Annotated in this window: 91 protein-coding genes, 3 tRNA genes and 11 pseudogenes (1 of these 105 only partly in view); 52 read left to right on the top strand and 53 right to left on the bottom strand. The window is 42.3% G+C overall.

All coding sequences use genetic code 11. The annotated features are described in order from the left end of the window. Positions 1-19 precede the first annotated feature (19 nt). Positions 20-6,199 carry a non-ribosomal peptide synthetase gene (locus Xind_RS09375; protein WP_246432498.1) on the top strand — a complete coding sequence of 2,060 codons (6,180 nt, stop codon included), beginning with the start codon at positions 20-22 and terminating at the stop codon, positions 6,197-6,199. Between the two features lie 79 nt (positions 6,200-6,278). Here Xind_RS09375 and Xind_RS09370 read toward each other — a convergent pair whose 3' ends face one another. From Xind_RS09370 to Xind_RS09350, 5 genes are all read right to left on the bottom strand, one after another. Continuing rightward, a complete protein-coding gene (locus Xind_RS09370; RefSeq protein WP_187649923.1) occupies positions 6,279-7,880 on the bottom strand; it encodes a phytoene desaturase family protein in 1,602 nt (533 codons plus the stop codon). Beyond that, positions 7,877-8,677 (bottom strand): cyclase family protein, encoded by an 801-nt coding sequence (locus Xind_RS09365; protein ID WP_047683579.1) that lies wholly within the window; start codon positions 8,675-8,677, stop codon positions 7,877-7,879. Before Xind_RS09365 ends, Xind_RS09370 begins: the two co-directional genes overlap by 4 nt. Before the next feature lie 122 nt (positions 8,678-8,799). Further along, a complete protein-coding gene (locus Xind_RS09360) occupies positions 8,800-9,348 on the bottom strand; it encodes a flavin reductase family protein (RefSeq protein ID WP_231571505.1) in 549 nt (182 codons plus the stop codon). A gap of 14 nt (positions 9,349-9,362) precedes the next feature. Beyond that, complete coding sequence (locus tag Xind_RS09355; protein WP_187649922.1) at positions 9,363-10,643, bottom strand: styrene monooxygenase/indole monooxygenase family protein; 1,281 nt, start codon at positions 10,641-10,643, stop codon at positions 9,363-9,365. A gap of 56 nt (positions 10,644-10,699) precedes the next feature. Next, a complete protein-coding gene (locus Xind_RS09350; protein WP_047683573.1) occupies positions 10,700-11,488 on the bottom strand; it encodes an SDR family oxidoreductase in 789 nt (262 codons plus the stop codon). A gap of 618 nt (positions 11,489-12,106) precedes the next feature. Here Xind_RS09350 and Xind_RS09345 point away from each other — a divergent pair. The 4 genes from Xind_RS09345 to Xind_RS09330 all read left to right on the top strand — a co-directional run bounded on the left by Xind_RS09345 (position 12,107) and on the right by Xind_RS09330 (position 15,887). Next, positions 12,107-13,444 carry a cytochrome ubiquinol oxidase subunit I gene (locus Xind_RS09345; protein WP_047683570.1) on the top strand — a complete coding sequence of 446 codons (1,338 nt, stop codon included), beginning with the start codon at positions 12,107-12,109 and terminating at the stop codon, positions 13,442-13,444. Further along, entirely contained in the window at positions 13,434-14,441 is a 1,008-nt protein-coding gene (gene cydB / locus Xind_RS09340) for a cytochrome d ubiquinol oxidase subunit II (RefSeq protein WP_187649921.1), read from the top strand. The genes Xind_RS09345 and cydB overlap by 11 nt, the downstream gene beginning before the upstream one ends. Then, positions 14,398-14,580 carry a DUF2474 domain-containing protein gene (locus Xind_RS09335; RefSeq protein WP_156115390.1) on the top strand — a complete coding sequence of 61 codons (183 nt, stop codon included), beginning with the start codon at positions 14,398-14,400 and terminating at the stop codon, positions 14,578-14,580. The genes cydB and Xind_RS09335 overlap by 44 nt, the downstream gene beginning before the upstream one ends. Before the next feature lie 329 nt (positions 14,581-14,909). Next, positions 14,910-15,887 (top strand): hypothetical protein, encoded by a 978-nt coding sequence (locus tag Xind_RS09330; protein ID WP_187649920.1) that lies wholly within the window; start codon positions 14,910-14,912, stop codon positions 15,885-15,887. Positions 15,888-16,053: 166 nt separating this feature from the next. On the opposite strand, the gene phoH is transcribed toward Xind_RS09330, so the two are convergent. Both phoH and Xind_RS09320 read right to left on the bottom strand, forming a co-directional pair. Next, on the bottom strand, positions 16,054-16,851 hold the full coding sequence (gene phoH, locus Xind_RS09325; protein WP_187649919.1) for a phosphate starvation-inducible protein PhoH: 798 nt from the start codon (positions 16,849-16,851) through the stop codon (positions 16,054-16,056). Positions 16,852-17,278: 427 nt separating this feature from the next. Further along, the gene (locus tag Xind_RS09320; protein ID WP_047683561.1) at positions 17,279-18,283 is read right to left on the bottom strand and encodes an endonuclease; all 1,005 of its coding nucleotides are present in this window, start codon (positions 18,281-18,283) and stop codon (positions 17,279-17,281) included. Positions 18,284-18,551: 268 nt separating this feature from the next. On the opposite strand from Xind_RS09320, the gene Xind_RS09315 reads away from it, so the two are divergent. The 7 genes from Xind_RS09315 to Xind_RS09285 all read left to right on the top strand — a co-directional run bounded on the left by Xind_RS09315 (position 18,552) and on the right by Xind_RS09285 (position 30,828). After that, positions 18,552-18,740 (top strand): hypothetical protein, encoded by a 189-nt coding sequence (locus tag Xind_RS09315; protein WP_047683557.1) that lies wholly within the window; start codon positions 18,552-18,554, stop codon positions 18,738-18,740. 685 nt (positions 18,741-19,425) lie between these two features. After that, complete coding sequence (locus Xind_RS09310; protein WP_187649918.1) at positions 19,426-20,277, top strand: N-acyl homoserine lactonase; 852 nt, start codon at positions 19,426-19,428, stop codon at positions 20,275-20,277. Positions 20,278-20,475: 198 nt separating this feature from the next. After that, entirely contained in the window at positions 20,476-21,510 is a 1,035-nt protein-coding gene (locus Xind_RS09305) for a hypothetical protein (RefSeq protein WP_187649917.1), read from the top strand. Positions 21,511-21,868: 358 nt separating this feature from the next. Next, positions 21,869-25,063: an inverse autotransporter beta domain-containing protein gene (locus Xind_RS09300; RefSeq protein ID WP_187649916.1), complete on the top strand. Its 3,195-nt coding sequence runs from the start codon at positions 21,869-21,871 to the stop codon at positions 25,061-25,063. A 696-nt stretch (positions 25,064-25,759) separates the two neighbouring features. Then, the gene (locus Xind_RS09295) at positions 25,760-27,463 is read left to right on the top strand and encodes a hypothetical protein (RefSeq protein WP_187649915.1); all 1,704 of its coding nucleotides are present in this window, start codon (positions 25,760-25,762) and stop codon (positions 27,461-27,463) included. Positions 27,464-27,790: 327 nt separating this feature from the next. After that, complete coding sequence (locus tag Xind_RS09290; RefSeq protein WP_187649914.1) at positions 27,791-29,071, top strand: hypothetical protein; 1,281 nt, start codon at positions 27,791-27,793, stop codon at positions 29,069-29,071. 119 nt (positions 29,072-29,190) lie between these two features. Next, on the top strand, positions 29,191-30,828 hold the full coding sequence (locus Xind_RS09285; RefSeq protein ID WP_047683545.1) for a hypothetical protein: 1,638 nt from the start codon (positions 29,191-29,193) through the stop codon (positions 30,826-30,828). Between the two features lie 330 nt (positions 30,829-31,158). On the opposite strand, the gene Xind_RS09280 is transcribed toward Xind_RS09285, so the two are convergent. The 5 genes from Xind_RS09280 to adiA form a co-directional block, all read right to left on the bottom strand. Then, a complete protein-coding gene (locus tag Xind_RS09280; protein ID WP_187649913.1) occupies positions 31,159-31,548 on the bottom strand; it encodes a nuclear transport factor 2 family protein in 390 nt (129 codons plus the stop codon). Positions 31,549-31,695: 147 nt separating this feature from the next. Next, entirely contained in the window at positions 31,696-32,133 is a 438-nt protein-coding gene (locus Xind_RS09275) for a universal stress protein (RefSeq protein WP_047683539.1), read from the bottom strand. Between the two features lie 155 nt (positions 32,134-32,288). Further along, the gene (locus Xind_RS09270; protein ID WP_047683536.1) at positions 32,289-32,717 is read right to left on the bottom strand and encodes a universal stress protein; all 429 of its coding nucleotides are present in this window, start codon (positions 32,715-32,717) and stop codon (positions 32,289-32,291) included. A gap of 318 nt (positions 32,718-33,035) precedes the next feature. Next, positions 33,036-34,364 carry an arginine/agmatine antiporter gene (gene adiC / locus Xind_RS09265; RefSeq protein WP_047683533.1) on the bottom strand — a complete coding sequence of 443 codons (1,329 nt, stop codon included), beginning with the start codon at positions 34,362-34,364 and terminating at the stop codon, positions 33,036-33,038. 3 nt (positions 34,365-34,367) lie between these two features. Continuing rightward, a complete protein-coding gene (adiA, locus tag Xind_RS09260; RefSeq protein ID WP_047683530.1) occupies positions 34,368-36,650 on the bottom strand; it encodes an arginine decarboxylase in 2,283 nt (760 codons plus the stop codon). Positions 36,651-36,936: 286 nt separating this feature from the next. On the opposite strand from adiA, the gene Xind_RS09255 reads away from it, so the two are divergent. From Xind_RS09255 to Xind_RS09205, 11 genes are all read left to right on the top strand, one after another. After that, positions 36,937-37,185 (top strand): histidine phosphatase family protein, encoded by a 249-nt coding sequence (locus Xind_RS09255; RefSeq protein ID WP_187649912.1) that lies wholly within the window; start codon positions 36,937-36,939, stop codon positions 37,183-37,185. 211 nt (positions 37,186-37,396) lie between these two features. Continuing rightward, positions 37,397-38,182, top strand: a complete 786-nt coding sequence (locus tag Xind_RS09250; protein WP_052189636.1) for a thioesterase II family protein — start codon at positions 37,397-37,399, stop codon at positions 38,180-38,182. A 329-nt stretch (positions 38,183-38,511) separates the two neighbouring features. Further along, on the top strand, positions 38,512-38,868 hold the full coding sequence (locus Xind_RS09245) for a hypothetical protein (RefSeq protein ID WP_047683527.1): 357 nt from the start codon (positions 38,512-38,514) through the stop codon (positions 38,866-38,868). A gap of 141 nt (positions 38,869-39,009) precedes the next feature. Continuing rightward, positions 39,010-39,411: a GFA family protein gene (locus Xind_RS09240; RefSeq protein ID WP_187649911.1), complete on the top strand. Its 402-nt coding sequence runs from the start codon at positions 39,010-39,012 to the stop codon at positions 39,409-39,411. 308 nt (positions 39,412-39,719) lie between these two features. Continuing rightward, complete coding sequence (gene uvrY, locus Xind_RS09235) at positions 39,720-40,379, top strand: UvrY/SirA/GacA family response regulator transcription factor (protein ID WP_047683523.1); 660 nt, start codon at positions 39,720-39,722, stop codon at positions 40,377-40,379. 22 nt (positions 40,380-40,401) lie between these two features. Beyond that, positions 40,402-42,234, top strand: coding sequence for an excinuclease ABC subunit UvrC (uvrC, locus tag Xind_RS09230; RefSeq protein ID WP_187649910.1), 1,833 nt, complete (start codon positions 40,402-40,404; stop codon positions 42,232-42,234). Between the two features lie 56 nt (positions 42,235-42,290). Further along, positions 42,291-42,839 (top strand): CDP-diacylglycerol--glycerol-3-phosphate 3-phosphatidyltransferase, encoded by a 549-nt coding sequence (gene pgsA, locus Xind_RS09225; RefSeq protein WP_047683519.1) that lies wholly within the window; start codon positions 42,291-42,293, stop codon positions 42,837-42,839. Positions 42,840-42,984: 145 nt separating this feature from the next. After that, positions 42,985-43,060 (top strand) — tRNA-Gly (locus tag Xind_RS09220). A 5-nt stretch (positions 43,061-43,065) separates the two neighbouring features. After that, positions 43,066-43,139 (top strand) — tRNA-Cys (locus tag Xind_RS09215). 6 nt (positions 43,140-43,145) lie between these two features. Beyond that, positions 43,146-43,232: transfer RNA gene (locus tag Xind_RS09210), tRNA-Leu, on the top strand. Between the two features lie 165 nt (positions 43,233-43,397). After that, positions 43,398-44,660 carry a tyrosine-type recombinase/integrase gene (locus Xind_RS09205; protein ID WP_187649909.1) on the top strand — a complete coding sequence of 421 codons (1,263 nt, stop codon included), beginning with the start codon at positions 43,398-43,400 and terminating at the stop codon, positions 44,658-44,660. 224 nt (positions 44,661-44,884) lie between these two features. Here Xind_RS09205 and Xind_RS09200 read toward each other — a convergent pair whose 3' ends face one another. Then, a complete protein-coding gene (locus Xind_RS09200) occupies positions 44,885-46,294 on the bottom strand; it encodes a hypothetical protein (RefSeq protein ID WP_187649908.1) in 1,410 nt (469 codons plus the stop codon). A gap of 856 nt (positions 46,295-47,150) precedes the next feature. Between Xind_RS09200 and Xind_RS09195 the strand changes: the two genes are divergently transcribed. Beyond that, positions 47,151-47,360, top strand: coding sequence for a helix-turn-helix transcriptional regulator (locus Xind_RS09195; protein ID WP_038190420.1), 210 nt, complete (start codon positions 47,151-47,153; stop codon positions 47,358-47,360). A 72-nt stretch (positions 47,361-47,432) separates the two neighbouring features. Here Xind_RS09195 and Xind_RS09190 read toward each other — a convergent pair whose 3' ends face one another. Further along, positions 47,433-47,612 carry a YlcI/YnfO family protein gene (locus Xind_RS09190; protein WP_187649927.1) on the bottom strand — a complete coding sequence of 60 codons (180 nt, stop codon included), beginning with the start codon at positions 47,610-47,612 and terminating at the stop codon, positions 47,433-47,435. A 132-nt stretch (positions 47,613-47,744) separates the two neighbouring features. On the opposite strand from Xind_RS09190, the gene Xind_RS09185 reads away from it, so the two are divergent. Then, positions 47,745-50,519 (top strand): DUF927 domain-containing protein, encoded by a 2,775-nt coding sequence (locus Xind_RS09185; protein WP_187649907.1) that lies wholly within the window; start codon positions 47,745-47,747, stop codon positions 50,517-50,519. Between the two features lie 444 nt (positions 50,520-50,963). Here Xind_RS09185 and Xind_RS09180 read toward each other — a convergent pair whose 3' ends face one another. The 8 genes from Xind_RS09180 to Xind_RS09145 all read right to left on the bottom strand — a co-directional run bounded on the left by Xind_RS09180 (position 50,964) and on the right by Xind_RS09145 (position 58,464). Further along, the gene (locus Xind_RS09180) at positions 50,964-51,557 is read right to left on the bottom strand and encodes a hypothetical protein (RefSeq protein WP_246432497.1); all 594 of its coding nucleotides are present in this window, start codon (positions 51,555-51,557) and stop codon (positions 50,964-50,966) included. Between the two features lie 123 nt (positions 51,558-51,680). Next, the gene (locus Xind_RS09175) at positions 51,681-52,310 is read right to left on the bottom strand and encodes a hypothetical protein (RefSeq protein WP_187649906.1); all 630 of its coding nucleotides are present in this window, start codon (positions 52,308-52,310) and stop codon (positions 51,681-51,683) included. Continuing rightward, positions 52,307-52,942 carry a DUF2515 family protein gene (locus Xind_RS09170; RefSeq protein WP_187649905.1) on the bottom strand — a complete coding sequence of 212 codons (636 nt, stop codon included), beginning with the start codon at positions 52,940-52,942 and terminating at the stop codon, positions 52,307-52,309. Before Xind_RS09170 ends, Xind_RS09175 begins: the two co-directional genes overlap by 4 nt. 83 nt (positions 52,943-53,025) lie before the next feature. Next, positions 53,026-53,163, bottom strand: coding sequence for a hypothetical protein (locus tag Xind_RS09165; RefSeq protein WP_187649904.1), 138 nt, complete (start codon positions 53,161-53,163; stop codon positions 53,026-53,028). 1 nt (position 53,164) lies between these two features. Continuing rightward, positions 53,165-53,878: a DUF2515 family protein gene (locus Xind_RS09160; protein ID WP_187649903.1), complete on the bottom strand. Its 714-nt coding sequence runs from the start codon at positions 53,876-53,878 to the stop codon at positions 53,165-53,167. Beyond that, the gene (locus Xind_RS09155; RefSeq protein ID WP_246432496.1) at positions 53,871-54,686 is read right to left on the bottom strand and encodes a DUF4123 domain-containing protein; all 816 of its coding nucleotides are present in this window, start codon (positions 54,684-54,686) and stop codon (positions 53,871-53,873) included. The genes Xind_RS09160 and Xind_RS09155 overlap by 8 nt, the downstream gene beginning before the upstream one ends. A 5-nt stretch (positions 54,687-54,691) precedes the next feature. Beyond that, a complete protein-coding gene (gene tssI, locus Xind_RS09150; protein WP_187649902.1) occupies positions 54,692-56,725 on the bottom strand; it encodes a type VI secretion system tip protein TssI/VgrG in 2,034 nt (677 codons plus the stop codon). Between the two features lie 44 nt (positions 56,726-56,769). Beyond that, on the bottom strand, positions 56,770-58,464 hold the full coding sequence (locus Xind_RS09145) for a type VI secretion system baseplate subunit TssF (protein WP_338114341.1): 1,695 nt from the start codon (positions 58,462-58,464) through the stop codon (positions 56,770-56,772). Between the two features lie 959 nt (positions 58,465-59,423). On the opposite strand from Xind_RS09145, the gene Xind_RS09140 reads away from it, so the two are divergent. The 6 genes from Xind_RS09140 (at position 59,424) to Xind_RS09115 (ending at position 65,517) form a co-directional block, all read left to right on the top strand. Beyond that, on the top strand, positions 59,424-59,606 hold the full coding sequence (locus Xind_RS09140; RefSeq protein WP_187649901.1) for a hypothetical protein: 183 nt from the start codon (positions 59,424-59,426) through the stop codon (positions 59,604-59,606). Then, positions 59,590-60,465: an integrase domain-containing protein gene (locus Xind_RS09135; RefSeq protein ID WP_187649900.1), complete on the top strand. Its 876-nt coding sequence runs from the start codon at positions 59,590-59,592 to the stop codon at positions 60,463-60,465. Before Xind_RS09140 ends, Xind_RS09135 begins: the two co-directional genes overlap by 17 nt. Positions 60,466-60,716: 251 nt before the next feature. Next, positions 60,717-60,983, top strand: a complete 267-nt coding sequence (locus tag Xind_RS09130; RefSeq protein ID WP_187649899.1) for a helix-turn-helix domain-containing protein — start codon at positions 60,717-60,719, stop codon at positions 60,981-60,983. A 280-nt stretch (positions 60,984-61,263) separates the two neighbouring features. Next, positions 61,264-63,198 (top strand): N-6 DNA methylase, encoded by a 1,935-nt coding sequence (locus Xind_RS23145; RefSeq protein ID WP_187649898.1) that lies wholly within the window; start codon positions 61,264-61,266, stop codon positions 63,196-63,198. Beyond that, complete coding sequence (locus tag Xind_RS09120; protein ID WP_187649897.1) at positions 63,182-64,246, top strand: restriction endonuclease subunit S; 1,065 nt, start codon at positions 63,182-63,184, stop codon at positions 64,244-64,246. Before Xind_RS23145 ends, Xind_RS09120 begins: the two co-directional genes overlap by 17 nt. Positions 64,247-64,842: 596 nt before the next feature. Continuing rightward, positions 64,843-65,517, top strand: coding sequence for a hypothetical protein (locus tag Xind_RS09115; protein WP_187649896.1), 675 nt, complete (start codon positions 64,843-64,845; stop codon positions 65,515-65,517). 22 nt (positions 65,518-65,539) lie between these two features. Here the strand turns inward: Xind_RS09115 and Xind_RS09110 are convergent, their stop codons facing one another. The 15 genes and pseudogenes from Xind_RS09110 to Xind_RS09040 all read right to left on the bottom strand — a co-directional run bounded on the left by Xind_RS09110 (position 65,540) and on the right by Xind_RS09040 (position 71,995). Beyond that, entirely contained in the window at positions 65,540-65,845 is a 306-nt protein-coding gene (locus Xind_RS09110; RefSeq protein ID WP_047683839.1) for a type II toxin-antitoxin system RelE/ParE family toxin, read from the bottom strand. Position 65,846: 1 nt separating this feature from the next. After that, positions 65,847-66,125, bottom strand: coding sequence for a damage-inducible protein J (locus Xind_RS09105; RefSeq protein WP_047683842.1), 279 nt, complete (start codon positions 66,123-66,125; stop codon positions 65,847-65,849). A gap of 195 nt (positions 66,126-66,320) precedes the next feature. Then, complete coding sequence (locus Xind_RS09100; RefSeq protein WP_187649895.1) at positions 66,321-66,548, bottom strand: ogr/Delta-like zinc finger family protein; 228 nt, start codon at positions 66,546-66,548, stop codon at positions 66,321-66,323. A gap of 64 nt (positions 66,549-66,612) precedes the next feature. Next, positions 66,613-67,713: pseudogene (locus tag Xind_RS09095) on the bottom strand (phage late control D family protein). Further along, entirely contained in the window at positions 67,713-67,964 is a 252-nt protein-coding gene (locus tag Xind_RS09090) for a phage tail protein (RefSeq protein ID WP_246432495.1), read from the bottom strand. Before Xind_RS09090 ends, Xind_RS09095 begins: the two are co-directional and overlap by 1 nt. 2 nt (positions 67,965-67,966) lie before the next feature. Further along, on the bottom strand, positions 67,967-68,461 hold the full coding sequence (locus Xind_RS09085; RefSeq protein ID WP_187649894.1) for a hypothetical protein: 495 nt from the start codon (positions 68,459-68,461) through the stop codon (positions 67,967-67,969). Between the two features lie 22 nt (positions 68,462-68,483). After that, positions 68,484-68,783 carry a hypothetical protein gene (locus Xind_RS09080; RefSeq protein ID WP_047683850.1) on the bottom strand — a complete coding sequence of 100 codons (300 nt, stop codon included), beginning with the start codon at positions 68,781-68,783 and terminating at the stop codon, positions 68,484-68,486. A 27-nt stretch (positions 68,784-68,810) separates the two neighbouring features. Beyond that, complete coding sequence (locus Xind_RS09075; protein WP_187649893.1) at positions 68,811-69,107, bottom strand: hypothetical protein; 297 nt, start codon at positions 69,105-69,107, stop codon at positions 68,811-68,813. Beyond that, entirely contained in the window at positions 69,091-69,462 is a 372-nt protein-coding gene (locus tag Xind_RS09070; RefSeq protein ID WP_187649892.1) for a hypothetical protein, read from the bottom strand. Before Xind_RS09070 ends, Xind_RS09075 begins: the two co-directional genes overlap by 17 nt. A gap of 14 nt (positions 69,463-69,476) precedes the next feature. Further along, a complete protein-coding gene (locus Xind_RS09065; RefSeq protein ID WP_047683854.1) occupies positions 69,477-70,133 on the bottom strand; it encodes a hypothetical protein in 657 nt (218 codons plus the stop codon). Positions 70,134-70,164: 31 nt separating this feature from the next. Then, positions 70,165-70,379: pseudogene (locus Xind_RS09060) on the bottom strand (IS3 family transposase); the annotation flags it as partial. Positions 70,380-70,401: 22 nt separating this feature from the next. After that, positions 70,402-70,791 (bottom strand): annotated as a pseudogene (locus Xind_RS09055) (transposase); the annotation flags it as partial. A 196-nt stretch (positions 70,792-70,987) separates the two neighbouring features. Then, positions 70,988-71,644: pseudogene (locus Xind_RS21130) on the bottom strand (IS3 family transposase); the annotation flags it as partial. 43 nt (positions 71,645-71,687) lie between these two features. Beyond that, positions 71,688-71,786, bottom strand: a complete 99-nt coding sequence (locus Xind_RS24055) for a hypothetical protein (RefSeq protein WP_420856068.1) — start codon at positions 71,784-71,786, stop codon at positions 71,688-71,690. Between the two features lie 20 nt (positions 71,787-71,806). Continuing rightward, the gene (locus tag Xind_RS09040; protein ID WP_187649890.1) at positions 71,807-71,995 is read right to left on the bottom strand and encodes a hypothetical protein; all 189 of its coding nucleotides are present in this window, start codon (positions 71,993-71,995) and stop codon (positions 71,807-71,809) included. A gap of 517 nt (positions 71,996-72,512) precedes the next feature. Here Xind_RS09040 and Xind_RS09035 point away from each other — a divergent pair. Next, the gene (locus Xind_RS09035) at positions 72,513-72,842 is read left to right on the top strand and encodes a hypothetical protein (RefSeq protein WP_047683858.1); all 330 of its coding nucleotides are present in this window, start codon (positions 72,513-72,515) and stop codon (positions 72,840-72,842) included. A 77-nt stretch (positions 72,843-72,919) separates the two neighbouring features. On the opposite strand, the pseudogene Xind_RS09030 reads toward Xind_RS09035, so the two are convergent. The 7 genes and pseudogenes from Xind_RS09030 to Xind_RS09000 form a co-directional block, all read right to left on the bottom strand. Continuing rightward, positions 72,920-73,246: pseudogene (locus tag Xind_RS09030) on the bottom strand (hypothetical protein). A gap of 18 nt (positions 73,247-73,264) precedes the next feature. Beyond that, positions 73,265-73,585 (bottom strand): hypothetical protein, encoded by a 321-nt coding sequence (locus Xind_RS09025; RefSeq protein WP_156115398.1) that lies wholly within the window; start codon positions 73,583-73,585, stop codon positions 73,265-73,267. 33 nt (positions 73,586-73,618) lie between these two features. Further along, positions 73,619-73,999, bottom strand: coding sequence for a hypothetical protein (locus Xind_RS09020; protein ID WP_047683861.1), 381 nt, complete (start codon positions 73,997-73,999; stop codon positions 73,619-73,621). Then, positions 73,989-74,408, bottom strand: a complete 420-nt coding sequence (locus tag Xind_RS09015; RefSeq protein ID WP_187649889.1) for a hypothetical protein — start codon at positions 74,406-74,408, stop codon at positions 73,989-73,991. Before Xind_RS09015 ends, Xind_RS09020 begins: the two co-directional genes overlap by 11 nt. A 576-nt stretch (positions 74,409-74,984) precedes the next feature. After that, complete coding sequence (locus Xind_RS09010; RefSeq protein WP_047683866.1) at positions 74,985-75,197, bottom strand: ANR family transcriptional regulator; 213 nt, start codon at positions 75,195-75,197, stop codon at positions 74,985-74,987. Between the two features lie 10 nt (positions 75,198-75,207). Beyond that, positions 75,208-75,471 (bottom strand): hypothetical protein, encoded by a 264-nt coding sequence (locus tag Xind_RS09005; RefSeq protein WP_047683869.1) that lies wholly within the window; start codon positions 75,469-75,471, stop codon positions 75,208-75,210. A 3-nt stretch (positions 75,472-75,474) separates the two neighbouring features. Continuing rightward, a pseudogene (locus tag Xind_RS09000) lies at positions 75,475-76,816 on the bottom strand (hypothetical protein). Positions 76,817-76,846: 30 nt separating this feature from the next. On the opposite strand from Xind_RS09000, the gene Xind_RS08995 reads away from it, so the two are divergent. From Xind_RS08995 to Xind_RS20135, 4 genes are all read left to right on the top strand, one after another. Beyond that, the gene (locus Xind_RS08995; RefSeq protein ID WP_047683871.1) at positions 76,847-77,617 is read left to right on the top strand and encodes a hypothetical protein; all 771 of its coding nucleotides are present in this window, start codon (positions 76,847-76,849) and stop codon (positions 77,615-77,617) included. 173 nt (positions 77,618-77,790) lie between these two features. Further along, positions 77,791-78,072 carry a transposase domain-containing protein gene (locus Xind_RS20145; protein WP_052189657.1) on the top strand — a complete coding sequence of 94 codons (282 nt, stop codon included), beginning with the start codon at positions 77,791-77,793 and terminating at the stop codon, positions 78,070-78,072. Continuing rightward, on the top strand, positions 77,987-78,340 hold the full coding sequence (locus Xind_RS23140) for a transposase (RefSeq protein ID WP_338114342.1): 354 nt from the start codon (positions 77,987-77,989) through the stop codon (positions 78,338-78,340). The genes Xind_RS20145 and Xind_RS23140 overlap by 86 nt, the downstream gene beginning before the upstream one ends. 236 nt (positions 78,341-78,576) lie before the next feature. Next, positions 78,577-78,765 carry a hypothetical protein gene (locus tag Xind_RS20135; RefSeq protein WP_052189663.1) on the top strand — a complete coding sequence of 63 codons (189 nt, stop codon included), beginning with the start codon at positions 78,577-78,579 and terminating at the stop codon, positions 78,763-78,765. A gap of 68 nt (positions 78,766-78,833) precedes the next feature. Here Xind_RS20135 and Xind_RS08985 read toward each other — a convergent pair whose 3' ends face one another. The 4 genes and pseudogenes from Xind_RS08985 to Xind_RS08975 all read right to left on the bottom strand — a co-directional run. Further along, positions 78,834-79,061: a hypothetical protein gene (locus Xind_RS08985; RefSeq protein WP_187649929.1), complete on the bottom strand. Its 228-nt coding sequence runs from the start codon at positions 79,059-79,061 to the stop codon at positions 78,834-78,836. A gap of 130 nt (positions 79,062-79,191) precedes the next feature. Continuing rightward, a pseudogene (locus tag Xind_RS23135) lies at positions 79,192-79,393 on the bottom strand (site-specific integrase); the annotation flags it as partial. A gap of 26 nt (positions 79,394-79,419) precedes the next feature. Beyond that, on the bottom strand, positions 79,420-79,713 hold the full coding sequence (locus tag Xind_RS23130; RefSeq protein ID WP_047683876.1) for a hypothetical protein: 294 nt from the start codon (positions 79,711-79,713) through the stop codon (positions 79,420-79,422). A gap of 26 nt (positions 79,714-79,739) precedes the next feature. Continuing rightward, positions 79,740-79,856: pseudogene (locus Xind_RS08975) on the bottom strand (DUF4224 domain-containing protein); the annotation flags it as partial. 23 nt (positions 79,857-79,879) lie between these two features. On the opposite strand from Xind_RS08975, the pseudogene Xind_RS08970 reads away from it, so the two are divergent. Together Xind_RS08970 and Xind_RS24050 are read left to right on the top strand one after the other, a co-directional pair. Then, positions 79,880-80,131, top strand: a pseudogene (locus Xind_RS08970) (IS630 transposase-related protein); the annotation flags it as partial. A 310-nt stretch (positions 80,132-80,441) separates the two neighbouring features. Further along, positions 80,442-80,582: pseudogene (locus Xind_RS24050) on the top strand (transposase); the annotation flags it as partial. 287 nt (positions 80,583-80,869) lie between these two features. Here the strand turns inward: Xind_RS24050 and Xind_RS08960 are convergent. From Xind_RS08960 to fliE, 5 genes and pseudogenes are all read right to left on the bottom strand, one after another. Further along, positions 80,870-81,292, bottom strand: coding sequence for a bleomycin resistance protein (locus Xind_RS08960; protein WP_187649888.1), 423 nt, complete (start codon positions 81,290-81,292; stop codon positions 80,870-80,872). A 409-nt stretch (positions 81,293-81,701) separates the two neighbouring features. Next, a pseudogene (locus Xind_RS08955) lies at positions 81,702-81,995 on the bottom strand (transposase); the annotation flags it as partial. A gap of 63 nt (positions 81,996-82,058) precedes the next feature. Then, on the bottom strand, positions 82,059-82,739 hold the full coding sequence (locus tag Xind_RS08950) for a DUF7424 family protein (protein ID WP_187649887.1): 681 nt from the start codon (positions 82,737-82,739) through the stop codon (positions 82,059-82,061). Between the two features lie 451 nt (positions 82,740-83,190). Further along, positions 83,191-83,868 carry a hypothetical protein gene (locus tag Xind_RS08945; protein ID WP_187649886.1) on the bottom strand — a complete coding sequence of 226 codons (678 nt, stop codon included), beginning with the start codon at positions 83,866-83,868 and terminating at the stop codon, positions 83,191-83,193. Positions 83,869-84,056: 188 nt separating this feature from the next. Next, positions 84,057-84,368, bottom strand: a complete 312-nt coding sequence (gene fliE / locus Xind_RS08940; protein WP_187649885.1) for a flagellar hook-basal body complex protein FliE — start codon at positions 84,366-84,368, stop codon at positions 84,057-84,059. Positions 84,369-84,817: 449 nt separating this feature from the next. Here fliE and fliF point away from each other — a divergent pair, with 449 nt between their 5' ends. The 14 genes from fliF to Xind_RS08870 all read left to right on the top strand — a co-directional run. After that, positions 84,818-86,524 (top strand): flagellar basal-body MS-ring/collar protein FliF, encoded by a 1,707-nt coding sequence (fliF, locus tag Xind_RS08935; RefSeq protein WP_047681191.1) that lies wholly within the window; start codon positions 84,818-84,820, stop codon positions 86,522-86,524. Further along, positions 86,521-87,513 (top strand): flagellar motor switch protein FliG, encoded by a 993-nt coding sequence (fliG, locus tag Xind_RS08930; protein ID WP_047681188.1) that lies wholly within the window; start codon positions 86,521-86,523, stop codon positions 87,511-87,513. The genes fliF and fliG overlap by 4 nt, the downstream gene beginning before the upstream one ends. Then, positions 87,506-88,210, top strand: a complete 705-nt coding sequence (gene fliH, locus Xind_RS08925) for a flagellar assembly protein FliH (RefSeq protein ID WP_187649884.1) — start codon at positions 87,506-87,508, stop codon at positions 88,208-88,210. The genes fliG and fliH overlap by 8 nt, the downstream gene beginning before the upstream one ends. Beyond that, positions 88,210-89,574, top strand: coding sequence for a flagellar protein export ATPase FliI (gene fliI / locus Xind_RS08920; RefSeq protein WP_047681182.1), 1,365 nt, complete (start codon positions 88,210-88,212; stop codon positions 89,572-89,574). The genes fliH and fliI overlap by 1 nt, the downstream gene beginning before the upstream one ends. A gap of 16 nt (positions 89,575-89,590) precedes the next feature. Next, positions 89,591-90,037: a flagellar export protein FliJ gene (fliJ, locus tag Xind_RS08915; RefSeq protein ID WP_047681180.1), complete on the top strand. Its 447-nt coding sequence runs from the start codon at positions 89,591-89,593 to the stop codon at positions 90,035-90,037. After that, positions 90,034-91,449, top strand: coding sequence for a flagellar hook-length control protein FliK (locus Xind_RS08910; protein WP_187649883.1), 1,416 nt, complete (start codon positions 90,034-90,036; stop codon positions 91,447-91,449). The genes fliJ and Xind_RS08910 overlap by 4 nt, the downstream gene beginning before the upstream one ends. A 214-nt stretch (positions 91,450-91,663) precedes the next feature. Then, positions 91,664-92,140: a flagellar basal body-associated protein FliL gene (gene fliL / locus Xind_RS08905; protein ID WP_047681177.1), complete on the top strand. Its 477-nt coding sequence runs from the start codon at positions 91,664-91,666 to the stop codon at positions 92,138-92,140. A gap of 5 nt (positions 92,141-92,145) precedes the next feature. Beyond that, complete coding sequence (gene fliM / locus Xind_RS08900) at positions 92,146-93,156, top strand: flagellar motor switch protein FliM (protein WP_187649882.1); 1,011 nt, start codon at positions 92,146-92,148, stop codon at positions 93,154-93,156. After that, positions 93,149-93,556 (top strand): flagellar motor switch protein FliN, encoded by a 408-nt coding sequence (fliN, locus tag Xind_RS08895; RefSeq protein WP_047681173.1) that lies wholly within the window; start codon positions 93,149-93,151, stop codon positions 93,554-93,556. Before fliM ends, fliN begins: the two co-directional genes overlap by 8 nt. Before the next feature lie 129 nt (positions 93,557-93,685). Then, complete coding sequence (gene fliO, locus Xind_RS08890) at positions 93,686-94,132, top strand: flagellar biosynthetic protein FliO (protein WP_187649881.1); 447 nt, start codon at positions 93,686-93,688, stop codon at positions 94,130-94,132. An 82-nt stretch (positions 94,133-94,214) separates the two neighbouring features. Next, positions 94,215-94,931 carry a flagellar type III secretion system pore protein FliP gene (gene fliP / locus Xind_RS08885; RefSeq protein ID WP_156115353.1) on the top strand — a complete coding sequence of 239 codons (717 nt, stop codon included), beginning with the start codon at positions 94,215-94,217 and terminating at the stop codon, positions 94,929-94,931. A 91-nt stretch (positions 94,932-95,022) separates the two neighbouring features. After that, the gene (fliQ, locus tag Xind_RS08880; protein WP_038262736.1) at positions 95,023-95,292 is read left to right on the top strand and encodes a flagellar biosynthesis protein FliQ; all 270 of its coding nucleotides are present in this window, start codon (positions 95,023-95,025) and stop codon (positions 95,290-95,292) included. Positions 95,293-95,294: 2 nt separating this feature from the next. Continuing rightward, entirely contained in the window at positions 95,295-96,077 is a 783-nt protein-coding gene (gene fliR, locus Xind_RS08875; protein ID WP_187649880.1) for a flagellar biosynthetic protein FliR, read from the top strand. Positions 96,078-96,459: 382 nt separating this feature from the next. Further along, on the top strand, positions 96,460-100,955 hold the 5' portion of the coding sequence (locus Xind_RS08870; RefSeq protein ID WP_187649879.1) for a non-ribosomal peptide synthetase. It continues 7,333 nt past the right edge of the window; the window shows 4,496 of its 11,829 coding nt (coding positions 1-4,496); its start codon is at positions 96,460-96,462; the stop codon falls past the right edge of the window.

Here is a 100,955-nt window from a genome sequence, read left to right as displayed (position 1 = left end):
GTGTGCCAGCCAGAACCGATTGCAGCACGGTGATCTGGCTATTGGTCAGGGGATTGATAACACCCGTCTGTATGTGCTGGATGGACAGGGCAATCTGTCTCCCGTCGGCGCACCGGGAGAACTGTATATCGGCGGTGCCGGGCTGGCGCGGGGGTATTTAAACCGGCCTGAACTGACTGCCGGGCGGTTTGTGACAAATCCGTTTGCTACAGATAAAGACAAAGAATACGGTTATACCCGCCTGTATAAAACCGGTGATTTGGTGCGCTGGCAACCGGATGGCAAGCTGGACTATCTGGGGCGCAATGATTTTCAGGTCAAAATCCGTGGTTATCGCATTGAGTTGGGCGAAATCGAAAGTGCCCTGACTTCCCACCCACAAGTCAAACAAGCGGTGGTGATTGACCGTGTGCATAACGGCCATAAAGTACTGGCCGCTTATCTGGTCACAGAGGCCATGTTATCAAATGAAATTCTGGTTAAGCACTTATCTGAGCGTTTGCCGGAATATATGGTGCCGGCCAGTTTTACCCGTCTTGAGTCTGTCCCCCTGACCCTGAATGGCAAAATAGATCGCCGGGCATTACCAGAGCCTGTCTGGGTAAACAGAGACAGTTATGTGGCGCCCCGCACTGCACTGGAAACCCAGTTATGTACTCTTTGGCAAGAAGTATTGGGGCTGGAACAGGTTGGCATTGAGGATAACTTCTTCCGTATCGGTGGTGATTCGATTGTCAGTATCCAGCTCGTCTCCAAACTGCGGCAAGCAGGTTTTTCACTGCAAGTTAAATCGATTTTTGAAGCACCGACCGTGGCCCGGTTAGCTCTGTTGCTGACGCAATCAGCATCCACAGAACAATCATCATCCACAGAAAATGTAGTTGCCGAACAGGGATTATTAAGCGGGGAATTTGATTTATTGCCTATCCAACAGACTTTCTTCGACTGGAATTTATCGAATCCACACCATTGGAATCAGGCATTTATGATTCGGATTCCCGGTAACATTAAGCCGGCACAGATTGAACAGGCTTTGATAATGCTGGTTGAACGACATGATATGCTGCGTACTCGTTTTATCGATACCGGAAACGGCTACCGTCAGTATTATTTCGAGATTCAGGACTATTTCGGAGTTCAGGACTGCTCCGGGAAAATGCCACCTTCACATCTCCTTTTACAGAACTGCGATATCCGAGGATTAAATAAGGAAGAGCTACATCAACAATTGACCCAATGGCAAGATAGGTTCGATTACAACAACGGGCCATTATGGCAAGCCGGACACCTTACCGGGTATGCTGATGACAGTGCCCGGTTATTCTTCGCATTCCACCATCTGATTATTGATACCGTATCCTGGCGAATCATTGCTGAAGATATGCGTTTGTTATTACAGGGCATGACATTACCTCCGAAGACCAGCAGTTATCGGCAATGGGTAACCGCTGTCCATCGCTACGCACAGCAGCATCAGGATGAAGTGCCCTACTGGCAACAGGTGATAGCAGCAAACAACATCGAACCCGCGCAGAATGACCTGACTCGTCACCTGTTGAGCATTTCTGCTGAGATGACGGACATACTTCTGCATGAAGCTAATACCGGTTACCATACTGAAATTAATGACTTACTGCTAAGTGCGCTGACACTGGCCCTGCAAGAAACGTTCTCCCAAGCCGTAAACCACATCCTTCTGGAAGGACATGGACGAGGATCCATAGATAACAGATTAGATATTTCTGAAACTGTGGGCTGGTTCACTACAATGTATCCCGTTCGTCTGGCAATGCAGACAGATATTGCTGAAACCATCATATATACCAAAGAGATGCTTCGTACTGTACCGAACAAAGGTATTGGTTACAGTGCGTTATATCAAGCAGGACACCTGGCTGGCGATTTACCGACTATCAGTTTCAACTATCTCGGCCAGTTAGGAGGAACCAGCCATCAAGACTGGTCCATCACCAACGATGATTGTGGGACTGTGATAGCCAGCGAAAATGGCAGTCATTTACTGTTGGGTATCAATGGGGCCGTTCATATGGGAAAACTGCAATTTAGTGTGGATTCCCGCTTGCCACAGACCCGGACAGAGAGGTTTATCACCGCATTTGAGCAAGCACTCAACAACGTCATCGCTACTGGTCAAAAGCAGGCCCAATCAGGAGGAGTAAAAACGCCCAGTGATTATGGTGTTGAAGGGCTTTCAATCAAACTCTTGTGCAATCTTCAACAGAAGTATCAGATTGAAGCACTGTACCCTGCCACCAGCTTGCAGCAGGGATTTATTTATCACCATCTGGCTCATCCACAAGATGATGCTTATCGTGTACAAATGCTGTTGGATTATCACACCAACGTGAATTTTGCTGTCTATCAACAAGCCTGGTCTCTGGCTTCGTTGCGTTTTCCTATTCTCAGAACTGCGTTTGATTGGGAAGAAAAAATATTACAGATTGTAACAATGGTCGCCAGCATTGGGCCAGAGAACTTCAAGATCAAAGATATCAGTCAGTTATCAAAAGAGAACCGAAACAAGGCGATTGATGAAATCCAACAACACGATCGAACCCTGCCTTTTAATTTAAGCCAGCCCGGCTTAATTCGTTTCACTCTCATCAAGCAAGATGAACAGTTAGTCACAGTATTGATCACACAACATCATTGTATTGCCGATGGCTGGAGTAATCCGATTCTATTGCAAACTGTGCATGAGTATTACAACCAACTGATAAGCGGGCAAACGCCCCTGATTGTGATGGAGCAGGCTTATCTGGCAACTCAGCAATATCATCTGGATCATAAAGCTGAGTCAGATACCTATTGGTCGGAACGTAAAGCACAATTTCAAGGAGCCAATAATTTTTCTGCTCTGTTAAGTCATCACGTTGATTTAAAGCAGATAAAAACGGTGGAAAAACCTGCTGAACAACAACTCACTGTACAAGGAAGCGCTTATGAGCAACTTAAGAACCTGTCCAGGACACAAGGCGTTACTCTGAATGTGATACTGCAATTTGCCTGGCATAAATTACTGCACAGCTACACGGGTGATGAACAAACCATAGTGGGTACTACCGTATCCGGCCGCGATGTACCAGTGGATGAGATTGAATCCAGTGTTGGCCTGTATATCAATACATTGCCGCTGATGGTGCAATGGGATCAGGCAAACAGTGTAGCGACTGTTTTACAGGACATACAGAAAGATATCGCCTCACTCAATAGCCACAGTGCCGTTTCACTTGCCAGTTTACAATCTGACGGAGAACGATTGTTCCACAGCCTGCTGATCTTTGAAAATTATCCAGTTCCAGTGGCGAGCGAAAACAAGGAAGGTATAGAACATACTCTGATGTTCCGTCAGGCCGTCGAAAAAGTGGAATACCCGATTTCGTTGATGGCCTACGAGCAGGGCAACAGTCTAATAATGAAATTAAGTTATGGTGAAGATTGGCTGACAGAAGAACAAGCCCGACGTTTGCTTTGTCAACTCGAACGTATTCTGCACGTGGTAACAGACAACCCGAATCAGTCACATACGTCAATAACATTCCTCAGTGAAGAAGAACGCCATACCCTGCTGCATACCTGGAACCAGACCGATGCGCCTTACCCGCAGGACAAAACCCTGCAACAACTGTTTGAAGCTCAGGTGGAAAGAACACCGGATAATATCGCGCTGGTGTTTGAAAGCGAAACATTGACCTACCGTCAGCTTAACGAACGGGCCAATCAACTGGCTCATCATCTGATTGCATTAGGCATTCGCCCGGATGACAGAGTGGCAGTTTATGCCGAGCGCAGTTTCTATTTGGTGGTAGGATTGTTAGCTATACTCAAGGCTGGCGGTGCTTATGTGCCGCTTGATCCGGCGCAACCAAGTGAGCGGTTGGTCTATATGCTTAAAGACTCCGCCCCCGTCGCATTGCTGACCCAAACAGCATTGTTTGATGCCCTGACCAGCACCATGTCTGAGGCATCCTTACTGGCCAGCACCTTATCAGTAAATTCATTACCGATCATCACGCTCGACAATCAGGGATCGTTAATAACAACCCTGCCGGATCACAATCCGCATGTATCAGAGCTGACTACCACTCATCTGGCTTATGTTATCTATACTTCTGGCTCAACAGGTCAGCCCAAAGGCGTGATGAGCAGTCATCAAGCCCTGTGTAACCGGTTATTGTGGTTTGTTCGTGATATTGCGACATCGCCGCTGGTAGCCGCACTGAAAACCAGTATCAGCTTTGTCGATTCAATCACCGAAACACTGGGTACGTTGCTGGCTGGAGGCAAACTGGTGGTGTTCAACAATCATGATGTGAAAGATCCTATCCGTTTCAGTCAAGGTTTGCGCCGTTTCGGGGTCAACTATCTGGTGGTTGTTCCTTCACTGCTCAAACTGTTGCTACAAAATCGTGATGACAGTGATTGCCTGAAACCCATTCGCCTATTAATTTGCAGCGGTGAACGACTCGCGCCTGAACTGGCACAACAGGTTGTGACACATTATCCTCAGCTTCGGTTGCTTAATTTTTATGGTTCTTCCGAAATCAACGGCGATGCCACATGGTATGAATACCATGCTGCTGAGGGGATACCGGAAGTCTCCGTGATCGGCAAACCAATCGCCAATATCCAAAGCTATATCCTTGACGGCTCTGGCCAACCCGTTCCCATCGGGGTCACGGGTGAAATTTATATTGCCGGCCGAGGTGTTGCCCGTGGCTATCTGAATCGCCCGGAATTGACGGCCGAACGTTTCCTTATCGATCCATTCTCCCCGCAACCCAATACACGTATGTTCAAGACAGGTGATCTCGGTCGCTGGCTGCCTGATGGTAATATCGAGTATCTCGGTCGCAATGACTTTCAGGTAAAAATCCGCGGCTACCGCATTGAACTGGGGGAAGTTGAAAACGTCCTCACTTCTCACCCACAGGTAGAACAAGCGGTGGTCATCGACCACAATCACAAAGGGAATAAAGTCCTGGTCGCGTATCTGGTGGCAGATGGCGCACTGTCTGATGACAGCCTGATCAGGTATCTCTCTTCCCGTCTGCCGGAATACATGCTGCCCGCCAGCTTGACTCGTATTGAGTTCATCCCACTGACCCTGAATGGTAAGCTAAATCGCCATGCCCTACCTGAACCAATCTGGGGGGATCGTGACAACTATGTCGCGCCCCGTAATACACTGGAAACCCAGTTATGCACTATTTGGCAAGAGGTATTGGGACTGGATCAGGTTGGTATCGATGATAACTTCTTCCGCATCGGTGGTAATTCTTTGATGGCAATTAAGCTGACCACAGCGATACGTTATGAAATGGGAGTTGATATTCCTTTAAATATTTTATTTAACTGCAAATGCATTTCTTTGTTATCTCAATGGCTAAAAACAGATAATACAAAATTCAGTTTACTTAATTCCTTAACACCAAAATCCATTGCTAGCAATAAATTGTTTATGATTCATCCTGCTAATGCCGGTAGTGAAGTCTATGAATCTCTGGCAAATACCTTATCTGGTGTGTATAAATGTATAGGCATCGATAACTATAATCTTTACACAGATAATCAAATAGATTCACTACACCAAATAGCTCAAATCTATCTGGAATTGATTCTGACAGAAACGTCTATTGATCAACCTATCCACATTTTAGGATGGTCATTAGGTGGACAATTAGCGATGGAGATTGCATTTAAATTAGAACAGCTTGGAGCAAAAAAAATTCAGTTATTCTTATTAGATACTATCATTAATAACGATGAGCTAGGAGAGCTTAGAAACAAATTAGATATATCAAAAAAATATAAGGAGATGACTGAGAAATTGCAGGAAATGGGGGCAAGCGACACTTATATCAATAAGGTATTGAAAGCAGTACCATTTGAATTTGGCATCGCTAACTGCCATTTAAGTGGAAAACTCTCCCACACTCACATCACGTTATTTAAAGCGGGTCAAATGAGTCCGTTTAATAAAGAAGGGATTGGATTCATGATGAACCAATTACTCATAGAAACACCGGATAATAATATTTCCCAATGGGCAGTCAATCCATTAGTCATTAAATTGATTAATGATCGCTATCACGAAAATATTATCGAAGCTGTTTCCACTATCAGCACAGAAATAGTCAATACATTCGAAATTAAGGATAATGCTACTATAAACTAACTTAATTATTATCAACGAGGCTGGCACTGCTGGCCTCGTCAGTTGAATAGATAACAAATGAAATAATCAATTAATTTGATTAGCGCCGCGCAAGCTGACGGGCAACAAGGTAGCCGGAAGTTCCTGCTAACCCAGGGCCAGGATGTGTTGACGCCCCAATATGAAATATATTACTGACAAAAGTTTGATGTGCTTGCGTACCTTGCGAAGAGGCAAAAGGACGCAACCAGAAAAATTGATCCGGTGAACAAATTCCTGAATAGGGATCTCCTCCAACCAAATTGCAATTCAATGCCTGTAAATCTGCCGGAGAATACGCCTTACGGCCAACAATCGAAGATGAAAAACCGGGTATGACAGTTTCCAGACGAGACTGTACGCGATCTGCAACCGCTTCACGGACGGTTTCATTCCATTTGCCATCAGCAGGAATAGGAATTTCGCCCAAAGCATCCCCTTTCAAATAACCGGGTAATTCCTGCATCTGAACCCATAGTATCCACCCTCCTTCGGGAGCTCTGGAAGCATCAAGCGCGGTTGGTTGCCCTATAGCCAATGTCGGATGACTCGGCAAATAACCGTTATTAGCCTGTGTGACAGACAGACAAACCTGTTCCATACTCTCCGTTAAATGAATAAGCGGCACATGACGCAACTCCGGTTCACACCATGATGGAGGCGTATTCAAGGCAAAGTGAATCTGCATCCCACCACGTCCGTAACGATAGCTCTGTGCACGTTGCCGGACTGTATCAGGAATGTCATTCAATAAATGACCATAAAGCTGTTGAGGAGTTACATTGCAAACGACGGCATCGCAGGCGTGATAAACCTTTCCTGCGGCTATGACACCAAAAGCACGGCGTTTTTTTCCATGCCCTTGCGTAATGATACGGTCAACCTGGGTATGAGTAAGAAGCTGACCACCATGTTGTTCGATGATCGCCTGTGATGCTTCAACGATGCGACTACCACCGCCTTTAACCACTGGCATTCCTCCGGCTATCACAGCAGCAAAGGTCAATTTACCAATCAAGGCAGAGCCAGCATCATCCGGCCCCAGTCCGGTATGTAGTGCCCACGGTGCAATGAGCGCACGACTGAATTCAGACTGCAATTCACGTTCAGACCAGCGCCGGAAAGTTTCCAGTGAGTTGCCGAGAAATTCAGTTAATCCATCAATGCCACGTTTTCGCCATTCAGAAAACAATAACTTGAGTATGCCAAAACCATAAGGGTTTTGTCCCAGTAAGCCAAAGATCAATGCAGCATCATCATGAAGAATCTGTTGTGCCATGCGGCAAAATGCTACCCCATCTTTTGGCGCAATGGCATCAAACTTCAATGCCGAAGCCAAGATACTCTGCTTTAAGGCGATTCCCCTGCCATTCGGTTGAACCAGCCCGGTTGAATAATCACTGTATATAAATTCCACCCCTGCTTTTTCCAGTGCAGGCTTCAACACTTGATAAGCCGGGCTGTTTAGGAATAGTGGATACCAGCAGGAGAACACATCATGGGTATAACCGGGAAAAAGTTCTTCTGTACGGATACAACCGCCTGGTATGGCATTCCGTTCCAGTACCAGAACAGATTTCCCCCATATAGCCAATAACGCAGCACATACCAATGAGTTTATCCCACTGCCAACGATGATCACTTGCGGTTTAGTACTACTCATGGTGCCACTCCTGTAGGCTGTTCGACCAAAGCCAGGACACGCAGTGGGCTTCCTGATCCTCCCTCAATCTTGAGAGGCGCGGCAATAATTACTACGCCGGTTGGCGGTAATAAATCGAGGTTTCTCAGACACTGCAAACCGTATTTATTCGCCCCATGTATCAAGGTATGACAGGGATAAACCACCGGCCATGAATAGGATTGACCCGCATCGGTATTAATCGTTTCTACTCCAAACCCCCGGATATCACGTTCATGGATCAACCACTCTACCGTTTCCTGACTTGGCCCCGGCGTGTGAGCACCATCATCGCGCATATTAAGGAAGCGAACCGGATCATCAGCCCGTTTCGACCAATCCGTTCTGAACAGTAACCATGCCTGGGCAGGAATACGTCCGTATTGTTCTTCCCATGCCTGTAAAAACTCAACCGTCAGTAACCAATCTGGATATCGTGCCACCTGTTGACTGGCATCCACCACCACCGCGGGTGCGATAAAATTATGCAAGGGGATTGTATCAACCGTATTATCTGAGTAATCTTTACCGCTTATCCAGTGTACCGGAGCATCAAAATGGGTTCCCGTATGCTCACCGCAACTGAAATTATTCCAATACCAGGCCGGGCCATTCTCGTCATAATGAGAAATACGCTCCATTTTGAATGACCAGACTTGCCCAAACTGTTCCGGTAACTGCAAGGCCGGAAAACCAGAGGACAATGTCTGCGTGAGATCGATAATCCTCACACTTCCCTGACTCAGCGCAGTAACAAACGCATTTAGTGGGCTTTTCACTCATCTTCTCCCAACACTGAGTAACACGATAGATAGAATGATCGATCCTGACTCTGCGGATCTCAGAATGCCGCGCAACCAACGAAACTGTTATTTGAAAAACGATGGATGACAATCGACTGTCATATTTCCCGAATATCATGTAACGCAGTAAACATGCCAGCATGAAAAACCAATGGTTTTCCTTCAATGCTGGCAATACGCTTTACCTGCCCAATCATCAACATATGATCGCCAAGATGGGTTTGCTGACGATTAGCACAAACCAGTGTCGCTATTGCACCATCAATTGATGGCATCCCTTCCGGTGTTTCCTGCACGGGAATACCCTGAAACTTATTTTCAACTCTAGGATTGGCAAAACGCAGAGCCAGCTCCTGATGGTCACAGCCAAGGATACTGATTGTGAAATATTCACAGTTACGAAATACAGACAGATTGGGAGAATGATTAACCAGACTCCAGAGTATCAAAGGCGGTTCCAGTGAAAGTGAAGCAAATGAGTTGATGGTCAACCCGACGTTCCTTCCGTCAGCAGTGCGTGTTGCAACAATAGCCACCCCTGTTGGATAACATCCTAAGAGTGTGCGCAGCGTTCTTGTTTCAAATTCTGCCATCCCCCACTCAACATCAGGCAACGGTATTTGAATGTTCTCAATATTCATCGTCATATCGGATACTCCGTTCAGAGCCCGCTCTTCTCAACAACTTGCGAATGAGCGGCCTGCGCATTATTAGCAACCAGCACATCATGGATATATGCTTCACAGGCATCGCTATCCCGCCACCACGGAAACAATACAGGAGGATGATTAAAAGCATTGGCAATCGTACTGGCGAGAGCAGGTAATTGCTGAGCCGCGCCCAACAAATTCAGAATATGGGGTTTTGGCGGGATAAGCAGGCTGTTTGTCCATTCCACAACGTACTGACTATATTTCCAGGACTGTTCGAATGTGTCATTCATCCATTCTGCCGTAAAGGGTTTGTCACCACGGGTAAGAATAGCTTCGTAATAAACCTTGCAGGCCTTAGTTGCGTTATTGGAACCCTGCCCGGTCAGCGGATCATTTGTGACTACCGCATCCCCCAACCCAAAGACCTGGCGACCAGAAGGCAATGTCAATACTGGTTTGCGTACAACTGGTGCAAAACAGCCAGCCAGAATGCCATTTTCATCAGTAAGTTCTATCTGTTCACAACGTGCCGCTTCCCACGGCAAGAACGTTTTGAGGATATGCTTGCTATAAGCCAGATGTTCCTGCGTTGTTCTGACCTCTCGCCAGCCATCCATTGCTCCTCCTGGGATCCCTTCAAAAACCATAATGTCACAAGGGCCACTCAGAGTCAGAGCAGGAAAAACGAAATATTCCCCCACTCCTGGGATCAAGTTAAAAGAAACACGGGAATATTCGGGGACTGGCAACATACCATGCACATAAGTCAAGGCTAATGCGCGCAGAGGTTTATCATAAGGAGAGCGCGAAGCGTCACGCTCCAATAATTTCACAATGTCCCCCTTTCCTCCGGCCAAAATAACCAACTCATGACTGGCTGTTAGTTGTTCCAATTCAGTAATCCCTACATCACGAATTTCCAGATTACCGCCGCGAGAAGCAAACTGTTCCAGCCAAAATGGCATCTTGATACGCTGATCAACAGCCTGTGCGTAGTTATTAAGTCGTGCACTCCAGTCAATCACCTTTTTATGCGGAATTTCAGGATGAGGAACAGTAAAACCGATACCTTCAACGGGCGGGCATTGTGTTTCCCACTGATCCAAAGCTAAATCACGTTCAAATTGCAAAGAGGAATCGAACATACACTGACTCGACATCACCCGGCCAGTTCGGACATCATCAGGCGTGCGGTTGGTAACAACAGTTACCTGATAGCCTTTATCAAGCAGACCAAGAGCCAAAGGCAGTCCAGCCTGACCACCTCCGACAATAGCTATACGACGCATAATATTTACTCCTTCAGATTGTGTTAGATCTGGAATCGCGACTATTCCTATTTCTCCTATTCCGCCAAACGAGAAATAGCAGGTTTGGCTTGCTCAGGCCCCATTGCTGAATAGCCGCCATCAACAGCGTAGTCAGCTCCGGTCACAAAACTCGCTAAATCAGAAAGAAGAAATGCAACTACCTGAGCGATCTCTTCAGGATCTCCAACACGGCCAAGCAAGTGATAATCTGCGGCAACTTCATCCGTTTTCTGGCGATTGCCCTGAGTCAATTCATCCATGACCCGTGACCAAGTCCAACCCGGAGAGACAGAGTTCACACGAATGTGATCAGCGGCATAGTCCATTGCCATACTGCGGGTGACTTGCAATAAGGTGGCTTTTGAAGCGGGATATAACCAACGGCCTGTCTGGGCAATAGAAGATGAAATACTGGTGAAATTGACAATCGCCCCACCTCCGGCAACCATAAAATAAGGGTGTACAAGCTGAGCTGCCCTGACGGCACTGACCACATTAATATTGAGTGCGGTCAGCCACGTTTCGCGACCAGAAACTACACCATCATCCAGATAAGTTGCAGCGAGATTAACGAGGCAGTTAAGACGACCATAATAAGCAGCAACCTCATGCACTCCCTGAACAAGTTGCTTATCATCGGTAATATCGACATGCCAGAAGCGAATGGAATCCGGTCGGAAATTACAGGCTTTCTTTCCCCCTTCCCGGTCAATATCGAAAATCGCAACTTTAACACCATATTCACTCAATACGCTGGCAACCGTTGCACCAATTTTAGTGGCACCACCAGTGACAATAGCGACTTTATTATTTAAGCCTTTCATGAGTGATCCCCTTATATCATATATATACCTAATCCATTGTTATTCAGTGTATTAATCAGTAACTAATGAATCATGAGGGATATCATTACGTGAAATAGAGAAAGTCAAATAGCCTATATATGCAGAAAAGATCCATTTAGTGCAGGTATGTATAAATTCAAATACATAAACTCAACGAATTCTCATATTACAACCATTGGAATGTGATTGCTGGCCAAAGGCCAGTTTATATTCTTCCAACTCATTGCTTACACTTTTCTTATTAGATGATTTGTAAAATAGCCGTTCTCTATATTCACCATCATTAATATCAATAGTTATTTAATTGGTAACTATACAAGCCACTGGCTATGTTATATGTTCAACTTTTAGTTAGATTTTTTTTATTAACCAACTCATTTTTATTATGGATATATTATATTTTTTCATGATATTACCTCAGTTAAATTTAATGTTTCTTCATTGTTTAACTTCTGTTACGCATTTGTTCTCAATTAAACTGTTATAGTAAATAAATAAAAAATTGTTACTGTTATATCGAAAATCCGTGTGCTCTACTTGTCCTCACTCTTTCACTTCTTTTACCCAATAGGGTTCAGTCAAAAATAAGAGGTCACTATGTTCGGGTTAAGTGCCCTTGAACTCGCAAGGATACAATTCGCATTTACAGTGTCTTTTCACATTATCTTTCCTGCCATTACGATAGGCTTAGCCAGTTTTCTTGCTCTGTTGGAAGGTTTATGGCTGAAAACGCGCAATACAGACTATAAAACGTTATACCACTTTTGGACGAAAATTTTTGCAATTAATTTCGGTATGGGAGTAGTTTCTGGTTTAGTCATGGCCTACCAATTTGGTACTAACTGGAGCTTCTACTCAGATTTTGCAGGAACTATCACAGGCCCCTTGCTGGTCTATGAAGTATTGACCGCATTTTTCCTTGAGGCAGGATTTCTTGGCGTTATGCTGTTCGGTTGGCATCGGGTGGGTGAAAAACTTCATTTTTTCGCTACCTGTATGGTCGCTCTCGGAACGATTATCTCCACCTTTTGGATCCTGGCATCCAATAGCTGGATGCAGACGCCACAAGGTTACGAAATTGTCAATAATCAAGTCGTTCCTGTTGATTGGCTGGCAGTTATCTTTAACCCTTCTTTCCCTTATCGCTTGCTGCATATGGGAACCGCCGCCTTTCTTGCCTCAGCATTCTTTATTGCTGCCTCTGCTGCCTGGCATTTGTTGAAAGGCAATAATTCATCAGCCATGCAGAAAATGCTGTCTATGGCGATGTGGCTGATCCTGATTATTGCTCCGTTACAAGCTATGATTGGTGATTTACATGGACTGAATACACTGAAACACCAGCCTGCCAAAATTGCTGCGATGGAAGGTCATTGGGAAAATCATCCCGGTGAGGCGACTCCACTCATTTTATTCGGTATTCCTGATCAAACAGCAGAAGAGACACGTTATGCCGTCAAAATTCCTTACCTGGCCAGTCTGATCCTGACACACAGTATTGATAAACAAGTTCCGGCATTAAAAGAATTCGTACCAGAAGATCGCCCCAATGCTTTCATGGTGTTCTGGTCATTTCGGGTCATGGTTGGGTTAGGGCTCTTAATGATTATGGCGGGCGTTTGGGGACTGTGGTTACGTTATAAAAAGCGCTTATACCAGAACCGGGCTTTCCTCCGTTTTATGCTCCTGATGGCACCTTCTGGCCTGATTGCCATCTTGGCCGGATGGTTCACCACTGAAATTGGCCGCCAGCCGTGGGTTGTCTATGGTTTGATGCGCACAAAAGATGCGGTTTCGGCCCACGGTGAAATCCATATGAGTATCAGTTTGCTGATTTTCTTTATTGTCTACAGCGCCGTATTCGGTGTCGGTTATGCCTATATGATGAAACTTATCCGTAAAGGTCCCAATAAGGAGTTAACCAATGGGCATTGATCTTCCTCTGCTTTGGTTTCTGATTATTACCTTCAGCACGATGATGTATATCGTGATGGATGGCTTTGATCTTGGTATCGGTATTTTGTATCCCATGATGAAGCAACAATCAGACCGTGATTTGATGATGAATTCGGTAGCACCTGTTTGGGATGGTAACGAAACCTGGCTGGTGCTCGGTGGTGCCGGGTTATTTGGCGCTTTCCCTCTGGCATATGCTGTTATTTTGGATGCGTTGGCGATCCCATTAACGGTTATGTTACTGGGGCTGATATTCCGTGGCGTGGCTTTCGAATTCCGTTTCAAAGCAACGCCAGCGCATCAACCTATTTGGGATAAAGCGTTTATTGCCGGTTCTATTATGGCTACTTTTACACAAGGCATTGTTGTCGGCGCAGTTATTGACGGTTTCCCAATCGAAAATCGCACCTATACTGGCGGTGTTTTCGATTGGTTCTCACCATTTCCGCTATTTTGTGGTTTTGGTTTGCTTATTGCTTATGGACTATTGGGATGTGGCTGGTTGGTGATGAAAACCGAAGGGCATTTGCAACAACAAATGTATGGTCTTCTACGCCCGTTAACCTTGTTGATGCTGACAGCCATCATTATCATCAGCTTTTGGACACCGGCTTCTCAACCCGCTATTGCCGAGCGATGGTTCAGTTTTCCTAACCTGCTATTCTTTATGCCTGTACCATTACTGGTCTTATTTTCAGGTTGGAAACTGCTGACTGCCAATCAGAATAGCAGCCATTACACACCATTTTTGGCCGCACTGTTATTAGTCTTTATGGGCTTCAGTGGATTGGGGATCAGCATCTGGCCAAATATCATCCCTCCGTTTATCAGTTATGAAGAAGCCGCTTCCCCTTCTCAATCACTGGGTTTTATGCTCGTTGGCGCACTATTTATTATCCCGATAATCTTGGTTTACACCTGTTGGAGTTATTATGTCTTCCGAGGAAAAATTACCCATGAACAAGGCTACCACTAAAACAGAGCACACCCATTCTCCATTATGGAAAAGATTGGGCTGGATGGTAATAATTTGGCTGTGTAGCGTATTAGCACTTTATGCTGTTTCCACTTTATTTCGTTTTTTAATGACAGCAGCAGGTATGAAAATTAAGTAATTATTAGATTTTCTACCCATTCAATATTGGCATATTTATTTCTTCGTTATACCCATTTTTTAATTTTTATCATATTAACTTATTTTCCCCAGTCACAATGGATTCTGTGTCTGGGGATTTATTAAAACTCTCTTCCAGAAAAATAATTTACCCACAAACTTAAAGACAGATTTAGAAAACAATCAGTAGCAACATATCTATTTTAGATATTCATTCAAATAATTTTAATATTAACAAATATATATTTTTACACTATAAATATATTCTCAACCATATTGTGTTTTTTGGGAAAAATAATATTCATACTAAATTTATATACGGAGTTTGATATGATCAAAATAACATTACTTACATTTTCAGGGCGGGAAAATTATCAATGGTTTTTTGACGGAACTGATATCAAACCATTATTAGATTTCATGCGAGATAAGAAAAAGGGAATAAACTTTGGCATAAGTGAAAGAAGGCTTGGATTTTCTGGTTTTTTTGTCGAAATTGAAGATTCTGCACAAGGGTCAGCACTTCAATATGGGCTCATTAATTCATTTCATATCTGTGATGGTATGGCGGAAAATTTACAAGACAGTAAAGAGCTTGGCTTAGTTTTACTTGAAAAATTTACCCAAGATGATCCACTCAAAAAACATGTAAAACAGGAAATACAAAATCTCCAGTCAGATAACATTGATACTTCCCTAAACGCTGAACAACAAGATGAAGAGCAAGAAGAACAGGAATACAAAGAGACTGAATTTAATCAAATACACGAACCAAGTTGGCATATGTCAGCAAAATTTACCAACCCATTAACTGGACGAGTTTATGATGTAGACGCAGCCAGGTATAACCAGGGTTTCTGGAATGATCCCACACGCATTGCTCTGAATAATTGTTATGCTTACGCATGTAACTACGCAAGTAACGATTACCCTCAACCCGGCAGTTACGGTGGTAAACCAATCACATTTCCTTATACAAAACGTTATCTTCAAGCTGTTATAGATGGGGCTATAGCTGATGGATTAGTTAAACTTGATGAATTTACAGATGCACAATATCATCCCAATTATGTTATTGCTCTCTATACTATGCCAGATAATTCATACAATTGGGATTACCATTGGTATCGGTTGGTTTTCGATCAGTACCGAACTCAGATGTGGGCACATAAACTTGGCAAAGAAAGGGTCAGAAAAACAGATAATCAGAAAAAAATTATAAGAGATCCTAACAAAGCCGACCGAGGAAAATATACTGTATTCGGAGGGTACTTTATCGTAAATAACCAGGTGAAAATAAAAGCTTAAAATAATATATAGCAGCAGAATCGGGGCGATCATTGTAATATAATTATTAACGGCTTCACTCTCGAACAGAATATATTACAACAAGTATCAATAATGAATGAAGCCGCTTTGCTTTTTGAAATTGCTCTTTTTAAAACCTCTCTTCTGAGCAAATTTTATTTCAATACTAAACCACCGTGTTATAAGCCAATAACGCTTTTTGGCACAATCTGGAACGCACACAGTCTTCCTGAGAAAAATGAATGACACTGATCGCTTCATCATCGGAGAACCTTTCTAATGCATCCAGCAATCCTGATGTGATATTGTCCGGTAAATCACACTGACTTACATCCCCATTCACAATGACGGTAATATTTTCCCCTAAGCGGGTTAAAAACATTTTCATTTGATTGATAGTGACATTTTGTGCTTCATCAAGGATCACAAACGCATTCTCAAATGTCCTGCCTCGCATATAAGCAAAAGGCGCTATTTCGACCTTTCCTATTTCAGGACGCAGACAATACTGTAAAAACGATGCTCCCATACGTTTTAATAAAACCCCATAAACAGGACGGAAATAAGGTGCAAACTTTTCTGCCATATCACCCGGCAGATATCCCAAATCTTCTTCTGCCTGCAATACCGGACGTGTCACAATGATTTTATCAACCTCTTTATTGATAAGTGCATCAGCCGCCATCACCGTACTGATAAAAGTTTTACCGCAACCTGCTTCACCATTAGCAATAACCAATTGTTTATTATTGATAGCCCGTATATAGCGATACTGCACTTCATTGCGTGGATGAATTTCAGATATGTCCTTGTTTTCGCGCGCCATCCCAATGGCTTCTACACCGCCAATTTGGACTAATGAAGTAACATTATTATCATTGTGATAACGAGATTGACGCATATCTTTTTTTAACATTCTCCTGACTTCACGACGAGATTTCATCACTGCTTTCTGTCTACTCATAGTCACACACCTTATCGTTGGCTTCACACTTGTCGTGTTCTATCACCGATGGCTCTATCACTGATAGAATAATTGCATTATATAGAATAGATGGGAGCTCCCTTTTCAGCTCATTAAGGCTCATAAAAAAACCGGTGCTAAAACGACCACCTTTTTATGGGTAGTTCAGTCTCAATCACCGGTTCACTTTCTAATTGAATTGTCATTGTTTCAGTGTCTGTCATCAGCATTCCTCGCATTGCCCGCTTTTTTATAACATTTTTTATAACAACCAGACCAAATCTAGCGGGCTATAATGTCAGTATAATGACAATTTTTTATTCATGACAAGGTAGCAATTTAAACTTTACTGAAACATTTTTTAACTTTTTATTGATAAAATAATAAACCAATGAAAGCCATAAAATAACAGACCAGAATATTTTAGTTATTTTTTACAATTACCTGCCAAATAATACCCGGCCTTCTGAGCTTCAAATTCCGAACGAAAATAAACAGCATTTTTATCAGCTACTGTCTTATATCCTGAGCAATGTGCAAAATGATAAATCTGGCTGTTTTTATTGCCTTTAATTATTTCACTTTGAGTAACTTTCGTCGTTGATTTTTTAACTGAAACCGGCTCAGTAATTGATTGGTATGAATTTAAATTTTGACTATTATTTTGCCTATTAATCCTTTGACCTGAATCTTTGTGCCCTAATTGCCATTTTTTACTTCCTGTAACAAATGGGTTATGGTGCCCCATAATACGGGCGATTCGATTATCCCGCTCCTGCTCCCAGGCTTCTACCGGATATTGGCGATCCCATGCCATCATTAATTGCTGTTGCTGACGTGACATCGTTAAATTATAGCGATCATGCATATAAAAATAGACTCTGGCGACCATCCCTTTCACTTTGTCACGCGGTTCAAAAAGGCGTAATTTGAAATCCACTTTGCTGCTACAAGCACCGTACATATTAGGCAAATTTTGGGAAGCCATTCCATAACTTAAATTACTGCGATCTCCATTAACTTCACCAATGGAAGGTGCCAGATTGTGCATATCCGATTCTATCGCGCGAAATACCGGATCATTTTCAATACAATTTTTTCTTCCGCCATTCTGCCAACATTGTCTCTGATGACCAAATACCCACGCTGGTACAATATGTTCCCACTCGATACGCTCAGCACGAGTTTGTTGTGCTCTGACTTGATAATGACAAGAGGCCAGATCAACACGCCCACCACTTTTACCTACCCATTGCCAATTACAGCCACAATACAAAGTACCAATGCCTGATTTTTCTTGCCCGTCATAAACATATTTTCGTGATTCTATTTTAGCCTGTTCAAAGTTGGCCGGCATACTCCATGCGCTAAAAGATGCAATGAATGCCAAAAATAAAAGATAATTTGTCCAAAGGCGAAATTTATTGTTCAAAATAATACCTATTCACTTGTTGTATCACACCAATCTGGTATCCTGCCTGATCAGACAAATAAATGATACATATTATTTGTTGAATTTCTCTTAAATGACTACTGTAGGATCAGTTTGCTAACTTAGTTTGTTTAAATCAATATCACTTAATTCATGCAATAAGTTAATTTATTGCACCTTTAAAGACTCAAATATTCTGTTTATTAAGCCATTGAATTCTATTTATTTGAGTAAAATTAAATCAACTTTACGATATTTAATAAAATAAATGACGATCAATACTAAATTTGAACAGCTTGAACACGAGCTACTGGATGTTGTGAAAAAATACACAGAAAATGAAGAGGTTACTATCAATACTATTCATACTTCAGAAAATCATTTACAAATTCAGGTTATCATTGCAGGTAAAAATCAGCTAGATATTACTTTAAATTCATTTTCTGATGAACTATAACCCTGTCCTATGTTTAAAAAACAAACACAAAAAACCATCTATTTTTCTAATGGTTCTTTGTGTTTTATTATTAACACTCACCGCGTTTCTTTTTGGGTGAGAAATGGCTAATGATAGCTTTTGAAATTCTTTAATCAGGAATTTATTATTCCTTTTTCAAGAATTAATTTCCAAAAAATTGTTACATGCATTCATTTTACTTTATTATCATCACGCCTTTTTTCCTATTGAATAAAATCATCTTTTTATAAAAATCAAATTAGAAAAGAATTAAATTCATATTACATATAAAAACATTAATCATGGTTTATAGTTTAAAATATTTCTTTATCGAAAGAAATATTTTAAACCAATAAAAATAAGTTATTGGCTGATAAAAAAAAGTGATTTGAAATAATCAAATAAAAAACACACCTTATACAAACCACAATCACTCTAAATTTAAATTTCATTAAAGAGGAAACAATCAAAAATAAAATCACATACAAATTCAGGAGGGGTAAAATCATAATAATATCAAATAATTATAACAACATGACCACTTAAATAATGCAGTCAACCTAAAACAATTTATAGTAGCCACATATTATTATCTAAGTCATAGGTTATAAGATACTTTAGATCTCAAAAACCATCATTAACCCCCTTATTAACTCTGTAAAATTATAGATAGGGCAATAATAATATGAAAAAAATAATTTTACTTACCAAAATATTTCTACTCAGCTTTTTTATTCCTGTTGTTAATGCTGATCCAAATCATAATGGTTACGATGTTGCCAACAAAATAACTCAAAGGTACTTTGATAATCAAAAATATTGTGGAGATGACGGTCTTCCTGCATTTTTATGTTCAGGAGTTTTACTGAGAGGAACCGTTGCTTCGGATAAATATCACTCATGGAATCCAAGCCCACATTCCCAGGAAAGTGGCGGTGTTTCATTCTCCTATTTGAGACATGATGTTAAGGATCTTGAATTAGCCAGTAATCACGAAAATGGTTATATTTTTTCTCCATACATTGAAAATCCTGCTGATAAAGTTCGCCCCGAAATTCTTTGCTATTTTCCCATTGACGGAGATACGGTAAACAGAAGTGACAAAGGATGTGGTCCTGATTCAGGAAATCCAAACAGCATTCCTTGCCAACAACAGGGCATTACCACAGCAGAACAGTGGGTCAATCATTATAGAAATGTTGTTCACTCCAGCCGCTTCGCCCAATGTGGTTTTGATGTCACAGGAACAGGAAGCGCAGATGCATTTATGCAAGGAATTAAAGTTCGCTCACTGATTCAGTTACCATTAAATAACGAACTCATTTTGGCTACCTGGCCCCAAAATATCCCGGATAAATTACCTATCGAAGCCTTCTTTTATCGTGATGAAGGGTTAAATAGCGCACAACATGATCAAAGAGATTTTTATCAGGTTACAGGGGTAATCATACCAATAATACAGATGACACTCCCTTCTGATAACAATCAAGGTATTAGCTTTAGCTATAATCCAGAAGATCAGGCTATTAATCCTTAGAATTAACAAGTTGAAATTAAGTACATCTAATTAAAAACAACAAAAATTATATCTTCATGCAAGATAAATTTTGAATAAAAAACCTAAGAGGCTATATAGAAAATCAACATATAAAAAACCAACAAAATTTCACATTAAATAATGTAGAAAGTACAACAATCAAACTAATATTTACATAACAGAAACAAGAGGTATTCAATGAAAAGTTTATATGATGTAACACTTGCTCCACCTACTTTTCCACAAGCAGATGAAACGGGCACTATCTATATACATAATCTCCAAGCAATGGAAAATGAATTCATAATAATGTATGTACCACACTACCCTGATGCTGATGTTGGGGATGAAATAATTGGCTATCTTTGTTTTCATGGTGATTGTTCAAATAGTGAAAATGGTGCTGTTATAAAATCATCGTCATATTATATGACGCCTGATAGGGTAGATCTTCCCCCATATGTCTTATTATTTCATATAAACGAAATCTCTATATATGGTAAATTTCAAGCTCATTATAAAGTAATCAGTCGTGGAAATGTTAATGAGTCACAAAGAGTAAATATAAATCTTGCATATTCGGATATATCCAGCTTGTCAAACTATATTCCCAGAGCACCTGAAGCGACAGGAAATCAAGGTAATTTACTGACAAAAGATGATTATTATAGGTTAGATCAATTGAGAATAGATGTGCCAGTTTATGATGGAATGGCTTCTGGGCAGATAGTCAATGTACAATGGCAAGGTCGTAAAGGTATTATATACTCAACACTACCTCAGACAGTATATGAAGCCATGCCGATGATATTCTATATTCCCCGTATGGAGTTCATTGATACAATTGGCAATACAGCAAAAGTACAATTTAAGGTAGAGAAATTAGTCAATAATACTGCTACGTATTCAGGAATTTTACATCTTGAAATTGCAGGACAAGAGCTTAATTTACCGGTACCCACCCTTTTCTACCGTGGTGATGGCACTATTCATGTTATAATAGAATATTCTGGTATGTCATTTGATCAAACAGTGGAAATCCGTGCGGTAGGTAAAACAGAGCTACAGACCCATTATAAACAGGTTGATGATCAAAACCAAATGGCAGTACCGCTACCCACTGATTGGATAGAAGAAAATCGAGGGCATCTGGTATTGATTGATTACGCAGTCGGTAGTATGTATCCCGGAAGGGAATATAGTTTTTCTCGTGTATTACGACAAATTCTATAAAACAAAATTCTGTGAAATAGAAGTTCTTTAACTTCTGACAAACCTCGTTGGATTAAACGAGGTTTTTTTGCATTTTTAACTGAAAACTATCTTCTGATAACCATAGCTAACAATATATTTTTTATTAATAGTACCATAATGGAACTTTTTTTGACCATTAAGTCAGGGTGTAATCCATGAAAATAGAAACCATCGATTTGAGTGCCGTAACAAATTGGATTCGTCTTTTTGGCAGATTTCTTGTCAAAATTAAAATACTTAACTAATATCAAACATAAATATATTAAATTATTTAATGGATAAAAATACAGTTAAGACATTTCTAATTCTAATATCAAAATCTCTAAGGTGCTTATATATGCTATCATATATTGGTAAATTCATTATTCTTCTCTCTGTACTTTATACATTACTGATACCATCTGCGATAATAAACGCCTTTGCTGATGAAAATCTAACAATTGAAAATTCTCTTCCCCAAGAAAGGGAGAGAAAAGATAACTTAACTATCCGTGTTAACGAATCAAATAAAAAAAATGATATACAGAAAGCAGATAACATTTCAGAAACAGAATTACCTGTTTTTTTTACAAAAAATATCCAGACAGTAGGTAATATACTGTCATCATCCTCTTCTGAACTAGTTGAAAAAGCTAAATCTTATGCCTTAGGTAAATTTAACAGTACCATTGCCTCCGAAGCCCAAAAATGGTTATCTCAATTTGGTACAGCAAAAATTAACTTTGGCCTTGATAGAAAAGGTAAATTAGAAAATAACTCATTAGATCTGTTATTACCCCTTTACGATAATAAAACGGATTGGCTCCTCTTTTCCCAATTAGGTTATCGCAATAAAGACAGCCGGAATACAGTTAACCTTGGTTTGGGAGGACGCTATTTTTATCAAAACTGGATGTATGGCCTGAATACATTTTATGACCATGACCTCACAGGTAAAAACAAGCGAATAGGATTTGGAGGAGAAATTTGGGGTGACTATATCAAACTTTCTGCCAACACTTATCGTCGCTTAAGCGACTGGCAGATTTCACGGAATTTTGAAGAACACCATGAACGCCCCGCCAATGGTTATGACATCAATGGAGAGTTCTTTCTGCCTGCCTACCCTAATTTAGGGGGCAAACTGTCTTATGAACAATATTTCGGCGAAAACGTAACCTTATTCAATCGGCATACCAAACAGAAAAACCCCAGTCTGGTTAAACTAGGAGTGACTTATACCCCAATCCCGTTGATAACAATGGGTGTGGATTATAGACAAGGTGAAGGTGGTCGCTCTGAAACGCAATTTTTGGCGAATCTAAATTATAGACTGGGAGTTCCTTTAGGCACTCAGTTATCACCAGAGAATGTAGCTGCTATGCGTACATTGGCAGGAAGCCGTTATGAATTGGTCGAAAGAAATAACAATATTGTACTTGACCATAAAAAAATCCCGATTGCTCAATTTTCTGTTCCAGAAACGATTGTGGGTTATAGCCATATGCAAAAAAACATTTCAGCTATATTCCCTGCTGATGCATCTATTAAACAGGTCCACTGGGCTATCAATGAAGAAAAAATATTTGAAAGCAAAAATGGAAAACTTTCTTCCAAGGTAGGTAAATCTATTCAGATTACATTACCGAAATTTTCACTTGATGAAAAAAATAATTATTCTATTTATGTTTTTGCTGAATTAACTAATGGTAAAAAAATAGGACCTAAGCAGATACAAGCTCTTGTCATGCCTTTTATGGTTAAAAAATGGAAAGAAGGAGAGCCTGTTTACATTATTCCAGAAAGAACTTCAAGAGATGATGGTAAGGCAACTTATATTCTTAAGCCTGTAATGACTTTTGATACAGAAATAGGAGCTCCAGTTCCTTGCGCTATTATTGAAAATTATCAATGGGCGACAGAGCCACATAATGATCTGGAGATTAAAATTGAAAAAGGCACAGCATCAGACGATTGCCCGAATATTGATAATTCTAAAAGCTCAGGAGATAAAATTCCTCTTACAACTGATAAACATGGGCGTATCACACAAAAAGTGACCTTAACTAGTGATAAAAATATTGGTAATGTAAATGTTTACCTGACAACAGATGGTGTACGTAAATCAATAGGAAAGATAGGGCATGAAGAAGGCAAAAAACCAACCATTCAGAGTATGACATTAGAACCATCAAATGGGTCTGTTCTTCCTGGTGGTTCATATAAAATTATAGCAACCATATCAGGTACGGATGATAAAAACAAAATCCCAGTTAAATGGAAACTCATGAAACCACAAAATGCAGGTCTATCGCTATCACCTTCAGAAGAAACCACAACTGTATCGAATGAAAAATTAACAGCAACATTGACAAGCAGTTCACAGAATACTCCCCCAGGCACTGTTGCTGAGGTGTGTTTGACTATTAACGGAGTACCTGAATCTCAAAAAACACATAAATGTATAGAAGTTAAATTTAAATCTCCGCCGGTGGATTTTGATATAGCATGGGTCAAACCGATCAATTTTGATAAAGATAAACCATTACTTGGTGATGGAAGTAGTGCATATACATTTGAAGCATTGATTGTTAAAAAAGGCACAGCAGGAACAACAAATGAGCCAATTGAAGGAAATACTTTCAGTAATGTATTATGGACTACAGAACCTGATCAGAAAAGTATTCATCAATTGCAGTTACATTCTACAGCTAACAGTATGACTACCGGGACTAAAAAAGATAATAAACCTGGAATCTTAACAATTACGTTAACAAGTAAAGTCGGGATTGGGTATATTTCAGCTTACAATAGTGATTCAAGTAAGGTTGGTCCTGGTGTTAACGTGACACTAACCATGCAAGATCCAAAAGGGCTTCCTGTTCACAAAACTTCCGCACATGTTATTTTCAAACCTAAAGATGAGCCAGCAGGAATACTTCTTTATAATGTACTTAGTGACAACCAAGAACCACAGAAAAAAATATTAACTCAGGACGGAAGACCACATAGTGCTTTCCCATCTATTGCAGGACAATTGATTAAATTAAATTCAGGCGATTTTGTGTCTACCGACAATGATTATGTGGGATATGATATTGATGGAGGTCATGACCTCTATTCTATTATTATAGATGGAAACGGGAAAATGCGTTTTTTATCTCCAGGTAATCCAGTAATAACCTTATTTATTACAAAACCCAATAAATCACAACACGCATATAAGTATATCGCAGACATAAAAAAATATTATGCAATAGAAGATACTACTATGAGGTCTTGGAATGATAATCCATCTTGTAAAAATTTTAATGAAGAAAATGTTACTTTAGAAGATATAACTCATATTCTTGGCGATGAGTATGGAAAAAATAAGCTTTATGATTGGGGACTGCTAGGTGGTAATACTCAGAATAAGGATAATGCAAAGATTTTGGTGACAAAAAAGAGTGTTTCTGATGAGGATGAATATGGAGTATATGATCTTATTTCTGGTAAATTCATTTCAAATAAAAATACATTAGGATTCTTATTATGTATTAGAAAACCATAAGATTGAAGTTATCACTGAAATATATGGAAATATTCAACTTCTATAACTGTCTATACCAATCTAACTTCAAGATGCGTGTGATTTCTCCCCCGCGAAGCGGGGAGAAATCAGGTTTCATATAGTGTTGTAAATTCAACTTGAAGTTTAATACGTATAAATGCTCACGTTTAACATAAAATAGCAATTACATAAAATCGGGTACAGGATCTTATACGGATTCAGTTCAACATGATGTTTCAGATAGATCTTTATCATCTTATCTGTTAACTATATACCTTTCATAAATAGTGAGAGTATTAATCCGCGGGGTATTTAGCTCGGGTTTCTTGCGGCTACAAGCCGCATGAAACCTAGATTCCTAAACAAGGTAAATTGCCACTCCGTTAATATCAGTATTTTGTGTTTCCTTACTCCGCGTGGGGTAAGGAACACTCTTATCATTTTGGAAAGCTATTTAGTCACAACAGTATTTATTGCGTTAATCCAACGTTTTTATCGTGATAAAATAAAGTTATCAACTGATAACTTATTTTCATTATACATATTTATGGTAAATGCATTATGATTGTTTAAATTTCTATTTGAAAATTTTTATTCTTTATAACTATTATAGTTTGTCTATGTTAACTATAGGGTTTTATATAAAACACATACAAAAAATAATATTAGCATAAATATAATTTATTGGAGTTATATATGAATATTGAAAATGAATTATTACAAAAGAAGAAACCTGATCTGGTTATCGTTCCATCAATAGCTAGTGGTTCAGATGTGCTTCCTGGGCAATTCCTTTCTGTGACTATAACGTTAACATCGGCTTCTGTACTTCCTGATACAATCAATGTAAAGATTATAGAAGATACTAATCATACTGTATCGTTAATTGATCAATCTAAGTGGAATACTATAGATCAATATTCTGGCAGTGTGACAGTTAAACTACAAATTGATGAGAGCTTAACACAAGGAAAGACTGCTACTTATACAATAGCACCTATCGCAGTTGGTGTTGCTTTGCCCGAAGCTCAGCCACAATCAGTTAGTTATAATGTTAAACAACTGAATGGTCGCTTTATTGAATTTAGCCCCGAAGAAAAATATATTCCGACTCCAGTTCAGGAAAACAGTATTAGTTCTGCCAGGAGTCAATATATTACACTTTCAACCACACTCAACGATATAAAGGGTGCAGCAATCAAAAATCTGGAAATTTTGGTATCAACGGATACTTTAGAAAGATTAGGACGAGTTTCCCTTGCCACAGACGAACAGGCCCCTAAACTTATCACACCCCAAATGATTTATGGTAAAGGGGCTTTTTACATTAAAAGCGATGACAAAGGAAAAATTAGTTTTCGGGTATACCCTAAACAGCATCAACCAGTACGGCTTGATTTAGATGCCGAAGTTGTAGGTCCTATTTCACCCCGAACTGCAAGTACTATTTATGTTGTCAATTTAACTCGCTATCTGCCAACAATGGCTTATCCTAATATCTTAGAAGCCGGTGAAGGTGGAGTGCTTACACAAGATTTAGGAGGTTCAAACAAATTTCATGTTGAGATTCAATCCTATCCTAACTACCAAGATACTGATAATATTATCTTCTTTATTAAAGACATGGAGACACATCAAGTTAAACAGTTAGGTAAAATACGTAAACTTAAGAGCATAACTAATCTGGATAGTTATCGTTTTTCATTCCCTTATGATGATTTAATGCTTAATCGAGACGAGTCTATATATTATGTTATTGCACCAATGAAAGGTGAACTACAGTATTCTGATATGGCGGGTTTAACTTATGTTGGAAACTCGGAATCTTCTCCGCTTGAAAATATTTCCCGAGTTTACGATGAGGCAAAAGTTTTTTCCAGTTACGCGAATGCTAATATTAATGTCTATACTGATAACGCAGATGAATTAGTTGATGGGGATGACATCATAATAACTACCATCAACCAACAAAAACAATATATTGGTGATGGGAGTGGAGAGGGTGTAACCGGTTTATATGTGACCGTATTCGGAACCAATGATTCAAATAATACTAAATTACCAAAACTTGGATCATCAGGGCATGTTAATTTGTATATTACTTCACCTACTTCCCGGAAAAATCAGCAAAAATATCCTTTTACGTTACCATCTCAAGTTGATCAAGGGCAACCGACATCACACATTATGGTTTCTATACCTTATTGCGATCTCAACCGTGTAGCAGGGCCTCATTTGGGAGGAACGGGTTCACTATATTTTGATTATTATACTGAAGATGCTTCTGGTACTAAGACATACAGTAAAGTGTGGCGAGCTAATATTGATACAGTATATCCAGAACAAGCAGAAGATGATAATGATGGTTGCCCTCCTTTGCCGACAGAACAGCGAAATTAACAGACGACTATCAGTGATGAAGTTCAAAGCAAACTCATTACAAGGAAATAATGGTTTATTTTTTACATGTGGTTAATTTAAGTTGAATTTGAATATGTTTAATGTATTATGAATATATTAAATCATTTCCTTGTAATAGACATAAATTAATACACATCTAGATATCCATAAATATAATCGGTTAATTTTTATACCTACAAGATAATTTAATAAAATATAGTTATTCATATTTTATTACTCTATATTACAATATGATTTTTAATTCATTATAATTGAGACTTCTTATCAAGTAGTTAAACTAATATTGATATTAAGAGAGGCTATAAAATGAAAAGAAATATATCAATAGATGAAAACACGATATCGATGTTTTTTGAAAAGGAATTTATGCAAGTGCCAGATAGAGATAATTCATTATCAGAAAGTAAATATATTAGAGCAATAGCATTGATTAGAGATAAGGAAGGTATCACATTACCTAATATTTCTGTTGCTATTTTAGAAACAAAATATACTAATTTTGATGATGTTAACCTTTATTCTGCTGATAAAAAAACTCCTTTGAAAATACAAAATATTGACACTAAGTCTCGCGGTTTCTTTATTGACTCAGATGATAACGGGCAATTGATTTTTTATATTTACCCTAAAAAATTAACATCATTAGTGTTTCAAGTTGAATCTTGTGTACCAGGGTTAACGGGACACGTGATATCAAAAAACAAGATATTTATAATTGATAATAATAAAGTAGATCATGAGCTTCCACCTATTGATATTGAAGGAAATGGCGAATATTTTCAAGGGGATCCTGAAACAAGTTATTTTAATATGCTCATTCCTTCTTATTTTGACGCTAAAGTTCATGATACCATTCTGTTTTTTGTTGATAATACATATACTTATCAATCAATTTCCGTAGATAACCTAGATGATTTAGGTAATAGTTATAAGTCATTGCCATATAATATTTTCCCTAATAATAAAAAAGTTAGTTTTTTTTATACTATTGTTGATCATTTAGGTAATTCTAGATCTTCAGATGAATTAACCATATATTATAGAGGGGGAGGGAAAAATAAACCATTAGACGATTTGGAAAGAACATATAGTGCATGTAAAGTTTACAATAGTTATGGTGTTTCTAGTGCTAATCTTCTTGTAAATAGTATAAATAGTAGGATACATGAAGTTGATGTGAAAAATCGTTGTAATAATGAACATCATGAGGGATTGTTCATTCTGATAGAAGGAACAAATGATCCTACAGATAAAACAAAAGTTCCCGTAGGTGCTGAAGTAACATTATATTTATATATTAACTCGGTTAGGTATCAAATTTCACAAAATTATCAGTCGGCAAAAAAGATAATGGAACTTCAAAAAGGAATTTTTGGTGATAATAAAATAACTTTCGGCATTCCCTTTAAATATGTTGGACATATTTTTAGTGGACAAATTTATTTAGATTATAAAGTCAATTATTATGGAGACATTTACTACGGGAAAATATGGGAATCACAAATTAATACAATCCTTCCTGGAGGAGATGCTCATCCAGATAATGATAATTGTCCAGATGAAAAAACTTGGTCTGGTATATGGTAGAATGGTTTTTATTAGTGAAATATCCTTTATTGATAGGTCATGATTTATCATTATTAACTTTAATATAAAAAATTATATTTCATAAAGGCGATTTATATATGATTTATATGAGGTGAAATATGTTTAAAGCAGAAAAATTAATATTTGATGATAGTATTGATTTAATTTTATCTGTAAAAAATGGAGCTGATGTTGTTATTGGTCAGAAATTTTACCTTGAAATTTTAATTAGTTCAAAGAATAAAATTCCAGACTCATTAAATATAGAAATAGAAAATCAGAAAGGATTTGAACATATAGAAAATATTCGTAGTTTTAGTTTGTCAAAAGATAAAAAATCAGCCAAAATGGTAGCTTATTGTATTGTTGGAGGTATTGACTTATTAAGTCCAGGTGATGAAATTTCCTTTACTCTTTCAGGCATTGAAAGAGTAGTAAAATATTATGCAAAGAATTTAATTAAACATACTATCCAATTGTATAAAGACAAAAAAATATGTATAACACCAAGTGGGCATAATCAATTGTCTAATAATAGTGATCATTATGTTAAATATTATACCAGATTATTTGATACTCGTGGTCAGTTATTGAGAAATACCCCTATTCAGATTTTTTCTGAAATTAAAGATCATATAGAAAAAAAAGTCATTATTACTACTGATCCTAGAGACTCAACACAGATACCTCAACGTATAATACCATTTATTCATGATGATAAAATTGAGGTAACAGTTACTAGTGATAACGAGGGAAGAATTAGGTTTAGAGTTTATGCAATGCGAAACAAGCCTGTTATTTTGGAGCTTATCAGTAAAATGGAAGGAGTTGGATATCAATATTATTCTGGTAATATATATATCATTACATCTTCACCTATAAAAGAAGAATATTTACTCGATGAACCATATATTTTTGAACTTTCTGGAGAAGTATTAAGCGGAAATGGCAGGAAATTATTTGAGGTTCAAATCAGCTCTTATACTAATTCATCAATAACAGATAGTGTGTTATTCTTTACTAAGAGCAAACCGGATGGTTCATTAGATCCTGAAGGGTTAGTTTTACCTGTAAAAAAAATTTCCGATGCTTCTAATCCAGGTGAAAATAATTACATTTTTAGAATGCCAAGAGATATTTTTCCATTTAAAAAAAATTCAGAATTTTACTATGTGATTGCTCCTATGAATGGAATAAGTCAGTATTCTGGTAAGAGAACTGTCAGATATATAGGTAATGAAATTAATGCGCCTAATAAGGATGTGAAGAGGACGTACAATATACCTACTATATTTTCAAGTTTTGCGGATATTAATAATGATCCCAAACTTGAAAATTCAGAGCAATATATCATTCTAAATAATGAAAACGTGAATTTAGAGAAGATATCTAACTATCCTGTCAGTGGATATGAATTGTATGTAAAAATTTTGGGGACTAATGACGATAATGATCCTTCTTATCCTATTTGGGGGGAAAATGTTTATTTAAGATTATATGTTAAATCGAACAATAAAAATTTTAATCAAACATTAAAATTCATAGTTTCTAATGAACCTGATAAAATAAAAGGAAAAACTTCCTCTATCATTGTAAAGTTTAAATATCCCGAATTTAATGAGATTAAATCTGATCCTAACAATGGTGCTCCAGGTGTTATTTATTTTGAATATTATACAATTGACCCATCTACTCAAGAAAAAACGTATAGCCATTACTGGAAAAGTATGATTGATACAGATAGTTATGAAAAATAATTGTTTGAAGTTAATTAATTATAAGCATATTTTTTCTTATATATCAAATGGTTATCTGTTATAATATAGTATTAAGATTTTAGCGGTAAGGCATGGATAAAATTGATATTTATTATCTATTACCACAAATCATAAAGTGTCAAAAGGCATAGCAAAGAAACTCTTCTGTTATCATTGCTATGCCTACAATAAGGTATTTCAATTAAAATAATCTACCAGAACCTGCGAACCACTCAATCAGTTTAAAACCATATCAGTTACTGTTAGCCATTGAATACCACATGAGAATGTTATATATGCCATGGATCATTGAGAGTATAATAAATAACACTATTTCCTAGATCCTAAATCATCATCCTGTTCACTGCCGCTAATTTTTCTGTTTAACTCATAGCAACGTATTATTTTGCTTTCGTTAATCAAGAATCTGGCAAATACTTCAAATTCAACATGTTCACCATCCTTTTTTATTGCTTTTACTATATGGTGTGTATGGACATTATTTTCTTTTTCCGCAATGGATAAAATATTGACCTTCGTACTTATCAAAGTTTCTTTTAATAAATTTATGTGAGAAATAAAATCATTAAAATTAAGTTCATTACCATTTACTACTTGAACATAATTCTTGGGAAAATATTCCTCAATGGTTGAATTATTAACATCATTATTTTCAAGTATACGTTTTAAAGAATTTATCACTATATTAGAATAAGACAAAATATATCCTCCATAAAAAAGAAAATAGTGGTTACAGCCCCGTTAATGATGATGATCTTTGAAAATTACTAGAGTAATCACCCAACAGATAAAAATTCTGCTGGGTATATAGTATTTTAATATCCGCTAATACCAAAATAGGTTAGGTTAGCGAACGACTAATACAGAAATATTTGCATACCCTACGATACCCGATGCATTCGAACCCAGCAGGTGGGTTGAGATATCAGGTCTTCGCGAACCGACGACAATCAGGTCGGCATCAATCTCACGGGCAGTAGAAAGCACTTTGTCACGTGGAGAACCAAAGGCAACAGAGTACGAAACTCTATCCTTCGGCAAATTGATTTTTTCTACCACTTTTTTGAGTTCCTCTTCGGAATTTGCAATGGCTTTTTTCGCAAAGGCGCTCAGTAAATCATAATGATAGCTATAGCTTACAGAAAATCTCGAAATATCAGGAACTGAGTGAAAAAGATGCACTTTTGCATCAGAGATTTTTGCCAAAAATTCCGCATGCTTAAGCGCATTGTCAGTCAGATGATCTTCAGCAATATCTATTGGAACTAAAATCATTTTATACATATTTACTCCCCTGTAATCGAATATATACCCATTGTCTCTCAAATTACGCTTTATCAGCAATCTATTGAAATAGATAGGGTATAGCCGCTAACCATTACGTTTTAACCATCAATAAAACCACAACAAAAACCGATAATAATTATCAATGCGAATAACTATCTCACAACCAATACAGATGTTTTCGCATATCTGACAACTGCCGCAGAGTTAGAACCTAATAAATGGGTAGTAATATTCGGCCGCCTTGAGCCAATCACTATCAGATCAGCTTCGATTTCATCTGCTGTAGAGGTGATTTCGTCTCTCGGTGAGCCAAAAGCAATTGAATAACTGATACGATCATTCGGCAAATCAATGGAAGCAGCCAACTTACTCAAATCTTCTTCAGCCTTAATCGTCGCTTTGTCTTTAATTTCCATGTACCCTAATGCATAAGCATTAATAATCGCGGATGAAATAGGTAATACATGTAAAATATGCAACTTAGCACCTGTTTCTCTGGCAATGTTAAGCGCGCAGTGAACAGCCTTGCTTGTCAGTTCATCTTCAGAGATATCTACTGGTAATAAAATAGTTCTGTACATATGCACGCTCCTATTATTTAACTACCTAAAATTAACTGATTCTCCAAGTATATTAAGCTCCAGAATAACTTACTGTGAGTTGTCTAACAACTCAACATCTTAGCGCTTATCCAAACCAATAAACAGGGGTTTAACCTGACAAAATCACAAGCATAACAATTTGTTTTAAATTAAAAACATTGGGAGATTATGGCGGCACATCAAAAAAGTCTGGTACACAAATTTTAATCTGTGATGTATTGAAAAATTGGTTCAATCGCAAAAATTAACATAAAAAAGCGCTGAATATCAGCGCATTATAATAAGATAAAGATCGCATTAATCTTTTTTTTCTAACGGGAATGGAGCTGGATGCTTTGCGTTGTAGTTAAAGGTATACATGGCTGTTATAACCATCATTACCACCAGCGTCCAAACTACTTCTTTTGCACCTGTCCCCAATACGGCCCAAATGCAATAAATAAAGGCAATGAAGGTGATCACAATATAACGCGTTTTTTCCTGTCCAAAGTGACCATGACCAAGCAGCAGCAAGGCCGCACAAGTGTACAAATAAGGTATTAGGGTAAAAATCACTGATACGGATGAAACCAGGCTGAATTCTTTCGCCGCATCAGGAGAGATGCTACTGAACTGCACAATCGTCATCAAAACACCCAAAATTAATAATCCATCCACAGGCGTTCCGGCCTTGTTCACTTTGGCAAAAATTTTAGGGAATAAACCATCATCTGCCGCAGCTTTTGCTGTCTGCCCGGCAAGCAATGTCCAACCGCCTAATGATCCTAAACATCCGGCTGCTGCACAAAATGCGACTATTGCACCGGCAGTATCGCCCAGTGCCAGACGTGCCGCATCACCAAACGGAGAAGATGAAACGACTAATGTTGCGTTGGGGATCATCCCCATAATGACACTGCTGGACAACACATAACACACAGCAGCAATCAATACACCGCCGATAGTCGCAATCGGCACGTTCCGCTTTGGATTTTTGACGACTCCCGCGGCAACTGAGGCACTTTCAACACCAATAAAAGACCATAATGTCACGTTTAAGGTGCTTTGAATGGCACTAATAGTATCTAATCCACTGACATTCCAGGCATTCATGTAGGTTGAGCCACTAAACCAGAACCAGCCAAATACAGCAACTGCGACAATCGGGATCAGGGCGAGTGTTGTAGCCACGGCCTGTACTCTGGTTATGACATGCGGGCCGATAATATTCAAAAACACAAAAATCCACAGTATCGCTATACAGGTGAATGTAGAAATGATTGGATCTTTTAGGATAGGGAAAAAATAACTGATGTAACCTACCCCAATCACGACCATAGCAATATTCCCAATCCAACAGGCCAGCCAGTAAAGTACGTTGGTCTGATAACCTAAAAATGGCCCAAAAGCCCGTCTGGCATAGGCATAAGAACCACCTGGGCTATCATCCAATGAAGACATCTTGGCATATACCATAGATAGCCCGACCGCACCAATGATGGTTACCAGCCATCCCAGGATAGCAATCCCTCCCGTCGCTGCCAAGCTCGCCGGTAGCAGGAAAACTCCCGATCCCATGATGTTCCCCGCTACCATCAGCGTAACGGGGATTAAACCCACTTTTTTGGTGTCTGCAATCGTAGCCATAGTTTATTTTCCCTTACGCTTAATACACATGACATGATAAATACCATCAATAATCTCCGTTCCTTCTGTTTCATGCTCAAAGCCAGGGAATTCACGATCCCATTTTTGCAACGCATGCAAGTAACCAATTTGCGGGCTGTTTTTGTCACCGAAGTTTTCCCCTGACATCAACATGGGAATGCCGGGTGGATAAGGAATAATTGAGTTCGCCGCAATGCGGTGAGGAAGTTTATCGAGTGCCACCAATTCCACATTATTGGTCACAATCGCCTGATAAGCCGTTCGTGGTGTCATATCAACTTCAGGTAACGCAGCATAAGCCTGATTCAGTTTTTCACCCGGATTATTCTTATATAAGTAAGCGAACATTTTATCGCCTAAATCTTTTACTCCTAACTTGCCATACACTTCTTGATGTTCGTTCACCAAGTCAGGTAATACTTTACTCATAGGTGTATTCGCATCGTAGTGATGTTTGAAAGACAATAAGGTATTCAGCAAAGTCCCCCATTTCCCTTTGGTAATTCCCATTGAGAACAGGAACATGATTTGAAAATCAGTCGTGCGCGTCGGGACAATACCATGTTGACTTAACCATGCCGTCACTAACGCTGCTGGTACACCCTGTTTTAATAACTTACCATTATCTCCCATACCCGGTGTCAGGATGCTGACTTTGATAGGATCAAGCATACTCCAGTCATTGGGCAAATCCTCAAACCCATGCCAACTATCACCCGGATCCATCGTCCAGCAGCTTTGTTCTTTGGTCAGTAACTCTTTTGGGGCATCAGCAAAAGCAATTTTCTTACCAGTCGCAGGATCTGTTACTTTTTCCTGATTCCAGGGCTTAAAGAACCAATCGCCCTTTTTACCAAAATCCCGATACAAGTGCGCCAATGCCTGACGAAAATCGACCGCTTCCTCAATCACTTCCTGTGTCAAAGAATAACCACTGTTACCATCCATCATTGAGACAGCAACGTCATTTGAAGCACAGATCGCATACAAAGGTGATGTTGTCGCATGCATCATATAAGCTTGATTAAATCTTGAAAAATCAATCGGATTGCGGCCATCACGTACATGAATGAAAGAAGCTTGCGAAAGGGCATTCAATAACTTATGAGATGAATGAGTGGCAAAAACAGTTGGCCCTTTATGCTTTTTAGGATCACCCCGCATGGCATAATGATCATGATAGATAGGATTAAAACGGGCATAACCATACCATGCTTCATCGAAATGTATTCTATCGACACTTTTATCCAGCAGGTTTTGTACATGTTTGGCGTTATAACAAACACCATCATAAGTACAATTCGTCACAACGGAATAAACGGGTTTTTGCTTCACTTTATCTTTGGTTAGTGGGCTCTGTTTCAGTTTTCTCTGGAGTGTCTTCGTCTCCATTTCCTGCGGATAAATGGGGCCAATAATGCCATATCGGTTACGGCTCGGCAGCATATAGACAGGCTTTGCCCCTGTTAAAATAAGCCCCTGCTCAATGGATTTATGACAATTACGGTCGATGATAACGATGTCATCTTCTGTCATACAGGCTTGCATTATCGTACGGTTAGAGCCTGATGTACCGACAACAACAGAATAAGAATGGTCTGCACCAAATACTCTGGCAGCGTTTTTTTCACTCTCGCCAAACGCCCCACTGTGATCCAACAGCGACCCCAGTGAAGATCGCTCAATTCCCATATCCGTACGAAAAAGATTCTCTCCGTAGTAATCATGATAAATGCGACCAACAGGTGTTTTATTAAACCCAACACCACCCTGATGCCCTGGCGCTGCCCAGGAATATTCATAGACTTTTCTGTAATTCATCAAAGCTGACATCAATGGCGGTAATAATTGTTGGCGATAACGGTGCATGGCTGCAATAGCCCTACCGGCAATAAAATCTGAGGAATCTTCAAGTATCCAGGCAAATTCGGCTAATTGTTCCAACATCTCATGATTCAATAAAAATACCGTTTTTTCCCGATCGCTTAATAGAAATACCGGTACATTTTCTTGACGCTCAAACAGTTTATTCAGTAATTTTTGGATTTGCTGAAATAAGTCATCATCCATCAATGCACAACTTACCATTAAACAATCAAACGACTCGTTGGCTGCAATTATCGTATAACTGTCATCAAAAGAGTCTGCAATAACAACGTCAACGTCCCGTTCAATTAATTTATCTGCCAAGCGGTGCACTGCATTTTCGATATAGTAGCTATAATGCCTTGTACCCACTTCGTTTTTTGCTATCAATACCTTCATGATGTTTTCCTATCAAAATGACAAATGAACTGAGTGTTACCTGGCGCTTGCCATAGAATGATTAACATAATCAGGAAAATTACACGGTTATCACTGCTATAACATTGCATCAAAATTATTTTTCACAGTACTGTATGAGTCGTAACATGAATATCGATTATTTGATAACATTAACTAACTATTTGCGAGAATATAAATTTCCAGCTTAAAATCACATTGATTAAATATAGTGGTTATTTTTGATTGTGCAATCCAACGATAGTTATACTTGAGGGAGAATCAGACATTGGAAGTAGCGCAAGGGGCCATCAGTTATATACAAAGTTTAGTGACGAATAACAGCGATAAAATGGTATACCTGTTTACACACGACCGTACGCTACAATCACTGATATGGCAGCTAAAAGGAGGTAATTTACGGGAAGATACAACACAATATCATCGCCAAAATTATAGTTATTCAATGATTGATATTACAAAAAAGCATACCAATGTGGTTAACTGGGGTATTGCAACCCAGTTAGCAAGAATATAAAAGATAATATATTCAATAGGATAATCCCAAAATCACCTTTTCTGTCTCATTTCATAAAATCTTATTACCATAATAAAAAATCCCAAAAAGAATTATATTTTAATATTGGATAGAATGCTCCAGGGACGATAGCATTCTACTAATGAGAAATCAGAAATAATCAAATCTGCTTATTTTAATCTACCTAAAAAAATAATAATGGGATCCGATTGTGAACAAAGACTACTCCCCTTGTTTTATTAAACTAAACCATGTTTTTAATCCAGAAATCAGGATATTTTGTTTTCCTTATGCCGGAGGCGGTAGCTCAACTTTTGTTCCTTTTGCCAGAAAAATCAGAGCAAACGTAGAATTTTTAGTTATTCAACCACCAGGTAAGGGAGCAAGATTCAAGGAAAAGCCTTATGACGATATGAAAAGCCTGATTGAAGACTTATATGTCAATATTAAGCCACTATTGAATGTACCGTACATCTTTTTAGGACACAGTTTAGGCAGCCGGATAGCTTTTGAACTGTTAAGAAAAATCGATGCAGAATCATTACCGTTACCCATTGAATTTATCGCCTCAGGTAGCAGAGGGCCGCAAGTTTCCGCCATCCGAAAACCAATAAGTGCTCTAGAAGATAAAGAGTTTACTATTGCATTGCAGGAATTTGGGCGTGTTAATCAAGAGATTATTGATAATGATGAATTACTTTCACTGATTTTACCTGCCATAAAGGCTGATTTTAAAATATCAGAAGAGTATTACTATTCCGGTACAGCATCTTTGGCTTGCCCTCTAACGGTATTCGGCGGAACAAATGATGCTCTGGTAGCAGAGCAAGAACTTTATTCCTGGCTTGATTTTTTCGAGCAGGATAAAAAAGTCATCATTTTTGAAGGTAGCCACTTCTTTATTGATGATAATAATGACCCGGTTATCGATGCTGTAGCAAATATCCTTGAATTAAAATTATCCAGACGGCCATACACACTCCTGTCAAGTGCTTAACTAATACTCTATAAAAGAACAAATTCCTGGTCACATATTAGTCTATGTTTCTGGGGTTTTGTTCTATTGCCGCCGTGATGAAACTTGAAACTTATTAGGCATATTATAAGAGGCTCAAGGCTATTTTTCGAATCACATGAAAATTATCTATATTTTTGTAATGATGAGAAAACAGATAAACCCTTCTTCTATTTTTCCTTTCAGAAAAAGGAAATTTAAACAATGAAAGAATAAAAATAATATTAAACAGTCTATAATATTTTTACTGGCGAGTTTACTTAGATAATCATCATTGAAAAGATAAAAGATTTATTGGTGGAGGTCTCAGCATGGAGAAATTTACTGACAAATTAATCAGTCTGGATCGTTTTCTTTTACGACTCTTACGTTTCTTTCTTCATGCTCTTATCATTTTTTTAATCGGTATTATTCCCGGAGTATTAGGCTTTTTCCTGATTGAAAACCATGCTATTCCTGATGCGCTTTTAAATTCTATTTCAATGATTGGAACGCAAAGCCTACATATTGAGCCAACCAGTACACTGGGAAAATATTTTGCGGCTGTTTATGGCTTATTTCTACAAGCGATCTTTTTCATTGCTGTCGGATTGGTGGTTACACCATTTGTTCATCGTATATTACATAGCTGGCATATTGATGATGAAGACGAAGATAAAAAGAAATAATTCATCATTCTTACTTTATGCCGCACCTAACCAGCAGATTATTGTGATAAATGTGACAATTACGACAAAACAAAATAGCTCTTCCCCAATCATATTTGTATAAAATTTCAAATAATCATCTCAAATATATAAGGCAGAATAATGAATAAAGGCAATTGCTTGTGTGGTGCAGTAGAAATAAAAACTAACCAAAGTATTGAAAATATCAATGCCTGCCACTGTGAAACATGCCAGAAATGGAATGGAGGCCCGTTTTTAGCTGTAGATTGCAAAAACGATTTGCAAATAGCGGGTAATGAGAATGTTTCAATCTATCCATCTTCAGAGTGGGCAGAGCGGGCTTTCTGTAAAAACTGTGGAACTCACCTCTTTTACCATCTGCATCAACCTGGTACTTATATCGTCCCAGTTTCGCTATTTGAAAATAGTAACTCAGGAAAATTATCTAAACAGATCTTTGTCGACAGCAAACCCGGCTATTACAACTTTGTTGAAAAAACACCAATGTTTACTAAGCAAGATATTCTTAACTTATTTAAATAACCATTAGCATGAGGGGAAATTCCCCTCGTTGCATTTTTCAGGACAAACAAGCTTTATAACAAATACATCTCATAAAAAATAATTGCTTTTACATTTACTCTATTGATATGTAACAATTTTATTTCTGTTTTACACTAATCCCAGTATAATATAGTCTTTATCAAGAACAATTTAATTTGATTTGAGCGTCAGAGTAACTCTATGTCGAATTATATTATAAAAATCATAAAGATAAATTCAGTTCATCCATTGGGATTTTCTTAATTTGTCACTATTTTCAGTAGGTATTACGTTGGTGGAGAAGTTGTTTGATTAATGTTTTATTAGTTGATGATCACGAACTAGTTCGCATTGGCGTGAAAGGCATACTTGATGACGTACGGGGAATTAAAGTTATAGGAGAAGCCAGTAGCGGAGAAGATGCCGTTAAATGGTGCAGGTCAAACAACACGGATGTCGTTATGATGGATATGGGAATGCCGGGAATAGGAGGCCTTGAAGCCGCGAAAAAAATCATTCGCTATTCACCGGATACCCGCGTAATTATGTTGACTATCCACACAGACAGCTCCCTGCCGACAAAAGTGATGCAGGCCGGAGTCAGAGGATATTTGAGTAAAGCAGCAACGCCTCAGGATATGATCAACGCTATCCGAACAGTTTATGCAGGGCAACGCTATATCTCTCCTGATATTGCCCAACGGATGGCACTCGATCAGCTATCCCCGCAAAAAGAGAACCCGTTGGATGAACTGTCTGAGCGAGAGCTCCAAATTATGACAATGATAACTCAGGGTAAAAAGGTGAATGAGATATCGACGTTACTCAACCTCAGTCCGAAAACAGTAAACAGCTACCGCTATAGGATGTTTAACAAATTGAATATCAAGGGTGATGTAGAATTAACTCATATAGCAATACGCTATGGTTTGCTTGATGCACCCAATATGATAAATCATAGTGGATGATAACAGTGATGGGTGGTAAATCGTGGCAGAGCAATTTGATTCAAAGGCATTTTTAAAAACAGTAACCAGTCAACCAGGTGTCTATCGAATGTATGATACCACTGGCACGGTGATTTATGTCGGTAAAGCCAAGGATCTGAAAAAGCGGCTATCCAGCTATTTTCGTGCACAAGTGGGCAGCCGCAAAACAGAATCGCTGGTGAAAAATATCGCCCAAATCGATGTCACCATAACCCATACAGAGACAGAAGCACTTCTACTTGAACACAACTACATCAAACTTTATCAGCCTCGCTACAATGTATTACTGCGGGACGATAAGTCTTACCCGTATATTTTCTTAAGTGGTGATATACACCCTCGTCTGGCTATATACCGTGGTGCCAAACATGCTAAGGGGGAATATTTTGGGCCATTTCCAAATTCCCATGCAGTACGTGACACATTAGCACTTTTGCAAAAATTATTTCCCATTCGCCAATGTGAAGACAGCGTATACCGCAATCGTTCCAGGCCCTGCCTGCAATACCAGATTGGCCGCTGCCTTGCCCCTTGTGTCAAAGGATTTGTGACAGATGAAGAGTATCAGCAGCAGGTAGAATACGTCCGCCTGTTTCTGTCCGGCAAAGACCAGCAGGTACTGACCAAGCTGATTAAAAGAATGGAAGATGCAAGCAAACAACTTAACTTTGAAGATGCAGCACGTTATCGTGATCAGATTCAAGCTGTCCGGCAAGTTACTGAACGGCAGTTCGTCTCTGGTGGAGAAGATGATCTGGATGCTATCAGTGTTGCTTTTGACGCCGGTATGGCATGTGTGCATGTTTTATTCATTCGTCAGGGCAAAATTTTGGGTAGCCGTAGTTACTATCCCAAAATCCCAATCGATACTAAATTAGATGAAGTAGTACAAACTTTCCTTGGTCAGTTTTACCTTCAGGGCAGCCAGAACAGAACATTACCAACAGAGATTTTGTTGGACTTCTCATTACCGGAGAAAGAATTACTGGAAAGTTCCCTTTCTTCCTTATCCGGCAGAAAAGTTCATATTCAACCGCGCCCAAGAGGTGACAGAGCCCGCTACCTCAAACTGGCACGCACCAATGCAGCCACAGCATTAACCAGTAAACTTTCTCAGCAATCGACAATTCACCAACGCCTGGCCGCACTTGCTGAATTTGCAGGCATTGAAAAAATTCACAGAATGGAGTGCTTCGACATTAGCCATACTATGGGTGAACAAACTGTTGCATCCTGTGTTGTATTCGATAGCAATGGCCCTGTACGTTCTGAATATCGTCGCTATAACATAACGGGAATAACAGCAGGAGATGACTATGCTGCAATGAATCAGGTTTTGCGTCGTCGATACAGCAAAGCAATTGATTCAGCCAAAATCCCTGACATTATCTTTATAGACGGCGGCAAAGGACAGCTAACGCAAGCAATAGAAGTTTTTCGCTCATTAAATGTCGAATGGGATAAAGAACATCCCAAACTGATTGGTGTAGCAAAAGGGAGTGACCGTAAAGCAGGTTTGGAAACTCTATTTTTCACAGTAGAAAGCGAAGGCATAGCTCTTCCTCCTGACTCTCCGGCATTACACGTCATTCAACACATTCGTGATGAATCTCATAACCATGCTATAACAGGTCATCGTCAACGTCGGGAAAAAATGAAAAAGACCAGCACACTGGAATCTATAGAAGGAATTGGGCCAAAACGTCGACAAATGCTGTTAAAATATATGGGAGGATTACAGCCCTTACGCAACGCAAGTGTAGAAGAGATCGCAAAAGTGCCTTCTATCTCTTATTCACTGGCAGAAAAAATCTATAATGCGTTGAAACACTAAGAGTATTGATGCACCATACTAATAAACTTTACATGGCCAGATAGTTACTAAGCATTATGCAATTAAATATTCCAACATGGCTTACCCTGTTTCGTATTGCCTTAATCCCGTTTTTTGTTTTGGCGTTTTATCTGCCTTTCCAATGGGCACCGATGTTATGCGCCATCATCTTTATTATCGCTGCTGCGACAGATTGGTTTGATGGTTTTCTTGCCCGCTTATGGAAACAGACAACACGTTTTGGTGCATTTCTCGATCCAGTTGCAGATAAAGTAATGGTTGCTACCGCATTGGTATTGATAACTGAATATTATCACACCTGGTGGATAACCTTACCGACAGCGACAATGATTGCACGAGAGATCATTATCTCTTCCCTTCGGGAATGGATGGCTGAACTGGGAAAACGCAGCAGTGTAGCAGTTTCCTGGATGGGAAAATTCAAAACAACCGCACAGATGGCTGCATTGGTTGCTTTATTATGGCGTCCTAATGTTGAATTAGAAGTTAGTGGATTCATCTTATTATACGCTGCAGCAATCTTAACATTCTGGTCAATGTTTCAATATTTGAGCGCGGCATGGGGTGACTTGCGTGAAACCTGATCTAAATGACGCAAAAATCACCGAACGAACCGATTTTATAAATAATTGTGTTGACTCATTTCGTGAAATAAGTAGAATGCAACGCATCGAACGGCACATGAGGTTTACAAAATAAATTAAGTAAATCAAGCGGTTCGGAGGAAAGGCGGGAATAGCTCAGTTGGTAGAGCACAACCTTGCCAAGGTTGGGGTCGCGAGTTCGAGTCTCGTTTCCCGCTCCAAAAAAGGCGCGTTGGCAGAGTGGCCATGCAGCGGATTGCAAATCCGTCTACCTCGGTTCGACTCCGGGACGCGCCTCCAGATTCAGCCCAGGTGGTGAAATCGGTAGACACAAGGGATTTAAAATCCCTCGGCCTTAAGGCTGTGCGGGTTCAAGTCCCGCCCTGGGCACCAAACATAGGTTTACTAACGTCTACACTAGTAAACCAACTCTTAGAAAGACCTGATAAATCAATCAGGTCTTTTCTTTTTAGGCCTACTCTAGTCTATTGCAATCAACATGCACGGCGGGGCATAATCAGGGGCACCTACACTTCTATTTTAAATGTGCCCCTTATAATGAAACTAAACGCACGACAAATCGAAACAGCAAAGCCCAAAGAAAAAACCTACAAACTCGCCGATGGCGGCGGTCTCTATTTAGAAGTTACGACACGCGGCTCGAAGTACTGGCGTATGAAGTACTACCGCCCCACCGATAAAAAAGAAGACCGACTGGCGTTCGGTGTCTATCCAACCGTTTCTTTAGCCGATGCGCGAGCTAAGCGAGACGAAGCCAAGAAACTGATTGCTCAGGGCATTGATCCCAAAGCCGAGAAAAAAGACGCACACGTTGGAGCAAAAGGAAAACATACCTTTGAAAAAGTCGCCCGTGACTGGCACGCCAGCAATAAACGTTGGAGCGAAGATCACGGCAACCGCATTCTACGCAGCCTTGAACATTATATTTTCCCACATATTGGCAGGCTTGATATTTCCACTTTACGGACAAGCCAACTGTTAGCGCCGATCAAAACCGTTGATGCTGATGGAAAACATGACATTGCCCAGCGACTGCAACAGCGTGTCACTTCCATTATGCGTTATGCCGTTCAGAATGATATCCTTGATTCCAACCCGGCTAATGATATGGCTGGCGCACTTTCCACCGTTAAATCTAAACATCATCCCGCCCTTCCCCACGAACGTTTACCTGAATTTTTAAGCCGACTTTCTCGCTATCGTGGACGCTTAATCACCCGTATCGCGGTGGAACTGACTTTATTAACATTTGTCCGTTCCAGTGAATTGAGATTTGCCCGTTGGGAAGAACTCGACCTTGAAAATGCTGTCTGGAAAATCCCTGCCACAAGAAAAGCCATTGAAGGCGTTAAATTCTCCGAACGGGGCATGAAAATGAAAACGGAGCATATTGTGCCTTTGAGTCGTCAGGCTGTCATTTTGTTCAAATCATTACGCGAACTGAGCGGTGACTGTGAAGTCATGTTCCCTAACGATCACGATCCACAAAAGGTCATGAGTGAAAGCACGGTTAATAATGCCCTTCGTGGCATGGGATACGACACCAAAACCGATGTTTGCGGGCATGGATTCCGAACAATGGCACGTGGTGCAATGGGAGAATCAGGATTATGGAATGATGATGCCATTGAACGCCAGTTAAGCCACGTAGAAAGAAAAAACGTCAGAGCTGCCTATATTCACACCTCTAAGCATCTGGATGAACGGAGACTGATGGTGCAATGGTGGGCCGATTATCTGGATGCAAACCGGGAAAAACATATCACACCGTATGATTTTGCTAAGAAACACCGGAAGTAACATTAATTAATATTTATAATATATTGAATAAAAGATGATTTTTTAGACTTTGTTGGCACTGCCAACAAAGTCTGCTTTTTATACAACCCACAATTGCATTATTTCATCTTTAATCTGATAGTCAGCTCAGTATCAGAAGCGGACACTACAAGCACCATGACGAGTTAATAAATGGGAAGCAAGTCAATTCCGCAATATATACATGTGGATCTTGCTATGCTGCTTTATAATGATTTAGCCTTCTTCCTAATTTCATTTTCTTCCTTTCTGAAGTGCTCCGGAGCCTCTGCCCGGAAAACGCCACATTTCACCAGTTCCTGAGCATCGCTGTCCCTTCCAAGAAATGACATACCAATGCTACGCATCAGAACATCATTCCAACGAAATTCCTCGACAGGATCTGGAAGTGGGACTGACATTTTAATGTCACGACTACTATAGATTTTCATCACTGACAAGGTGAATGGAGTCTGGGATTTATTAAGCTTGTACTCAGAACGCTCTTTCAGGATCCCACTAAGACGATTTGCCTGATCAAGCATGCTGTGAGGAACTGGTTGGTCATTTATCTGTCGGGCAGATGTTAACGCAATGGCTTTCATCGACTCCATCCCCGGAAGGATAAAATCATTCATAACGTAATAAAACTGCAATTGCTGATTTACAGCATTCTCTGCTGCTGTTCTCGTTTCTTTGAAAACATCTTTGCTCCGCTGTTTTTCGGGTAAACACATTTCCTTCTGACTGCGAATGATATTGTCTTCAAAAAATCTAGTCATTTCCACGGCAATTAACCCCTGCCGATGATCCTCACGCAAAACTTCAATCATTCCTCTCATGTTGTCATATGCCTTAGCATCAATGTTCAGGCTTACTTTTTGAACAAACTTATCAATAGAGTCAAGTTGCTTTGCAATGGGGACAGTACAGAATTGTTTAAGCTCAAATGAGGATGAAAGTATGTTGGTATTCATCATCTCATCACAATGATTATAGATCTTAATGAGCTTATCATTTAGTGCCACGAATTCTTCAGTATCTTTAGATGTTGCTTTTCGTTGTGCTGACGTTTCACTGTAATAATTCACATATCTGTAGACACCCAAAATACTTAAAGTAATAAGCAAGCAGCCTGTGGCAATCAGTGTGCTGCATTGCTTTATGGAGAATCTTTTAAAAAATCCGCTATAAAATGCACGTTGGATAGACTCATGTTCGCGGATAATATTCTCAAGCGTTTGCCAGCCAAATACATGTACGGTGAAACTGTCTGTCTCGCTGTGAGAACAACTGAGCTCAAAAGCTCTTTGTTCGAGGTTTTTATCGTCCGGCCCCGTAGTGAGAATATAAAACTCGTCAATTTTATGCGGGAATTTTTCTGTACTTTTTACAGCATTGTTGATGTCTTCAGGAGACAGGCGACTGCCATATCCCTGATTTCGCCCTTTACACTGAACTGCGATAAATGTACCGTTATGCTTACAATATAGATCCACGCCATCCTGACGCTGTCCACTTCTACCGTACTGACGGAAACGTTTTTGGAAGATTGCGCTCATGATTGCAACGCTTAAACGTTCAAAATGTTGCCAGTCTGCTGGGATCGGATAGTTTACTGTGTTTGGTGTTGTCATTGCATATCTCAGAAGATTCGAAAATGTACTTTAAATACTTACATTATTTTCATAGTGTTATTGTTTGAAGATATCATATCTATTTATCAGTGTTTAAATTTATCTTAACAGTAAGATGCATTGTTTCAGCGCTGTGAACAGTTTTTTTGGTCTGATAGGTATACTCGATTCGTTATACATGTTGCATTGTCCAACATGCTAATGCTCCGTGATCAGAAAGGGACGTCATCAAGTACTTTAAGCATTATTTGGGATCAGATGTCTTGCTACATACATGTGTCTAGCGATGTCAGCTCCTCACTCATAGCTGACTTTCAGATTTAGCTGTACCTTTCTACAGAATCCTGCCAAATAGAGTAACGGATAAATCCATCATAGTATAACAATCATCATATGGTGATTTTTATCCTTTTCTGACAGTGCCAGCAAAAACTATTTACGTGCAATTCATAAACTATGAAGAATTTTATGTTCTGGTCTTGTCAACAATTTATTTTACCCTTCTTTTGATTGAAATTTACACGGATGATAGTTTTTTAGACTTTTTTGCCCAAGACAACAAAGACTATTTTTCATACAAAAAATAAATAATTAAAGCTCCACACTCTGCATAAATAATATATTCCCTTATTTTTCAATTCATTAATAAAAAGCATTCATTATACATATGATTGCTTTTTAATCTCCTGTGCCCGTGGCACGCAGGACTATTTTTCATACAGTCAATCCCCCGCATTTAATTTTACGAATTGCATAAAGAGTTTACGCTTTCAATTAAACAGAATTTTTAAATAATCCTCTGTCATCAAATAACGTCTACCAAGGCATTTCAAGGATTCGATAACAGGGGGTATACATGCCAACGATTACAACATCTAAAGAAAGTCTTATTCGCCTGCCAGAAGTTCAGCGCAGAACGGGCTATAGCAAGGCATGGATCTACAGGCTGATTAAAGAAGATAAATTCCCGAAACAAGTCAAAATCGGCCCTCGTTCGGTTGCGTTTGTTGAATCAGAAATTGATGGCTGGGTAGATCAGCGGATTGCTGAATCTCGTGGTATTTAATGACATGCACCTACCATTTGATAAGAATACAAAAGCTAAGGGTAGCACTTGCCTACCCTCAACTTGCTTTTTTCAGGGGTTAGATTCAATACCTCTTGACTGCAATTCTCTACGGACAATGCGCTTAATCCACGCAGCTAAAGACTCATCGCCATCTTGTGCCTGGGCTATTTCCATGAGCGCCCGTAGTTCAGGATCAAGTCTGAATTGGAATGGGGGATTGCCCCGACGAGTATTTTTGTGTATTGACATGTCAATTACACTCACTGTAATGTATTTATGTGTCATTACACATTACCTATATCAATATGAAAAAACAACGCCCCAGTGTGCGGGAACACATCTGAGGCGTCTGACCAATAACCGTTATTAGGAGTAACGATAATGGCTGATACACAGCATAACCAAACTCGCCTTAAATTTACATCTTTGGATAAAACAGGCGAACAAAAACCGCTCGAATTTATCCAAACCGTGAAGCAATCCGCTATGTACTATTGGGGAAATCTGTTGCCTGCTTGTGGCATTGAGATCCCAGCAAAGGGTAAACATAGCACTTGCCCTGTCTGCGGCGGCACCGACCGTTTTCACTTTATTGATGACCATCATCACGGCAACTGGCACTGTCGCCAGTGTGATCTTCCGAACTACGGCGATGGATTGGATTTAGTAGCGAAAACCAACCGTATCTCAGTTTTTGAGGCTGCTAAGATTGTTGCTAACGTACTGGCATTACCTTTGTCAGAACCTAAGTCAGCCAAAGAAACCACTTATCCAGTACAGCCGATTGCCGAAAGAGTCGCAGAACTGATGGCACAGACTACCGTGGGGAGATCTCTCTATCTGGCTACAAAGGGACTACAACACCATGATCAACGTTTACTGGAAGATGGTTCCTTATTATTGGCACTGACAGCGTTAGATAAAAAGGTCACTGGTGCACAGATCATCAAACCTGACGGTGAGAAAAAATTACTGTCTGGCAGTCAGAAGAAAAGCGCGTTTATTACTGTATCAGAACTGGAAAAAAAACCCGACACAGTGATTATTACCGAAGGTTACGCCACGGCACTCACGGTTAACCAACTCTATGAAGGGACTGTTCTGGCGGCGCTGGATGCAGGCAACTTACTTTCTGTCGCTAAAGCAGTTCGTGAACATTGGTCAGACACGAAAATTATTCTGGCAGCAGATAATGACTGGCATCATCCCGACGAACTGGATAAGAACGGCAGACCAAAGGTAAATATCGGCAAGGTTTCAGCAGAAAAAGCGGCTCTTGCAGTGAATGGTAGGGTTACGTTGCCACCAACGGAATACAAAGCTGATTGGGATGATTATCGTCAGCAGCATGGCATTGATGCAGCAAAGCAGGCATTCAGTAATGGGTTATATCAGGCGGCAGGGAATGTAGCAGTGCCAAACTCTGTAACCACTCATTCAGATGAATACCAAGAGAAAGAATACGATCCGCTAAAACCTCATATCGATATCCGCAAGAATGGAATTTACTGGGTTGAACCGAAAGAACAAGGTGGCGAAATCGTCAAAGTTGAAAAATGGCTGAGCGATTACATGGAAATCGTTGGCATTGGCAATGATGGCAGCGAAGGTTATCTCATTATTAAGCTACGTCAGGAGGGCACAGGACAATGTATTGTTGAAGCGCTTCCCCGCCGTGAAATCGGGATGCCGGTTGGCTGGGCAAGATTGCGTTCACGAGGAATGAACATCACCGTAAAAAACAGTCTGCTGCCTGTTTTGGCTGAACATCTGCAACGCAGCGGCGATCGCCGTGAATGGGTTGTGACACAAAAAGCAGGCTGGCATTGTGGGGCTTATGTGATGCCGGACGGTGAGATTATCGGTCAGCCATATATGCCTGTCGCGTTCAGTGGCGGCACATCTGCCATTGCCGGTTATGTGGTCAGGGGAAGCGCCGAACAGTGGAAAACACACGTTGCGTCATTACTGCAAGGCAACCGCTCAATGATGCTGGGCGTACTGGTGGGATTGTCTGCCCCACTTAACTCACTGACAGGCGGGAGCTGCTTTGGTGTGCATTTATTCGCCCAATCCTCCGCAGGGAAAACCACCACAGTTGAGGCGGCCAGCAGCTTATACGGTGATCCCGAGGAATTGAAATTATCATGGCATGGTACTAATCACGGTTTAAACAATGAGGCCGCAGCCCGTAATGATGGCTTTATGTCGATTGACGAAATCGGACAAAGCTCGAATCCGAAGGAAGTCGCTAACAGTGCCTACAGTCTGTTTAACGGTGTCGGTAAAATTCAGGGAAAACGGGAAGGTGGGAACCGTGCTGTGATCCGCTGGAAGATTGCTGCTCTTTCAACAGGCGAGGAAGATTTAGAAACGTTTCTGATAAAAGGCGGGATCACCCCAAAAGCCGGACAGCTTGTCAAGCTGCTCAGTGTGCCCTTTATTGATACGGCATGCTTCAATGGCTATGAGGATGGTGATTCCCACGCAAGAGCCATCAAACGGGAATCCAAACGTTATTGTGGTGCAGCGGGTCGGGCATGGGTTCAATGGTTGTCTGAGTATCAGGAGCAGGCAATAGAAATGACTGCCCGTAAAGAAAAAGAGTGGCTTGATAACCTGCCAGAAGAAGCCTCAGCTCAAATCAAGCACGTTGCCGTGCGTTTCGCGTTACTGGATGCCGTTGGAGAACTGGCAACCCATATCACTGGCTGGGGTAAAGAAGCGTGTCATGCAGCAGTAAAGCAAAGTTTCGATGACTGGTTAGCTGATTTTGGCATCGGAAACCGGGAAAAATATCAGGTAATAACGCGAACTCGTGACTTTATCCAGAAATACGGGCTGTCACGCTTTCAGCCTTATACCTACGGCAGGCCAAACGGGGATATTGATACCTCACACGCCATGAGGATTAGTGATCTTGCCGGGTATCTGGTGCATAACCGTCGTCATGATGGACAGGCTGAATACCATATTATCCCCAGTGTATTTGAAGCAGAAATATTACAGGGATTACAGAAAAAATCCGGCTTTGAAGCCTTAGAAGAGGCCGGAATGCTGGTTAAAGCGGAGAAAGATCGCTTTATCAGCAAAACCATCTCAGTAAATGGTACTCAAGGACGGTTTGTGGTGCTGATTTTCAGAGATGAGGATTAACCTCACGCAAGAGAAAAAAACGTTGGGATAACGGGATATTGGGATAAGAAAGATTTATTTTAAAATATATCAGTTAGTTATAGATATTTTATTTATCCCGTATTATCCCGCACTATCCCGTAACATTAGGTGATTACAAATAAAGTGATATCGTGGCAATGGAAGTTATCCCGAAAAAGATTTTTCTCTGGCTGGTATTAATCATTTGAATTTAAAGTAATTTAAAACTGTGAGGTTATGTCACGGGATAAGCTGGGATAACATGGGATAGAGTAATACAATGAAATACATAATAAATATGTCATTTGCCCCGTTATCCCATGAAAATTGGCGCAGTTATATAAAGATAATCGATAGTAACGGTTATGTTTTTTCAGCTCTCCGAACTACCGGGTTAATGTATTAGCCCGGTAGTTCGGAGATGACAAGCGTAGCGCGTCAGTGTCAATCTGAATAATTCTTTATCCACGGTTTGGCAATCGCTAACGTGATCAGATATCGCTCTTCGCGTGGGTGTCGGTCATCTCTGAAACGCCTCATAATCAACATGACCTGATACTGTTCTCCCGCTTGCCAAATGGTCGATTCAGAACCTTTTAAACTACGAAGCTCAGCACGTAATTCGGGCGTATTGGCTAAGGCTGGAGACTCCGTAGCTCGAGTCAACACCCATCCCGTTTCACGCCACTGATCTTGTAAATCCAGTACAATCTTGATTGCATCGTCATAGAGTAACGGTTCGATTTGTGGAGACATGCGCACGTTCTCGATTATTCCTTTATTATAGGAAACAGTAAAAAATCGTGCAGGAGGGGTAATAAACCCGTATTTCGGATCGGTTAAGCGTAAGCGTGCATCCATTTTTGGGATTCTGAACCCGATGCTATTATCATATGGTGGGCTAATTTTAGCACTGGAGCGTTGCCGCATCGCCTCATAAGGTTCACCGATCACTAAGGCTATTTCGGCTGGTTCACGGGAATTAAAAGAATGGTAAAGATAGATGCCAATCAGACTCAGAACGATTAATGATGCCAATATTAAACGCCCACGTTTGCTGCAACACGCGTTGTAACAGATTCATTTGACACCTCCATATGACACAACATCCTAGATAGTGGGTGTGAAAATATTATCTTCTCACACCCACCTGAGATTACGCTATGGCTTTATCCACGGCTCGGCAATCTGCAATGTGATCAAATAGCGCTCTTCATCAGGATGATCATCATCGTGGAAAAGCGCTATATTTAACATTATCTGATACTGTTCACCTACTTGCCAAAAAGTTGTTCCAGCCCCCCCTTTCATACTACGCAGTTGAGCATGCAATTCTGGAGTGTTGGCTAAAGCCGGGCGTTCTTTAGCTTTGGTAAGTACCCAACCCGCTTTGTGCCACTGATCTTGTAAATCCAACACAATTTTAATCGCATCGTCGTAGAGCAAAGGTTCGATTTGTGGTGACATGCGTACGCTATTGATTATTCCTTTATTAAAGGAAACAATAAAAAATTTGGCTAAGGGAGTCACAAACCCATATTTCGGGTCGGTAAAACGCAAGCGGGCATTTGTCTTGGGTTCGTTGTACCAAATTTCATCAGGAATGTCTGGATCAATAGCGGCACTGGAGCGCTGTCGCATCGCCTCGTAAGGTTCACCGATCACTAGGGCTATTTCTGGATCACGGGCATAAAAGACATGATATAAGTAGATAATCGTCAGACCCAAAACAATGGATAGTACTATGATTAAACTACCACGTCGTAGGCCTAAGCGCCGTAATAGATTCATTTTACACCTCCACCTGAAGCAATAGCTTGTATCGATTTTTCGATCACATTCCGTTTATTGCTATGTAGCAATTCATCAAAGCGTTGTGCTGCCTTGAGAACGAAAGGCATACGTTGCTTAACCTCAGCGAGATTAGCCAGCGGATCATCGCTAAATTGAATAGCACGCTCATCTCCATCAGGAAGTTTGCACTGACTGGCTAGCGTTAATTCAATAGACTCAGTTATACCAGCAGGAAGAAGATTTGTGACATAGGCTGCATGATTACTACGCAATAACCCAACTAAAGTGAGATCACTGTACATTGAAGTTTGTAATATATTGACCTGCTCGTGGTAGGCAAGGAATTTAACACTTTCAGCAATGTTATCCAAATCTATCGCTTCAAAGGTTTGTAGAATCTCTTTGTAAGGGAGACCAAATTTCAATTTTTTTTGCTCTATTGGCCACAATACTGGGAATTCACTATTGCCGTAGATACCTTGCCGTATATCTAGGCAAGTTTTGAGTTCCTCTAATCCACGTTGCTTGTAGAAAGCATGTAGTGGGTATACATCCAAAAATAACGCTGTATTACCGAGTGCCATCATCGTATAGACATAATTAAACGACTCCTGTGCTGCCTTTGACATTCCAATACGCTTAAGTTCATCGGGTGAAGGTACTGATGGCAATAGCGATGATGGTAATGAGGATAAATCTGATACTGTTTCTGTTACTGATGATACTGTCGTTGCTCCTGACGCTGATGATAATGGAAATAATATTGTTGCTGCTGTTGTTGATCCCGATATTGCTGTTGATGCTCCTGAAAAAACAGGTGATAATGGATTGTTTTTGCTAGCTTTTTCAAGTTACTCCTTAGCCTTGGCACTGCTCTCACTTTCACGGATAGTAATCGTTGGAAAATTCAACTCAAATTCTCTTTCTTGTAAGCTTTCACGTCTACGCAGTATGGCCTTATCTTCAGTTTGCATCTTTTTGATCATCACAATGGCATGCAATAACCCACATCCCACCTGTTTCGAAGCAAAAGCAGCAAGACCAGCCCACTGGAAACGATTATCCTTTAACCATATATTAGCGTAAGTCTGATTAATACGTTTGTTACGTTCTATAGGATCGGCAATCAATTTACCACCTTGCCCCACAATCTCTTCGGCCTCTTTTTGATATCGGTGCCAGAGGCATTCCGCTGTGAGTATAGGTACATCAACCACTTTGCCATATATCTTATCAAGATAAGGCTTACACTCTGCGAGAGACTTAGTGCATCTGTTCAATGTTAAGCTGTCGTATCTATGTTGTTTAAAAAGTTTGACTTCTTCCTTTCTAACAGGAAAACGGGGAGATACTTCGACAAAAAGAGGTATGGTCGCTAAAATCTCTTCGCTACTAACCCCATTCCCATCAGATACTCCCTGAGTTACGACTGCCTCACCCTTTAGCACCGTGTATTCCTTGTTAGGTATAGGGTTACCCGTGTAATCTGCCACAAGCCGAATACGAGCAACACGCTCAGCTACTTTCGGGCAATCAGGGCAATAAATCGAGTTCTCATTACTCACTGGTCTTTCTCCTGTTCTTTTTCTTGTTCCATCGCCAGCAGATAATCCCGACTGGATACTTTTTCAATATGTTGTCCGGCTTCGAGTGTTTGTCGCAGCCACTGTTAATCCTAGGTTCCAAACTGCCTTCAGGCTTATCCAGTTGCTTCGCTATCGTGCCGTGGTTTTCCCATAAATCACAATACAGTGAACTGGTTAACACTTTCAGTCCGTAGGGAGAACGCAGCCAGACTGCCAGCAAGTGCTCACCTAATGTAAACGGGATTTCGCTGTTACCTTCGCCACACGCTTCGGGACGGCAAAACCGCATCAGTTGTGGACTGTCTATCATCAGTTCAGTGACAGGCGACAGCATCAGTGACCAGTCGCTGGGCGTAAAGGCCGGCATCAGTGCGCCCAATATCCGCGCATCCATCATGCGGAACAATACCGGTTCGCCATTCATCATGACCCATTGTCGCTGCTGCCAGTGGTTAAGCTGTTCCTGCCACGGTGTCTGGCTGCGGTAAGCCCACCCCCAGCTGTTGTCACTGAGTGCATGGTTATCCAGCACGGCCCCTATCTGAACTAACTGATTAGCCTTTGGTTGCACCAACCACGGACTCTGTTTCAACATATTGCGCATCGGGGTACCGCTATACAGCGGAAATGCCTGTTCAACCCAGTCATGGCGGTAAAATGGCTCTATCGGATTCGGTTTAGCCAGTGAATTGAGAATGAAGAAGACAGGCGCTTTACTGGGTTCATTCAGCCAGGCTTGCCAGCTTATTGCAGTTCCTGTGCTCGCCATCGTGGTAGCTCTTTCCATTGTGTTTACTCTTTAACAGGTTTAATGACTAAACTGGCATCCTGTTGCGCCAGTTCTGCACACGCGGGTTGCACCGGAAATTCCGTGACCGGAAGCGCTTCCGCCATCGGGAGCTGTCCTACTTGTCCGAGCGGCGCAACTCCCTCAGGAAGTTGCAGTGAAACCCCGTGCCCGCTGCCGCCTGAACCCTGCCCGACATTAATCATTGAAGACAAAATGCCAGCCGGCGTGACTTTCAGAAAACTGCCGCCCACTTTCAGGGTGATTTCGGCAGCCGCTTCCAGCACGACTTTGCCGCCACTTTTCAGGTGAATTTCCTGCCCGCTGTCAATCACGGTGGCATCGCCGGTCTGAATATGCTGGCTGCCGGCAATCCGATGCGATACATCGCCTTCGGTGGTGATTTTGCGCGAACCGGCAACCTGATGATGATCATCGGCGCGGATATCGTGGTAACGGTTGTTATCAATGCGGCTCTTCTGATCATGTTTGATATGCCAGTAAGCATCGTTTTCGATGTGCGCGGTCAAATCCTTCTGGCCGTGGAGATAGATTTCCTCACTGTCTTTCGCATCCTCGAAACGCAGTTCGTTAAAGCCTTTGCCTTCGTGGGTCTTGGTATTAAACGTGGTGCGGGTTTTCTGCGCCGGTAAATCCAGTGGCGGGCGGTTCAGGCCGTTATAAACACAGCCGGTGACAATGGGACGGTCAATATCACCATTGAGATAGGAGATAATCACCTCCTGACCGATACGGGGTATCGCCATAAAACCAAAACCGTTACCATTCCAGCCCTGTGCCACCCGCACCCAGCACGATGCCCCATCATCCGATTGGTCGTAGCGGTTCCAGTGAAAATGCACTTTAATCGCACCGTCTTTATTGACAAAAATTTCTTCCCCTTTCGGGCCGACCACAATGGCGGTTTCATCTCCATCGGCCAGCAGTTTATAGTGGAAAGGCGGACGCCAGTCGGCAAGGCCGTCGATAAAACTGAAATGATTACTGAGCGTGGTGCCTTCTCCGCTGTTATCGCCCATAGCCTGCGGGCAGCGACCGTGATGGCTGATGCCGACCACCTGCCAGCGGGCATTCAGCGGTTTATGCGGGTGATTTTTTATCTCAAAAATTTTGCCCGGCATCAGTTTGATGCAGTTACTGCTGCCGCTGCCGTTTTTTTTCTGGTTATCCAGCGCTTCCTGCCGGTATTTGAGAAATGGTTTAGCGGCCGCATCTTTCTGAAAACGCCCGTAACTTTCAAACACAGCATAGGGGGTCTGGCTGCCGAAATCACGGAAACCTTCGCTGCTGTGCATATGGGAAAGGTGATAACGCGGCTCGGCTGGATTGAAATCTTTATGCAGGCTGCGCTGCGGACTCATACCGACACCCAGCCGAACCTGATAAATGGTATCGGTTCCGTAGGCGGTTTCTGGCTGTGGCTGATATTGCAACGGCAGCCCGGCGGTCATACCGAGGTGACTGTCACTGAAAAACGCCGTTTCATCCTCAAACCAGAAGCTGATGCCTTCTTCCGCTGCCAGACGGCTGAAAAACGCATAATCGGATTCACGTTTCTGGGTTACGTATTCCCGGTCCTGATGCGCATCGTAGAGTTTTGAGTCGGCCTGTACCCGGTGTTTTTTCAGCAGGATGGTTAAAATCGCCGGGACATTCTGCCAATGATAAATCCGGCTGTCCTGATTGAGTGTCAACCGCCAGCAGGCCGGCCGTACGGTCAGGGTATAGAGTGTTTTGTTGCCATCAGTGCCAGCCCAGTCAGCATGGGAAACAATGCCGGTGATTTTACGTTGCAGCCTGTCGCCGTTAAACACCTGCAATACTGCTTCCTGCATCAACAGTGAGGCCAAATCAATCTCCGTCTGTGGTCTGAACGGATTCGCGTTACCGGCTCTGACCAGCGTCATGTTCAGGGTAAAGAGTTCTGATAATCCCTCTTGCAGGGAGAATTCCCCTACAGCAAACGTGTCTGCCGGCACACCGGCAATGTGACAGACAAAGCGTAATCCACTTTTCATATTGATTTTTTCCTTATGGTTCCTGTCATGTGTTCCTTAATCCATTACATTTCCGGGCGTAGTCCATCAACATGCCAGAACTGCCACAGCGCCTTGTGGCTGTCCGGCGTAAAAATCTCCAGCATGACAAACGCAGATTGGGTGATAAAACAGGCCAGCGCCTGATTGATTAACCGGCAGAAACGGTACATCTCCCCCGGATTACGGTAGCAGTCGGGATTTAGCGTCAGCGCGAGTAAATGCCCGCGAACAGAACGCCCCAGTCGCATCCGGTCGGTCAGGCGCTCTTCGACCTGCACAATACCGTCAATGTGTTGCCGGAACTGGCGGCTCAGGGGGCGATGCGTGTCGGCATACGGGTCAAACAGCCGGAGAAACTGTTTCAGGCTGTCGGTGGCAAACAGCATCATTGGTGGGCTGGATAGGCAGGACAGCAGCGGCCAGCCGCTCTTTTCCTGTAACAGGGGCGGGTAATCGGTCATGACCGGCGTGATATTGTGGACGCTGAGATGAGATGGTGCGCCTTCCTGCGTCACGGTAATCGTGCCTTGCGTCAATGCCGGTGCCTGTTCATGGTAGCCGGTGAAAGAACACAAAACCGCTATGGCGGGTAAGTCGTTGGCCGGTTTGCCCGTCAAATCAAAAAAGTGCAGCCGGTGCTGAATTCTGCCGAGAAAATCGGGTTCGGTCTGAAGCTGGTAGTAAAACGTGTCGGGTTGCTGGTCGTCATCCCGAAAACGCCCGGCCGGAGTAAACTGTTCAATCGGCAGCCAGTGATACGGTGTTCCGCGTTGCTCACTGTCACCGGGCTGTTCCACAACCTCAATATCACCCAGCCGAAACAACTTCACCGACTCTCCCAGCGGCAGAGGATAACGGTGGTTGTCAGCTTCCAGCTCAATGGGCAGGCTTACCCGATTTTCCAGATGAATGGCCGGTACACAGCCCAATAAGAATGCTTCATCGACATCCGCCAACGGCAATTCGCCCTCGAAACGAAAAATCAGCTCAAATGTACCATCCTCATTCAGGGGCACGGTGGTACAACTTCTGCTGATATCCAGCGTGACAAAGTTATACAGTGGGGACAGCGCATAATATTCCACCAACGGTTGCAGACCGGAATACGTATTTTGGGGCACAGGCAGCACCGGACTATCAAGCAGATCATGCCAGCCATAAGGAAAACCGCGCAGCTTTCGCTGCTTACCCTGCGTGTTCAGGCTGACCTCACAAATATGTTGATCCAGCCACAGACTGAGCTGGGCGGCCTTTTCGGTGTCAGTGCCGAGGAAAAAAGTTAATGCCCCACTTTGCCAGACCGGAGATACCGTGCCGGTCTGGCACAGGGTCAGCATAATTTCACTGTGAGTGCCGGTTTTTTTCACCGTGCGTTGTTGTACGACCAGGGGTTCAATATGCAGCGGACGGCGGGTTTTAAACGTCATTACCTGCCCGTTGTGGTGAGCGGAAACGGCGGTATTCACCGGAATATCTGTGCTGCCCTGATGTTCGCCATCGGTGGGATAAAACTGAAGTATCGTGGTGGGTGGGATGGGACATAACGCTAACGGCCAGATACGGGACAGAATACCGAGGGTGATTTCGGGGAGTTCATCCTCCAGTTTATCTCGTATACTAGCAATCAACAGGGCAAAGGCTTCAAAAAGACGCGCAATATCGGGATTATGGGAGGAAATCAGAAAATCCGCCAGATGCGGTGAACTCTTTCGCCACACGCTGTGCCAGTTCCCGCAGATAGGCGCGTTCTTGCAGGTACAGCGATTCCTTGTTGTTTTTCATTATACTTACTTTTTTATGTTAGATTTTTTTATCCGGTTGGTTAATTTATTGTACATACTCATCAATAAAATTAATTAACCAATTAGATGGAATTTTCACCTGATTTTGGCAGAATATGGGGAAATTAGTCGAATAGGCACGGAAATATAGAAAAAATAAGGTTAACACGAACTGCCACGATTTGACTCGCCTCTGGCTAAACGTTAATATCTCTTCTACAAAAATGATCCATCGCCTGTCAGGATCGCCTTCGGGTGGCGAAACAAAACTCCTGTAGCCTGAAAGGGAGAGCAAGCATTGCGGTACATCTGCGCACTTTTGGAAGCAGATATCGTCAGACACCTAACCCCTCGTCTGGCGGTGAAAGTCTCTTAAACTGAAAAAGACCTCAAAAAGGTGTTTGTATATTGTCTCCCAAGTGCATTGAACATTGAGCCATGCACTTCTTTCATATCAACATCAGACCTCATCTTCACTTAACTTTTGCATAGTGAGATCGAGTGACGTCCTGAACTCATTTCACACCCTACATGCAGGATAGTTTTCACTTTTGATTCAACGTACTAACTGCTCTTATTTGAAATATTCAGCAGACAACTTTTTACACCTGAACAATTACCTCATTGCTCCCGTTTGACACCGAACCTTGCGGCGTTTTGCTATGCCTGTTGGCATTTCAACACTTGCACGACTTTTGCTGACTGTTTGCTGAATTTAAGGCGTCACTTTTTGCCGGTTTACCGCTGAAAGTGACGCCGCAACTAAAGGGCAACACAACTCTGACAGGCTCACGTCTGCTTCACCACACAGTGAATCTGACACTGCATTTTTAGATTGAAAAGGAGAACTTGACGATATCGAGGCTGGCTTTTTTGCCGGTGGGGATGACCTGCTTATGCAGGCGGCAGTACCGTGTACTCAACCGATACCCCGCAATACCTCAACCTGCGTTCACTCTGGCGCACAGATATCGATCAAGGGCAAGGCAGTTATTTTCTGTTTTGCCAGAATGGTCGCGCGCCAGAGATCGCATGTTGTCAAACATCCGCAAGGGGAAACCAATGAGTCGATTGATTAAAGAATTAAAGTTTTTTGCCCGACAAGGCGGCGGTAGTCATAAAACCTGTCATGACCACATTCGGATCGCCGGGCGTTTAGGTGCGTTGTTATTGAGCCTGAATATTCAGGTGAAAAGCCTTAAGAATTTGAAAGCCAAACATGTAGAGCAGTACGTTGATACTCGTTTATCTCAGGGAATTGCCAAACGAACAGTACAAAATGAAATGTCCGCGTTGCGTAATATCTTTCGCATGGCAGGCCGAGAAAAACTGGAGACCGCGCCGCGTTTGAGTAATCAGGCATTGGGGTTAAGCGGCACCAGCCGCGCCGGAACGAAACAAGCTATCCCTGATGCCACGTTTCAGGTTGTTTATCAAAAAGCACTAGAACGTGATGTCGGATTTGCCGTTACACTGAAACTCGCCCGATTGCTGGGGTTACGTTCTCAGGAAGCGGTACAATGTAGTGCATCATTGAAAAGCTGGCGTAAACAGTTAGAGCAACCAGAGCCGAAACTGCATGTTGTTTTCGGTACAAAAGGTGGCCGACCAAGACAAACCCGTGTATTGGATGTTACTTCTGTAAAAGCGGTTGTTGAGCAAGCCATGGTTATTTCAGAGCAACGCGGCGGTAGATTGATTGATAAGCCCGACCTCAAACAGGCCATGAACTACTGGCGAACACATACCACAAAGATTGGGTTAACCGGTTGTCATTCTCCCCACAGTTTGCGCTATGCGTGGGCACAAGATGCTTTGAATTTTTACCAACAGAAGGGTTTTAGCCGTCAGGAAGCAAGAGCACTGGTATCAATGGATTTGGGGCACGGTGATGGTCGCGGGCGTTACGTTGAACGGGTTTATAGTCGTTCAACTTAGTTGTTCGGTTATTGTGTTAGGTAAAACAATCAGTTAAAGTATTCCTGCCATTAGCAAAATCTAGTGGTCAGGGCTTCGCATCCCTGTAGTATCCAAACACTGGTAGGATTTTTCTACCAGTGCGTCTGCTATCACCCTTTCAATGGTGATTCAGGCAGGGGAGGCTTCGGCCTCACCGGTGGATACTCCGGTAATGCGAACCTTGCTTGAATCACCACCATCAATATTAATTAATGGAAGGGGTAGCAGGAATGAATAATATTAAAAATGACTGGCATCAGGCCGATATCATCGCAGCATTACGTAAGCGTGGAACAACCTTAGCAGCTGTTTCTCGTGAAGCAGGACTCAGTTCATCTACACTGGCAAATGCCTTCAACAGACCGTGGCCTAAAGGTGAATGGATTATCGCAAATTACCTTGGCATCCATCCCTCAGAGATCTGGCCCAGTCGTTATTTCGATTCTTATACCGGAGAATTATTAGAAAGAAAAGCCCGCTCTAAGCCACAGGAATAACCGACTTTAATTTGTGATCGACTTCGTGAAAATGATAATTTTTAATATGAAGCCCTGAGTGTGCAGTAGCAACCTAATTAACTATTTTAAAACCTCACGGCTTTTTTTGATTTAAATAAATAGTAAAACACCCATTCTGCTATCCCTCCTAAAATCAGGTCTAATCCTATTACTTATCGTAACGAATAACGTAAATTATATAAAATAACCAGAATAGTCGGAAAATTGAAATCTAAAAATCCTCTACTATCATTTCTTAAAACGGAATGGAGAGCGGAATGTGGCGAAAAAAGAAGCACAAACAGATTTATGGGTTCACGGCTTACTAAAAGAAGCTGGAATTAAACACGATGCTCAGGGCAGTACAATACTTGAGATTGATAACGCTTTAAAAACTGCTTCCAAAAGCGGGTCTAGGAAAGTCGGTTTTCCTGAATTTGTTGGTGTTGTTAAAGATTTCATTCTTGTTATAGAAAATAAAGCGGATATATCTAAACACGTAAAATTAGATGCTAAAGGTGTAATAAGCCTTGAGCCGAAAGACATTAAAGACTTTTCTGTAAACGGGGCCTTGTTCTATAGCCAGCATTTAGCTCAAAACACATCATATAAAAAAATCATTGCGTTTGGCATTTCAGGCGATGAGAAAAGACACAGAATAAGCCCCTACTTTATTGATGAAACCAAGTATTACCGTGAGCTACCAGAAGTCGAATCTTTTATCTCATTCACTGATAGTAATATTGTCGAATACTATACTAGAGAAATTCTGCAAGAAAATACTGAACAAGAAAAAGAGCTTGCTGAGATTCTAAAAGATGCTGCTGAACTTCACGAAGATTTGCGTAATTACGGTAACTTAAAAGATATTGATAAACCTCTTATCGTTTCGGGAATCTTGCTGGCGTTACGAGAAGAAGAATATCGTGGATTTGATGTGCTCCATTTAACGGGTGATGATGTTGATACAGATGGCGATAAAATTTATAACGCTATTGAAAATAACTTAAAGCGCTCAAATGTTGCTCCAGATGTTAAACGTGATAAGATTTTAAGTCAGTTCTCTATCATTAAAGATACGTTTATCCTGAATGAAATTAACACCACCCTAAATAAAACTCCTCTTAAACACTTCACCGAATTTCTACGTGAAAAAATTTACAAAAGCATCAAATACACCCGATCGTCAGAAGATTATTTGGGTCGTTTCTACGGTGAGTTTATGTCTTATTCTGGTGGTGATGGTCAAACACTTGGGATTGTTTTAACGCCCAAGCATATTACCGATCTATTTTGTGATTTGGTGGATATTAAACCAGATGATGTCGTGTTAGATCCTTGCGCAGGTACAGCAGGCTTTCTAATTGCCGCTATGTACCATATGCTGGCTCAAACTGACAATGAAAATACCAGAAAAAACATTCGTCAAAAACAACTGCATGGTTTTGAGTTGCAGCCCTACATGTTCACCATTGCCACTACAAATATGATTTTGCGTGGTGATGGTCAAAGCAATCTGATTAATCATAATTTCCTGAACGAAGACCCAAACGTGCTTCAATTAAATAAAGCTACAATTGGGATGATGAATCCACCATATTCACAGGGTTCAAAGAAAAACCCTAATCTTTATGAGATTGCTTTTACTGAACACCTGCTTGATTCTTTGGTCAAAGATGGATATGTGATTGTCATTATTCCTCAGTCTTCCGTTACGGGTAAAACCAAAGAAGAGCAAGCTATCAAGGCAAACATTTTCAAAAAACATACCCTACAAGGCGTCATTACGCTCAATAAAGACACCTTCTATGGAGTGGGAATCATGCCTTGTATTGCTATTTTTACCGCAGGAGAACCCCATCCTGTTAATAAAGAATGCAAGTTTATTGATTTCCGTGAAGATGGTTTCAAAGTAAGCCCTCATATTGGTCTGATTGAAACAGAGCAGGCGAAAGATAGAAAACAGCATTTATTAGATGTTTGGTTTAATCGTATCGAAGCCGAAAGCAGTTTCTGCGTAAAAACTACTGTTGAAGCCGATGATGAATGGCTTCATAGCTTCTACTACTTCAATGATGAAATTCCAACTGATTCAGAATTTGAAAAGACCATTGGTGATTATCTGACTTTTGAGTTTTCAATGATTATGCAGAATCGAGGATACTTATTTGAATCGAATGATTCCGAGGAGATAGATAATGCTTCTGAAGATTGAAGATAAAGAATGGGATGAGTTCTTTATTGAAAATATAGCTGAAATTGTTTCAGGTAAAGATATTTACGATGCGGAGCGTTTTTCTGGAAGAACACCTTACATATCTTCAACTGCCAAAAACAATGGAGTTGGTCATTTTGTAGGAAATAAAAACAATACATTAGAAGATAACTGCCTTTCAGTTAATCGAAATGGCTCTGTGGGATATTCTTTTTACCATTCTTATAAAGGTCTTTTCTCTAACGATTGTCGTAAATTGCGTCCTAAATTTAAATCTGAATATGTTGGCTTGTTCTTATCCAATCAAGTTAGTTGCCAGCGTGAAAAATACAACTATGGATACAAAATGGGAACAGGAAGATTAAAACGCCAAAAAATAATGCTTCCCATCGACGAGAACGGTAAACCAGACTATCCATTCATGGATAAATACGTTAATAATTTGATAAACAATAAAAAAAATGAATATATTGAACATTGCCATAAAGAATTAGCTGAGCTTGAATTTAAAGAGGTCTGTACACTCGAGGATAAAGAATGGCGTGAGTTCTTTATTAGTGAGTTGTTTGACGTCCAAATTGGCAAAAATATTGATGGGAATAAAGTGGATAAATGCTCTGGAATGTATCCTTATATTACCAGAAAAGAAGTTCATAATGGCAATGATGGTTTCTTGGATTATGACCAAGAGTATCTATTTAAAGATACTCCAGTAATCACAATAGGTAATGAAACAGCATCGCCATTTGTTCAAATATACACATTTTTTACAGGGACAAAAGTGAACATATTAAAACCTAAAAATGTGATTCAGGAGAAAGCATTATTTTTCATTGCACAATCATTGAGACAGCATAAAGACAAGTACTCGTTTTCTTACACGATTAATTCAACTCGTTTAAAACGACAAATGATTCTACTTCCTGTTGCTGAAGATGGAACGCCAGATTATAAATATATGGCGCAATATATGATGAATTTGGAGTATCGGAAGCGCAAACAGTATATTGAGTTTTTGTATTCTCAATCCAAGAGTTGTGATAAGTGAGTAATGTTAGTTTTGTGATGAAAGTCATAAAAATGACAAATTATTATATAGATCCCTGAGCATAAAACGGCATCTTAATTTGACCATTTTTGAACCTCATGGTTTTTTCTTTAACGTAAAGAAAATACAAAAAACAAATAAAATCAATAAGATATGAAACATAGAAAACGGGAAATTTTGGGGGCATTAATAGGGGCATAAAAACAATATGTGAAAATAAATTTAATATATTCAGTAGATTGCATCAACTCACTAGTCCCGCCCTGGCACCAAATTAAAAACCACTGATAAAACAGTGAGTTCGGGAATAAAAATAGCCACCGTACGGTGGCTTTTTTCTTAGGTTTTTCGTGCACGAAAAATCGAAATTGGCAGCACTTTGGCACCACTATATGAATACACAGCATTTATTCCACCTCTGTTTTCCCTCAAAAACCACTCTCGAAAAAATATTTTTTGGTGTCGCAGAAGATGCACTAATTTGCATCATGAAGCGTTTCTTTTAATAATTATTCAGCGATGCCAGACAGAAAATACACCAATTTGATAATCACTATCAGTGATAGGTAGTTTCGATTAATTAAGGAATAATTTTTATGGCTAGAACCAGAAGAGCCAGATGCAAAAAATGCACTAAAATAGTTTTTGAAAGAAATAAGGTATGCCCTCATTGTGAAACATCTAAGCCTGCTTCAATGCCTTTTTCAGCGCTTTGCATAACCATTTTGATAGGCGCGATCCCTTTCATCATCATAATCGCCATTATCTACGGTGTGCACTCTTTCCTTTTCGGCGGCAGCACTAAAGAAGAGCCACCGATTGATGCTCAAACATTCCTCCAACAACATGCCACTAAAACACTTTGGGAATACTCACAGGAACCTCAGTATAAAAGAAAAGATATTGTTAAAAGCTATATTTATTACAAAGATATAGACAGACTTAAGACTGACGCGTTCTACAGCTGTTTAAGTGAGATGTCTTATAAAAAACCCGGTGATTTAAAATTAGATGAAGTGCTTGGATGGTGCTACGCCGACTATAAGAAAGACCCCAATTCACTCGATAATCGAATCAACTTTGATAAATTTTTCTTTAATTTTAGTCAGTGGGATGGCTCTTATACTCCGCTAGAAAGAATTATTAAAATGAGTATGAATGATGACTCAAGCTATAAGCATGTTGACACAACATATTCATTGGTGCTGAGTGAACCGTCTCCTTATGCCATAGTAAGAACAACTCACCGTTTATGCCCATTGATAGGGTGAGAGTCATCAGGAAATTTTTTACTTAAAACAATCCCGCTATTCTTCTGGCGGTATGTAATATCCTGATAATTTTTATATTTTCAATTTCTTCATCGTAACGGTAGAGCATGATAAAGGGAAAATGCGGGACAACAAGTTTTCTATAATGCTCATCCGGGTTGTTACGGACTTTCATACCGGCATACGGAGTGATTTTCAGCAGTCCAGTCATTTCCACGAACTTTGCGTCAATTTCATCAGCCAATAACAACCCAGCCTGTTCAAAGAAGTAAAGATAAATTTGCTCCCGGTCAGTTTGCGCGGTTTCTTCCCATGAAATAGTGATCACGTTATCCCCTGCTCAGTTTATTGCGCAGTAGCGCCATCCGGTGCTGACTTTCAGCCTCATCCATAAACTGAGCCGAACCGTTTTCACACCGATCAATGGCTTTCTCAATTTCCGTTTCTAACCAGTAAGCATGGGTATTTTTTTGATACTCACGTTCTTCATTTGCTAGCTCTTCGGCTTTTTGCCGCATTAACTTAGTTAAGTCTGTCTGATGGCGTTTAGCAGCCTGCATAGCTAGGCGCTTGGTTTCTTCATCAATACGAAAATGAATTGTCTCCATTCATTCCCCCTTAGTTCGCTATCACTTCAATAGCATGTTGTCATTTGTGTTGTCATGTTAGCATAGCAAACTAAAACAACAATGCTGTTTTAAAAAAGAACACTGTTAATGGCTGAGTAAAATTTGGAGGCAGTTGTTTGAATTAATTGAAGGGACATTCAGGAAGCCCCCAAGGATCAGGGGCTAATAATTATCTTAAGGGCTATCAAAGCACATGACCGTTTGTTGTCCCTTTTCTGGATGCGGCGGGGCGAACTCAACTAGTGTCGGCTTAGCCACCCAGCGGACAAACGTTTCATGACTGACAAATGTGGCACTACAATTGATATTCTGGCACTGGTTATAACGTTCTTTGGTTTGAAGGGTATGTTCAAAACTGCTGCGTGTGTGAGCCACATGGCTGCAAAGGGGGCATTTCATCATAAGATGAGCACCTCAAAATCAGGAAAGCGCCAGCTGTGTTAGGCGATAGCGCGATTATAACAAATCAGACGCCCATGTCAGCATCAGATATTTTTACTTCCAGTTCTAACGCCGAGGTTAACCCACTGTCATTTAAGGTATGCGTGACGGTAACCAGCGTCCAGTCTGCGCCGTCAATCTGCGGTTTAAAACCACTGACCCTGACCAACATTTCAGGAAACAGCTCCGGGCGGCCTTTTGCCAGTTGGATGGAGAACGAGGCCACACCGCGCTGGATTTTCTCCCACTCGGCTTTGGCAGCGCGTTCGGCATTGGACTTGTTGGCATAGGTGTGTTTCATCACCAAGACATTCCCCTCGCTGCCGACCAAATAATCACCCTGTTTTTCTTCCTGTTTTTGAGGATTCACTTTGCGCCGTTTGCGTTTGACCGTCACCTGTGTTTTTTTTCTTCGGGTCACGGGTATTCAGCCAGCTGGCCGATACGCCAGTGTAAGCGTTCCGGCCGGCCAGTGAAAAGCGGTAACCGTCACCGGACTGGCGGGTCAGGATCACTTTCGGTAACGGGCGACCACTGGCGGCCTGATTCTGCCCCTGTCGGATAAACAGCAGGTAACCGTTTTTGACGGTAGCAATGGTCCCCTCCTGTTTTGCCAGCCGAGTTAAAAAGCTGCCGTCGGATTCATTGGTCTGGTCGATATGATTTAGCATAATGTCAGCCAGCATTTTATCAATTTCAGGTTACAGATTATTACGCTTCGCAATAGTACGGACAATATCCCCAATCGTTTTCTCATGATAGGAAAGTTCACGGCTGATATTGAGGGTTGCCCGAAAATCGGCACTGCGGGCGCGTAGGGTGATTTTATCCGGCGCACCACTGTATTCAATTTCATCGACAATAAACTTGCCCTTGTGAATGAGCGTTCCCCCTGCCAGCCTAAATACAGTGAGAGTTCCATGCCCCGCCGCGGCAGGGACAGCAGTTTGTCGCTGTCGTCCAGTTCGATATCCAGCTGGTCAGCTTCAAAGCCGCGGTTATCCGTCAGTGTCAGAGCAACCAGCCGATGTTGAATACGGGCGTTGACCGATTCATCTCCGGCACTCAGCACATAAACCGGTGTTTGGGTTTGACCAGTGACCCAGTCTAACTTAGGCGGTGACATTATGAAAATACCCCGCTGAGTTTATCGGCCACCCCGTTTTTCATCTCCGTTAACTGGTTGCTCAGATCGCCGAACATCTCCCCCAGATTTTCATCCACCCGGCGCAAGGTGACGGTAAATTCAATTGTGCGGGCAGCACCATCAACAAAAAATTCGGTTTTGGTCTGGTCCAGGCTTCCGATGATAAACATACCGTAAATCATGCCGTGACCGTCCAGAAACGACCACGCTTTGCCGCTGTCGGCCATCATGATCAATAATCCTCTCGGTCAGAAAAAGCACTGCGGGCATGGGCACGCTGTTGGTGTTCACAGCGATCCAGTTCACGGGCCACCGCACGGGCAAGATCCTGTTCAGACCGGCTTGGTGTAGCATGAATATGGATTTCATACGCCGGGCGATTGTGCTGTTGGTGCTGATTGATAACGGTCACGCCGGCGCTTTGGTATTGGGCAGTCGGCAGGCTGTAGGGATGTAACGGAGTTTGCTGGGCGCTGACCGTGGAGGCGGCACCCAGTGATAAGGCGGCCATAGTGGCGAGGGCAGCCGTCTGTCGGCGACTGGTCACCCGCGCCGGGCCGTTAATCAGTTCCGGGCCATGTTCACCGACCAGCCCGAATTTTCCGGCAGGCAAATAACCCCCGCTATCAAAAGCGCCGCCAAAAAAACCGGCCATCGAGTTACTGGCTGTATTGTTATAGGCCTCCAGTGCCTGCTTCACTTCCGGCTTTTGCGCCTGCGTTTTCATAAAATCCGGGGTGATGGCGTCTTTAAATTTCCGTCCCCAGATTGGCAATGCTCTGTTTCAGGGCTTTCCATTTATCTTTAATCCCGGTGATGAGTTTTTCGATAATTTCCGTGCCAAACCGCTTAAACTTTTCCGGCAGTTTTTTGGTATCTTCGACAATTTCATCCCATTTATCTGGCAGAGTCTTCTTGATACCGTCCCATTTATTTTGGGTATCCTGTTTGATTTCTTCCCACTTATCACGGATTTTTTGCTTAATATTTTGCCATGCGGTCGAGACATAATGGGAAATGCGATCCCACAGGTTTTTAAACCACGGCACCAGTGTTTCCCAGTTGTCGTAAATTAATCAGGCTGCCAATGCAATCATGCCGAGGATCGCCAGAATCGGGTTTGCCATCATGAGCGCGGTCGCTCCGCGTATCACCCCGGCCAGTATTTTAAACGCACCGCCTAATAAACTCAGACTGCCCGCCCCTTTAATACCCAGCAGAGAAAAGCCCAGCCTGACCATTGCCAATGGCCCCAGTAAGGTCGCCAGCACCAGTGTAATGGCACCCATCACTGTCAGAATGATCCCCAGACCGGCCGCCGCAATGGAAAGATATTTAGCAACAGTTGGGTGGTCATTAAAGAACTGCTTCACGTTGTTTTGTCAGGCCCTTGATATACAACGGTAGTAGTTGATCGCCGATCTGTTTGTACAAATCGCGTTTACGAGCGTCTAGCTCCAACTCTTGCCCCTGTGCCGTCGTCTTACCTTCCTTCACCAGTTTATCTACACTGTAGGCTTCATGTCCGGCCTTGATCTGCTTCTCTATATTGGCGTGTTCGCGGTACATGGTGACAAACAAGTCAGCGCCCTTGCGGTCAGAGAACAATTTGGCAACGGCGGTTTCCATACCTCGTTCATCTAACTGCGGATGTTTCTTACGAATACGCGGCACTATTTCTTCCATTAAGTAACGAAATGGATCCGTCTGGAATTTTTCCGCATTCACCAGCGCACCGGGTTTTACCTTAGTAATATGCCCGGTTTTACCGTATTTGACCGCGCTTTTTTTAACAATCCCAGTGCGCTCAACTCTTCCGCAGCCCCTTGCGTGGTGCGGCCCATTATTAAGTTCTGATAAGCACTGGCAAGGGATGTTCCTGTCCGATCACTACCAATCTGCTGAATAATATGCGACATGGAGAAATAAAATGCTTCATCGCTCATCTGCTTAGCCGCCACGTTTCCCGTTTTGAGCATCGCCATATAATCGCTGGGTAACACTAACCCCCCACTGGCTGCCATTGCCTGAGCAGACAGGTTCACAGATTTTTTAAAGTCTTCGGGGCTGTTAATCATGTTACGCATTTCAGCAATTTTCAGCACTTCCTGTGACTGGTCGCGCAGTTCCTGTGCTTTCTCGTCACTGATCCCGTGCATATCCAAAAAACGAGTCGCATATTGCAATTTCAGCAACTCAGGCGTCACCATTTTGGCTTCATCATAATGCCGCAATACTGAATGCGCTTCTTTCAGGGCTTTCAAGTTATCACTGGTGCTATTGCCTATAATGGTCATACCGTTAGCGAATTTGTCCGCGTCTTTCAGAATTCTTTCGCCAACACCCAGCGCCCGGAATTCGTCCATTTCCTTGTGGTAGATGGATGCCTCGTTCAGCATCGGCTTCACACCCATCAACATAGTGAAGTGGTCAATAAAAATTGGTCACTGACTTAGAGGCTTCCAAAATAATCTTTCTGATTCATTGGGCGTTAATCCGTTGTTATACCCGTGAGGGCGAAGCTGGCTGTAATAACCTGTTATATACTGAGTGATTGAATATCTGGCTACCATAAAATTTGCATATCCCTCTAAAGGCACCCATTCACTTTTCAAGCTCCTGAAAAACCGTTCCATTGGACTGTTGACGCTCCTATGTCAAGCATCATTATGAAAGCGATTTTAAATCAGCCAAAATTAAGGGATACAGCTCTCGTACAATATAGCGTTTTAAGCAACGTAATATTTCTTTCGTTGACAACCCTTCATTTGTTCGGCGTTGAGTATAGATCTTGGTTCTGGGATCACTACGCATACGAACCAGCGCAATTGTCCAGAGTGCATTATTGGCTTCACGTGCTCCTCCCCGATTCAATCGATGTCGTACCGTTTTTCCCGATGATGCAGGTAAAGGATTAACGCCACAGAGCGCCGCTAATGCGGCTTCATTTTTTAGCCGTTCAGGATTATCACCCGCCACCGCAAGCAAAGTCGCCGCTGTCTGCGGGCAGACACCATACTGGCTCCGCAAATTTTTTGCATATTGTTTTGGGGGCAGGGGCAAGGCTCCTATTAGGTCACTGACTCTGGGCCCGGTAATCAGGGGAAACCGAAGTAAACGACAGGTCAACAGAAAGGCACGTAACCAATCCCAGCACGGGTCAGTTCACTCCGGTATTCGTCAGTATAGTAAACTGAGTATCCCAACAGTTTCCCCGTCGGCTCAGGCTTTGTTTGATACCATATCGCTGTCATAATCGTCTAAATGCTTTGCTGGTATACTGGCATCCCTGATCACTGTGAAACATCACACCTTGTGGCTTTCCTCTTGATTCAAATGCCATGGTTAAAGCTTTCTTTGTTAACTCAGCGTCGGGCGACAATGACATCGCCCAACCGACGGGTTTACGCGCAAATAAGTCGAAAACCACCGCTAAATACGCCCAACGTTGACCTGTCCAGATGTAGGTGATGTCACCACACCAAACCTGATTGGGTGCCGTAACAGTAAATTGGCGGTCAAGATGGTTTGGAATATCAACATGTTCCTGCTCCTTTCGTGAATACCGATGTTTGGGTTGCTGACGACTCACCAGTCCGAATTCAGCCATGAGTTTTCCGGCCCGCCATCGGCCTAGTGGGAGCCCCTCACGGGTGACTATCGAGGCAATTGTTCGTACTCCGGCAGAACCATGACTCTTGTTAAACGCTTCACGAACCCGGCTTTTTAGCGTCACACGAGCAGAGTCTGGCCGCTTGACTCGCTTGTGCCAGGCCTGATAACGACTGCGATGAACCCTGAACAGTTGGCAAAGGAAAACCACCGGATAATGCACTCTGAATTGCTCGATTAACGTGCACTGTTCAGGTAGTCCGACATCAAGAGTGCTGAGGCTTTTTTTAATACATTGTCCCATCCTAATAAAACTGTCACTCAGTCTCAACTTGATAAACTTAGTGACAGAGTCTCTTCTCTTTCGCATACCGGGTTGACCCTTTTGCATACTTACTCTCGCAGATAACATACCCGGCATCCAGCAACCTGAAATGCATATACCAAGACAGTGGAATACTCACGACAAGCCCGAGGAAGGCAATGGCGAGAAAAAAATAAGCACGAACATGACGTAAGAGGATTTCACCCGGTCTTCCATCTTAAACGCCGCTATTAGCTCGCTACCTGAAGTAAAGACTGCCAGCCCCCCCATCATTAAAACGGCTAATGACACCAAAATAATGCCAACCCTTTTTTCTATTGTCATGACTCTTATCCCCTGTGCACGTAACGTATTGCCCTAATTATTCTGATAGTTATCAGAGTTTCAAAAAATTAACTTATTATCAATATTGACAATGGACTAAATAGCATAACAACCTGCCCAGTGAAAACTTAAACCTGCCTTCGCCACAAAAACACGCCCCTGTCATTTTGAGCCACACTGAATGGATTTCTGCGTTCTCGCATTTTACTGTGTTAATTTTTGGCAGCTGGCACAGCCAATAAACCCCGCTGCGCGCAGTCGTGACCCCACCGCGCCTGCCCACTAAATGTGTCGCTTTTTATGCACCTGCAAGGGATCGTTCCAGAGGCGCCCGTACTGGCGCTTGGCGGGGTATGGGATCCTTGTTTGATTTTGCGGATTGGTGCGCAATCATGGTCGTTTTATGCATGACTAAAATATCAACTAAAATAGCTGCGATTAGCTTTGGACTATGATAGTTTCATTTTGTGATTATTCATGGGTATCTATGATATCCATTATGGCTAAGGAGAATTTTATGGCTGGCCCACTCACAGCACCTGTCCGTATTAATAGCTTTCTTGAACGAGAAAGGCGCTCTGGAAGACATTGGAGACAATACCAAGCCGTAACTGAGTATTATTACGCTGGCCCTGTGCCTGTCGTTGATGATCCACGCAGGCACTATCCACTTTTACATTTAGCTTTTACTTTAGACGGCATTCCAAATAGTTTAATTTACTTTATTAACCAAAACACACATTTGATATTATTTCTCTCACCCAATTTTGATCAAAACAATATCAACCAACTTACCAGAAGAGATATGCAGGACGCCGTTCGGGGTTTTAGGCAATTTTGGTTTTGAGTAGGGCATTAATATTTATAGTGTTAACTTTTATTGATATTTAATCCCTTCCGTTAAAGGTGTGACATGTCACACTCTCACAACTTTACTTCATGCCAGCCTGACGTCACCCAGCAAGCTGAATCACCGAAAAAGCAGCATTCCTCCACCGGAAGCGCCTCACCGCATTTACCACACCGCTTCGCTGATAGCGCTTGCAACTCAGCATCATCTTTGCGAATAAGCAGGGTGAGATATTCCACCACGTCATAAGGCTCGCGCCCCGATCTTCTCAGTTAACAATTGCGCTTCAGCATATCCAGTTCCTGATTATCAAGCAGCAATTCCATTTTAGTGACACCAGCTTCCTGCTGGTGTTGGTGTTGACGTTGAGTGGCTTTGCGTTCTGCGGCGGATTTCGCCATTGTGTTTATTCTCCCTGATTACCCGCGTGGATGGGGCAACCGACACAAATACAGCTCTTCAAACTCCTTTCGTGAATAGTGCTCAATAATCCTCTTTTCATCCAAGAAACCTTTATCAACATCAAACAACGTGACCGTATCGAAAAAAGCAGGCGAGCCAAAAATACGATTCAGGGTAAAAAGCCGTTTATAAGCCTCCTCGCCGTAATCCCCTGAACATCGGGAGGAATAAAACGTTCTATGACATTTTTTATTTATTGATAAACTCAACGCCGATTGTATCAACTGAACGGGATTATCCGACCAAGCCCACTCTGACACATAAACATCATCAGACAAGGCAGCAACATGGCTGTTGACCTAAATCGATTCTCATAGTTTCCTCATTTCCCCAATATTCATAATCCGCGCTTGCAATGCCTCACGGCGCACCTGTTTACGAGCCTCAAACTCGCGTTGCTTCCGTTCCTGCTCCTCCGGTAAATCCATCAACTGCACAGTGCCGTCACGCACTCGCAGCCGCTGACCCTCAAAGCTGATACTCATACCCTTGATAAACATCGTTTCCATTGACTGATTACTGATTTCGAACGCCATTAACCCAGTCAGCCGCCTGACCTCCGGCAACTTCGCCTCTTCTTTTGGCGTTAACATGATGCGGGAGATAACCCGCGGCCCTGAAACGCCTATTTCCTCACGCTGTACGTGATTTTCAGCGGCGTTGAGTTCCGTGGCCTCCCCATTAGAGAACATCCGATAACGCCTTACCGGTTAAATTAGGCGGTAATGCCGGGCTGTCCTCCAACCCCTGCCAATCCCCTGATCCACAGTTATTGACAGGACTCCGAGACACGCCGATGGCGCTCTTTAAAAGATCAAAACCCTCATCGGCGGAGGCTGAGGCTTGGCTATCGTGTTTTTTGACGATGCGGTATTTCCGCTCGCGTGTTTTCAACACACCGGCGGTCGGATTGAGTTGGGCATAAATCCCGACGACATTAGAAACAGCTTCGTCATACGAATTGAGCTTGTCGCTGACTTCACGGGCGACACGGATAGTCTGTTGATTACGCGGGGTACAAGGGCCATCCTGTGACAGAATGTAGTTTTCAAAGTCGCCCAAATCGACGGCGGCGCGTACCTTTTCGGCGATCTCATCCAATTGGTTAGTAATGTTAATGCTGCGCAGACGGTGCTGAAATTTGGTGGGGAGACGAGACGGGCATAAAAAATACCTGTCATTGATGTGAATGCAAAACGTTTTTCTCTCAACATGATATCGGCCATCAATAATCGTGGCAGTCTGAGATTCATGTTGTACAAGGAGACGATGACCGCCCGAACATTATTACATTTTTTTCAACAGCTCATATAAAGAAGCGGGGCGAAAAGTGTATTTGATATTGGATAACCTGCGGGTACACCACGCGAAGCTAGTAACACGCTGGTTGGAAAACATCAAAACCGTCTTGAGGTATTTTATCTACCTCCCTATTCCCCAGAGTGAAATCCCGATGAATACCTTAATGGCGATTTGAAAAGAGCCCTTCGTCACTCATCACCCGCAAGAAATTAGCAAGAATGAGAAGGAAAGACAAAAAGCCATATCAGAAAGCGGCAAAGAAGAAATACACATGTTGCCCGCTTTTTCCGACATCCCAAAATTTGTTATGCTGCATGATGGAAATAGGGGTATTTGCACACCGGGTTAATAACTAAATGCCTTTCTATTACATCCTCACGTATTTTCATTTAATTTATCCCTGTGATATTGCTTTAAACAAAATTCGGAGCGAATTTCAGCCCAGGCAATATTTAAGGTATTTCGGGAATGGCGAGCGGCTTTATTCCAAACTTTCGATGCCCGTAAATAATCGCCCCCACGTTCAATTTGCGCGGCCTCACGCGCAGCCCGATAAAATAACGGGCTGTCTCGGTATTTAAATGCCATAGGGGATTTCTCAGCGACAGGTACAATAACCAGCAAACACGAGCGTAAGCGGTGATGGATCATCGGGGTGGGTGATGTTGTCAACATAATATATGGTTTTACGGTACACGACAGAATAACAGCTATCACCATGTATATATGTTAGTTTCCCTGTTACTCCTCGGAGCTTAAATGATTTTCCATTATAGGTTTTAATGGTAAAGCAACATTTTTCACCAACATTAATTTTCTTCGGCTCGCCGTAGTAGCCACCAAATTTTTCACAACGTTCCATAATTTAATCCTTTCTATATTGATATGCTTCAAACCCGCCAGCATTCAGAGGTAAATCCGGTGCCCAATCGGGGTTTGTAGCTAACAATGAACTGAGATGTTCGGGTGAGTAATAAGATGTGTCTGGTGCTTCACTGATAATTTCGTCGTGTACTATCAGCACAATGTCATAACCCGCCGCTTCGATAAGCGGCATATTGCCAGCAAGTACATCACATGCTGCCGCTTGTGTGACGTTTTCGACCAGTTTCCCGCCGTAGGTTTTGAGCCGTTGCCATTTGCGACTGTACGGGTTAGTACCCATGTAACTGATCTGCCCGTCTTCAAGACGCGGTGAGGGGTAACAGACTGCGCGCCCAGACGGTAAAACCACACGCAGCCAAGCCCCATCGCGACGTACTTTTAACCTACGGCAAGGAATAGTGACACTGGGGGAGCTGATCGCCCGTTTTACGGCTTCTTCCAATTCATACCAGAACGACACCGTTTCAGTATGGGCATTACGCCACATGCGTTTGAGTGAATCGCAGGTGATAAAAACTCTTTCGCTCAGGCCGTAGGTCTGCTCCAGTTCGACCGACTTTTTATACCAGCTCATGGCATCCCGCTGAGTCGCTGCCTGTACATCACCCTCGGTCATTTCCTGTGTACGCTTTGCTAATTGTTTCTGTTCCTTCTCTACGGCTTCAACAGCCTCTTTTGCCAGTTCAATATCTACGTACACCACGATCATTAATTTCTTGATCACGGTACCAGAGAGCTAATTCAGCACCCTGATAATTCCATTTGGGCAGGCGCTTGTGTACTTCGCGCATAGCTTCAATATCCAGCCCTGCGTAAGCCACAAAACGCCGCCATTCTTCGGGATGGGTCTTACTGGTGGCACGGCGAATGGCGACATTTTTTGGATGGGGTTTACAGAATAACTGAATTAACGTCTTACCTTCTTTATCTTTCGCTTTATCCTGCGGTACGCCCAACACTTCACATAATGCGCCCAATGCACCGGGTAAGCCATGTGCCAGCGCCTGCACCATCGTGTCACGCCAGCGGCTAATAACATATTCACAACCGAGCCAGTAATAGCGTAAAACAGTGCGGTCAAAGTGGCTGTTATGGGCGAATAAAATAACGGTGGGATCGAGTAAACTTTTACGTAATTCGGCAGGTATGGGATATTACCAGTGGTGCGCCCATACCTGAACAGGGGTATTGTTAATCGCCCATGCAAATAACATAATTTCGGCATGTTCGGCGTAAATGTGAGTACCGTTTCTAATCGGTACTTCTCTAATCGGTACTTCACTGTAGGTTTCGAGATCGAGCCAGAGAATAGTATTATTCATAATAATTGGTTTTAAATTGGTGAGGGATACATGGGAAGTTTGAAAGATTTTGTCGATATTAAAAAACTAGTGATTACTGTTACTGTGGTAGTTTTTGTGCTTTACTATTTTATATTTGGGAATATAACTCGTGGGAATTCAACTGCAGAGTTCATTCCGACACGGGAAGAAATATTAGCAAAATACCCAATGTTTGAAGCGATAAATAAAATCGATCCAGAAAAGTTTGAGAGTGTATATAAAGAAATAAAATCTATGCCTTATACGGAAGATAAGGAAGTTCAGAATGAATTTATATTAAAGGTTTTGGCATCTCTTAATGTGTGGTTTGATAGCAGAATAGGAAGTTTATTAAACTCTGCCTCCGATGAGGCTGTAAATGAATATGGTAGGCATTTTATTAACTCCATTGGTATCTTATTAAAAAATGATCCTACTGGTGCCCAGTGTTTTAATACCGTATATCCTGGGGTGATCGGTGATCTTGATGTATTTAAATTAAAAGATGATATTAAAGGAATGGCGTACAAGACAAATTATTTGAATAGCATTGCAGATTCAATAGCTCGCAGTGGTAAAGTTGATAGATTACCTGTTGAACAAATCGAAGAAGCAATCTCAATTATCAATAATAAATTAGTCGAAAAATATGGGGACGATTACTATATTGAAGACCCAAAAGAATTGGCTAAACAACCTAGTTTAATATGCAGGAAAACTCTAGATTTATTGAGAGAAGTGTTAGCATTGGACCCCCATCTGTCCGCAGAGATTCTTCGTTACATAAATACACCTGAATAACTATATTTTTACTATCGCCCCGTAATAGCTAGCGGGGCGGTTTTTGTATATAGCCTCCCCTACTAGGCCTAATACCGCTCGCTTAAGCAAATTAAGATAAGCCATAATCGGCCTAAGATGATTGTCTAAGGCCGATTTTTATATCTGAATTTTCTCGTGAACTCCAGGCAACTGTGGCATTGAATTACCCAGAATCCCTGGATGCCTTCAGTCAAAACATTCCAATGGAATGGGTGACTGAAGTGGTTAAAGAAACAGGGCGAGCCACCGTGCGAAAACGTCGATTCCCCGCCGAACAAGCCGTCTGGCTAGTGCCGGGTATCGGTCTCATGAGAAACCGTTCTATCAATGATGTTTGTGATAAATTAGATTTGGCGTTTCCTGACGCGAAAGGGGGAACTGCCGTCATTAGCTTCAAGCCGTATCTCAAAAGCCCGATATCGAATTGGTGTTGAGCCATTACGACACCTTTTTCATACTACAGCCACCGAATGGGAAAAAGAAGAGACGGCTTATTCTACGTGTGGCCTGAAAATCCTCTGTGTGGATGGCACCCAGTTTAAAGTGCCCGAAACCGGCGATAATCAACAACGGGGTTATGCCTCAGGTAAAGCAACTTTTCCTTCTGTGTTGGCGGTCACCCTGATGTCCGCCCGAACACATCTTATCTCCGAGGTGGCGTTTGGCCCTGTCACTCAAAGTGAGATCAGCTACGCCCAATAACGGGTGGGTTCTGCTTCCAAAAATACTCTGACGTTGTTTGATCGAGGCTTCCTCTCTGCGGAGTTATTTCAGACATGGCAGGGCACCGGCAAAAATACCCACCGGAAAATGCATCCTCACCTTGAAAAAACCTGGCGGGCGCGCCTTATTCTGATCCCGGAACCCAATGGCGAAATTAAAGGTTTTATTACCTCTCTGGAATGCCCTGTGACGTTATCCCCTCAGAGTTCCTGACCGTGTACTGGGAACGATGGGAAACCGGGGAAGGCTATGGTGAACTGAAACAAAGGCAACTCAATAATACCGCTCTCCTGAGAAGCCAGACACGGGCAGGTATCTATCAGGAATTATGGGGCATATTGATCGTCTACAATCTGGTTCGGCTAGAGGCAAGTGCTCTTCAAAGCACCCCGTTATCCTCATAAAAAAAGAACCGCTCGTGCTTAAGCGAGCGGTATTACGGCTATGCCGGGGGATACTTTTTTTAGTTATTTTAATTGGACTTAGGAATCTTGGGGATGTAGCGCTCTATTGGCCATGTCGTAAACGCAAAAAACCAGAGTGCAATAAGAGGAACAAGCGGAAATGGTAAGCTCAAGCAAATAGCCAAGCCTAAGCCATAACCTGCTTTTTTAGCAATTCGATACATCGGAATGAACATAATTAACCATACCCCTACTATTAACAAAATAGTAAACAATACACTTCCATTATTTTCCATAAACATGACCTTTTAATATTGATTGTTAATTTCCGCCATATATTTTAGTTAAAGTTTAAAATACACATTTGTATTCGTTCAAACTTAGTTTTCATATAGCATTAAAATCAAACAAATAATAGAAAGGTTTTTACTTTTTCTTCTGCCCTCCTACAACCGGAACAATTTCAACTTTCCGACCATATCGGGCTGTTTGGGTTATGTTTTTATGACCGGATATCGCTTGTTTTTCTGCCAGCGTACAGATCGGAGATACCTTTCGCCTTTAATTCGTGAAATGTGAAATTAAAATCCAGATTCGGAAATTCCTCTTTTGCTGCTTGTTTGGCTTTTTCCATTAATTGTGAACGGGTCAATGTCAGAACGTCAGCTTGTTGGCATATTTTCGGTAATCTTTTTTGGTATCAAAGACCAGATCCTTAAAGTCAGCAGAAGCCAAAAATTGCTTGATTAAATTAGACACTGAATTTTCCTCCCATGACATGTCACAAAGAATTTTTTCGTATTCAGCCCAGATGATTGAAAACGGAGCATCCAGTGGACAGAGGGAGACGGATCCCCCTCTTGCCGGATGAAATTCGTATTTGGTTTTTCCCCGATAAACACGTTTTGGTAAACATTTATCGGCAGCATTTTTTCTTGTTCTGGCCATGATTACATGTTCTCAAAATCAGTCTCTTAAACAGTATGGGAACGACGTACAATAGACATTGGACTATTGAAATGTGTCCAGGTCGTTCTGGGTTTACCATCTTGGCGAATGATAAAGAAAATGCCATGTTTAGCCAGTGATTGGCACTGTTTGGAAAGTAATTCATACGAGTGCGCATTTTGAAGTCTCCATACGTACTTTGTTTCGGTGGTGCAATAAAATAGAACCTTGTATGACCCGCGCTAAACCCGCCACGAAAATTCCTGATGAGGATCTCATCGCAGATGTTCAAAATTTTCCCGATGACTATCAGTGGGAAAGGGCAAAACGTTTAGGTGTCTCGCAGTCGGCTATTCATTACGCTTTGAAACGACGGCGGCTCAGCCGTAAAAAAAACGTTAAAACACCCTCGCGCTAACCCTCAGTTCCGTCAGGCGTTTATTGAGCGCCTCAGTGACTATGAACAGACAGGTAAACCGATTATTTATCTAGATGAAAGTGGTTTTGCGCAATCGATGCCACGTCTACATGGCTATTCGCGAAAATACCTTCGTCACCCTGAGTGTATTTGCCAGAAACATTAATGCAGGTGTCTTTCATGCATGGGTGACGCAAGATTGACTGCCAAAGCTCCCACACGGTGCCGTGATCGTCATGGGCAATGCCCCTTTCCATAAACGCAATGACACGATACAAGCGATAGCAGATTAGCAGATAACCGATGTCAGTTAGAATGGCTTCCGCCTTACAGTCCGAATTTGAACCCTATCGAACATAAGTGGGCCGACGCAAAAGCGAAAAGAAGACGAGAAAGATGTTCAGTGGATGAGCTGTTTATGGAACACATAGAATGTGTCAATCTATATTGATTTAGATATATCTGGACATGCATGAGGCAATAAGGGATATCACCGACTATTTAGGCGGGTATTACAACTACATCCGTCCTCATAGCTTTAATGGGAGAATTTCTCCGGCTGAATACGAAAGACAGTGGAAAGTGGCTAAAAATGTGTCCGAAATGACCTGCGTTTATAAATACCCGAATCTGCATTTATCTTCGCCAACCTACATTCCATTTTCTCCGAACCACAATAACTGAAAATGAAACCCCAAATAGAGTGTGTAGGCAGAGTATCCGCGAAACAGTAGAAACTCACTCAATGTACTGGCTGAAGCGCAGGAGATAACCATCCGGATCTTGCACCAGAAATTCTCTCTGGCAGGTTACCGTCTCTCCAATACTGTAGTAGTTATCCCGGAGATTCCGAAACAGCGGTACGCCATGTTCTTCCAGGCGGGCAAGCACGAGCTCAATATCGTCTACCTCGATTTGGAAATTAACACCCCGGCCTAACGGCCTGACGAGTTCTGCCGTGTTCCATCCTTCAACATGATATTGCTCGAGCATCAATTGCGCCTTGCCGAGACAGATGTAGGCAAAATCGGGATCGCTGCGTCTTATCATGACGGTAAAGCCGAGTATGTCAGCATAAAAGCGCAGGGAGGCGAGAAAATCCACTTGGAGCCATTCACTCCAGCGGTGGAATGATTTTTTTGATGATAAATAGCTTGGCATTCACTGAGTAAATCATTTTCAAACTCAGTAATATAATAGAAGCCAACATATTAAACATAAGATGCTCTGTTGATGTTGACACTGTTGCAAAGTTTTGCTGGAGATGATTCCCCTACCACATTTTGTTATTTCTATTACTACAAACGCAATATGTTGTGACAATCGAGCTTCATTTTTTATAGAAATCAAACTTTGCAACAGTGTTATTTAATTTGGTTTTAAGCTTCTTGCTTCGTGGCCGCAAGAACAATTTCTCTGATACAGATATTTTGAGGTTGTCTGTAAGCATAATTTATAGCCTTAGCTATACCAATTTGCACTCACCAATAAATGACCTTATTGTGTATGACTTTTTCTTGCTTTTTCAGGGGAAAAAATACACTCATCGCTTTTTCATCACATACCGGAATTAAAAGGCATGAATGCCGGATTTTCCAAAATAAACCAAACGTTGCAAATCATAGCAAGTTGCCTTCAGAGTCATCACAAAATTGGCTCGCAGCTGGCCTGTCGTTCGGATAAATTTTTCACCCATCTGAGAGAATAAGCCAAAGGTATGTTCTACTCGTGCCCGGGTTTTCGCTATTTTTTTATTTCTGCCTTTCTGGCAGTCTGATAAGGGCTTATTGCGTGATGCTTTCCTCTGAATATGAACACGATAGCCCTGTTCCTTCAGCGCACGTTCACGCAACTGGCTGGCATAACAGCCGCAGTATGCAGCTGTGTGATTAAGATCAGTGCTGTCTTGCTTCAAAGCAAGAACAAACTATTTTTTATCTGACTGGAGGAAATCGAAATAGTCAGGTGTGACAAGAATTGGAATGAATTGCCCATTAGACAGTGATGAATTGGAGACATCTGATAATCTGAATTTCATTTCTTTACCCAGAGCAACTCGACTAAATACTATCGGGTAATCTTTAATTTTCGAACTTGTCATATACGTTCCTAGACTGACAAGTGTTGGCAGTGGTTTTGCCCCTTTCTCAACAATTACACTCATTTTGATATCAAGTTTACCGATATCTTTTTTTGCTTTTTTGACTCTCTCAAGCACATGTGAATCAATCATAACTCCAGCAAAAACATCTTCATGCGAATAGACATAAAAATTAGCACCATCGAATTGAGCCCCTTTTTCTGTATATGCCCCAACTTCAACAGGAACAGTAAAATGTGCATAGGAATCAAATTTCTTGCGATAGCATTCCACATATTCAGCATTTTTAAAAATCGTGGGGACTTTCTGTTTTAATTCGATGAGGTTCTTTGATTCTTTCCGTGAGTCTTCATAGTCATTACACCCTGACACTTCAATATCAATATCACCTTTAACCAGTTTATGTTCAACCGCGGTGAGGTCATCCGTATTCACTTTCGTTTCAACATCCACTTTACAGCCAGAAAGGATGAGTACTGAGCTTGCAACTACTAACCATTTTTTCATTTTAAATACCTTTATATCATTAAAGTATGTCCATATCATTATTATATTTAATCACAAAAAGTTCATAAAATTCACTATGTTTGTGACACCGCAAGCCGCTCGTTATAACGATTAGTCATGACAATCTCCCACAGGTCAAACACCTCTTCCAAATCTATTGACGTTTTGAGTTTGGCGAGAATGGCGTAATCGCCAATTTTCGGCGCATTGGACAGCGGATATTTCGCCAGAATTTCATGCCCGACCGTCGTTGGCAGGCGGCTGATAATAAAAATGTGTTCATCACGGTCGGCATCTGTGATAGTGATAGACCGTAGCGTAGGGTGTCATCAGAAATTAAGACTATGCTGTGCCATTTTTGATCCCTTAAAGTGATGGCACAGCAGCTTGTGTTTAAGTTCGGGTGTTCAGGCCGATAGGAATGATTTTAACGGGTTACAACCCCGTTATGCTACCGACTATTTTTTCTTGGTATTCGTTGACTAACAAACGCATCAAATTCGCTGTCTGAATCTGAACACTGAGGCCTTGATACTCGTTGACTAACAAACTCATCAAATTCACTGTCTGGATTTGAAGATTGAGGGTAGTACCACTTATACAAACCATAGGCGGTATCATGCCTCAGCTGTCTGTCCGCCTCCTCTGAATAATAGTGACCACCTCTATCTGTCCTATCAATAAAATAACGGCTTATATTGGGTATTGAACGGAATTGCGTCGTTGGATATACTCTTGTACCCCCTAACGAGCCTTTAACTGGCATATTGATATGATTAGCTAATGCTTGAGCAAGCCCATTTGCTCCAGAGTGGCAAGCTATTATTCTGACACATTGGATGTTTTGTCCTCTGTTTTTTATATCAGTTAATAATGCATTGACTGTTTTGCAAAAAACATTCAAATTCATTCCAAGATTATACATACATGCTCCAGCAAATAATATTGAACTACCCACTGGAGATCCGTGTCCTACAATATTGAGCCTATATCCAGGCTTATGTTTTGGTTTGTCTAAAAAATAATGAAATCGCTTCTCTTGATGAAAATTCACTTCAGTCGTTTTCTGCATCAACACATCATGAGTCATTGCGATAATATTGGAAATTGTGTGACGATACTGTCCCATACCCCCTCCTACATTCAATTCAGCTTTTAATACGTGGCAGATCTATGGGGTATGACTGAATGGGGGCATGAATGAGTGAAAACAGCGAAAACCAAATCAAATTATTAAATGAGAAATTAGCTCAAAATGCCCCACATATGCCCCAAGCTGTAAACAGTATTTAACTAATATATCAATTGGTTATCATATCATACCTGCATATTCATCACTTCACGATACGCACTATCCAGCTTATTCTTGACCTGAATACCCAATTGCAACGAGATACTCGCTTTCTGCATATTGACCATCACATCATTCAATTCCACACCTGGTACACCTAGAGTGAAATCTTGTGCCAGTTTAGTCGCATTCACGCGGTTTTGGTTTACTTTTTCTACCGCGGCGGTAAGATGACTGGCAAATCCTTCCTTTACCGGCATAGGCTTAGCGATATTGGCTGCTTGTAGTGCCTGCGTCTGCATTTGTTGTAGTACACCTTCAATTGCCTGAATTGACATAAAAACCTCGTGTTAAATCACCCTATTGGTTACGTGATTAAATGCCATATTAGCCGTGGGCTGGTTGGCAGTTTTTCCAGGCAGCCACCGTAACATAGCCCTTTCAATCTAAAGCGGGTAATTGAAGTAAAAATTCGAAGCTTATTGTGCCATTAAAAGATGTGTGAACAGCGAATAATGACGAGATTAATTATATCAATCGCTTTCAAGTTGCTTCGCAACGGCAAGTGGACGAGTTTTCAGCGGCATAATCAACCATGTCACTGGAGCAAATACTGCCAATCAAAAGGCAGCTTGAAAGATGAAAGGTATATACCCTATGGATTTCAAGGTTGCAACTTGAAAGACGACGGGTATACAAGAAAAGTTTTTTCGCTTGCGTATGGGGAGTCTGTTTTGTTACGCCACGCTTTTAGTATTCATGTTGACCAGCAAGGCAAGGATCGTCTATGAGTGCAGCAACGACCGACACTGAGAATCCACAGAAGGGTTTCAGTGCTATCATCAGTAAGATAAAAGCTGATCCGAAAGTTCCATTATTAGTTGCTGGCTCTGCTGCCATCGCTATTATCGTCGCCCTTTTTCTCTGGTTGCGCAGCCCTGATTATCGGGTGCTCTACAGCAATCTGAGTGATAAAGATGGCGGTGAGATCGTTACACAATTAACTCAAATGAATGTCCCTTACCGTTTTGCCGAAAACGGCTCTGCCATCATGATACCCACTGACAAGGTTCATGAGATCAGGCTGAAACTGGCACAACAAGGGTTACCGAAAGGAGGGGCCACAGGCTTTGAGTTATTGGATAAAGAGAAGTTCGGCATTAGCCAGTTTAGTGAACAAGTTAATTATCAACGTGCACTGGAAGGAGAATTAGCACGTACCATTGAATCACTCGGCCCTGTCCAGAGTGCCCGTGTTCATCTGGCATTGCCAAAGCCTTCCCTGTTTGTGCGTGAGCAGAAATCACCTTCTGCTTCCGTAACAGTAGGGTTACTGCAAGGCCGTATTCTGGATGAAGGACAAATCAATGCTATTGTCCATATGGTTTCAAGCAGTGTTGCCGGTTTACCACCAGGAAATGTCACCATTGTGGATCAGGCCGGGCGTCTGCTGACACAATCCGATGCTAACGGGCGTGATCTGAACACAACCCAGTTGAAGTACATACAGGAAGTCGAGAATCGCTTTCAGCATCGCATTGAAACTATTCTGGCACCTGTCGTTGGTCGTAACAATGTACATGCTCAAGTGACAGCGCAAATTGATTTTTCTCGCCGCGAAGAAACCGCAGAAGAATATAAACCTAACCAGCCACCTAATCAGGCTGCCGTTCGTTCAAAACAGACCAGTTCAAGCGAACAAAGTGGTGGGCCACTGGTTGGTGGTGTTCCGGGGGCTTTGTCAAATCAACCGAGTGCTGCACCAAGTGCCCCGATTGAGAAGCCTAAAACGAACACTAAAGGTGACGAAAAATCTGATCAAGGACGCAATAGTAATAATAGTAATAACCGCTATGAACGTATGATTAGCAACAATCGCAATAACCGTCATGATGAAACTATTAACTATGAAGTGGATCGCACCATTCGCCATACCCAGTTACAGGCTGGCGGCGTGGAGCGTCTCTCCGTTGCGGTTGTGGTTAATTACGCTACCGTTCAGGGAGAAAATGGCCCGGAAACTCAGGCTCTGACTCCAGAACAATTATCCCAGATTGAAGCATTGACCCGTGAAGCAATGGGTTTCTCTGCCGAACGCGGTGATAGTCTAAACGTCGTTAACACACCGTTCAATGACACATCCGAAGTGATAGAAACGCTGCCATTCTGGCAACACCCTGTCCTGTGGGAGAAATCATTAGAGTTGGGTCGTTGGTTACTGTTAGCGTTGGTTGCATGGTTGCTATGGCGCAAGATGATCGTGCCACAAATTGCTAAGAAACGAGCAACGGAAAAAGCAGCACTGGAAGCGCAGAAAAAACAGAGTAAGCAAAAAACTGAATCCCATGCTGAACTGGATGAAAAAATGCGCCGTCAGCTAGCTCGCCAACGTGTTAGTGCTGAGATCCAAAGCCAGCGTATCCGTGAACTTGCAGAAAAAGATCCTCGCGTAGTTGCGCTGGTGATCCGTCAATGGATGAGTAACGAACAATGAGTCTGACCGGAACAGAAAAAAGCGCCATCATGTTAATGACCCTGGGAGAAGATCAAGCAGCCGAGGTGTTTAAGCACCTGAACTCCAGGGAAGTTCAGCAATTAAGTATTGCGATGGCGGGGATGAGACAAATCTCCAATCAACAACTGGCAGAAGTACTGGCGGAATTTGAGGAAGATGCCGGACAGTTTGCTGCTCTTAGTATCAATGCCAACGATTACCTGCGCAGCGTATTGGTGAAAGCGTTGGGTGAAGAGCGGGCTTCCAGCCTGCTTGAGGATATTCTTGAGTCCCGCGATACCACAACGGGTATCGAAACCCTCAACTTTATGGAGCCTCAGACAGCAGCCGATATGATCCGTGATGAACATCCGCAGATCATTGCTACTATTCTGGTTCACCTGAACCGTGGTCAGGCAGCAGATATTCTCGCCATGTTTGATGATCGCCTGCGTAATGATGTCATGCTGCGTATTGCTACCTTTGGTGGAGTTCAGCCAGCCGCATTGGCTGAATTGACCGAAGTACTGAATAATCTGTTGGATGGTCAGAACCTGAAACGCAGCAAAATGGGGGGTATTCGTACTGCGGCTGAAATCATCAACCTGATGAAGAGTCAACAGGAAGAAAGTGTTATCGAAGCTGTTCGTACCTATGATGGTGAACTGGCGCAGAAAATCATTGATGAAATGTTCCTGTTCGAAAACCTCATTGGTGTGGACGATCGCAGCATCCAGCGTCTATTGCAGGAAATTACAACTGATTCGCTGTTGATTGCCTTGAAAGGCTGCGATCAAGCACTACGCGATCACTTCCTCAACAATATGTCGCAGCGTGCTGCTGAAATTATGCGTGATGATTTGGCAACCCGTGGTCCGGTTCGCATGTCTCAAGTGGAAGCTGAACAGAAAGCCATTCTGCTTGTGGTTCGTCGTCTGGCAGAAAGCGGGGAAATGATCCTGAACGGTGGTGACGATACCTATGTCTGATAATTCGAATAATGGAAACTGGCAGCTCTGGCTGCCAGGTGAATTGACTCAGTGGGAAACATTACAGGCAAAACTGGAGCAGGTTAAACTGGAATCACTGGACGATGAACAGGAGCGGCTGCAAGAACAGGCCAGAATACTGGATGAGTTGAAGGAACAAGCGCGTCAGACTGGCCATGAGCAAGGTTTTACTGAAGGGCAATCCCGTGGATACGAACAAGGGATTGAGGAAGGACGACAAGCCGGGTTTGAACAGGGGTTACAGGAAGCCAGAGAGCAACAACAGGCGATTATCGGACAGTGGAAAGTACTGTTAATTGATTTTAACCATTCGCTGGATGGATTAGATACTGTTATTGCTTCACGTCTGATGCAGCTTTCCCTGACTGCTGCTCAGCACATTCTTGGGCAACCAGCAGTTTGTGATGGTACAGCCTTGCTGAATCAGATCCGTGAATTTATCCAGCAGGAGCCACTACTCAGTGGCAAGCCACAATTGCGTGTTCATCCACAAAATATCCCATTGGTTGAACAACAGTTGGGTGAGATCCTGAAACTGCATGGCTGGCGTTTGATTGCTGACAATCAACTGCATCCGGGAGGCTGTAAAGTCAGCGCTGATGATGGCGATCTGGATGCCAGTCTGGCGACACGCTGGCATGAAATGTGCCGTCTGGCAGTATCAGGAGAATTGTGATGACGGCAAGACTTGGGCGCTGGCTGGCCACATTAGATGCAATGGAAAAACGTCTGGATAAGACACCAAAAGTACGTCGTTATGGGCGTTTGACCCGCGCCACAGGTTTGGTACTCGAAGCAACAGGTTTACATCTGCCTCTGGGGGCAACCTGTCTTATCGAACGGCAAAATGGCAATGCCATCGAAGAAGTTGAAAGTGAGGTCGTCGGCTTTAATGGCGAAAAATTGTTATTGATGCCTTTAGAAGAGTTAGAAGGTATTGTCCCCGGCGCCCGTGTTTATGCCCGTTCTTACGGAACAGATGCTAGTAGTGGACGCCGTTTGCCATTAGGGCCAGAGTTACTTGGCAGAGTGTTGGATGGCGCAGGCCGTCCCCTTGATGGACTACCTGTCCCTGATACAAATTACCGTGCTCCTTTGACGACACCACCACTCAATCCTCTGCAACGCACTCCTATCAGTGACGTACTGGATGTTGGTGTTCGTGCTATCAACGCCTTACTAACCGTTGGTCGTGGACAGCGCATGGGATTGTTTGCGGGTTCAGGCGTCGGTAAAAGTGTGCTCCTTGGCATGATGGCTCGTTACACCCAAGCTGACGTTATCGTTGTTGGCCTGATTGGTGAACGTGGCCGGGAAGTTAAAGATTTCATCGAAAATATTTTAGGTGAAGAAGGCTTATCCCGTTCAGTTGTTGTCGCGGCACCTGCTGATATCTCTCCGTTACTGCGCATGCAGGGGGCTTCCTATGCTACTCGCATTGCTGAAGATTTTCGCGATCGCGGCAAGCACGTTTTATTGATTATGGATTCCCTTACCCGTTACAGCATGGCGCAACGTGAAATTGCACTGGCTATCGGTGAGCCTCCTGCAACCAAAGGTTACCCCCCTTCTGTGTTTGCTAAATTACCGGCACTGGTAGAGCGAGCGGGTAATGGTGTCAGTGATGGTGGCTCAATTACGGCCTTTTATACCGTGCTGACAGAGGGTGATGACCAACAAGATCCGATTGCCGATTCTGCTCGTGCCATTCTGGACGGCCATATCGTGCTGTCGCGAACATTGGCAGAATCCGGGCATTACCCTGCCATTGATATTGAAGCATCAATCAGCCGTGCCATGACTGCACTGATTGATAATACCCATTATCGGCGGGTACAGCAGTTCAAACAGCTACTTTCCAGCTACCAGCGTAACCGGGATCTTATTAATGTCGGTGCTTACGCTGCCGGTAGTGATCCTTTGTTGGACAGGGCGATTGAACTGTATCCGCATATGGCCCAATTCCTGCGTCAAGACATTGAGGAACGTAGTGAATACGATGCAGCATGTATCCAACTGCAACAGTTATTACCGATCTAAGATGCTGAGGAAATAAATGCAACAACACTCCCCTCTTATGACTTTGCGTGACCTTGCTCAGGACGCAGCAAAAAAAGCCGCAGTACAGCTTGCACAGGTGCGGCAGAGTCATCAGCAAATGGAGCAGCAACTCGCAGCGTTAATGGATTATCAGGATGAATACCGTACACGTTTAAACACCACACTCACCGCCGGCATGTCCAGCTCAACGTGGCAAAATTATCAGCAGTTCATGAAAACGCTGGAAATGGCAATTGAACAACACAAATTACAGCTCAATCAATGGAAAAAACGGCTTGAGCAAGCCATGTCACAGTGGCAGGAAAAACAGCAGCGTCTGAATGCCTTCGACACTCTGCAACAGCGGGCAGAACATAATTTGAAGTTACACCAAAATCGCATGGAGCAAAAACAAATGGACGAGTACGCACAACGTGGTGCACAACGGAGAATGAAACAATGAATCTCACTCTTTCGCCTACTGATTTAACATCGACGGAAAAAGCGGCAGGAAAAAATCAACAGCCCCTGTTGGACGGTAACGTGTCTAAAGACAAGGCACCGGAATTTGGGCAGTTTCTCAATAAAGAGACGGACACTTTACAGAAAGCCTCTGTTCAGACCCGTTCTGCTCAACGCAATTCTGCTAAAACCAATTCAGATCAAAGCAATAAAGTCCACAGAAATAGTGAGAATGGTGAGAAACGTTCCACTGATAACAAAATAGAAGGTGAATTAATCCCCTCATTAGTTGTAACTGGTCAAACAACCATACAGGATAAATTTTCGGCATTACCTTCAACATCAGCTTCAATACCAGACAGTGATGCAGAACTTACCTTGCTGGACGATGAAGACCCTTTGTCTGCTGAAACGTTGATCAACGCTATGCCTATTCAGCTAGCCGGATTAATCAGTCGCCAGTCAACCGGGGGCAGTTCAGAAAATCCAGATGACTTGTCAGACATTGACAACAGCATTGATGGCACGTTAACTGACAAACTTGGCAAAAAAGCCAAAGGAGATGGAGATATAGTGCTGGTGACAACAGGTCTGGCAGAGCATACCGAAGATAAGGGTTTAGATGACGAAATCCGCTCTTTTATCAGGCAAGATACTACCCCGATCAGCAATGGACAAACTTCTGTTAAAAACCGATCCGTATGGGTATCAACGAGCGGAAAAGTGAAATCAACTGCTAACAATTCTGACCAAAATTCGATTCCATTAACGAATGGAAAAGAGAATAACGGGAAAGAGTTCGCGCTCATGCAAGGGGCATCAACATTAGCAACGGCTTCTACGGAGACTTTCCCTTCTGGAGCACTACACGCCCTGTTTACTTCTCCCCAAATTTCTGCGAGCCATCAAACAAACGGACAATTTCAGTTAAATGGTACACCTGCACCTTTACTAAGCGCCCATCTTGGCAGCGAAGAATGGCAGCAGCAACTAAACCAACACGTGTTGTTTTTTAACCGTAATGGATTACAACAAGCTGAATTGCGCTTACACCCGCAAGAACTGGGGGCACTGCATGTCCGCATGAATGTTGAAGATAATCAGGCTCAATTACATTTTGTCTCTGCCCATCACCATGTCCGTGCCACTTTGGAAGCAGCTCTGCCTAATCTTCGCGATGCGCTGGCAGAAAATGGCATCCAACTGGCTCAAAGCAGTGTAGGGAGTGAGACATCGGGGAATTGGCAACAGGAACAATCAGAAAATCCACAGCAACAGGCCAATACCCGAACCCATGCTGCAAGTAATGGAACACTAGCAGCAACATCAGTGCCAACAACTCATGAATCAACGATCCGAATGACTCCTCAACAACTCGCTTCAAGTCGGGGGGGCGTTGATATTTTCGCCTGATTATCTGCCTGATTTCATCATTTACAGCAATAACTGTAAAAAAACGAAACAAGGCCGATAACAAACGCGTGAGTTAATGGTTTTTTCCACGTTTGTTCCTGCTATTGCCGGAACAAAGACGCGGGATAATTGATATTGAATTTGATGAATAAGGAGCTCCGCCACGGAATGCGCGGTATCTTATTCGTTACAGAAAACAGGAATTCGTCTGTCCATGTCTGATTATAGCTACGAACGTAAACGCACAAATCCAATTTGGATGATACTGTTAATACTGATTGCTGTTCTTAGTACCACCATCGGGGGATATAGCTGGTGGACAATGACACAATCCAGCAATAACAGTTCAGAAAAAGCCAAAGTCATTCATACTCCGGTATTCATGGCATTGGAGCCTTTCACCGTCAATCTGATCGACAACGAAGATCATTTTGATCGTGTTTTGTATGTCGGGGTGACATTACGTCTGCCCGATGGAACAACTCGTCAGCGCTTCCATGATTATCTGCCAGAAGTTCGTAGCCGTATGCTGCTGTTACTATCCCGCCAGAAATCGACTGTTCTGGCGAAAGATGACGGCAAAGTACGTTTAGTGGAAGACATTAAACAGACACTGAGCCCGACACTGATACCCGGTGAACCTGATCAGGTGATCACCGATGTATTGTTTACTACGTTTATTCTGCGATAATCACGATGAGTGACAATATTCTTTCACAGGCAGAGATCGATGCTCTGCTCAATGGTGACAGTGCTGCTGCGGATGACGTAGAACAAATCGCGTCAACAGTGGAGAGTGAGGTTCGTCCTTACGATCCCAATACACAACGCCGTGTTGTACGTGAGCGTTTGCAGTCACTGGAAATCATCAATGCACGCTTTGCCCGCCAATTCAGGATGGGGTTGTTTAATATGCTGCGCCGCAGCCCGGATATTACTGTCGGTGCCATTAAGATCCAGCCTTATCTTGAGTTCGCCCGCAATTTGGCCGTGCCGACTAACCTTAATCTGGTTCACCTGAAACCATTGAGAGGAACTGCACTGTTCGCTTTTGAACCTAATCTGGTTTATATCGCTGTTGATAATCTGTTTGGTGGTGATGGCCGTTTCCCGACTAAAGTGGAAGGCCGTGAATTCACCTATACCGAGCAGCGTATTATCAACCGAATGCTGAAACTGGCGTTGGATGCCTATCGCGACGCATGGGATTCTATCTTTAAACTTGAAGTGGAATACGTGCGTTCCGAGATGCAGGTGAAATTCACCAATATCACAACTTCACCCAACGATATCGTGGTAACCACCCCGTTCCAGGTGGAGATTGGCGACCTGTGCGGGGAATTCAACATCTGTATTCCATTCGCCATGATCGAACCTCTGCGTGAACTCCTGACCAATCCTCCGGTGGAAAATGTGCGTCAGGAAGATGGGCAGTGGCGTGAAAGTCTGGTGAAACAAGTTCAGAACTCAGAGCTGGAACTGGTGGCGAATTTTGTTGATATCCCCTTGCGGCTGTCAAAAATTCTCCAACTGAAAAGTGGCGATGTTTTACCGATTGAAAAACCTGAACGTCTTATCGTTCACGTTGATGGTGTGCCAGTGCTCACCAGCCAATATGGAACACTTAACGGGCAGTATGCCCTGCGTGTTGAACACCTGATTAACCCTGTTTTAAATGCTCTGGATGAGGAAAAGCCCAATGAGTGATGCTAAACAACCCGCAGATACCAGATCAACTGAAGACTTGTGGGCAGAAGCGCTGGAACAACAGGCCGCACAGCAGACCTCTGACAGCGGCGCGTCAGTCTTTGAGAACCTTGAGCCGCAGGATGCGCTCTCTCAGCTCTCCGATATTGACCTGATTATGGATATTCCCGTTAAGCTCTCCGTTGAGCTAGGACGCACTAAAATGACCATCAAACAATTGCTGAAACTGTCTCAGGGTTCAGTGGTGTCACTTGATGGCCTTGCCGGTGAACCGCTGGATATCCTGATCAACGGCTATTTAATTGCACAAGGAGAAGTGGTCGTCGTATCTGACAAATACGGTATCCGTATTACAGATATCATCACGCCTTCTGAACGTATGCGTCGCTTGAGTCGTTAACCATGATGGCGAATCAACCTGCCTTTCATGCTTCTTTTCAAAATGGTGCGGCATCAGATGTCGCACCGACTATTCCAATGACTTATTTCAATGAATTATTTCAATGACTAATGCAAAGATGCCGACGCTATGATGACCAGTACAACAACAGCCAATACGTCGATAACCAATACATCAATAGCAGGCACAGCAACAAATGCCCCTTCCCTTTCAGCTGGTCAGACATTTATGCAGATCAGCAGTGCATTGGGTGGGATCTTATTGTTGATTTTTTTCATGACATGGTTGATCCGTCGTCTGGGGCTTTCGCCTGCTAAGAACAAAAATCACCGATTGCTTAATGTCAAAGCAAGCTGCTCACTTGGGCCAAAAGAACGGGTTGTGGTGGTTGAAATCGAAGATAGTTGGCTGGTTTTGGGGGTAACATCCCAACAAATTAATGTATTACATCAACTCCCTGTATCACCCGATAACAAGGAAAAGGAAACCGGACTTAAAACACTTCCTTTCGGTCAGTTATTAAAAAATACGCTCCAGCGAAAAAGTAAACACGACAAGGATGGCGATGAAAACTAGAGTTTTTTTTATGACAGGCAATCAAAAAACAGGCCGAAAATTTGTCTCGCGCATTCATCTGATGCATCTGGCAACGGTATTTATGGCATTTTTGCTACCATTGTTTTCCATGAATGCTGCCGCGGAACTACCCGGTATCATTAGCCAGCCACTGGTCAATGGTGGACAAAGTTGGTCACTGCCGGTTCAGACCCTGATTTTCATCACCGCACTGGGGTTTATTCCCGCGGCCTTACTGATGATGACCAGCTTTACCCGCATCATTATTGTGTTAGGTTTGCTGCGTAACGCACTGGGAACACCTTCTGCTCCACCGAATCAGGTCATGTTGGGATTAGCACTGTTTATGACCTTTTTCATCATGGCTCCGGTATTTGACAAAGTTTATCAGGATGCTTATCTGCCTTTTAGCGAAGATAAAATCTCGTTGGAAGCTGCACTGGATAAAGGCTCTCAACCTGTACGCCAATTTATGCTGCGTCAGACACGGGAAAATGATTTGGCACTGTTTGCCCGCCTTGCCGATCAACAGGCATTTGAAACGGCAGATTCTGTCCCGATGCGTGTTCTGGTGCCGGCCTTCATGACCAGCGAATTGAAAACTGCGTTCCAGATTGGTTTTACGCTTTTTATCCCTTTCCTGATCATCGACTTGGTTGTAGCCAGCGTCCTGATGGCTTTGGGTATGATGATGGTTCCACCTGCCACGATATCACTACCATTCAAACTGATGTTATTTGTTCTGGTAGATGGCTGGCAATTATTGCTTGGCTCATTAGCTCAAAGTTTTTATGTCTGATTCGTTTCTCTATCTGAGTTTGATGAACGTGTCAGACAAAAATATTTGGCGTTAAATATTATTGAAAAAGCTCAAGACGGTTTGAAAAATTATGACTCCTGAATCGGTAATGGCTCTCGGTGTTGAAGCAATGAAAGTCGCATTAGCGCTGGCTGCTCCGCTGCTTTTATCAGCGCTGATATGTGGTTTAGTGATCAGCTTGTTACAGGCGGCAACACAGGTAAACGAAATGACCTTATCGTTTATCCCCAAAATTCTGGCCGTTGTTGTCACTATTATTATTGCCGGGCCGTGGATGCTGAATCTGCTATTGGATTACATGCGTACACTTTTTAGCAGTATTCCAGCCATTATTGGTTAATCATGATCCCGTTTGATAGTGAAACACTTTCCCGCCTCGTCAGTGATTTTTTCTGGCCAATGGTGCGTCTTTTGGCATTGTTCAGTATTGCCCCGATTTTCAGTGAAAAACAGATGCCGATAAAAGTCAGAATTGGCCTGGCATTAGTGATCACGGCTTTATTGGTTCCAAATATTCCTTCTCCCCAAATCCCGATTTTTTCCGTTGCCGGGATTTGGGTTTTGGTACAGCAGATGCTAATTGGCATAGCTTTGGGATTAACCATACAGATTGCGTTTGCGGTGGTGCGTCATACCGGTGAAATACTTGGTTTACAAATGGGACTCTCTTTCGCCATATTTTTTGACCCTACCGGTGGCCCGAATATGCCAATCCTGGCACGTATTCTGAATATGCTGATGATGATGCTGTTTCTGGCTTTTGATGGTCATTTATGGATATTGTCTATTCTGGCAGATACCTTTTATTCCATCCCGATTCAATCTACCCCATTGAACCCCAGAGGTTTTCTATTGCTAGCACAAAGTGCCAGTCTGATATTTATCAATGGCATGATGCTGGCAATGCCAATGATTACTCTGCTTCTGGTATTGAACTTTTCTTTAGGCATGTTGAACCGCATGACACCTCAACTTTCTGTGTTTGTGGTCGGTTTTCCCCTGACTCTGACAGTTGGTATTTTCACACTTTCCCTGTTGTTCCCGATGCTGGTGCCGTTTACTGAGCGGTTATTTGGTGAGATGTTCGATCGTCTGGCATTAATCATTAATAATATGGTGCTGTAGATATTATTTGTCTGATAAGCCCGTCATTTGGCGGGATAATTTTCTCGTATTTTCCATTCCTGCTACTGTCCCAATAAATATCACAGTCACCCACTTTGCCCTGTATTTTTTCATCCAAACACCATTCAGAGCAAACACCATCCAGACATCGTCGTATCCGCATTCACGATTAATATTACCATTATAAAACTATCGACATAGGGTATTTATTTCAGTTAATTTAGTTACTGAAAGTTATAATAATGTGTGTATTTAATGTGGGAATTCCCCCACCAACCATACCCAGTTCATTCTTATCGAAGGGCAATTAAAAGAAATATTTTATTTATTTTCAAGTGGATGAAACAAACCAAAACCGAACTATTATCAAGGAGAAATGAAAATGTTACATAATAACTCTTCACATACTTCCTCAGCAGTTCGTAATAATAATTCCCTCCCCCCGCATACATACCCACTTAGTTCTCCTCAGCAAGCCGTCTGGTTTGATCAGGCCATTCACCCCGATGCTTCCCACTACAATCTCAGCCTTTTTATCTGTATCGAAGGCGATCTGAACGAAGAATTATTTGCCCGTGCCTTTGAAAAGGTTGTTTGTAGTCACGACACTCTACGTTTACGGTTTATCAACACCCACGCTTTGCCCACCCAGAAGATTATGCATTCTCTCCCTATCACCATGGATATACTCGATTTTTCATCGTATTCAGATGTTGAAAACAGAGTACAACACTACATGGATACTGAGTTTATGCGTCCATTTCAACTGAATGATGAATTGTGGCGTTCCAAGTTATTGCGGGTCAGTCATACCTGTCGGTATTGGCAGTTTTGCAGTCATCATTTGATCATTGATGGGACTGGCCTGTGCATACTACTTGACAAGGTTATTGATAACTATAACCGTTTGAAAAAAGGAGAAACACTGAATAACTCAGTTCACTCTTATCTGGATTTTATTACGGATAACCTCAATTACCTTGCTTCTGAACATTACTCACAAGATATGCAATTTTGGTTGAAGCGCTATGAAAACCTGCCTCCTCCCTTACTCCAGCACGCTAATTTCAATAACACCGATGCCAATAATATCAAGAGCCACAAACAAACTAAGCCTATTGCTTCCAAGCCTGTGATTTGGTCAATTGACCAGACACTGTTTAAACGTATTAAAAAGGCCGGCGGTAAACAGGGATTACCCCTTCTGCATTTCATGTATGCCCTTCTGGCCTGCTACTTCGCTCGAACAGTAGATGTGGATGAAATTGTTATCGGTATTCCCTTACACAATCGTAAAAATATACAACAGAAGCACACAATAGGCATGTTCGCCTCCGTACTCCCCATACGCATCACCCTTTCACCAGAAGATACATTTCGCGATGTCATACACAAAGCCGCAGCCGAATTGAATCTTTGCTATAAGCACCGAAGCTTTCCCATCGTAGAGCTAAACCGACAAATACATACCCGACAAAAAGTCTCGTCTCCTCAATTATTTGATGTAACCTTATCTCTTGAACCGTTCAGCGCTAATCTGCATATGGAAGGAGAAAGTACCAACGTCAAACTCTTCGATCTACATTCTGGTGTCCCTTATCCTCTCTCTATCAGAATCAAACAATACACAAACACCGCCCGTCATGAAGATGCTGATTTCCCACTTTCTGTTGAGTTCTATTTTTCGCCTGATTACCTGAATACGAAGGAAGTTATAACGCTTCAGTCCCGCCTTGCCGTTTTGCTTGATGCCGCTCTCACTTCTCTGGAAACACCCTCCCTTACAAATACGAAAATAGTCAATCTGCCTATCCTGCCCGACATTGAACGCCAACAAGTTTTGGTGGATTTCAACGCCACCCAAACCGAATTTCCACAGGAGGCACTGATTCATCAACTGTTCGAAGCACAAGTGCAGCGCACACCAGATGCCACCGCTGTGCTCTTTGAAGAGCAATCATTGAGCTACGAAGAGCTGAATAAACGCGCCAATCGTCTGGCACATCATCTGATTGCGCTCGGTGTGCGTCCTGATGATCGGGTGGCGATTTGTGTTGAACGCAGCCTGGAAATGGTGGTGGGTTTATTAGGTATTCTCAAGGCTGGTGGCGCCTTTGTCCCCCTCGATCCAACTTATCCAGCCAAACGACTGGCATATATGTTCAATAATTCAGACCCCGTAGCGCTGGTTACTCAGAAAGCATTTATCCAGACAATTTTTACCCAGACAGAATTTACTCAGACAGAATTTACTCAGAAAACAGTGGCAGAAACGTGGAACAGTAACCTGCCAACTCTATTACTTGATACACCAGAACATTCTGTTTTGGATGAAGAATCAGAAAAAAACCCAGAAGCCCGGTCACTGGGGCTGACTTCCCGCCATCTGGCTTATGTCATTTATACCTCCGGCTCTACAGGGCAACCCAAAGGCGTCATGATAGAACATCGCAGTTTGTGTAATTATATTATTACCCGGAAAGACGTACTCACCATCACACCAGATCATCGTATCCTGCAATTTGCCTCCAACAGTTTCGATGCCTGTATGTGGGAATGTTTTATGGCACTCATGGCAGGCGCTCGCCTTTATCTTGCCAAACGGGACAACCTTCTGCCGGGTACAGCGCTGTCTGACTATTTAGAGGCACATGCGATTACTCTCGCCATCTTATCCCCCACGGTTCTGGCAACAATGAACACTGTTCCGGCAACCCTGCAAACTTTAATCCTGGGAGGGGAAGCGTGCCCGCCTACGCTGGTCAAACGCTGGGCACAAGGGCGACGGATGTTCAATGCATATGGCCCGACAGAAACCACCATTTGTGCCACTTTTTACCAATGTGACAGTCAAGAAGACAAAGCACCACCGATTGGTTATCCCATTGCTAATACCCAAATCTATATCCTTGATATTTATGGTCACCCCGTTCCGATAGGGATTGCCGGAGAGATTCATATCGCAGGTGTCGGCGTTGCCCGCGGCTATCTAAACCGTCCCGAACTCACTGTTGAACGTTTCCTCTCCAATCCGTTCTCTTCTGAGCCTGACGCCCGGATGTACAAAACCGGCGATCTGGGGCGTTGGCTACCCGATGGCAAGATTGAATATTTAGGCCGCAATGATTTTCAAATCAAACTACGTGGCTTACGCATTGAACTGGGAGAGATCGAAGCAAGATTACGGCAATGCCACGGTGTACATGAAGCTGTAGTGCTACCCTATGAAAATTTTTCCCATGAGGATCTTTCTCATCAGAATACGCCTGATGAGAATAGGCCAGCTTCAAAACATCTGGTCGCTTACTTACTACCTGAAACAGGTATTGAATTAGAACCCATGGCATTGCGGCAACAGCTTTCACAACATCTTGCCGAATACATGATACCCAGTGCCTTTGTGACACTCGATGCTTTTCCTCTGACCCCCAATGGCAAACTCAACCGTCAAGCTCTTCCGAAACCAGATCACACCGCAATCGTCGCCCGCAGTTACCAAGCACCTATAGGAGAAATCGAAATCACCCTGAGCCAAATTTGGCAAACACTGCTCGGAGTGAAACATGTCAGCCGCTACGACCACTTTTTTGAGCTTGGTGGCCACTCTTTGATAGCCGTTAGCCTGATAGAACAACTGCGCAATCTGGGATGGGTTCTTGATATCCAGATCATATTTACCAGACCAGTATTACACGAGATGGCAAACGCAATACTGTCGTCTCAGCAAGAGGCCATTCAGGGAAATATAGGGCAAGAAAAAGCAGTGGTATTCACTGTTCCGCCTAATCTCATCCCTGACGGCTGTACTACTATTACACCCGACATGCTAACTTTAGTTTCCCTGTCTCAACATGAAATTGATGCCATCGCCGCAGCTATTCCCGGAGGGGCTGCCAATATTCAAGATATCTATCCACTCACACCATTACAGGAAGGCATTTTTTTCCATTATCTGTTGCAGAAACAGGGGGATATTTATCTGTTACGCAATTTACTGTCCTTTAATTCCCGCGAACGGCTTGATACCTTTCTGGCAGCCTTACAACGGGTCATTAACCGTCATGATATTCTGCGCACTTCAATCTATTGGCAGGAATTAGCGCAACCAGTGCAGATCGTTTGGCGGCAGGTCTCTTTACACATTAATACGTTTTCGGCAAATAGCGAGCAGGAGATCTCTTCTCAACTACTGGCACACTCAGATCCCCACCAGCACCGTGTTGATATAAGTCAGGCTCCGTTAATCTCTGCCGACATTGCCTATGATCCAGCTCAGAATGCGTGGTTACTGACACTGTGCATCCATCATTTAATCTGTGACCATATAACACTGGAGCGTATTATTGATGAAATCGGTGTATTATTACGTGGTCATTCCGAATTGCCCAATCACACCGAAAGCGGGTATCTTGACAGCCATCATTCTGAAACATTGCCCCCAGTATTACCTTATCGTAACTTTGTTGCGCAATCCCTGCATGTATCGACTTCAACTCACGAAGCCTATTTCCACAAAGTACTTTCTGATGTCGATGCACCAACAGCCTCTTTCGAAATATTGGATCTTCATAGCGGTGAGCAGAAAAATAGCAGTAAGCAGCAAATATCGGAAACTAAACAGTCACTTGATACTGCATTGTCCAGAGCGATTCGCACACAAGCCCGACGTCAGGGGGTCAGTCCCAGTATCTTATTTCATGTTGCCTTAGCTTTGGTGCTGGCAAAAACCAGTGGGCGTGATGACGTAGTCTTTGGTACGGTATTGTTGGGGCGTATGCAAGGCAGTTCTGGCATCGATCAAGTCATGGGATTGCTTATTAATACCTTACCCATTCGGATTAGGCTTACAGAGAATAGCGTACAGACAACCCTTCAAGA

The sequence above is a fragment of the Xenorhabdus indica genome, assembly GCF_014467235.1.
Taxonomy (GTDB): Bacteria; Pseudomonadota; Gammaproteobacteria; order Enterobacterales; family Enterobacteriaceae; genus Xenorhabdus; species Xenorhabdus indica.
This window is presented reverse-complemented; position numbering and strand designations above follow the sequence as displayed.

Coding starts and splice junctions, on each gene's coding strand:
- Xind_RS09370 (WP_187649923.1), bottom strand. CDS start 7,880: ATGAGTAGTACTAAACCGCAAGTGATCATCGTTGGCAGTGGGATAAAC.
- Xind_RS09360 (WP_231571505.1), bottom strand. CDS start 9,348: ATGACGATGAATATTGAGAACATTCAAATACCGTTGCCTGATGTTGAG.
- Xind_RS09355 (WP_187649922.1), bottom strand. CDS start 10,643: ATGCGTCGTATAGCTATTGTCGGAGGTGGTCAGGCTGGACTGCCTTTG.
- Xind_RS09350 (WP_047683573.1), bottom strand. CDS start 11,488: ATGAAAGGCTTAAATAATAAAGTCGCTATTGTCACTGGTGGTGCCACT.
- Xind_RS09345 (WP_047683570.1), top strand. CDS start 12,107: ATGTTCGGGTTAAGTGCCCTTGAACTCGCAAGGATACAATTCGCATTT.
- cydB (WP_187649921.1), top strand. CDS start 13,434: ATGGGCATTGATCTTCCTCTGCTTTGGTTTCTGATTATTACCTTCAGC.
- Xind_RS09335 (WP_156115390.1), top strand. CDS start 14,398: ATGTCTTCCGAGGAAAAATTACCCATGAACAAGGCTACCACTAAAACA.
- Xind_RS09330 (WP_187649920.1), top strand. CDS start 14,910: ATGATCAAAATAACATTACTTACATTTTCAGGGCGGGAAAATTATCAA.
- phoH (WP_187649919.1), bottom strand. CDS start 16,851: ATGAGTAGACAGAAAGCAGTGATGAAATCTCGTCGTGAAGTCAGGAGA.
- Xind_RS09315 (WP_047683557.1), top strand. CDS start 18,552: ATGACGATCAATACTAAATTTGAACAGCTTGAACACGAGCTACTGGAT.
- Xind_RS09310 (WP_187649918.1), top strand. CDS start 19,426: ATGAAAAAAATAATTTTACTTACCAAAATATTTCTACTCAGCTTTTTT.
- Xind_RS09305 (WP_187649917.1), top strand. CDS start 20,476: ATGAAAAGTTTATATGATGTAACACTTGCTCCACCTACTTTTCCACAA.
- Xind_RS09300 (WP_187649916.1), top strand. CDS start 21,869: ATGCTATCATATATTGGTAAATTCATTATTCTTCTCTCTGTACTTTAT.
- Xind_RS09295 (WP_187649915.1), top strand. CDS start 25,760: ATGAATATTGAAAATGAATTATTACAAAAGAAGAAACCTGATCTGGTT.
- Xind_RS09290 (WP_187649914.1), top strand. CDS start 27,791: ATGAAAAGAAATATATCAATAGATGAAAACACGATATCGATGTTTTTT.
- Xind_RS09285 (WP_047683545.1), top strand. CDS start 29,191: ATGTTTAAAGCAGAAAAATTAATATTTGATGATAGTATTGATTTAATT.
- Xind_RS09275 (WP_047683539.1), bottom strand. CDS start 32,133: ATGTATAAAATGATTTTAGTTCCAATAGATATTGCTGAAGATCATCTG.
- Xind_RS09270 (WP_047683536.1), bottom strand. CDS start 32,717: ATGTACAGAACTATTTTATTACCAGTAGATATCTCTGAAGATGAACTG.
- adiC (WP_047683533.1), bottom strand. CDS start 34,364: ATGGCTACGATTGCAGACACCAAAAAAGTGGGTTTAATCCCCGTTACG.
- adiA (WP_047683530.1), bottom strand. CDS start 36,650: ATGAAGGTATTGATAGCAAAAAACGAAGTGGGTACAAGGCATTATAGC.
- Xind_RS09245 (WP_047683527.1), top strand. CDS start 38,512: ATGGAGAAATTTACTGACAAATTAATCAGTCTGGATCGTTTTCTTTTA.
- Xind_RS09240 (WP_187649911.1), top strand. CDS start 39,010: ATGAATAAAGGCAATTGCTTGTGTGGTGCAGTAGAAATAAAAACTAAC.
- pgsA (WP_047683519.1), top strand. CDS start 42,291: ATGCAATTAAATATTCCAACATGGCTTACCCTGTTTCGTATTGCCTTA.
- Xind_RS09205 (WP_187649909.1), top strand. CDS start 43,398: ATGAAACTAAACGCACGACAAATCGAAACAGCAAAGCCCAAAGAAAAA.
- Xind_RS09200 (WP_187649908.1), bottom strand. CDS start 46,294: ATGACAACACCAAACACAGTAAACTATCCGATCCCAGCAGACTGGCAA.
- Xind_RS09195 (WP_038190420.1), top strand. CDS start 47,151: ATGCCAACGATTACAACATCTAAAGAAAGTCTTATTCGCCTGCCAGAA.
- Xind_RS09190 (WP_187649927.1), bottom strand. CDS start 47,612: ATGTCAATACACAAAAATACTCGTCGGGGCAATCCCCCATTCCAATTC.
- Xind_RS09185 (WP_187649907.1), top strand. CDS start 47,745: ATGGCTGATACACAGCATAACCAAACTCGCCTTAAATTTACATCTTTG.
- Xind_RS09175 (WP_187649906.1), bottom strand. CDS start 52,310: ATGAATCTATTACGGCGCTTAGGCCTACGACGTGGTAGTTTAATCATA.
- Xind_RS09170 (WP_187649905.1), bottom strand. CDS start 52,942: ATGTCAAAGGCAGCACAGGAGTCGTTTAATTATGTCTATACGATGATG.
- Xind_RS09155 (WP_246432496.1), bottom strand. CDS start 54,686: ATGGAAAGAGCTACCACGATGGCGAGCACAGGAACTGCAATAAGCTGG.
- tssI (WP_187649902.1), bottom strand. CDS start 56,725: ATGAAAAGTGGATTACGCTTTGTCTGTCACATTGCCGGTGTGCCGGCA.
- Xind_RS09140 (WP_187649901.1), top strand. CDS start 59,424: ATGCAGGCGGCAGTACCGTGTACTCAACCGATACCCCGCAATACCTCA.
- Xind_RS09135 (WP_187649900.1), top strand. CDS start 59,590: ATGAGTCGATTGATTAAAGAATTAAAGTTTTTTGCCCGACAAGGCGGC.
- Xind_RS09130 (WP_187649899.1), top strand. CDS start 60,717: ATGAATAATATTAAAAATGACTGGCATCAGGCCGATATCATCGCAGCA.
- Xind_RS09120 (WP_187649897.1), top strand. CDS start 63,182: ATGCTTCTGAAGATTGAAGATAAAGAATGGGATGAGTTCTTTATTGAA.
- Xind_RS09115 (WP_187649896.1), top strand. CDS start 64,843: ATGGCTAGAACCAGAAGAGCCAGATGCAAAAAATGCACTAAAATAGTT.
- Xind_RS09105 (WP_047683842.1), bottom strand. CDS start 66,125: ATGGAGACAATTCATTTTCGTATTGATGAAGAAACCAAGCGCCTAGCT.
- Xind_RS09100 (WP_187649895.1), bottom strand. CDS start 66,548: ATGATGAAATGCCCCCTTTGCAGCCATGTGGCTCACACACGCAGCAGT.
- Xind_RS09090 (WP_246432495.1), bottom strand. CDS start 67,964: ATGATGGCCGACAGCGGCAAAGCGTGGTCGTTTCTGGACGGTCACGGC.
- Xind_RS09085 (WP_187649894.1), bottom strand. CDS start 68,461: ATGAAAACGCAGGCGCAAAAGCCGGAAGTGAAGCAGGCACTGGAGGCC.
- Xind_RS09065 (WP_047683854.1), bottom strand. CDS start 70,133: ATGCTGAACGAGGCATCCATCTACCACAAGGAAATGGACGAATTCCGG.
- Xind_RS24055 (WP_420856068.1), bottom strand. CDS start 71,786: ATGCATTTCAGGTTGCTGGATGCCGGGTATGTTATCTGCGAGAGTAAG.
- Xind_RS09040 (WP_187649890.1), bottom strand. CDS start 71,995: ATGACAATAGAAAAAAGGGTTGGCATTATTTTGGTGTCATTAGCCGTT.
- Xind_RS09035 (WP_047683858.1), top strand. CDS start 72,513: ATGGCTGGCCCACTCACAGCACCTGTCCGTATTAATAGCTTTCTTGAA.
- Xind_RS09020 (WP_047683861.1), bottom strand. CDS start 73,999: ATGTTCTCTAATGGGGAGGCCACGGAACTCAACGCCGCTGAAAATCAC.
- Xind_RS09010 (WP_047683866.1), bottom strand. CDS start 75,197: ATGGCATTTAAATACCGAGACAGCCCGTTATTTTATCGGGCTGCGCGT.
- Xind_RS09005 (WP_047683869.1), bottom strand. CDS start 75,471: ATGGAACGTTGTGAAAAATTTGGTGGCTACTACGGCGAGCCGAAGAAA.
- Xind_RS08995 (WP_047683871.1), top strand. CDS start 76,847: ATGGGAAGTTTGAAAGATTTTGTCGATATTAAAAAACTAGTGATTACT.
- Xind_RS08985 (WP_187649929.1), bottom strand. CDS start 79,061: ATGGAAAATAATGGAAGTGTATTGTTTACTATTTTGTTAATAGTAGGG.
- Xind_RS23130 (WP_047683876.1), bottom strand. CDS start 79,713: ATGGCCAGAACAAGAAAAAATGCTGCCGATAAATGTTTACCAAAACGT.
- Xind_RS08960 (WP_187649888.1), bottom strand. CDS start 81,292: ATGCCAAGCTATTTATCATCAAAAAAATCATTCCACCGCTGGAGTGAA.
- Xind_RS08950 (WP_187649887.1), bottom strand. CDS start 82,739: ATGAAAAAATGGTTAGTAGTTGCAAGCTCAGTACTCATCCTTTCTGGC.
- Xind_RS08945 (WP_187649886.1), bottom strand. CDS start 83,868: ATGGGACAGTATCGTCACACAATTTCCAATATTATCGCAATGACTCAT.
- fliE (WP_187649885.1), bottom strand. CDS start 84,368: ATGTCAATTCAGGCAATTGAAGGTGTACTACAACAAATGCAGACGCAG.
- fliF (WP_047681191.1), top strand. CDS start 84,818: ATGAGTGCAGCAACGACCGACACTGAGAATCCACAGAAGGGTTTCAGT.
- fliG (WP_047681188.1), top strand. CDS start 86,521: ATGAGTCTGACCGGAACAGAAAAAAGCGCCATCATGTTAATGACCCTG.
- fliH (WP_187649884.1), top strand. CDS start 87,506: ATGTCTGATAATTCGAATAATGGAAACTGGCAGCTCTGGCTGCCAGGT.
- fliI (WP_047681182.1), top strand. CDS start 88,210: ATGACGGCAAGACTTGGGCGCTGGCTGGCCACATTAGATGCAATGGAA.
- fliJ (WP_047681180.1), top strand. CDS start 89,591: ATGCAACAACACTCCCCTCTTATGACTTTGCGTGACCTTGCTCAGGAC.
- Xind_RS08910 (WP_187649883.1), top strand. CDS start 90,034: ATGAATCTCACTCTTTCGCCTACTGATTTAACATCGACGGAAAAAGCG.
- fliL (WP_047681177.1), top strand. CDS start 91,664: ATGTCTGATTATAGCTACGAACGTAAACGCACAAATCCAATTTGGATG.
- fliM (WP_187649882.1), top strand. CDS start 92,146: ATGAGTGACAATATTCTTTCACAGGCAGAGATCGATGCTCTGCTCAAT.
- fliN (WP_047681173.1), top strand. CDS start 93,149: ATGAGTGATGCTAAACAACCCGCAGATACCAGATCAACTGAAGACTTG.
- fliO (WP_187649881.1), top strand. CDS start 93,686: ATGATGACCAGTACAACAACAGCCAATACGTCGATAACCAATACATCA.
- fliP (WP_156115353.1), top strand. CDS start 94,215: ATGGCATTTTTGCTACCATTGTTTTCCATGAATGCTGCCGCGGAACTA.
- fliQ (WP_038262736.1), top strand. CDS start 95,023: ATGACTCCTGAATCGGTAATGGCTCTCGGTGTTGAAGCAATGAAAGTC.
- fliR (WP_187649880.1), top strand. CDS start 95,295: ATGATCCCGTTTGATAGTGAAACACTTTCCCGCCTCGTCAGTGATTTT.